104 protein-coding genes and 2 riboswitches (1 of these 106 running past the window's edge) are annotated in these 114,116 nt (G+C 69.0%); of the genes, 41 read left to right on the plus strand and 63 right to left on the minus strand.

Features of this window, described 5'->3' with window-relative positions; all coding sequences use genetic code 11:
• Positions 1-56 precede the first annotated feature (56 nt).
• The gene (locus N177_RS20475; protein WP_023431132.1) at positions 57-1,520 is read right to left on the minus strand and encodes a PRC-barrel domain-containing protein; all 1,464 of its coding nucleotides are present in this window, start codon (positions 1,518-1,520) and stop codon (positions 57-59) included.
• Positions 1,521-1,816: 296 nt separating this feature from the next.
• Entirely contained in the window at positions 1,817-2,011 is a 195-nt protein-coding gene (locus N177_RS04860; RefSeq protein WP_023431133.1) for a DUF1674 domain-containing protein, read from the minus strand.
• 91 nt (positions 2,012-2,102) lie between these two features.
• Between N177_RS04860 and htpX the strand changes: the two genes are divergently transcribed.
• From htpX to purH, 5 genes are all read left to right on the plus strand, one after another.
• Positions 2,103-3,053 (plus strand): zinc metalloprotease HtpX, encoded by a 951-nt coding sequence (gene htpX, locus N177_RS04865; RefSeq protein WP_040485196.1) that lies wholly within the window; start codon positions 2,103-2,105, stop codon positions 3,051-3,053.
• Positions 3,053-4,393 carry an RsmB/NOP family class I SAM-dependent RNA methyltransferase gene (locus tag N177_RS04870; protein ID WP_023431135.1) on the plus strand — a complete coding sequence of 447 codons (1,341 nt, stop codon included), beginning with the start codon at positions 3,053-3,055 and terminating at the stop codon, positions 4,391-4,393. Before htpX ends, N177_RS04870 begins: the two co-directional genes overlap by 1 nt.
• 132 nt (positions 4,394-4,525) lie before the next feature.
• A complete protein-coding gene (locus tag N177_RS04875) occupies positions 4,526-5,371 on the plus strand; it encodes an undecaprenyl-diphosphate phosphatase (RefSeq protein WP_023431136.1) in 846 nt (281 codons plus the stop codon).
• Between the two features lie 148 nt (positions 5,372-5,519).
• Complete coding sequence (locus tag N177_RS04880) at positions 5,520-7,355, plus strand: heparinase II/III family protein (protein ID WP_081718384.1); 1,836 nt, start codon at positions 5,520-5,522, stop codon at positions 7,353-7,355.
• Between the two features lie 83 nt (positions 7,356-7,438).
• A complete protein-coding gene (gene purH, locus N177_RS04885; protein ID WP_023431138.1) occupies positions 7,439-9,031 on the plus strand; it encodes a bifunctional phosphoribosylaminoimidazolecarboxamide formyltransferase/IMP cyclohydrolase in 1,593 nt (530 codons plus the stop codon).
• Positions 9,032-9,051: 20 nt separating this feature from the next.
• Here purH and N177_RS04890 read toward each other — a convergent pair whose 3' ends face one another.
• Entirely contained in the window at positions 9,052-9,951 is a 900-nt protein-coding gene (locus tag N177_RS04890) for a histone deacetylase family protein (RefSeq protein WP_040485182.1), read from the minus strand.
• Between the two features lie 358 nt (positions 9,952-10,309).
• Between N177_RS04890 and N177_RS04895 the strand changes: the two genes are divergently transcribed.
• A complete protein-coding gene (locus tag N177_RS04895) occupies positions 10,310-11,128 on the plus strand; it encodes a lytic murein transglycosylase (protein WP_023431141.1) in 819 nt (272 codons plus the stop codon).
• A 37-nt stretch (positions 11,129-11,165) separates the two neighbouring features.
• Here N177_RS04895 and N177_RS04900 read toward each other — a convergent pair whose 3' ends face one another.
• Entirely contained in the window at positions 11,166-12,221 is a 1,056-nt protein-coding gene (locus tag N177_RS04900; RefSeq protein ID WP_040485198.1) for a quinone-dependent dihydroorotate dehydrogenase, read from the minus strand.
• Positions 12,221-12,556 (minus strand): DUF952 domain-containing protein, encoded by a 336-nt coding sequence (locus tag N177_RS04905; protein WP_040485199.1) that lies wholly within the window; start codon positions 12,554-12,556, stop codon positions 12,221-12,223. The genes N177_RS04900 and N177_RS04905 overlap by 1 nt, the downstream gene beginning before the upstream one ends.
• A 160-nt stretch (positions 12,557-12,716) precedes the next feature.
• Here N177_RS04905 and N177_RS04910 point away from each other — a divergent pair, with 160 nt between their 5' ends.
• Both N177_RS04910 and N177_RS20480 read left to right on the plus strand, forming a co-directional pair.
• Entirely contained in the window at positions 12,717-13,352 is a 636-nt protein-coding gene (locus N177_RS04910) for a S24 family peptidase (protein ID WP_023431144.1), read from the plus strand.
• A gap of 67 nt (positions 13,353-13,419) precedes the next feature.
• Positions 13,420-14,163, plus strand: a complete 744-nt coding sequence (locus N177_RS20480; RefSeq protein WP_152527843.1) for a thermonuclease family protein — start codon at positions 13,420-13,422, stop codon at positions 14,161-14,163.
• Here the strand turns inward: N177_RS20480 and N177_RS04920 are convergent.
• Complete coding sequence (locus tag N177_RS04920) at positions 14,154-15,821, minus strand: lysine--tRNA ligase (RefSeq protein WP_023431146.1); 1,668 nt, start codon at positions 15,819-15,821, stop codon at positions 14,154-14,156. The two genes, N177_RS20480 and N177_RS04920, sit on opposite strands and share 10 nt — an antisense overlap.
• A gap of 144 nt (positions 15,822-15,965) precedes the next feature.
• Complete coding sequence (locus tag N177_RS04925; RefSeq protein ID WP_040485183.1) at positions 15,966-16,751, minus strand: transporter substrate-binding domain-containing protein; 786 nt, start codon at positions 16,749-16,751, stop codon at positions 15,966-15,968.
• Between the two features lie 155 nt (positions 16,752-16,906).
• On the opposite strand from N177_RS04925, the gene N177_RS04935 reads away from it, so the two are divergent.
• Positions 16,907-18,871 carry a glycosyltransferase gene (locus N177_RS04935; protein WP_081718373.1) on the plus strand — a complete coding sequence of 655 codons (1,965 nt, stop codon included), beginning with the start codon at positions 16,907-16,909 and terminating at the stop codon, positions 18,869-18,871.
• On the opposite strand, the gene N177_RS04940 is transcribed toward N177_RS04935, so the two are convergent.
• Positions 18,797-19,780, minus strand: a complete 984-nt coding sequence (locus N177_RS04940; protein ID WP_040485185.1) for a zinc-dependent alcohol dehydrogenase family protein — start codon at positions 19,778-19,780, stop codon at positions 18,797-18,799. The genes N177_RS04935 and N177_RS04940 overlap by 75 nt on opposite strands.
• Positions 19,781-19,974: 194 nt before the next feature.
• Here N177_RS04940 and N177_RS04945 point away from each other — a divergent pair, with 194 nt between their 5' ends.
• On the plus strand, positions 19,975-20,502 hold the full coding sequence (locus tag N177_RS04945; RefSeq protein ID WP_023431150.1) for an Hsp20/alpha crystallin family protein: 528 nt from the start codon (positions 19,975-19,977) through the stop codon (positions 20,500-20,502).
• Here the strand turns inward: N177_RS04945 and N177_RS04950 are convergent.
• A complete protein-coding gene (locus N177_RS04950) occupies positions 20,489-22,843 on the minus strand; it encodes a xanthine dehydrogenase family protein molybdopterin-binding subunit (RefSeq protein WP_023431151.1) in 2,355 nt (784 codons plus the stop codon). The two genes, N177_RS04945 and N177_RS04950, sit on opposite strands and share 14 nt — an antisense overlap.
• A gap of 152 nt (positions 22,844-22,995) precedes the next feature.
• Entirely contained in the window at positions 22,996-24,075 is a 1,080-nt protein-coding gene (locus N177_RS04955; protein ID WP_023431152.1) for a Bug family tripartite tricarboxylate transporter substrate binding protein, read from the minus strand.
• A gap of 181 nt (positions 24,076-24,256) precedes the next feature.
• Between N177_RS04955 and N177_RS04960 the strand changes: the two genes are divergently transcribed.
• Together N177_RS04960 and N177_RS04965 are read left to right on the plus strand one after the other, a co-directional pair.
• Positions 24,257-26,251 (plus strand): tripartite tricarboxylate transporter permease, encoded by a 1,995-nt coding sequence (locus N177_RS04960; protein WP_023431153.1) that lies wholly within the window; start codon positions 24,257-24,259, stop codon positions 26,249-26,251.
• Between the two features lie 41 nt (positions 26,252-26,292).
• On the plus strand, positions 26,293-28,065 hold the full coding sequence (locus tag N177_RS04965; protein WP_023431154.1) for a thiamine pyrophosphate-binding protein: 1,773 nt from the start codon (positions 26,293-26,295) through the stop codon (positions 28,063-28,065).
• Positions 28,066-28,119: 54 nt separating this feature from the next.
• On the opposite strand, the gene N177_RS04970 is transcribed toward N177_RS04965, so the two are convergent.
• A complete protein-coding gene (locus N177_RS04970; RefSeq protein WP_023431155.1) occupies positions 28,120-28,935 on the minus strand; it encodes an alpha/beta fold hydrolase in 816 nt (271 codons plus the stop codon).
• Positions 28,936-29,110: 175 nt separating this feature from the next.
• Between N177_RS04970 and N177_RS04975 the strand changes: the two genes are divergently transcribed.
• The gene (locus tag N177_RS04975; RefSeq protein WP_081718375.1) at positions 29,111-30,208 is read left to right on the plus strand and encodes an AbrB family transcriptional regulator; all 1,098 of its coding nucleotides are present in this window, start codon (positions 29,111-29,113) and stop codon (positions 30,206-30,208) included.
• Positions 30,209-30,218: 10 nt separating this feature from the next.
• Here the strand turns inward: N177_RS04975 and N177_RS04980 are convergent, their stop codons facing one another.
• Both N177_RS04980 and N177_RS04985 read right to left on the minus strand, forming a co-directional pair.
• Positions 30,219-30,899, minus strand: a complete 681-nt coding sequence (locus N177_RS04980; RefSeq protein ID WP_152527844.1) for a GntR family transcriptional regulator — start codon at positions 30,897-30,899, stop codon at positions 30,219-30,221.
• Positions 30,900-31,067: 168 nt separating this feature from the next.
• Positions 31,068-32,699 carry a UbiD family decarboxylase gene (locus N177_RS04985; RefSeq protein ID WP_023431158.1) on the minus strand — a complete coding sequence of 544 codons (1,632 nt, stop codon included), beginning with the start codon at positions 32,697-32,699 and terminating at the stop codon, positions 31,068-31,070.
• Positions 32,700-32,880: 181 nt separating this feature from the next.
• Between N177_RS04985 and N177_RS04990 the strand changes: the two genes are divergently transcribed.
• From N177_RS04990 to N177_RS05015, 6 genes are all read left to right on the plus strand, one after another.
• Complete coding sequence (locus tag N177_RS04990) at positions 32,881-35,328, plus strand: xanthine dehydrogenase family protein molybdopterin-binding subunit (RefSeq protein ID WP_023431159.1); 2,448 nt, start codon at positions 32,881-32,883, stop codon at positions 35,326-35,328.
• Positions 35,325-36,275, plus strand: a complete 951-nt coding sequence (locus tag N177_RS04995) for an ABC transporter substrate-binding protein (protein WP_023431160.1) — start codon at positions 35,325-35,327, stop codon at positions 36,273-36,275. The genes N177_RS04990 and N177_RS04995 overlap by 4 nt, the downstream gene beginning before the upstream one ends.
• Entirely contained in the window at positions 36,272-36,757 is a 486-nt protein-coding gene (locus tag N177_RS05000) for a (2Fe-2S)-binding protein (protein ID WP_023431161.1), read from the plus strand. The genes N177_RS04995 and N177_RS05000 overlap by 4 nt, the downstream gene beginning before the upstream one ends.
• Positions 36,758-36,768: 11 nt before the next feature.
• Entirely contained in the window at positions 36,769-37,584 is an 816-nt protein-coding gene (locus tag N177_RS05005) for an FAD binding domain-containing protein (RefSeq protein WP_023431162.1), read from the plus strand.
• Between the two features lie 135 nt (positions 37,585-37,719).
• Positions 37,720-38,889, plus strand: coding sequence for a GNAT family N-acetyltransferase/peptidase C39 family protein (locus N177_RS05010; protein WP_023431163.1), 1,170 nt, complete (start codon positions 37,720-37,722; stop codon positions 38,887-38,889).
• On the plus strand, positions 38,886-40,346 hold the full coding sequence (locus tag N177_RS05015; protein WP_023431164.1) for a RimK family protein: 1,461 nt from the start codon (positions 38,886-38,888) through the stop codon (positions 40,344-40,346). Before N177_RS05010 ends, N177_RS05015 begins: the two co-directional genes overlap by 4 nt.
• Before the next feature lie 21 nt (positions 40,347-40,367).
• On the opposite strand, the gene N177_RS05020 is transcribed toward N177_RS05015, so the two are convergent.
• From N177_RS05020 to N177_RS05045, 6 genes are all read right to left on the minus strand, one after another.
• On the minus strand, positions 40,368-40,943 hold the full coding sequence (locus tag N177_RS05020) for a histidine phosphatase family protein (protein WP_040485186.1): 576 nt from the start codon (positions 40,941-40,943) through the stop codon (positions 40,368-40,370).
• Between the two features lie 71 nt (positions 40,944-41,014).
• Positions 41,015-41,800 carry an LOG family protein gene (locus tag N177_RS05025; RefSeq protein ID WP_023431166.1) on the minus strand — a complete coding sequence of 262 codons (786 nt, stop codon included), beginning with the start codon at positions 41,798-41,800 and terminating at the stop codon, positions 41,015-41,017.
• Positions 41,801-41,897: 97 nt separating this feature from the next.
• Positions 41,898-43,484, minus strand: a complete 1,587-nt coding sequence (gene serA / locus N177_RS05030; protein ID WP_023431167.1) for a phosphoglycerate dehydrogenase — start codon at positions 43,482-43,484, stop codon at positions 41,898-41,900.
• Between the two features lie 111 nt (positions 43,485-43,595).
• A complete protein-coding gene (locus N177_RS05035; RefSeq protein ID WP_023431168.1) occupies positions 43,596-44,768 on the minus strand; it encodes a phosphoserine transaminase in 1,173 nt (390 codons plus the stop codon).
• Positions 44,769-44,952: 184 nt separating this feature from the next.
• Positions 44,953-45,681, minus strand: a complete 729-nt coding sequence (locus N177_RS05040) for an outer membrane protein (protein WP_051402248.1) — start codon at positions 45,679-45,681, stop codon at positions 44,953-44,955.
• A 55-nt stretch (positions 45,682-45,736) separates the two neighbouring features.
• Positions 45,737-46,519: an outer membrane protein gene (locus tag N177_RS05045; RefSeq protein WP_023431170.1), complete on the minus strand. Its 783-nt coding sequence runs from the start codon at positions 46,517-46,519 to the stop codon at positions 45,737-45,739.
• A 184-nt stretch (positions 46,520-46,703) separates the two neighbouring features.
• Between N177_RS05045 and N177_RS05050 the strand changes: the two genes are divergently transcribed.
• Positions 46,704-47,771, plus strand: coding sequence for an aminotransferase class V-fold PLP-dependent enzyme (locus tag N177_RS05050; RefSeq protein ID WP_023431171.1), 1,068 nt, complete (start codon positions 46,704-46,706; stop codon positions 47,769-47,771).
• A gap of 100 nt (positions 47,772-47,871) precedes the next feature.
• Here N177_RS05050 and glmM read toward each other — a convergent pair whose 3' ends face one another.
• The 15 genes from glmM to N177_RS05125 all read right to left on the minus strand — a co-directional run bounded on the left by glmM (position 47,872) and on the right by N177_RS05125 (position 62,601).
• Entirely contained in the window at positions 47,872-49,218 is a 1,347-nt protein-coding gene (glmM, locus tag N177_RS05055) for a phosphoglucosamine mutase (protein WP_023431172.1), read from the minus strand.
• 283 nt (positions 49,219-49,501) lie between these two features.
• Positions 49,502-51,430 (minus strand): ATP-dependent zinc metalloprotease FtsH, encoded by a 1,929-nt coding sequence (gene ftsH, locus N177_RS05060; RefSeq protein WP_040485209.1) that lies wholly within the window; start codon positions 51,428-51,430, stop codon positions 49,502-49,504.
• 140 nt (positions 51,431-51,570) lie between these two features.
• Positions 51,571-52,869, minus strand: coding sequence for a tRNA lysidine(34) synthetase TilS (gene tilS, locus N177_RS05065; RefSeq protein ID WP_023431175.1), 1,299 nt, complete (start codon positions 52,867-52,869; stop codon positions 51,571-51,573).
• Entirely contained in the window at positions 52,859-53,710 is an 852-nt protein-coding gene (gene ybgF, locus N177_RS05070; RefSeq protein WP_023431176.1) for a tol-pal system protein YbgF, read from the minus strand. The genes tilS and ybgF overlap by 11 nt, the downstream gene beginning before the upstream one ends.
• A gap of 131 nt (positions 53,711-53,841) precedes the next feature.
• On the minus strand, positions 53,842-54,342 hold the full coding sequence (pal, locus tag N177_RS05075) for a peptidoglycan-associated lipoprotein Pal (RefSeq protein ID WP_023431177.1): 501 nt from the start codon (positions 54,340-54,342) through the stop codon (positions 53,842-53,844).
• 112 nt (positions 54,343-54,454) lie between these two features.
• On the minus strand, positions 54,455-55,771 hold the full coding sequence (gene tolB / locus N177_RS05080; RefSeq protein ID WP_023431178.1) for a Tol-Pal system beta propeller repeat protein TolB: 1,317 nt from the start codon (positions 55,769-55,771) through the stop codon (positions 54,455-54,457).
• 32 nt (positions 55,772-55,803) lie between these two features.
• Positions 55,804-56,877: a hypothetical protein gene (locus N177_RS05085; protein ID WP_023431179.1), complete on the minus strand. Its 1,074-nt coding sequence runs from the start codon at positions 56,875-56,877 to the stop codon at positions 55,804-55,806.
• 13 nt (positions 56,878-56,890) lie between these two features.
• Positions 56,891-57,334, minus strand: a complete 444-nt coding sequence (gene tolR / locus N177_RS05090; protein ID WP_040485187.1) for a protein TolR — start codon at positions 57,332-57,334, stop codon at positions 56,891-56,893.
• 5 nt (positions 57,335-57,339) lie between these two features.
• Positions 57,340-58,038 (minus strand): protein TolQ, encoded by a 699-nt coding sequence (gene tolQ, locus N177_RS05095; protein WP_023431181.1) that lies wholly within the window; start codon positions 58,036-58,038, stop codon positions 57,340-57,342.
• Between the two features lie 198 nt (positions 58,039-58,236).
• The gene (gene ybgC, locus N177_RS05100; protein ID WP_023431182.1) at positions 58,237-58,686 is read right to left on the minus strand and encodes a tol-pal system-associated acyl-CoA thioesterase; all 450 of its coding nucleotides are present in this window, start codon (positions 58,684-58,686) and stop codon (positions 58,237-58,239) included.
• Complete coding sequence (ruvB, locus tag N177_RS05105; RefSeq protein WP_023431183.1) at positions 58,679-59,716, minus strand: Holliday junction branch migration DNA helicase RuvB; 1,038 nt, start codon at positions 59,714-59,716, stop codon at positions 58,679-58,681. The genes ybgC and ruvB overlap by 8 nt, the downstream gene beginning before the upstream one ends.
• Complete coding sequence (gene ruvA / locus N177_RS05110) at positions 59,713-60,330, minus strand: Holliday junction branch migration protein RuvA (RefSeq protein WP_023431184.1); 618 nt, start codon at positions 60,328-60,330, stop codon at positions 59,713-59,715. Before ruvA ends, ruvB begins: the two co-directional genes overlap by 4 nt.
• The gene (gene ruvC / locus N177_RS05115; protein WP_023431185.1) at positions 60,327-60,839 is read right to left on the minus strand and encodes a crossover junction endodeoxyribonuclease RuvC; all 513 of its coding nucleotides are present in this window, start codon (positions 60,837-60,839) and stop codon (positions 60,327-60,329) included. The genes ruvA and ruvC overlap by 4 nt, the downstream gene beginning before the upstream one ends.
• A gap of 85 nt (positions 60,840-60,924) precedes the next feature.
• Positions 60,925-61,905 (minus strand): magnesium transporter CorA family protein, encoded by a 981-nt coding sequence (locus tag N177_RS05120; protein WP_023431186.1) that lies wholly within the window; start codon positions 61,903-61,905, stop codon positions 60,925-60,927.
• A gap of 96 nt (positions 61,906-62,001) precedes the next feature.
• Positions 62,002-62,601 (minus strand): superoxide dismutase, encoded by a 600-nt coding sequence (locus N177_RS05125; protein ID WP_023431187.1) that lies wholly within the window; start codon positions 62,599-62,601, stop codon positions 62,002-62,004.
• A 181-nt stretch (positions 62,602-62,782) separates the two neighbouring features.
• On the opposite strand from N177_RS05125, the gene N177_RS05130 reads away from it, so the two are divergent.
• Both N177_RS05130 and N177_RS05135 read left to right on the plus strand, forming a co-directional pair.
• Positions 62,783-64,129, plus strand: a complete 1,347-nt coding sequence (locus tag N177_RS05130) for a TIGR03808 family TAT-translocated repetitive protein (RefSeq protein ID WP_040485212.1) — start codon at positions 62,783-62,785, stop codon at positions 64,127-64,129.
• 64 nt (positions 64,130-64,193) lie between these two features.
• Positions 64,194-64,574 (plus strand): rhodanese-like domain-containing protein, encoded by a 381-nt coding sequence (locus N177_RS05135; protein WP_023431189.1) that lies wholly within the window; start codon positions 64,194-64,196, stop codon positions 64,572-64,574.
• 1 nt (position 64,575) lies between these two features.
• On the opposite strand, the gene N177_RS05140 is transcribed toward N177_RS05135, so the two are convergent.
• From N177_RS05140 to N177_RS05150, 3 genes are all read right to left on the minus strand, one after another.
• Positions 64,576-65,598, minus strand: coding sequence for an asparaginase (locus N177_RS05140; RefSeq protein ID WP_023431190.1), 1,023 nt, complete (start codon positions 65,596-65,598; stop codon positions 64,576-64,578).
• A gap of 44 nt (positions 65,599-65,642) precedes the next feature.
• Entirely contained in the window at positions 65,643-67,892 is a 2,250-nt protein-coding gene (locus N177_RS05145; RefSeq protein WP_023431191.1) for a hypothetical protein, read from the minus strand.
• 91 nt (positions 67,893-67,983) lie between these two features.
• The gene (locus N177_RS05150) at positions 67,984-68,982 is read right to left on the minus strand and encodes a YihY/virulence factor BrkB family protein (protein ID WP_023431192.1); all 999 of its coding nucleotides are present in this window, start codon (positions 68,980-68,982) and stop codon (positions 67,984-67,986) included.
• 50 nt (positions 68,983-69,032) lie between these two features.
• Between N177_RS05150 and N177_RS05155 the strand changes: the two genes are divergently transcribed.
• Genes N177_RS05155 through N177_RS20490 form a run of 4 tightly spaced genes read left to right on the plus strand, consistent with a single transcriptional unit; the run spans position 69,033 to position 71,319 of the window.
• Positions 69,033-69,680, plus strand: a complete 648-nt coding sequence (locus tag N177_RS05155) for a hypothetical protein (RefSeq protein ID WP_152527845.1) — start codon at positions 69,033-69,035, stop codon at positions 69,678-69,680.
• On the plus strand, positions 69,680-70,099 hold the full coding sequence (locus N177_RS05160) for a phage holin family protein (RefSeq protein WP_023431194.1): 420 nt from the start codon (positions 69,680-69,682) through the stop codon (positions 70,097-70,099). Before N177_RS05155 ends, N177_RS05160 begins: the two co-directional genes overlap by 1 nt.
• Entirely contained in the window at positions 70,096-70,500 is a 405-nt protein-coding gene (locus N177_RS20485) for a DUF3618 domain-containing protein (RefSeq protein ID WP_023431195.1), read from the plus strand. Before N177_RS05160 ends, N177_RS20485 begins: the two co-directional genes overlap by 4 nt.
• A gap of 33 nt (positions 70,501-70,533) precedes the next feature.
• A complete protein-coding gene (locus tag N177_RS20490) occupies positions 70,534-71,319 on the plus strand; it encodes a hypothetical protein (RefSeq protein ID WP_023431196.1) in 786 nt (261 codons plus the stop codon).
• A 98-nt stretch (positions 71,320-71,417) separates the two neighbouring features.
• Here the strand turns inward: N177_RS20490 and N177_RS05175 are convergent, their stop codons facing one another.
• Positions 71,418-72,326 (minus strand): helix-turn-helix domain-containing protein, encoded by a 909-nt coding sequence (locus tag N177_RS05175; RefSeq protein WP_210163426.1) that lies wholly within the window; start codon positions 72,324-72,326, stop codon positions 71,418-71,420.
• A gap of 88 nt (positions 72,327-72,414) precedes the next feature.
• On the opposite strand from N177_RS05175, the gene pobA reads away from it, so the two are divergent.
• Both pobA and N177_RS05185 read left to right on the plus strand, forming a co-directional pair.
• The gene (pobA, locus tag N177_RS05180) at positions 72,415-73,584 is read left to right on the plus strand and encodes a 4-hydroxybenzoate 3-monooxygenase (protein WP_023431198.1); all 1,170 of its coding nucleotides are present in this window, start codon (positions 72,415-72,417) and stop codon (positions 73,582-73,584) included.
• Positions 73,585-73,636: 52 nt separating this feature from the next.
• Positions 73,637-75,121 (plus strand): aldehyde dehydrogenase, encoded by a 1,485-nt coding sequence (locus tag N177_RS05185; RefSeq protein WP_051402250.1) that lies wholly within the window; start codon positions 73,637-73,639, stop codon positions 75,119-75,121.
• Between the two features lie 56 nt (positions 75,122-75,177).
• Here the strand turns inward: N177_RS05185 and N177_RS05190 are convergent, their stop codons facing one another.
• Positions 75,178-76,905 carry a thiamine pyrophosphate-requiring protein gene (locus N177_RS05190; RefSeq protein ID WP_023431200.1) on the minus strand — a complete coding sequence of 576 codons (1,728 nt, stop codon included), beginning with the start codon at positions 76,903-76,905 and terminating at the stop codon, positions 75,178-75,180.
• A 264-nt stretch (positions 76,906-77,169) separates the two neighbouring features.
• On the opposite strand from N177_RS05190, the gene N177_RS05195 reads away from it, so the two are divergent.
• From N177_RS05195 to N177_RS05210, 4 genes are read left to right on the plus strand one after another with little or no spacing between them, the layout of a single operon-like run.
• A complete protein-coding gene (locus tag N177_RS05195) occupies positions 77,170-78,219 on the plus strand; it encodes a TRAP transporter substrate-binding protein (RefSeq protein ID WP_023431202.1) in 1,050 nt (349 codons plus the stop codon).
• Positions 78,220-78,234: 15 nt separating this feature from the next.
• Positions 78,235-78,768, plus strand: a complete 534-nt coding sequence (locus tag N177_RS05200) for a TRAP transporter small permease (protein WP_023431203.1) — start codon at positions 78,235-78,237, stop codon at positions 78,766-78,768.
• A 35-nt stretch (positions 78,769-78,803) separates the two neighbouring features.
• Positions 78,804-80,126: a TRAP transporter large permease gene (locus tag N177_RS05205; RefSeq protein WP_023431204.1), complete on the plus strand. Its 1,323-nt coding sequence runs from the start codon at positions 78,804-78,806 to the stop codon at positions 80,124-80,126.
• A 36-nt stretch (positions 80,127-80,162) separates the two neighbouring features.
• Positions 80,163-80,948 carry an IclR family transcriptional regulator gene (locus tag N177_RS05210; protein ID WP_023431205.1) on the plus strand — a complete coding sequence of 262 codons (786 nt, stop codon included), beginning with the start codon at positions 80,163-80,165 and terminating at the stop codon, positions 80,946-80,948.
• 129 nt (positions 80,949-81,077) lie between these two features.
• Here the strand turns inward: N177_RS05210 and N177_RS05215 are convergent, their stop codons facing one another.
• The 13 genes from N177_RS05215 to N177_RS05275 form a co-directional block, all read right to left on the minus strand.
• Positions 81,078-81,857: an outer membrane protein gene (locus N177_RS05215; protein ID WP_023431206.1), complete on the minus strand. Its 780-nt coding sequence runs from the start codon at positions 81,855-81,857 to the stop codon at positions 81,078-81,080.
• Positions 81,858-82,109: 252 nt separating this feature from the next.
• Positions 82,110-83,435: a TRAP transporter large permease gene (locus N177_RS05220; RefSeq protein ID WP_023431207.1), complete on the minus strand. Its 1,326-nt coding sequence runs from the start codon at positions 83,433-83,435 to the stop codon at positions 82,110-82,112.
• A 97-nt stretch (positions 83,436-83,532) separates the two neighbouring features.
• On the minus strand, positions 83,533-84,039 hold the full coding sequence (locus tag N177_RS05225) for a TRAP transporter small permease subunit (RefSeq protein ID WP_023431208.1): 507 nt from the start codon (positions 84,037-84,039) through the stop codon (positions 83,533-83,535).
• 4 nt (positions 84,040-84,043) lie between these two features.
• The gene (locus N177_RS05230) at positions 84,044-85,132 is read right to left on the minus strand and encodes a TRAP transporter substrate-binding protein (protein ID WP_051402255.1); all 1,089 of its coding nucleotides are present in this window, start codon (positions 85,130-85,132) and stop codon (positions 84,044-84,046) included.
• A gap of 254 nt (positions 85,133-85,386) precedes the next feature.
• Positions 85,387-86,145 carry a helix-turn-helix domain-containing protein gene (locus N177_RS05235; protein WP_081718379.1) on the minus strand — a complete coding sequence of 253 codons (759 nt, stop codon included), beginning with the start codon at positions 86,143-86,145 and terminating at the stop codon, positions 85,387-85,389.
• Positions 86,146-86,624: 479 nt separating this feature from the next.
• Positions 86,625-86,900 (minus strand): hypothetical protein, encoded by a 276-nt coding sequence (locus tag N177_RS21305; protein ID WP_023431211.1) that lies wholly within the window; start codon positions 86,898-86,900, stop codon positions 86,625-86,627.
• An 85-nt stretch (positions 86,901-86,985) separates the two neighbouring features.
• The gene (locus N177_RS05245; RefSeq protein ID WP_023431212.1) at positions 86,986-87,750 is read right to left on the minus strand and encodes an amino acid ABC transporter ATP-binding protein; all 765 of its coding nucleotides are present in this window, start codon (positions 87,748-87,750) and stop codon (positions 86,986-86,988) included.
• Positions 87,750-88,595 (minus strand): amino acid ABC transporter permease, encoded by an 846-nt coding sequence (locus N177_RS05250; protein ID WP_023431213.1) that lies wholly within the window; start codon positions 88,593-88,595, stop codon positions 87,750-87,752. Before N177_RS05250 ends, N177_RS05245 begins: the two co-directional genes overlap by 1 nt.
• Positions 88,592-89,338, minus strand: a complete 747-nt coding sequence (locus N177_RS05255; RefSeq protein WP_023431214.1) for an amino acid ABC transporter permease — start codon at positions 89,336-89,338, stop codon at positions 88,592-88,594. Before N177_RS05255 ends, N177_RS05250 begins: the two co-directional genes overlap by 4 nt.
• A 75-nt stretch (positions 89,339-89,413) precedes the next feature.
• A complete protein-coding gene (locus N177_RS05260; RefSeq protein ID WP_023431215.1) occupies positions 89,414-90,220 on the minus strand; it encodes a transporter substrate-binding domain-containing protein in 807 nt (268 codons plus the stop codon).
• Between the two features lie 176 nt (positions 90,221-90,396).
• Positions 90,397-93,852 carry a chromosome segregation SMC family protein gene (locus N177_RS05265; RefSeq protein WP_023431217.1) on the minus strand — a complete coding sequence of 1,152 codons (3,456 nt, stop codon included), beginning with the start codon at positions 93,850-93,852 and terminating at the stop codon, positions 90,397-90,399.
• 42 nt (positions 93,853-93,894) lie between these two features.
• Entirely contained in the window at positions 93,895-94,569 is a 675-nt protein-coding gene (locus N177_RS05270) for a DsbA family protein (RefSeq protein ID WP_023431218.1), read from the minus strand.
• A gap of 108 nt (positions 94,570-94,677) precedes the next feature.
• Entirely contained in the window at positions 94,678-95,187 is a 510-nt protein-coding gene (locus N177_RS05275) for a DUF721 domain-containing protein (RefSeq protein WP_023431219.1), read from the minus strand.
• Between the two features lie 63 nt (positions 95,188-95,250).
• On the opposite strand from N177_RS05275, the gene mutY reads away from it, so the two are divergent.
• Entirely contained in the window at positions 95,251-96,369 is a 1,119-nt protein-coding gene (gene mutY, locus N177_RS05280) for an A/G-specific adenine glycosylase (protein ID WP_023431220.1), read from the plus strand.
• 6 nt (positions 96,370-96,375) lie between these two features.
• Here mutY and N177_RS05285 read toward each other — a convergent pair whose 3' ends face one another.
• Positions 96,376-97,503 carry a site-specific DNA-methyltransferase gene (locus tag N177_RS05285; RefSeq protein WP_040485188.1) on the minus strand — a complete coding sequence of 376 codons (1,128 nt, stop codon included), beginning with the start codon at positions 97,501-97,503 and terminating at the stop codon, positions 96,376-96,378.
• A gap of 105 nt (positions 97,504-97,608) precedes the next feature.
• Positions 97,609-98,235, minus strand: coding sequence for a ribonuclease HII (locus N177_RS05290; protein ID WP_023431222.1), 627 nt, complete (start codon positions 98,233-98,235; stop codon positions 97,609-97,611).
• 292 nt (positions 98,236-98,527) lie between these two features.
• Here N177_RS05290 and N177_RS20925 point away from each other — a divergent pair, with 292 nt between their 5' ends.
• From N177_RS20925 to atpF, 5 genes are all read left to right on the plus strand, one after another.
• Entirely contained in the window at positions 98,528-98,929 is a 402-nt protein-coding gene (locus N177_RS20925; protein ID WP_160170911.1) for an AtpZ/AtpI family protein, read from the plus strand.
• A gap of 13 nt (positions 98,930-98,942) precedes the next feature.
• On the plus strand, positions 98,943-99,698 hold the full coding sequence (locus N177_RS05300) for a F0F1 ATP synthase subunit A (protein ID WP_023431225.1): 756 nt from the start codon (positions 98,943-98,945) through the stop codon (positions 99,696-99,698).
• A gap of 68 nt (positions 99,699-99,766) precedes the next feature.
• Complete coding sequence (locus N177_RS05305) at positions 99,767-99,994, plus strand: F0F1 ATP synthase subunit C (protein ID WP_023431226.1); 228 nt, start codon at positions 99,767-99,769, stop codon at positions 99,992-99,994.
• 64 nt (positions 99,995-100,058) lie between these two features.
• Entirely contained in the window at positions 100,059-100,688 is a 630-nt protein-coding gene (locus tag N177_RS05310) for a F0F1 ATP synthase subunit B (RefSeq protein WP_023431227.1), read from the plus strand.
• Positions 100,689-100,700: 12 nt separating this feature from the next.
• Positions 100,701-101,186, plus strand: coding sequence for a F0F1 ATP synthase subunit B (gene atpF, locus N177_RS05315; RefSeq protein WP_023431228.1), 486 nt, complete (start codon positions 100,701-100,703; stop codon positions 101,184-101,186).
• Between the two features lie 144 nt (positions 101,187-101,330).
• Here atpF and gcvPB read toward each other — a convergent pair whose 3' ends face one another.
• The 6 genes from gcvPB to N177_RS05345 form a co-directional block, all read right to left on the minus strand.
• Positions 101,331-102,911 (minus strand): aminomethyl-transferring glycine dehydrogenase subunit GcvPB, encoded by a 1,581-nt coding sequence (gcvPB, locus tag N177_RS05320; protein ID WP_023431230.1) that lies wholly within the window; start codon positions 102,909-102,911, stop codon positions 101,331-101,333.
• Positions 102,908-104,251 carry an aminomethyl-transferring glycine dehydrogenase subunit GcvPA gene (gcvPA, locus tag N177_RS05325; RefSeq protein ID WP_023431231.1) on the minus strand — a complete coding sequence of 448 codons (1,344 nt, stop codon included), beginning with the start codon at positions 104,249-104,251 and terminating at the stop codon, positions 102,908-102,910. Before gcvPA ends, gcvPB begins: the two co-directional genes overlap by 4 nt.
• A gap of 2 nt (positions 104,252-104,253) precedes the next feature.
• Positions 104,254-104,742, minus strand: a complete 489-nt coding sequence (locus N177_RS05330) for an OsmC family protein (protein WP_023431232.1) — start codon at positions 104,740-104,742, stop codon at positions 104,254-104,256.
• A gap of 6 nt (positions 104,743-104,748) precedes the next feature.
• Positions 104,749-105,123, minus strand: a complete 375-nt coding sequence (gene gcvH / locus N177_RS05335; RefSeq protein ID WP_023431233.1) for a glycine cleavage system protein GcvH — start codon at positions 105,121-105,123, stop codon at positions 104,749-104,751.
• 34 nt (positions 105,124-105,157) lie between these two features.
• Positions 105,158-106,306: a glycine cleavage system aminomethyltransferase GcvT gene (gene gcvT, locus N177_RS05340; protein ID WP_023431234.1), complete on the minus strand. Its 1,149-nt coding sequence runs from the start codon at positions 106,304-106,306 to the stop codon at positions 105,158-105,160.
• 62 nt (positions 106,307-106,368) lie between these two features.
• Positions 106,369-106,466, minus strand: a riboswitch (glycine riboswitch).
• Positions 106,467-106,469: 3 nt separating this feature from the next.
• Positions 106,470-106,562: riboswitch (glycine riboswitch) on the minus strand.
• A 96-nt stretch (positions 106,563-106,658) separates the two neighbouring features.
• Positions 106,659-107,282: a hypothetical protein gene (locus tag N177_RS05345; RefSeq protein ID WP_023431235.1), complete on the minus strand. Its 624-nt coding sequence runs from the start codon at positions 107,280-107,282 to the stop codon at positions 106,659-106,661.
• 179 nt (positions 107,283-107,461) lie between these two features.
• On the opposite strand from N177_RS05345, the gene ispH reads away from it, so the two are divergent.
• From ispH to rnhA, 3 genes are read left to right on the plus strand one after another with little or no spacing between them, the layout of a single operon-like run.
• A complete protein-coding gene (gene ispH / locus N177_RS05350; RefSeq protein WP_023431236.1) occupies positions 107,462-108,415 on the plus strand; it encodes a 4-hydroxy-3-methylbut-2-enyl diphosphate reductase in 954 nt (317 codons plus the stop codon).
• A 4-nt stretch (positions 108,416-108,419) separates the two neighbouring features.
• Complete coding sequence (locus N177_RS05355) at positions 108,420-109,385, plus strand: homoserine kinase (protein ID WP_023431237.1); 966 nt, start codon at positions 108,420-108,422, stop codon at positions 109,383-109,385.
• Positions 109,382-109,855, plus strand: coding sequence for a ribonuclease HI (gene rnhA, locus N177_RS05360; protein WP_023431238.1), 474 nt, complete (start codon positions 109,382-109,384; stop codon positions 109,853-109,855). The genes N177_RS05355 and rnhA overlap by 4 nt, the downstream gene beginning before the upstream one ends.
• Before the next feature lie 15 nt (positions 109,856-109,870).
• On the opposite strand, the gene N177_RS05365 is transcribed toward rnhA, so the two are convergent.
• The 3 genes from N177_RS05365 to N177_RS05375 form a co-directional block, all read right to left on the minus strand.
• Complete coding sequence (locus tag N177_RS05365) at positions 109,871-112,516, minus strand: TRAP transporter permease (protein ID WP_023431239.1); 2,646 nt, start codon at positions 112,514-112,516, stop codon at positions 109,871-109,873.
• A gap of 75 nt (positions 112,517-112,591) precedes the next feature.
• A complete protein-coding gene (locus N177_RS05370; RefSeq protein ID WP_040485190.1) occupies positions 112,592-113,551 on the minus strand; it encodes a TAXI family TRAP transporter solute-binding subunit in 960 nt (319 codons plus the stop codon).
• Between the two features lie 286 nt (positions 113,552-113,837).
• Positions 113,838-114,116, minus strand: partial view of a creatininase family protein gene (locus N177_RS05375; protein ID WP_023431241.1) — the final stretch only. Its footprint extends 534 nt past the window's final position; the window shows 279 of its 813 coding nt (coding positions 535-813); the start codon falls outside the window, past its right edge; it ends in the stop codon at positions 113,838-113,840.

Consider the following 114,116-nt stretch of genomic DNA (forward strand, 5'->3'; position numbering starts at 1 on the left):
AGTCTGAAGGGCCGGCGGTAAAACCGCCGGCCCCTCGAGTCGCTATCGTCGCAGGCTTACTGCTGCTCGATCGACGTCACCTGGACCTGCTCGTCGCTCGCGAGCTCCTGGTCCGAGTTCCAGTCGTACTCGGGCATCGCCTCGATCTCCTCCTCGGTCATGCCGCGGAGCACGACCTCGTCGCCGCGCATGGAGATGCGGTCGAGCGGGATCGCCACCTGATCGCGGCCGATGCCGAGGAAGCCGCCGTGGCCGATGATCACGTAGCGCTCGGCGCCCTGCGTGACGACCTGCTCGATCTCGCCGAGATCCTCGCCCTGCATGTTGATCACATCGGCGCCGACCAGCGTCTCGACCCGGATCGGCTGCGCCGCACCCGTGGCGACCTCCTCACCGCTCGCGCGGAGCGAGGCGTACGGATCGTCCTGGCGCGTGGCCGCCTGCTGCTGACCCTGGTTCACCTGGGTCTGCTGCGTCGTTGCCTGCTGGTCGCGCGTCCGCTCCGTCTCGGCCGTGGCAGCCTGCTGCTCCGTGCCGGCCTGCCGGGTCTCGGCCTGCTGGCTGCGCTGGCGCGCCTCCTCCTGCTGGCGCTCACCGGCCTGACGCGTCTCGTCCGCGCTCATCTGCTCGTAGCGGACGTTCGGCTCGCCGGACTGGGTGTATTCGAGGTTCGCGCGATCCGGCGCGTCGAACTCGACCTGCGGCTCGCTGCGCTCGTAGCGCACGTTCGCCTGCTGGGCCCGCTCGATGTTCACGTCGGCCTCGCCGTCGCCGTCCTCCTGCATGCGGACGACCGGCTCACCCTGGCGGAGCTGAACCTGCGCCTGGTCCTGCTCGCCCTCGCGCAGCTGAACCTCCGGCTCCTGCATCTCGACGCGGACCTGCGGACGCGGCTGCTCGACGCTGATGCGCGGCTGCGCCTGGCTCACCTCGACCTGCGGCTGCGACGTCTCGACGTCCACTTCCGGCGAAGGCATGCGGACGATGATCTCGGGCTGCGGCTGGTCGATGCGGATCGTCGGCTCCGGCATCGAGAAGCGCACGGTCGGCTGCGCCTGGCGCACGATGATCTCGGGCTGCGGCTGCGTGACGTTCACCCGGGGATCGGGCTGGCTCACGGTCACCTCGGGCTCCGGCTGGTCGACCGTCACGCGCGGCTCCGGCGTCGTCACGATGATGTTGCCGTCGGCGTCGACCATGCGGCCCTCATCGTCGCGCTCGAAGTCCGCGGTCGCCTGCTGGAACTCGTTGCGGCACTCCTCGTCGTTGCCGCGCGCCGCGATCTCCTCGGCCTCGTCCGCGCTCAGGTCGACGCTCTCGCCATGGGTCTCGGCGAAGCGCACGAGGACGCCGCAAGGATCGTTGGCGAGCTGCTGCTCGAGCTGCGCGTTCCCGGCCTGGCCGGTCTGCGCCTGCGTGGCCTGGTTCTGGCTTTGCCCGGTCTGCGTCTGCGCGATGGCCACCGGGGCGAGCGCCGTGCTGCCGACAAGCGCCGCCGCGAAGATGGTCTTGTAGGTCATGTTGCTCTCTCCTGTTGATGTTTCGTCCAGCTTCGAAGGCCCTGTCACCGGGGTGGCGAGCTGGCTTGGGGCAGGAAAGAGTTACCCCCCGACGCTGTTCCTCACTTATTTCCGATTTCGGCCACAATCCTCTTCCTGACGGCGCAGAATACAGGCTAGGCAAGGGATTTCGCGTCCTTGGTCGGATTCCTTACATTCCGCCGGCCTTCATCTTCTTGCAGACGAGGATCTTCTTGAGCTACGTGGCGTCCGCCGCCCTCCGCCCCTCGCATCGAGGCGGAGAGCCCCCGGCGGCCTCAGAAGTCGCTGAGGATGCCCTTCTTCTCCCAGTCGCCGTACCGCGTCGGCTCCGGACCGGACCGCCCGTTCACCTCCTTCGGACGCTCCTCGGGCCGTTCTCGGGCCCGCCGCTCCTCGGCTTCGGCGAGCGCGCGCCGGGCGGCTTCGGCGCGCCACCGGCGCACGGCTTCGGGCTCTTTCGATTCGCTCATTCCGGCAACTCCCTTCGGATTCTTGTAGATGCGGGGCGCGTGCCCAACATATACGCGCGGACGAGACCGATTGGAGAGGCTCACGGACATCATGGCCGGTTACGCGAGAACCGCGATCCTGCTCGCGGGTATGACAGCGCTCTTCATGGGCGTCGGCTACCTCATCGGCGGCACGGGCGGCATGATGATCGCCTTCGTCGTGGCGCTCGGCATGAACGCCTTCAGCTACTGGAACTCCGACAAGATCGTGCTGTCGATGCACGGCGCGCGCGAGGTCGATGCGCGCTCGGCGCCAGAACTGTATGGAATGGTGGCCGAGCTCGCCCGCAACGCGGAGCTGCCGATGCCGAAGGTCTACGTGATCGACAACCCACAGCCGAACGCCTTTGCGACCGGCCGCAACCCCGAGAACGCCGCCGTCGCGGCGACGACCGGCATCCTGCAGTCGCTGAGCTACGAGGAGCTCGCCGGCGTGATGGCCCACGAGCTCGCGCACGTGAAGCACCGCGACACGCTGATCATGACGATCACCGCGACGATCGCCGGCGCGATCTCGATGCTCGCGAACTTCGCGCTGTTCTTCGGCGGCAACCGCAACAACCCCCTCGGCCTCGTCGGCACGATCCTGATCGCGATCCTCGCGCCCATCGCGGCGATGATCGTGCAGATGGCGATCAGCCGCTCGCGCGAGTACGAGGCCGACCGCATCGGCGCCGAGATCTGCCGCAACCCGATGTGGCTCGCCTCAGCCCTCGCGAAGATCGCCGCCGGCGCCCAGCGCATCCCGAACTGGTCGGCCGAGCGCAATCCGGCGACGGCGCACCTGTTCATCATCAATCCCCTCTCCGGCCGCGGCGCCGACAGCCTGTTCTCCACGCACCCGGCGACCGAGAGCCGCATCGCGAAGCTGCGCGAGATGGCGGCTGGCCAGCCGGGCGGCGGGACGGGCGGCTCGTGGTCGCCCCGTGACGCCGAGCCGGCGCGGCAGGGGCCCTGGGCCGGCACCGCGCAGGGTGCCACGCGACGGGGGCCCTGGGGCTGATGGCTGCACCTGCACCGATGACGAAGGCCGATGCCGGCAACGCCGAGCGCGGCACGGGCGAAAGCGGCCTCGCCGCGCGCCGCGCCGCGCTCCACCTCGTGCTCCAGGCGCTGAGCGACCGCGCTCCGGAGGATCCGGACGCCGTGGCGCTTCCGGCCGGCCTCGAGCCGCGCGACCGCGCCTTCGTGAAGAACCTCTCGACCCAGACGGTCCGCCGCCTCGGCCAGATCCGCGCCGCGTTGAAGCGCTTCATGGACCGCCCCCCGCACCGCGGCAGCCGGCTCGAGGCGCTGCTCGCGATCGGCGCCTGCCAGATCCTGTTCCTCGAGACGCCCGCCCACGCGGCAGTCGACTCCTCCGTCCGCCTTTCGGCCCTCAGCCGCGACACCGCGCGCTGCAAGGGCCTCATCAACGCCGTGCTGCGGCGTCTTTCGGACAATCGCGAGGCGCTGCTCTCCGAGATCGGCGAGGCCGTGAACACGCCGTCCTGGCTGCGCGAGCGCTGGGCGCGCGCCTATGGCGAGGAGACCGCCGCCGCCATCACGGCGGCCCATATGGTCGAGCCGCCGCTCGACCTGACGGTCAAGGCCGATCCCGCGTCCTGGGCGGAACGCCTCGGCGGCGCGGTGACCGCCACCGGCTCCGTGCGGCTCGCCCGGGCCGGCGACGTGACGGCGCTGCCGGGCTTCGAAGACGGCGCCTGGTGGGTGCAGGACACGGCCGCCGCCCTTCCCGCCCGCCTCCTGGGCGACGTCCGAGGCAAGCGCGTGGCGGATCTCTGCGCCGCGCCGGGCGGCAAGACGGCGCAGCTCGTGACCGCCGGCGCGCTGTTGACGGCGGTCGACCGCGAGGAGGATCGCATGGCCCGCCTGCGCGAGAACCTCGCCCGGTTGTCGCTCCAGGCCGAGACCGTCGTCGCCGACATCCTCGACTACCGGCCGGCGGAGCCCTTCGACGCCGTGCTTCTCGACGCCCCCTGCACCGCCACCGGCACGATCCGCCGCCATCCAGACGTGCCTTGGCAGCGGCGCCCGGCGGACGTGGCGCAGCTCGCCTCGCTTCAGTCTGCCCTCCTGAAGCACGCCTCCTCCCTCGTCCGTCCCGGCGGCACGATCGTCTTCGCCACCTGCTCGCTCGAGCCCGAGGAGGGCGAGGAGCAGGTCGCCGGCGCTCTGGCCCGGGGCGACGCCGAGCGGATGCCGCTCGTGCCGGGCGAGTTCGGCATCTCCGCCGACTGCCTGACGCCGCAGGGCGACCTGCGCACCCTTCCCTGCCGGTCGCCGGGCGTCGAGGGCGGCATGGACGGCTTCTTCGCCACGCGGTTGCGGCGGCTGGCCTGACCTTCGGGACGACAAGGATCCGTTAACCATCCCGAAAGGCCGGTGGGAGGAGAACGGTGAGCCTTCCGCGTGCCGGCCATGGGCCGGCGGGCGGGGGCAGCTCTCTCGCAGGCCCGCCGCAGGTGCCAGACCATGGTCATCGTCTACATCGTCTTTCTCGCGATCGTTCAGGGCGTCACCGAGTTCCTGCCGATCAGCTCCTCCGCGCATCTCATCCTGGGGCGCGACCTGATGAACGCGCTCGGCGTCGCCGAGTGGACGGCGAGCCCCGCCGACGAGCTGGCCTTCGACGTCGCGCTGCACATCGGCTCGCTCGGCGCCGTCGTCGTCTATTTCTGGCGGGATGTCGTCGACATGGCCCATGGCGCGCTCGACGGCATCCGCGGCCGCTTCGGCGAGCGCTTCCACTTCCTGCTTCTCCTCGTCATCGCGACGATCCCGATCATGGTGGTCGGCCTCCTCGCGAAGGACCTCGTCACCGAGCTCCTGCGCTCGACCCAGATCATCGCCTGGACGACGATCCTCTTCGGCATCCTTCTCTGGGTCGCCGACCGGCAGGTCGTCACGGTGACGAGCGCGCACCGCCTCCTCGTGCGCGACGCCGTCATCGTCGGCCTCCTGCAGTGCCTCGCCCTGATCCCCGGCGTCAGCCGCTCCGGCATCTGCATGACGACGGGGCGGGCGCTCGGCATGGACAGGCCGCTCTCGGCGCGCTTCGCGACGCTTCTCTCGCTGCCGACGATCCTCGGCGCGGGCCTGCTCGCGACGCTCGACCTCTACAGGAGCGGCGACACGAGGCTCACCGTCGAGGCGATCCTGGGCGGCCTCGTCGCCTTCGTCGCCGCCTATGTCGCGATCAAGCTGATGATGAGCTGGCTGCGCCGCGCGGACTATCTCCCCTTCGTGATGTACCGCATCGCGCTCGGCCTCCTGCTCCTCGTCCTCATCTACGGGTTCGGCTGGCAGCCCGCCGCGTGAGGCGAAGTCCCGGAACGGGAACGGACGAAAGCCGGGCTTCGTCCAACCGCCTGATCCGTTTACCATTCCTTTGCCCCTGCCCGGTTAAGACTCGGGAAACCAAACCGCGAATCGCGCTTCAGGGAGGGGCCGGCGGCGCTTGGCGATCATGGCAAGATCTGCCCTTCAGGACCGGCTCAGGCTCGGCGCGCTCGTCGCCGGCCAGGAATTTCGTGCCGTGCTCGGCACGATCTATGCGAGCCCGTTCTATCGCTGGCGCTTCTCGGGCGGCGCGGCCGAGCGGCTCATCGTCGCGCCGCAGGACCTGCGGACGGCCGACCCCACCGTGGCCGAGGAGATCTACTCCGGCCGCTTCCCCCTCGCAGGGAGGGTGGGAGAGACGCAGGGCCGCTCCCCCTTCTCCGCCGAGCCGCCGAGCCTCGAATGGGCGCGGGAGCTGCACGGCTTCGGCTGGCTTCGTCATCTCCGCGCCGCCGACACCGAGCTCGCCCGCAGCCAGGCCCGCGCGCTCGTCTCCGACTGGATCGCCGAGTTCGGGCGCTACCACCGGATCGCGTGGGAGCCGGAGGTCGTCGCGAGACGGCTGATCGCCTGGTTCAGCCACTCTCCGCTCATCCTTTCGGGCGCCGACCGCACGCTCTACCGCCGCTTCATGCGCTCGCTGGCGAGGCAGGCGCGCTACCTCTACCGCGCCGGCTCGGAGACGCGTGCCGGCGCACCGCGGGTCACCGCGGCGATCGCCCTCTGCCACGCCGGCCTGTGCATGTCCGGGCGTGGGCGCCTCCTGAAGCGCGCGACGCGCTGGCTGACGGAGGAGCTCGAGGCGCAGATCCTGCCGGACGGCGGCCATGTCAGCCGCAACCCGCGCATCCTGATCGAGCTCCTCGTCGACCTCCTGCCGCTGCGCCAGACCTTCTCGGCGCGCGACACGCAGCCGCCGCAGGTGCTGATCTCGACGATCGACCGGATGATGCCGATGTTGCGCTTCTTCCGGCACGCCGACGGCGCCCTCGCGCAGTTCAACGGCATGGGGGCGACCCCGGCCGACCTCCTGGCGACGCTCCTGGCCTATGACGAGGCGCTCGGCGCGCCGGTCTCCAACGCCGCCTTCTCCGGCTATCAGCGCATCCAGGCGCGCGGATCCGTCGTGATCGTCGACACGGGCAAGCCGCCCCCGCCCGTCGTCAGCGGCGAGGCGACCGCGAGCTGCCTCGCCTTCGAGTTCTCGAGCGGAGGCTGCCGGCTCATCGTCAATTGCGGCAGCCCGCTCCACGCCGAGCCCGGCTGGAAGCGTGTCGCGCGCTCCACCGCCGCCCACTCCACCGTCACGATCAACGACACCTCGAGCGCCCGCTTCGCCTCCGGCCGCTTCCTCACGCGCCGCCTCGGCCCGCTCGTGCTCGCGGGCCCCCGCGACGTGCCCGTCGAGCGCACGGAGGACGAGGAGCAGACGGTTCGCGCGAGCCATGACGGCTATCTCGGCACCTTCGGGATCGTCCATGAACGCCGCCTCACGCTCGACGCGATGGGCTCCTCGATCGACGGCGAGGAGGTCTTCCACCAGGCCGGCCGCCGGCACCGCGGCGAGGATGCCTTCGCCGTCCGCTTCCATCTCCACCCGAACGTGCGCGCGAGCCAGACGCGCGACGGCGAGAGCATCATACTGATGACGCCGAAGGGCGACGCCTGGGAGTTCACCTCCCCCGACGTCGCACCGCGGCTGGAGGAGAGCATCTTCCTCGGCGGGTTCGACCTGCCGCGCCGCGCCGAGCAGATCGTGCTCCACGGAAGCTGCGCCGCGATGCCGAAGGTCTCGTGGCGCCTCGAGCGGGCCCATGCCTCCAAGCGCCCGCCGCGTCCGGCGCCGGCACCGGAGCTGCCGCTCGCCGAGCCCCAGACGGAAGCACCTCCCCCGCCGCCACCGCCCACCTTCGATCGCGACGTGCCGGGCGACGTGCCCCTCGACGAGCGGAGCGAGGACTGAAGCCGTAGAGAGCCGGCAGCGTGACCGCCGCGGCGCAACATGCTAAGGCCCGCGGCATCGTCACCACAGCCGGACCGTCCCCGATGACAGACCAGATCCTGCCCGTCAGGCGCGCGCTCGTTTCCGTCTCCGACAAGGCCGGGCTCGAGGCGCTCGTGGCCGCCCTCGCCGAGCAGGGCGTCGAGATCGTGTCCACCGGGGGCACCGCCAAGGCGATCGCGGCGAGCGGCGCGAAGGTGATCGACGTCGCGGAGGTCACCGGCTTCCCGGAGATGCTCGACGGTCGCGTGAAGACGCTGAACCCGCGCATCCATGGCGGGCTCCTCGCCGACCGCTCGAAGCCCGAGCACATGGCGACGCTGGAAGAGCACGGCATCCAGCCGATCGACCTCCTTGTCTCGAACCTCTACCCCTTCGAGAAGACGATCGCGGCGGGCGCGGACTTCGCGACCGGTATCGAGAACATCGACATCGGCGGCCCCGCCATGACGCGGGCGGCGGCGAAGAACATGGATTCCGTCGCCGTCGTCGTCGATCCCGAAGACTACGGCGAGGTGATCGACGCGCTGCGGGCGAATGGCGGCGGCCTGCCGCTCTCGCTCCGCCGGCGCCTCGGGGCGAAGGCCTTCGCCCGCACCGCCGCCTACGACGCCGCGATCGCGGCCTGGCTCGCCCGCCAGACGGGGGAGGACGCCGCCACGACGCGGGTCTTCGTCGGCACGAGCAGCGGCTCCCTGCGCTATGGCGAGAACCCTCACCAGTTCGCCGGCTTCTACAAGGGCGGCCCCGGGCGCGAGGGTGTCGGCACGGCGCGGCAGCTCCAGGGCAAGGCGCTCTCATACAACAACCTCCTCGACACGGATGCGGCCTTCGAGGCCGTCGCCGAGTTCCCGGCCGAGGAGAGTGCGGCGGTCGTCATCGTGAAGCACGCCAACCCTTGCGGCGTCGCGCTCGGCGACACGCTCGTCGAGGCCTATCGGGGCGCGCTGCGCACCGACCCGGTCTCCGCCTATGGCGGCATCGTCGCGACGAACCGTCCGCTCGACGCGGAGGCGGCGCTTGCGATCACCGAGATCTTCACCGAGGTCATCATCGCGCCCGGCGCGAGCGAGGAGGCGGCGGAAATCGTCGCGGCGAAGCCGAGCCTCCGGCTCCTCGTGACGGGCGGCCTGCCGGATCCGGCGGAGCCCGGCCTCGCCGTCCGCAGCGTCGCCGGCGGGTATCTCGTGCAGTCGCGCGACAACGGCCGCATCACGGCGCAGGACCTGCAGGTCGTGACGAAGCGCGCGCCGACGGACGAGGAGCTGCGCGACCTCCTCTTCGCCTGGCGCGTCGCCAAGCACGTGAAGTCGAACGCGATCGTCTACGCGCGGGCCGGCGCCACGGCCGGCATCGGCGCGGGGCAGATGAGCCGGGTCGACTCGGCGCACATCGCCGCCCGGAAGGCCGCCGACGCCGCCGTTTCGGCCGGGCTCGACGCCGCGCTGACGAAGGGCTCGGTCGTCGCCTCGGACGCCTTCTTCCCCTTCGCCGACGGCCTCCTGACCGCGATCGAGGCGGGCGCGACGGCCGTCATCCAGCCCGGCGGCTCGATGCGCGACGATCAGGTGATCGCAGCGGCCGACGAGCACGGCATCGCCATGGTCTTCACGGGCATGCGCCACTTCCGGCACTGAGCGCCGAGGGGGAGCCTGCCTCAGCCGAGCGCCGCCGCCCGGTGCAGCCCCGCGTGGCGGCGCGCGAGCGCATCGAGATCGGTCGAATAGCCGCCGCCGATGACCCCGGCGAGCGGGATATCGCGCTCCCGGACCAGTCCGACGACGCGCCGGTCCCGCTCCGCGAGCCCCTCGTCCGTGAGCGACAGCCGGCCGAGCCGGTCCTCGCGGTGGGGATCGACGCCCGCATTGTAGAACACGATGTCGGGCGCCACGCGGTCGAGAAGCTGCGGCAGGATCTCGGCCAGCGCCTCGAGATAGGCTTCGTCCCCCGTGCCGTCGGGCAGGCCGACGTCGAGATCGCCCGGCACCTTGAGCGCGGGATAGTTCCGCTCGGCATGGATCGAGAAGGTGAAGACGCTGTCGTCGCCGGAGAAGATCTCGGCCGTGCCGTCCCCCTGGTGGACGTCGCAGTCGATGACGAGCACCTGCCCGACCGATCCGTCCGAGACGAGGAGCCGGGCGGCCACCGCGACGTCGTTGAAGACGCAGAAGCCGGCGCCGCCGGCCTTTCGGGCATGGTGGCTCCCGCCGGCGGTCGTGCAGGCGATCCCTTCCTCCAGCGCGATGCGCGCCGCGACGACGGTCGCCCCGACGGAGAGGCGCGAGCGCCGCATGACCGTCGCCTCGACGGGAAAGCCGATCTCGCGCTGCCGCTCCCGCGGCACGGCGAGGCCGAGCACGGCGTCGACATAGGCGCGGTCGTGGACGAGGGCGAGCCATTCGGCGGGTGCCTCGCCCGGCCGCACGAACCCTTCCGGCCCGACCACGCCCTCCTCGACCAGCACCTCCGCCAGCCTGAGATATTTGTGCATCGGGAACCGGTGTCCGGCCGGGAGCTGGGCGACGATCGCGTCGTGGTGGACGACTTTCGGCTTCATGTGAGGAACTTCAGGTAGGGCCATCATGTGGCGGATCGGCCGAAAAGGTCGGAATGCCGGGCAGATCGACCGCGGAAAGCGGCTCTCGGATTCATGTACCGGCTGCAGGTGGACGCTGCATGTTGCGTCCGGACACAAGTGGTTGATTTCGCGACCCTGTCGCCGCCGGAGATGGCTTTGGGCTTCATGTTGACCGTTCACCTTGCCGGCCAGCGAGCGCCGCGTGGCCCGTTCCTGTCGTCGCCCGTGCCGCGACGCCTCGCCCGTTAATCGATAACGCGGGTGTCAGATGTCCCACTGGCCGAATGCCGCCATACTCCCAGATAAGCGTGCAGCAGTCCTGATACGGAGACCCGCGATGCGGAAGACCACTTTCGGAGCCTCGATCCTCGCCCTCTGCCTGTTTTTCGGCGTGAGCACGGCTCAAGCCGCGCAGTGCGGCGACGGCCCTGGCGGATTCTCGACATGGCTCTCGCAGTTCAAGCAGGAGGCTGTGGCTCGCGGCATCAGCCCCCGCGCGGTCTCGGCGGCCCTCGACGGGGTGACCTACAATCCGACGGTGATCAAGCTCGACCGTGGCCAGAAGTCGTTCAGGCTGTCCTTCGAGGAGTTCTACGCCAAGCGCGTGTCGAACGCGATGATCAACCAGGGCCGCAAGCACATCCAGAACCACGGCCAGATGCTGGGCAGGATCGAGCAGCGCACCGGCGTGCCACCCGAGATCATCATGGCGATCTGGGGCCTCGAGACCGGTTACGGCCGCGACAGCGGCAACATGTCGATCTTCCGCTCGCTCGCGACACTTGCCTATGACTGCCGCCGCTCCGACTTCTTCACGAACGAGCTGATCCACGCCCTGATGATCGTCGATCGTGGCGACATGCAGCCGAGCCGGATGATCGGCGCCTGGGCCGGCGAGATCGGGCAGACGCAGTTCCTGGCCTCGTCCTACATCAAGTTCGCCGTCGACGGCGACGGCGACGGCCGGCGCGACCTCATCCGCTCGGTGCCGGACGTGCTCTGGTCGACCGCCAGCTATCTCCAGGCCTATGGCTGGCAGCCGGGTGCCGGCTGGGAGCCCGGCACGCACAATTACGAGGTCCTGCGCAAGTGGAACAAGGCCTCGGTCTACGTGCAGACGATCTCCGTGATGGCGCAGAAGATGCGCCAGGGATGAGGCCGGAAAGGGCGAGGCCCGCGGGCCCGCCCGCCGCTCACGCAGCGGTTCCGACCGCCGCCGCGACGCTCGAGAAGCCGTCGCGGCGCAGGCAGCGCACGAGGTCGCGGCAGATCCTCCGCGGCAGGTCGTAGCCCTCGTAGACGAGGCCGGTGTAGAGCTGCACGAGGCTCGCGCCCGCCCGGATCTTCTCGTAGGCCGCCGCGCCCGAGTCGACACCGCCGACGCCGATCAGCGGCAGGTCGGGCAGGCGGCGGTGCATGCGCGCCAGCACCTCCGTCGACAGGCGGAACAGCGGCCTTCCGGAAAGCCCGCCGGCCTCCGCGGCATGCGCGCTCGCCAGGTTCTGCCGTTCCAATGTCGTGTTCGACACGATCAACCCGTCGATCGCGTGCCTGCTCACCACCTCGGCGATGCCGTCGCATGCCGCCTGGTCGAGGTCGGGGGCGATCTTCAGGAGGAGCGGAACCCGCCGCTCCACCACCTCCCGCGCCTGATCCCGGGCCGCCACGCAGCGGCCGAGCAGATCATCGAGCGCCGCCTCGTGCTGAAGGTCGCGGAGGCCCGGCGTGTTCGGCGAGGAGATGTTGATGGTCAGGTACGACGCGACCGGCGCGAAGACGGCGATGCCGGCGGCATAGTCGGCGGCCTTGTCCGCCGTGTCCTTGTTCGCCCCGATGTTCACGCCGACGATGCCCTTGCGCTGCCGCGTCTCCAACCTTCGGAGCGCGGCCTCGTGGCCCTCGTTGTTGAACCCGAGGCGGTTGATCACCGCCCCGTCCTCGACGAGCCGGAACATGCGCGGCCTCGGGTTGCCGGCCTGCGGGCGCGGCGTGAGGGTGCCGACCTCGACGAAGCCGAAGCCGAGATCGAGAACGGCCCCCGGCACCTCGGCATTCTTGTCGAAGCCGGCCGCCATGCCGATCGGGTTCGGGAAATCGAGGTCCCAGAGCGTCACGCGCAGACGTGGATCGGCCGGCTCGGGATGCGTCCTGACGGCGCCCGAGCGCAGCGCCCGGATCGCGAGGCCGTGCGCCTGCTCCGGGTCGAGGCGGAACAGCAATGGTCGCGCCAGCCCGTAAAGCCCGGAGATCACGCCTCCTCCGCCGCTTCGCCGTCGTCCGGAGCGGTGATCGGCTCCACGGAGAAGACGGCAGCCAGCGGAAGCGACCCGTAGTGGTGCGGGAACATCTCGCCGCGTCGCGACGGTTCCCACCTCAGGCTCGGCAGCGCGTCGGCATCGAACCCGATGAGGACGAGGTCCTTCCGCCCGGCGAAGTGCTTCTCGAGCGTTCCTTCCACCTGGTCCGCGTTCGACAGGTGCACGAAGCCGTCACGTTCGTCGTCGGGGTTGCCGTCGAACTCGCCCCGCTCTTCCGCCGTCCGCCATTCGTCGGCACTGCAGATCTTGTAGACGATATATGGCACGAGGGATGAGAACTCCGCTGCCTCGGACGCGCCGAAGCTACTGCGCAGGCGGGCGCGCTTCAAGAAGTTGTCACGCAGCACCGGGTGGACAGTGGCGCGGCGCGGGGATAATTCCTAGATAAAGAAAAAATTCACTCCCCTACCCCCCAAGGAGCGGCCCATGCTGTCGCACCGGCAGATATGGCAGGCGATCGACGCCCTCGCGCATCGCCATGCCCTCACCCCGTCGGGTCTCGCGAAGCGGGCCGGGCTCGACCCCACCACCTTCAACAAGTCCAAGCGCCAGACGGCCGACGGCCGGCTGCGCTGGCCGAACACGGAAAGCATCTCGAAGATCCTCGCCGCGACCGGCACATCGATCGAAGACTTCATGGCCTTCACCCGGGACGTCGCCGGCGATCTGGCGCCGCCTCGACCGGTGCCGCTCATCGGCCTCGCCCAGGCGGGCCATGGCGGCTTCTTCGACGACGGCGGCTTCCCCGTCGGCTCCGGCTGGGACGAGGTCGAGTTCCCGGCGGTCTCCGACGCGCATGCCTATGCGCTCGAGGTGAGCGGCGACTCCATGCTTCCTCTCTACCGCGACGGCGACGTGGTGATCGTGTCGCCGGCCGCGAGCGTCCGGCGCGGCGACCGGGTGATCGTCAAGACGCGGGAGGGCGAGGTGATGGCGAAGATCCTCGCGCGACGGAGTGCCCGCGTGGTGGAACTGCACTCGATCAACCCGGCCCACGAGCACCGCATACTTCCGCTCTCGGACGTGGAGTGGATCGCGCGTATCATCTGGGCGAGCCAGTAGCGGCCCCGGAACGTTCGGGCCGCCAGGGGGTTATGGCGCCGAGGGAGAGTGGGGAGGTCCGGCGAACGTGCTCCGAACGATGGTGCTAGCGGTGCTTCTGGCGGCGATGTTCCTCGCCGGCTACCGTGTCGCGACCTTCTACGAGGAGGCGGGAGAGCCCGCGAGGGTCTCGACCACCTCGACGGCGCCTGCCGAGGAGGCCGCAGAACCGGCTGACGGCGCGCCCGAAACGGATGCCGCCCCCGTGAGGGAGCGCCGGGCGTTCCGTGACGTCACGTCCGGGGCCGTCTTCTCCGGGCCAATCACCGCCCCGCGCGTCGAGATCACGCCGGAGCCCGGCGCGCCGCCTCGCGCCAAAGCCGATGAGGACGGTGCCGCCACGGGCGAGGATTCGGAAGGCGAGACCGCCGAGCGCTTCTTCCGCGTGATCGTCGAGGACGCCGGCACGCTGGTCGCGGGCGATCGCACGATCCGCCTCGCGCGCATCGACGCACCCGCCGCGGACGCGACCTGCACCGACGAAACGGGCGCGGAGTGGCCCTGCGGCCGCGCGGCGAAGGGTGCGCTCGCCTTGTTCCTGCGCGGCCGGGCGGTCGACTGCGAGCGGATCGCGGGCGACGCTGGCGCCTTCACGGCGGACTGCCGCTCCGGCGACGACGACCTGGCGGAGTGGCTCGTCGCCCGTGGCTGGGCGAAGCCCGCCACGGACGCCTATGGCGGGCTGTCGGAGACGGCCGAACGGGAACGACTGGGCCTATATCAGGCCCGCTGGCGGCCGGGAGGAGAGACGGCCGCCGCCGGTCAGGACTGAGTGGCGGCAAGCTCGCCGGCCAGGGCCCGCCTGATCAGCTCGCGGGTGTTTTCGATCCCGTAGAGGGCGACGAACGAGCCGAAACGCGGCCCCCGGCTCTGGCCCAGGAGCACCTCGTACAGCATGTTGAACCATGCGCCCGAGACGCCGGGTCCACCGTCCGGGCCCTTCTTCTTCTGGTCCTGATACCGCTCGATCGGCCGGGCCACGTCGAGCATCGCGTCCTGGATATGGGCGGCGTCCGCCCCCTCCGGCAGGCGCGCGAGCGCCTCGTCGAGCCCGAGCAGCGCCTCGCGCTCGACCTCGTCGGGCGCGCGGTAGGTCTTCGTCGGCGCGACGTGATCCTCGTAGTAGCGGATGGCGTAGCCGACCTCGGCGTCGAGATGCGGGTGGCTCTGCGGCGTCACGCCCGGGGCATAGCGGCCGATGAAGCCCCAGAGCACGTCGCGTGTGTGCGCGTTCGAGGCCGAGACGAGGTTCAGGAGCAGCGCGAACGACACCGGCATCTCGATCTCCGGCGGATTGCCGGAGTGGATGTGCCAGACGGGGTTCGAGAGGCGCTGCTTCTCGTCCTGCCTGTCATAGCCCGACAGGAGCTGGAAATACTCGTCCACGTGGCGAGGGATGACGTCCCAGTGCAGCTTCTTCGCCTCGCGCGGCCGCTGGTACATGAAGAGGGCGAGGCTTTCCTGGCTCGCATAGCGCAGCCACTCCTCGATCGTCAGGCCGTTGCCCTTCGACTTCGAGATCTTCTCGCCGTTCTCGTCGAGAAAGAGCTCGTAGTTGAAGCCGTCGGGCGGCATGCCTCCGAGAACGCGGCAGATCTTCGACGACGTCTTCATGTTGTCGATGTGGTCCTTGCCGCTCATCTCGTAGTCGACGCCGAGCGCCGCCCAGCGCAGGGCCCAGTCGGGCTTCCACTGCGCCTTCGCGTGGCCGCCCGTCACCGGCGTCTCGAAGCGGCTGCCGGTGTCGGGATCCGTCCACACGATCGTGCCTGCCCGCGGATGCACCTCCTCGACCGGGACCTGCATGACGACGCCCGTCTCGGGGTGGACGGGCAGGAACGGCGAATAGGTCTTCTGCCGCTCCTCCCGCAGCGTCGGCAGCATGATCGCCATCACGTCGTCGTAGCGCTCGAGCATCACGAGGAGCTTCTCGTCGAGCAGCCCGCGCGCGTAGTACTCGGTGGCCGACGCGAACTCGTAGTCGAAGCCGAATGCGTCGAGGAACGAGCGCAGCATGGCGTTGTTGTGGTGGCCGAAGCTCTCATGGGTCCCGAAGGGGTCCGGCACCTTCGTCAGCGGCTTGCCGAGATGCCGGGCCAGGAGGTCGCGGTTCGGCACGTTCTCTGGCACCTTCCGCATGCCGTCCATGTCGTCGGAGAACGACAGGAGGCGCGAGGGATACCTGCCTTCGGTGAGCACGTCGAACGCATGGCGCACCATGGTGGTGCGGGCCACTTCGCCGAACGTGCCGATATGGGGAAGGCCGCTCGGCCCGTAGCCCGTCTCGAAGAGCACCGGGTCCGTCTTGCCCGATTTCTCGATCCTCGCGGCGAGCTTCCTTGCCTCCTCGAAGGGCCAGGCCCGGCAATCCTCTGCGAGTTCGCGAAATCGTGCGCCGGTCTCGGCGGCGCGGGCGAGCGTCGTGCTCATCTGTCTGTCACCACTGGTGGTACGGGGTCTTGCGGGACGTCGACACGTTCCGTGCGCCATCACCTGCGCACGCGGCATCCTCCCGGAGAGGAACTAAGCGCCTTGGACGTGCATGGCAAGCGCCGCGCCGGCGTGGACCCTCGCTCAGTAGAAGCTGATCGGGAAGTGGCGGCGGTAGATCTCCTCGTACTCGCCGCTGCGGTGAACGCGCGCGAGAGCGAAATCGAGCGCGCGCAGGAGCGTGCGCCCCTCGGGCGCCACCGCTATTGCGAGCCCCTCGCCGAAGTAGCGGCTCTCGGTGAAGGGGCCGCCGACGAAGCGGCAGCAATCGCCGGACACCGCGCCGTTGAGCCACAGCGAGAGGTTGATCCCGTCCCCGAAGACCAGGTCGACCTTTTCGCCACGCAGGGCCTCGCGCGCCTCCTCGGCCGTCTCGAACGGGGCGATGCCGGCCTCCGGGAAGAGGTCGCGGAGATAGGCCTCATGAGCCGTCCTGGCGACGACGCCGACGCTGCGGCCCGCCAGCGTCTCGGGCGTGGCATCGCGAAGCTCGGTGCCGCGGCGCGCGACGAAGCGGGCGGGACGGGCCAGAAAGCGGTTCGTGAAGATGAACCGGTCGGCCGGCGCCCGGTCGATCGCCATCGTGGAGATGATCGCGTCGCCGAGCCCCCGCTCGATGCCCTGAAGAAGCACGTCCCAGCGCATCGGCTGCAAGGTGCACTGCACGGGGATTTCTTCGCAGAGGGCCCGCGTCAGATCAACGAGGAAGCCGGTCGGATTTCCATCGGCACCGATGAAGCTGAACGGCGGGTTATCCGCCTCCGTCAGAAAGCGGATACGCCTGATCTCGGACAGGTTCGGCTTCTCGTAACGATGCGAGCTGTCCCAATAGTTGGGGACGCCGGTTCCTGCGGGCACGTCTTGTGCCATTGCCGGTTGCAGCCACGGCACGAACCCAAGGCTGCAGCCGATACCCAGAAGTACAAGCGACACAAGAACGACACTACTGAACCGATAGACTCGCATCAAACCAGCTTCCGGGTCATGATCTTCCCGAAGACAACCGACGGGCTGGACGGGACCGCATGGGGGCGGAGACTGGACGGGGTGTACTCGGACGCGGCTCGGAAGATCTTCCGGCGGAGCTCGCCTTCCTGAGCGGAGACCTTGGTGACACGCTGCTGCTGGCGGTTGCGCGGCGGGCACGGGCGCGTCGAACCAGTCCCCAGCTCGAGCTGATCGCCTCCGGCCACATCGACGCGAACCGCTATGCCCGCCGCCTGAGCGACCATCTCAGCGGAACTTTCCAGACTAGACTCCATCCCGACCCGATCGCTCGAAACCTCATGCGGCGGCGGGCACCTCGCGAGGCCGCCGCAATCGGCCTCATGCTCCTCCGCTCGGGGCCGGACGGTACAGCTTTCGCCGTGAACGCGGAAAGCGAAAATCTCGCCCGCGTCCTCCATACGCTCGCGACCCGGCCATTCGTCGGGCGCAGCATCGTCGTCGTCACCGCCCGCACCTATGCAGACGCCATTCTCCGCACGGACGAAGAGCGCATCCTGGCGCAGGCCTGCGACGGTCTCGCCCAGAGCCGGCCCGAGCTTTCGGCACGCGGAGGGCTGGCGGGTTGGCAGCGGACGGCGCTCCTGCTGGTGCCGCTGGCGCTGGCCGCCGGACTGATCGTCAGCCCGATCGCGACCGCCTCGATCTCACTCGGGCTCGCCGCGCTGTTCTTCTCCTCGCTCGTCCTGTTTCGCCTGACCGCGGGGCTCTCCACCTTCGGCCGCGAGGCGCCCGCGCTGCCGGATGCGGCCCTCCCGATATACACCGTGCTCGTGCCCCTCTACCGGGAGGCGCGCGTCGTCGAGCGGCTGATCGTCGCCCTGTCCCGCCTCGACTATCCACGCGCGAAGCTCGACATCAAGATCCTCGTCGAGCGCGACGATGCCGAGACGCGCGCCGAGATCGGCCGGCAGGCCCTGCCGGACCATTTCGAGATCGTCGTGGTGCCGCCGGCCGAGCCGAGGACGAAGCCGAAGGCCCTGAATTTCGGCCTGACCCTGCGGCGCGGGAGCCTCGTGTGCATCTTCGACGCCGAGGACGCGCCGGATCCCGGCCAGTTGCGGCTCGCAGCCGCGACATTCGCGGCGCATCCGGAGATCACCTGCCTGCAGGCGCGTCTCACAATGTTCAACTGGCGGGACAACTGGCTCAGCCGGCAGTTCGCGCTCGAATACGCCGTGCTGTTCGAGCTCATTCTGCCCTATCTCGACCGGCTCGCCCTGCCGCTCCCGCTCGGCGGCACGTCCAACCATTTCCAGGCGGAGATCCTCGAGCGACTCGGGGGCTGGGACGCCTACAACGTCACGGAGGACGCCGATCTCGGCATCCGGCTCGCCCGTGGCGGCCACCGCTGCGCCACGATCGCCTCGACGACGTGGGAGGAGGCGCCGGTCACGCTCGAGCAGTGGATCCCGCAGCGCACGCGCTGGCTGAAGGGCTGGATGCAGACCTATGTCGTGCACATGCGCCATCCCGTCCGGCTCCTGCGCGAGCTCGGCCTGAAGCGCTTCCTCGCGTTCCAGCTCGTGATCGCCGGGCCCGGCCTCTCGGCCGTCGTTCATCCGGCATCGCTGGCGGTGGTCCTGCTCTACACGCTGCGCGGCGATCTCCTGCTCGGCGGCGAGGACTGGGCGGACGTCGCCTTCCGCTGGATCGCGGGGGGCAATCTCTTCGCGGCGTATATCGCCTCCTTCATCCTGGCGGCGATCGCGCTGCGCCGCCGGCCGATGGGGGAGATGACGCTCGAGATCGTCACGATGCCGTTCTACTGGCTCCTCGTCTCCGCGGCGGCGCTGCGCGCGCTCGTGCAGTTCTTCCGCGCCCCGTTCAGGTGGGAGAAGACGGAGCACGGACGCGACCGGAGCGACGGTCGCCTCGCACTTCCAGCCGAGGCTCCGGCGGTCGGTGGGCTAGGGCACGAGCACGGCGGCACCGGTCAGTTCGCCCCGCCGCAGCCGGTCGAGGGCGAGGTTCGCCTCGGCTAGCGGGAAGACCTCGGTCGTTACGCGGACCGGCACCTGGGGCGCCAGCGCGAGGAACGCCTCGGCGTCCGCACGGGTGAGGTTCGCGACGGAGCGCAGGACACGCTCCTCCCAGAGGAGGCGGTATGGGAAGGCGGGGATGTCGCTCATGTGGATGCCGCCGCAGACGACCGTGCCGCCCTTCCTGACGGCGGCGAGGGCCCGAGGAACGAGCGCACCGACGGGCGCGAAGACGAGGGCCGCGTCGAGCGCATCCGGCGGCGGCTCGTCGGATCCCCCGGCCCACTCGGCCCCCAGGTCCCGCGCGAAATCCTGGGCAGCAGTGTCGCCCGGGCTCGCGAACGCATAGAACCGCCGCCCCTGGTGCCGGACGACCTGCGCCACGAGATGCGCCGCCGCGCCGAAGCCGTAGATGCCGATCCTCTCGCCCTCGCCCGCCATGCCGAGCGTGCGGTATCCGATGAGACCGGCGCAGAGGAGCGGTGCCGCCTCGACGTCCGAATAGGCGTCCGGCAAGGCGAAGGCGTAGCGCGCATCGGCCACCGCATGGGTCGCGTATCCGCCGTTCAGCGTGTAGCCGGTGAAGCCCGGCGCGTCGCAGAGATTCTCGCGGCCCGCGCGACAATACGGGCATGCACCGCAGGTGTGGCCGAGCCACGGGATGCCGACGCGGTCGCCGGGCCGGAATGCGCCCGCCCGCTCGCCGAGCGCCACGACCCGTCCGACGATCTCGTGGCCGGGCACGACCGGGTACGGGATGTCGGCCAAGTCGCCGTCGACGACGTGCAGGTCCGTGCGGCACACGCCGCAGGCAAGAACCTCCACAAGGATCTGATGGGGCTGCGGATCCGGGGTCGGCATCTCCCGTTCGCGTAGAAGCCCGCCCGCACGTTCCAGAACCATCGCCCGCATTCCGGCACTCCAGATGCTGCTCCTTCGCTGGTGAAGACTAGCCACAAGCGCAACGAACGCCTTGCGATGCCGCAATCGACTGGATCAACCGCAGAGGAATGGGCGCCTGCGATCTTTGCGGATTCTCAATGTGAGGCTCTCGCGTGCGGTGCATGCTCGCGCCGGTCAATCGGTTCGAAGCCAGGGAGGCAGACATGACCGAGCCCGCCATCTCCACCCCCTCTACCGGAACCTCCGAAAAAGCGCCGGCCGAAAGCCGCGCCGCCGATCCCTTCGCCGCGCTGCGGCGTCGCATGGAGCGTCTCGTCGACGACTTCCAGACCGGGTTCCCCGCCCTCGGCCGCGACATCTGGGCGAGCGACCTCGCGGCGCCCGTGCGCGAGTGGGTCGGCGGAAACTGGGGCGCGATGGACGTCACCGAGACGGACCAGGCCTACCGCGTCGCCGTCGAGCTGCCGGGATGCGAGGAGAAGGACATCGATGTCTCCGCCGCGAACGGCATGGTGAGCATCAAGGCCGAGAAGAAGCAGGAGAAGGCCGACGAGAAGGCGCATGTGACCGAGCGCCACTACGGCTCCTACCAGCGCAGCTTCCGTCTGCCCGAGGGTGTCGACCGGGAGAAGATCGAGGCGAGCTACAGGAACGGCGTCCTCGAGATCACCCTTCCGAAGACCGAGCAGGCGAAACAGGACGCCCGCAAGATCGAGATCAGGTCGTCCTGAAGGACCCGCGACGGTGCGGCGGGCCGAGACCCTCCGCTCCCTCAGACGTCGCCGCGCGAGCCTCGATCGCCCGCCACACGCGCTCGGGCGTGGCGGGCATGTCGAGATGGCGGACGCCGAACTCGGCGAGGGCGTTGCAGACGGCGTTGATGACGGCTGGCAGCGCACCCACCACGCCGGCCTCGCCCACCCCTTTCACGCCGAGAGGGTTGTTCGCCGTCGGAACCGGGTGCGACCCGACCGAGAACGAGGGAAAGTCCGCGGCCCTCGGCATGGCGTAGTCCTGGAAGGACGCCGTCACGAGCTGGCCCGTGCGCGGCTCGTAGACGACGTGCTCCATGAGCGCCTGCCCCGCCCCTTGCGCGATCCCGCCATGGATCTGGCCGTCGACGAGCGTGTGGTTGAGCACCGTGCCGACATCGTCGACGACGGTGTAGCGGACGATCTCCGTCTCGCCCGTCTCGGGGTCGATCTCCACCTCGCAGACGTGGCAGCCGTTCGGGAAGGCCGCCCCACTGGCAGAGGAGAAATCCTCCGCCCGAAGGTCGGCGCCGGTCGCCGCCAGCTCCGCGAAACCGACCGCACGATCGGTGCCGGTGATCTTCGCACGCCCGTCGAGGATCTCGATGTCGTGTGGTCCCGCTTCGAGCATGTCGGCCGCCGTCAGCCGCAGCTTCTCCGCGAAGGCATCCGCCGCACGCGACAGGGCGGTGCCGGCCGCAGCGGTCGTGCGCGAACCGAACGTGCCCGTCCCGCGTGACACCTCGGCGGTGTCCCCGCGCACAAAGCGGATCGCGGCGGGCGCAATGCCCAGACGCTCCGAGAGCAGCCCGCCGAAGGTCGTGGCGTGGCCCTGGCCCGTGTCGCCCGATCCGAGTTCGACGACGAGCGCCCCGTCGGGGGCGAGGCCGACCGCCGCGAACTCCGGGTTCGGGTTCGCCGCCGGCCCGCCCGCGATCTCTATCGGGTTCGAGAGGCCGATGCCTCGGAGCCTTCCCCGCTCGGCCGATGCCGCCCGCCGCGCCGCGAAGCCCGCCCAGTCGGCCGCTTGGAGCGCCTCCTCCATGACGGCTGGAAAGTCGCCGCAGTCATAGGTGAAGACGAGCGGCGTGCGGTAGGGCATCTGCTCCGGCCGCACCAGGTTCCGGCGCCGGATCTCGGCCGCGTCGATGCCCATCTCGAGCGCGGCCAGATCGGCCATCCGCTCGACCACGTAGGTCGCCTCCGGCCGGCCCGCGCCGCGATAGGGCGCCATGCCCTGCGTGTTCGTGAAGACGCCGTCGACCGTCACCGAGATCGCGCGGAAGTCGTAGACGCCCGCCACGCCGCCTATGTTGGCGGTCATCGGGTGGGTGCCCATCGTGCCGAGATAGGCGCCGAGATTGGCCTTCGACCGCACGTCGAGCGCGGAGAAGCGACCATCGGGATCGAGCGCCAGCGCCGCCTCGACGACCTGCTCGCGCGAGTGGCTGTCTGCCATGAAGGACTCGTTGCGCTGCTCGCTCCAGCGGACCGGGCGCCCCGTCAGCCGGGCCGCCAGCAGCACGAGCGCATATTCGGGGTACGGGCCGTTCTTCATGCCGAAGGAGCCGCCGGTATCCTCCGCCACCACGCGCAGCCGATCCGGTGCGACCCCCAGCACAGGTGCGAGCCCCTCGCCCAGGCGATGCGGCGACTGGGTGCCGAGCCGCAGCGTGTAGCGCTCGCCATCCGGATCGTAGAGGCCGATGGCGCTGCGAGGCTCGATCGGCGCCGCCGTCACGCGCGTCACGACCAAGCGCTGCCGAACCACGTGGGCAGCTTCGGCGAAGAGCCGCTCGACCTCCGCCCGGTCCCCCTTCTCCAGGCGGAAGGCCACGTTCCCCGGACAATCCGGCCACACCGGCGGCGCCGCCTCCTCGGTCGCGGCCTCGGGATCGACCAGCGCGTCCTCCTCCTCGACGTCGAGAAGAACGAGCTCGGCCGCGGCCTCGGCCTGCGTAAGGGTTTCCGCGACGACCGCGGCGACCGGGTCGCCGACATAGCGCACACGATCGCGCGTGAGGACGGGATACGGCGGCACGTACATCTCGCCGCCGCCGGGGGCCGGATAGCGGATGCGCGGCGCGAAATGGCCGAACGCCTCGGGCAGGTCGTCCGGCGTGAGCACCGCCAGCACGCCGCGCGCCTGCCGGGCCTCCGCGACGTCGAGGCCGACGATCCTCCCGCATGCCCAGGCCGACCGCACCACCACGAGAGCGAGTTCGTCGTCGAGCCGCCGATCGCCGGTGTAGCGCCCCATGCCGCGCAAGAGCGGCTCGTCCTCGAGACGTGTCTCCGGGCGTGCGGCGGGGAGCGACATGCAATTCATCTCCTGAAGCTGCGGCGGGCCGACGATCCGTCTACCGCGGGCGCCCGGCTGGCAAACTCTGTGGGGAAGGAGGAGAACAAACGAAGGATGCACCGGCAGGGCCGGTGCATCCACATTCTAGATGAAACGCCCGACAGCCGCGATCAGTCGCCGCTGCCCTCGCCGGGATTCTGCGTCTCCTCGGCGTCGGAGGCGTCCATGGCGCTGCGCGTCGCCTCGATCAGCTCCGGCGAGGCAGACACGATCTCCTCGTTGATCGTCTCGACCTCCTCGCCGGTGGCAGGGATGATGATGGCGCCGCGCCGCTCGGCGTCTTCCAGGAAGGCCGGATCCGTCACCATCTCCTGGAACGCTTCGCGCAGTGCCGCGATGACGTTCTCCGGCGTGCCGGGAACGGCCATCATCGGGCGGCCGATCGGCGCGGCCGACGAGGCGAAGCGAAGGATCCTCTGCGCCTCCTCGTCGTCCGTCAGCTCCTGAAGCAGGGGAACCTCGGGGATGTCGGGATCGCGCTCGAGGCCCGCCTGCATGATGATGCGCAGGTCGCCGGAATCCATATCCGCCTGATCATTGGCCGCGAAGGAGGCCCAGTTCTGCGAGAACATGTCGACTTCGCCGCGGATCGTGGCGAGCTTGGAGGCGGCGGAGCCCTTGTAGCCGCAGATCAGGCGCAGATCGTAGCCCAGCAGGTTCTTCAGAAGAGCCGGCATCTGGGCGCTGCGCGCGGCCTTGCCGGTGCACGCCACGACGACCTGAGTGTCCTTCATCTCCTCGGCGGAGTCGATGGGGGCGGTCGGGCCGATCGCGAAGGCCGAGTTGGCCGGGGCGAAACGGCCGATATAGCGGAACTTCGCCGCGTCCCAGTCCGCCTGCTCCGGCGTGAGAAGCTGGATGTGGGCGAGCGTGTCGGGAAGGATCGCGACGGTGAGACCGTCCGGCTCCGTGTTGTTGTGGAAGTACGCGGCCGCCCGCCGCCCTCCACCACCCGGCATGTGCTGCACGATCACGTTCGGCTCGCCCGGCAGGAACTGGCCGAAATGCGCCGCGGCGAGCTGGGCGTACAGGTCGTATGAACCGCCCGGCGGATGGCCGATCAGAATGGTCAGCGTGTTGCCGGAATAGAGGTCTTCGACGCTCTGATCCTGCGCCACGCCCGGCGACGCGGCTGTCAGCGCCGCCGCCGTCATCGCGGCGCCGGCGAGAATGGACTTCCAGGCCCTCATGTCATTCTTCCCCTTGTGGTGCTTCGCGGCTCTGTTGCGGCCGCTGTCTCCCACGCGCGCCGGCGACCTCGCGGCCCACGTTGTCAAACATACTGTCATACATTAATACATTATTCAAACGACGACGACGCAGCGACAACAAGCACGCGCCGCACCGACGGCTCGCTCCAGGGGAAACGGAATGCTCGCAGAGGCGGCCGTTCAGGCTCTCGGCATCATCATGGAGCCCTCGCGGCTCGTCTTCGTGATGCTGGGGACGGTGCTCGGGCTGATGATCGGGGTCATCCCCGGCATCGGGGGACTCGTCGGCCTCGCCCTTCTCCTGCCCTTCACCTTCGCGATGGACCCTTACACGGCCCTCGCCTTCCTCGTGGGGGTGCAGTCGGTCACCACGACGTCCGACACGATTCCCGCAGTCCTCTTCGGCGTGCCCGGCACGGTGGGCTCGGCGGCGACCGTGCTCGACGGACATCCGATGGCGAAGCGCGGCGAGGCGGGGCGGGCTTACGGGGCGGCCTTCACGGCGTCGGTCCTGGGCGGGCTCTTCGGCGCCCTGCTGCTCGCTTTGTCCGTGCCGATCCTGCGGCCGTTCGTGCTCGCCGTCGGCACGCCGGAGCTGCTAGCCGTGTGCCTCCTCGGCCTCACGCTCATCGTCTCGCTCAGCCAGGGCGCCCTGTTCAAGGGTCTCGCGGCGGCAGCCGTCGGCCTTCTCCTGTCGACGGTCGGTGACGAGCCGCAGACCGGCATCCAGCGCTGGACCTTCGACACGTTCTACCTGTGGGACGGCATCTCGCTCGTGCCTCTCGCCCTCGGCCTGTTCGCCGTGCCGGAGATCATCGACCTCGCGGCCTCGAAGCGGTCGATCTCGCAGACCGACACGCGCACCGACCGCTGGCAACAGCTCGAAGGCGCGAAAGACGTCCTGCGAAACTGGTGGCTCGTCATCCGCTGCTCCTCGATCGGCAGCATCCTCGGCTCGATCCCCGGCCTCGGCTCCTCCATCATCGACTGGGTGGCCTACGGCTACGCGGCGCGGAGCGTGAAGGGGGCATCGGAGACGTTCGGGAAAGGCGACGTGCGCGGCGTCATCGCCTCGGAGAGCGCCAACAACGCCAAGGAGGGCGGGGCGCTCGTCCCGACGCTCGCCTTCGGCGTCCCGGGCTCGGCCTCGATGGCGCTCCTCCTCGGCGCCTTCCTCATTCACGGCATCGCACCTGGGCCGAACATGCTCGGCAAGGATCTCGACGTCACCTTCACGCTGATCTGGACGGTCGCCCTCGCGAACATCCTCGGGGCCGGGATCTGCTTCGCCTTCGCGGGCCAGTTCGCGAAGATCGCGTCGATCAGGGCCGGCCTGCTCGTACCGCTCATCTTCGGCCTCATGCTGATCGGCGCCTATCAGGGGGCGCAGTCCTTCCCCGACCTCCTGGTGCTCGGGCTCTTCGGCTCCATCGGCTGGGCCATGAAGCGCCTGAGCTGGCCCCGCCCGCCACTGATCCTCGCCTTCGTCCTCGGCGGGCTGATCGAGAACTACCTGTTCATCTCGCAGCTCCGCTACGGATACGCCTGGATGCTTCAGCCCGTTCCGTTCGTGATCCTGTGCCTGATCGCGATCGCGCTCGGCAAGCCGCTCTACGACCGCTTCCGCCGGCCGAGGCTCGCCGAGGGCACGGTGGATCCGCTGCGCCCCCACGCGACCGGCGGGCTCCTTGCGGCCGACATCGTCATGTGGGCGTGTGCCGCGTTCGTGTTCCTCTATGCGCTCGTCTCCTCGAACAGGTGGGACATCGAAGCGCGGATGATGCCGCAGGCCGTGGCGGTGGCGGGCCTGATCGCGGTCGGGCTCTTCGCCCTCTTCCGCTACCTCAGGCGGATCCCGCCGATTGCCGACGACCCGGCGGCGCCCGGCGCGCAGCTGATCAAGGAAGGGCTGTGGCTCGCCGGGCTGATCGCCGGCGTCGCGCTCGTCGGGATGATCCCGGCCATCGTGATCTACGCGTTCGCCTACATGGTCGTGGCCGGCAGGACGGCGCTCTGGCGCGCGCTTCTCATCACCGTCCTGTTCGGGGCCGGCCTCTACTTCCTGTTCCACATGACGCTGCACATTCCCTGGCCGCACTCGGTCCTGGGCGATCTCGTGCCGCAGCTGCGCCGAATGACCGGCCGTCTCATCTGAGACGCGCCGCAAGACACGACACGTCGAGAGGGAGCACCACCATGGCCGACGTCGAAACCGCGCCTCCTCCGGGGCACAACCAGAAGGACCGGCCCCTCTACGGGAGCGATCTCGTCGCGGAGGCACTGCGCGAGCAGGGCTTCCCCTATATCTGCCTCAACCCCGGGGCGAGCTTCCGCGGCCTGCACGACTCGATCGTGAACCATCTCGGCAACGAGAAGCCGGAGATGATCGTGTGCATGCACGAGGAGCACGCGGTCGGAATCGCACAGGGCTATGCCAAGGTCACGGATCGCGCGCTCGCCGTCGCGGTCCACTCCAATGTCGGCCTGATGCACGCGACGATGGGCATCTTCAACGCCTGGTGCGACCGGGCGCCGATGCTCGTCATCGGTGCCACGGGACCGGTCGACGCGGCGAGGCGCCGGCCATGGATCGAGTGGATCCACACGACGAACGACCAGGGCGGGCTGGTGCGCGGCTACACGAAATGGGACGACCAGCCGGGCTCGCCCGAGGCCGCGGTCGAGGCGATCCGGCGCGGCGTGTTCCTCGCGAACACGCGGCCGAGCGGGCCCGTCTACGTCAATCTCGACGTGTCCGTGCAGGAGGCCGAGCTCGCGGAGCGGCCGCGCTTCGACGACGTGTCGCTGACGGCGGCGGCGGAGGATCCCGAGCCGCCGGCGGCGGCGCTCGACCGGGCGGTCGAGATCCTGAAGGCGGCACGGAAGCCCTTCGTCTTCTGTGGCCGCTCGACGCGCAGCGAGGCGGCCTGGAACGACCGCGTGAAGCTCGTCGAAATGCTGGGCGCGAGGGCGACGGCCCACATGAAGCTGCCGGCCGCCTTCCCGACCACTCACGAGGCCTTCGTCGGCGAGACCGGCTGGCGGCTGAAGGGCGCGGTCCTCAAGGCCATCCGTGAGGCCGATGCGATCGTGATGCTCGACTGGCTCGACGCCGGCAATACGCTGAAGCTCGCCTTCCCGGCCGGACAGCCCCGGCCGCCGGTGATCCACGTCTCGAACGACTTCCACATCCACCGCGGCTGGAACATGGACTATGGCGGCCTGCCGCATGTCGACGTGAACATCCCGACGACGCCCGAACCGACGGTCCGCCGGCTGATCGAGCGGCTGGCGGAGGCCCGGCCTGAGCCCAAGCCGTCCCGGCTCTCCTTCCCGCATGTGGACGCCCCGGCCGGCAGCGGCGAGATCGGCCTCATGGATCTCGCGCGCGCCTTCGCCATCGCGAGCGAGGGCCGCAAGCTCACGATCACCGGCCGCCCCCTCGGATGGCCGACGAACGCGAACCGCATCGAGCACCCGCACGATTTCCTCGGCCACACCGGCGGCGGGGGTCTCGGGGCCGGCACCTCGATCGCGGTCGGCGCGGCGCTGGGGCTGCGCGAGATCGGCTCGGAGCGGAAGACGGTCGCGATCCTCGGTGACGGCGACTACACGATGGGCGTGACGGCGCTTTGGAACGCCGTGACGCTCAACCTGCCGGTCCTGTTCCTCGTCGCGAACAACCACTCCTACTACAACGACGAGAACCACCAGAAGCACGTCGCCGAGAAGCGGGGCCGGCCGGTGGAGAACGCGCCGATAGGCCAGCGTATGGAGAGTCCCGCCCCCGATCTCTCGGCTTTTGCGCGGGCCCAGGGGCTCGAGGCCAGCGGTCCCGTGACAGACCTCGCGGACCTGCCGGCAGCGCTCGAGACGGCGCTGGAGCGGCTCGAGGCGGGAGCCGCCTACGTCCTCGACGTCCATGTGCGCCCCGAATATGTCGGCGAGGCCATGGTCGAACTCGGCTGAGCCGGTCACACCCCTCGCACCGCTGGAGTGGGCTCCAGCGGTGCGGGGGGCATCTCAGTGGGCGGAAAGGAGCGCCTCTATCTCCGAGGCGATCTCCTGCGGCACCTCGAGCGGCGTGAAATGCCGCGCCCGTTCGATCACCCGCATCCGGGCGTTCGGGATCGCATCCTTCAGCGCCTGCGACATCGCCACCGGCGTCGCGTAATCCTCCTCGCCCACGACGATGCGGCAGGGAAAACCGAACGCCGGAAGCGCGGAGCGCTTGTCCACCGCGCCGAGCATCCGGCAGGTCTCGGCATAGGGCTGCAGGTCGTTCTTCACGAAGACCCCGATCGCCGCCTCCACGATCTCGGGATTGGCCTCACGGAACGAGTCGCTGAACCAGCGGGTCTTCTGGAAGCCGACGAGGGCGCTCATGCCCCCGTCCAGCGCCTTCTGCGCCCGTTCCTCCCAGGCACCTCGTGCATCCTCACCGTACCAGGCGGTCGTGTCGAAGAGCCCGAGACCCGCGACCCGTGCCGAATGGCGCTCGGCGAAGGCGAGCGCGACGCAGCCTCCCATCGAGGCCCCGCAAACGACCGCCGTCTCCCAGCCGACATGGTCGAGGAGATCGGCCAGATCGTCGGCGAAGAGATCGATCGTGTACGGACCGGCGGGCTTGTCCGACGCGCCGTGGCCGCGGCAATCATAGACGAGGACGTCCGCATGACCGGCGAGCAAGGGCGTCACCCGATCCCAGAACGCGCCGTTCATCGCCAGGGAGTGAACAAGAGCGACGCGGCCGCTTCCCGTGCCCTTCACCACCCGATAGGCCAGCCGCGCACGGTCGCGCGCGGTGACCAAGCCGGACTGCGTCTGCTCGTTCGCCATCTTCTCTTCCTTTGCTGGCAGCGGGAGTGACCATTCCCACCGGCTCCCGTTGTCATCGACCCCGATATGATCGTATTACAGTACGACATTCCCGAGGGCCAGTGCCTCTCCCGCCGCGGCGACGAATGCGGTAAGGCGGGTGGAACGCAGAACGGGAGAGGGATTCGCCGGAGTGATGAAGGCTGTGCGAAAACGGCTCCTGCGCGCCTACGAGCCATTTCGCCCCGACGCGTTCCCCTACCCGAACTTCTTCCTCGCCATCGCGATCGGCCTCGTCGGCGCGATCGTCTTCGTCTACTTCTCGCTGCCCCTGCCCTGGATGCTCGGGCCTCTCGCGGCATGTCTCCTCGCTTCGCTCGCCGGGGTGCCCGTGAAGGCTCCGTCGCGGGTGCGGCCGCCGATGACGATGTTGGTGGGCGTGCTGCTCGGCGCGGGATTCACGCCACAGATGGTGTCGGACGTCCCGCACTGGCTGCCGAGCATCCTCGGGCTCGTGCTGTTCCTCGCCGTCGCGGCCGGGCTGTGCGTCGTCTACCTCCACAAGGTGGCGGGCTTCGACCTGCCGACCTCCTACTTCGCGGGGATGCCGGGCGGACTCGTGGAGATGGTGACACTCGGCCAGGCCAAGGGCGGGGACACGCGGGTGATCGCGCTCATCCACTCCAGCCGCATCATGATGATCGTGTTCACCCTGCCCTTCATCCTCCAGCTGGTGACGGGGCAGACGATGACGGCGCGGCCGCAGAGCGGCCAGTCGGTCTTCGACGCGCCGTGGACCGTCGAGCTCTGGCTCGTCGCGACGGGCATCGCGGGCCTCTATCTCGGGCGCCTCCTGCGCCTGCCCGCCCCCGCGCTCATGGGCCCCATGCTCGCGAGCGCGGTCGTGCATCTCACGGGCCTGACCGAGTTCACGCCGCCATACGAGCTCGTCGCGCTGGCGCAGCTCGTGCTGGGCACCGTCCTCGGCTGCCGCTTCGCCGGGGCGGATGCCCGCTACGTCATGCGGATCCTGTCGATCTCGGTCGGCTCCGCGGTGATCCTCATCGTCGTCGGGCTCGTCTTCGCCCTCGGCCTCAGCCGGCTGATCGGCATCCCCGTGCTGGACCTTCTGCTCGCCTATTCGCCCGGCGGCCTGACGGAGACGAGCCTCATCGCGCTCGCCCTGCACGTGGAGGTCGCCTTCGTCGCGACCCACCACGTCTTCCGGGTCTTCCTCGTGATGTCGACGGCGGGTCTGGTTTTCAGGCTCGTCGAACGGCTTCGCGGCAGCTGAGACGCCGATATCAGGTGCCGTCGAGCGCCGACCGCGCGGCATTGGCGACATGGGTCTCCGCCGCCGCATGAGCCGCCTTCTTGTCGCCGGCGAGAATCGCCGCCACGAGGGCCTCCACCTCCTTGATGCTCTGCTTCTGCCGGGCGGGCCGTTCGACCGAGCGCCGCCGCAGGCCCGAGGTGAGGAGGGTGAGCTTGTTCAGGAGGTCGAATCCGATCTGGTTGTCGGCGCCGGTGCAGATGCGGTCGTAGAACTCGCGCTTGATGGTGACGATCTCGTCGGCCCGGCCGGACTGGTAGGCGGCTTTCAGCCGGCCCGCGTCGGCCTTGAGCGCGTCCTTCTCCTCCGCCGAGGCGTTATCGATGAACTGCTCGACGACGAGCCCCTCGATCAGGCCGCGTATCCGATAGACGTTCTCGGCGTCGTTCCGGGATATCTCCACCACGGCGAGGCCGCGATTGTTCACGTCGACGAGGAGACCCTCGGCCTGGAGCTGCCGCAGGGCCTCGCGCAGAGAGGTCCGACTCACGTTGAGCTGCTGGCACAGATCCTTCTCGACGAGCCGCGTGCCCGGCCGCAGCGCACCGGTCTCGATCGCGTGCCGCAGAGACTTGATGATCTTGTTGCGCAGCGGCGCCGGCTCGTGCTTGACGGGCCCGAAGGCGCTCGGGCTCAAGCTGCTCGTCGTCATGTCGCCATCCATCTTCCGCAGAGCCGGTGCCAACCGCCGCCAGGCGCCGATCCGGCAGATTCCGGGGCGGAATCGCCGCCCGTCCCCGCCATCAGCCTATCCCATGCCGATAGCGCGGGGCAAAGACGGGGCCATTGATCGACATCATGATAGCCGCTCCCGCCCGCCTCACCCCTTCTCAACCGCGCGGACCGGCGTCTCCGGCTTCATGCCACCCTTGCGCCTGGCATAAGTGTCGCTGCCGTTGTCACGCCAGTCCCCCCTGACCGCAGCCTCGGCGAAGCGCGTCCAGGTCTCGCTCCAGTCGCCGAGCGAGTAGCCGTGCCAGGGCGCCTGGGGCGAGAGATCCGGCAAGCCGATCTCCTCCCACAACTCCTTCGCGCGCGTCATGTAGGGCTCGGCCGGCAGGGCGAGCGGCGGCATCGGGGCCTTCAGCGTCGCGTCGATCATGAGCGTGCCTTCGGCGGCGCCACCCCCGGACTTCGGGCCGTGGCCGCCGGACCGGTAGGGCGTGACGTGCACGTCCGTCATCATGTTGGCGCGGTAGGCGAGCGACCAGAAGACCGCGTCGGCATTCCGCGCGTCGATGTCGTCGGAGACGGCCACGACGATCTTGCCGCACTGCGCCTGCAGCGTCGCGGCTCCCTGCAGGCCCCGCCAGACCTCCGTCGGCGGCGTTCCCTTCTCGAACTGCAGGAAGATGACCTTGCGGATGTTCGTCAGCGGCTCGTGCATCACGACGTTCCTGATGCCCTTGATGGCGAGCACGCTCTTCAGATGCGTGAGGAACAGGGGCTCGTAGGCCACGCGCTTGAGGACGCTCGATTCCGACGGCGTCACCTGGCTGATGATCGAGACGAAGACGGGCGTCGACTTGCGGGTGATCGCGGTCACCTGCATCGACATGTTGAAGTCCTCGAGCGCGACGTGCCCGTGGCTCTCGCCGAAGGGACCTTCCGGCTCGAGGAGCTCCGTGTCGATCAGCCCCTCGATCACGATCTCGGCGTCGGCGGGCACCTCGAGATCGATGGTCCTGCACTTCACGATGCGCACGGGCTGCCCCATGAGGCCGCCGGCGACCGACAGCTCGTCCTGGTCGATCGGCAGCTTCTGCGGCCCTGTGAAGAGCACGGCCGGCGCGCAGCCGATGACGATGGCGCAGGGCATCTTCTCGCCTCGCTCCTTGTACTTGAGCCAGTGGAGATAGCCGCCGGCGCCGCTGAGCCGGCTCGCCATCCGCACGCCCAGCCGGTCCTGCGCCTTCAGGGCTCCGCGATAGGTGCCCATGTTGCGGATGCGGCTGTCGGGATCCCGGGTGACGCAGAGCGTGGCGGTGAGATAGGGGGCGCTGTCGAAGCCGGGCGTCGATATCGGCACCGGCAGCGTGGCGAGGCCCCCTCCCGGACGCGTGAGGTCGTCGCCGGTCAGCACGACCTCCTGGCAAGGCGCCGCGTCGACCATCTCCGGCTCCACGGGCGTCTCCATCGCCCGCACCCACACGTCCCCGATCTCGGCCACCTCGACCCCCAGGCCGGCGGCGTAGATCTCGGCCGATGCCGCGAGAACCCCGGTGGCGACGGGGATCTCGTAGCTCTCGCCCTTCGCACCGCGCACGTCCGTGAAGAGGAAGCCCCGGCGCTGCTCCTCGCGCAGGCCGCCCTGGAACTGCCAGCGCGACAGGGGGTGCAACTCGCTGTCCTTGTCGATCGGCCGATCGATCCGCGTCAGCAGCCCCCTCGCCTCGAGCCGCTCCAGATGCTCCTGCAGATCCGTCGGGGCCAGCGTCTGCCGCACGTCCATCACTCTCCTCCTCGAATGCAGGAGCGCAGGGCGCCTTAACGCCTGGCGCCCTTTTCTTCTCGGCCGCCATTTCGAGGGCCGGCCGTAGCCTTGTCAAAGCATACTGTCATACATTAATACATTGGACAACGTGACAGGACACTCCGTCGGCACCGGCGGAGCAGGATGGTGCATTGACCCGATGAAGACGTCTCCGGCAGCCGCGCCGGCAGCCTCCTCGCCCGCCTCGCGGCCGGCAGCCGAGGGGGCCGCGCCGGCGGACCTGAAGATCATGACGGAGAAGCTCTTCCGCCACATCGGCAAGCCGGTCGAGCGCAAGGAGGATGCCCGCCTCGTCACCGGCAAGGGCCGCTTCAGCGACGACTTCCGCCTCGCCGGACAAGCCCATGCAGCGATCGTGCGCTCGCCGCACCCGCATGCGCGCATTCGCGGCATCGAGACGGCCGAGGCCCTCTCGAGCCCGGGCGTTCTGCTGGTCCTGACCGGTCGCGACTGCCTCGACGACGGACTGGAGCCCATCCCCCACAACCCGGTCCCATCGACGAAGTACGACATGAAGCTGACCGCGCCCGGCGGCGGCGTGCCGTTCATCGGCCCGCACCACCTGCTGCCGGACGACAAGGTGCGCCATGTCGGCGAGGCGGTGGCGATCGTGGTCGCCGAAACCCAGGCTCAGGCCCTCGACGGCGCCGAGCGCGTCCTCGTCGACTACGAGATCCTGCCGCACGTGATTCACTCGGAGGATGCGATCGCGGCGGGGGCGCCCGCCGTCTGGGACGAGGTGCCGGAGAACGCCTTCGTCGACACACGCTTCGGCGACTGGAAGGGCACGGAGCGTGCCTTCGAGCAGGCGACGCACGTCGTCTCGGCGAAGTTTCACGTCAACCGCGTGACGGCGGTGCCGCTCGAGCCGCGTTCGGCGCTGGCGAGCTTCGACGTCGAGACCGGCCGCTACGTGCTCTATGCCGGCAGCGGCGGTGCGGTGCGCCAGAAGCGCGAGCTTTCGAGCGTGCTGGGGATCGACCCGAGCCGGCTGAGGGTGCTGTCCTACGATGTCGGCGGAAATTTCGGCGCGAGAAACAGGGTCTATGTCGAGTTCGGCCTCGTGCTCTGGGCGTCCCAGAAGCTCGGCCGGCCGGTGAAGTACACCGCCACAAGGTCCGAGGCCTTCCTGACGGACTACCAGGGCCGCGACCTCGTCACGACGGTGGAGCTGGCATTGGACGAGGACGGGCGGTTCCTCGCCCTGCGCGCCGACAACATTTCGAATGTCGGGGCGCGCTGCGTGTCGCTGTCGCCGCTGAGCAAGGGCTCCGGGCTGATCACCGGCTCCTACGACATTCCGGTCGCGGCGCTGAGGGCGCGCGCGGTCTTCACGAACACGATGTGCACGCAGGCCTATCGCAGCTCTGGACGCCCGGAAGTGACCTACGCGATCGAGCGCCTGATCGAGATCGCGGCGCGCCGGCTGGGCTTCGATCCGCTCGAATTGAGGCTCCGCAACCTCGTGCCGCCGGAGGCAATGCCCTACCGCAACGCGGTCGGCTCGATCTACGATAGCGGCGAGTACGAGAAGAACATGGACCGCGCGCTCGTGATCGCCGACTGGGCCGGTTTCGAGGCGCGGCGGCAGGCGGCGGCGGAGCGTGGCAAGCTCCTCGGGCGCGGCTTCGCGAACTACGTGGAGTCCTCGATCGGCACGCCGAAGGAACGGGCGGAGATCACGGTGAAGCCGGATGGCACGATCGAGGTCGTGATCGGCACGCAGCCGAGCGGCCAGGGCCACGAGACGAGCTTCGCGCAGGTGGTCGCCGAGATGCTCGACGCGCCGGTGGAGAACGTGACGATCGTGCTCGGCGACACGGATGTCGTCAGCGTCGGCGGCGGCTCGCATTCCGGACGCTCGATGCGGCACGCGGGAACGGTCATGGCGATGGCCTCCGCCGACCTCGTCGCCGAGGCGCGACGCCGGGCGGCCGAGCTCTTCGATGCGCCGGAGGAGGATGTTTCGTTCGAGGGCGGCCGTCTCGTCTTGCCCGGCACGAACCACGCCGTCGACCTGTTCGAGCTCGCGCGCCTGACCGAGCGGGACCACGGACCCCTTTTCGCCGCGCGCACGAACGAGATGCACACGCCGGTCTTCCCGAACGGCGCGGCCGCCTGCGAGGTCGAGATCGACCCGAAGACGGGCCTCGTCGAGATCACCCGCTACGCGAGCGTCGACGACGTCGGGCGCTGCATCAACCCGCTCATCGTCCACGGCCAGACCCATGGCGGCATCGCGCAAGGGGTCGGCCAGGCGATGTGGGAGGAGTGCCATGTCGAGCCGTCGAGCGGCCAGCCCGTCTCCGGCTCCTTCATGGATTACGGCATGCCGCGCTCGGACAACATGCCCTCCTTCATCTGCGAGATCGCCGAGGTGATCTCGCCGACAAACCCGCTCGGCATCAAGGCGGGCGGCGAAGGGGGCACGACGCCCGCGCTGGCCGTCGTCACGAACGCCGTGATCGACGCGCTGCGCGACACGGGCGTCGAGGACCTGCCGATGCCGCTCACCCCGCTCACCGTGTGGAAGGCGATCCGCCACGGCGCCGGCCACACAGACGAAGACACGAGGACGACTTCATGACCACCCCGTCCACCCTCACGGACGTACGCGTCATCGCCTTTCCCGGTGCGCCGAACCTGCCGACCTTCGCGGCGATCGAGGAGGGCTACTTCGCGGCCGAAGGCCTGAACGTCACGGTCGAGACGACCCCGAGCTCCGTCTACCAGGCCGAGAAGTTCGCCGCCGGCGAGTTCGACGTCGCCTTCACCGCCTTCGACAACGTGGTCGCCTACACCGAGGGTCAGGGTGCGGTGAAGCTCGCGGAGGATCCGGGCTTCAAGGTCATCATGGGCGCGACGCAGCTCGAGCTCGCCTTCGTCGTCGCGCCGGACGTGAAGAGCTACACGGACCTGAAGGGTCGCTCGATCGCACTCGACGCGCTGGCGACGGGGTTCGCCTTCGTGCTCTACGACATGCTGGAGAGGGGCGGCCTGCAGGAGGGCGACTACGAGTTCGCCGCCGTCGGCGCGACGCCGCAGCGCTGGCAGTCGGTGAAGGAGGGCGAGCACGCCGGCACGCTGACGATCGAGCCCTTCACGAGCATCGCGCAGAAGAACGGCTTCCACGTTCTCGACACCTCGACGAAGCTCTACGATTCCTACCAGGGCGGCATCGTCGCGGCGCGTCAGGCATGGGCGAAGGCGAACCCGGAGACGGTGAAGGCCTTCATCCGCGGCTATCTCAGGGGTCTCGACTGGACCTTCGAGCCCGGCAACCGGCAGGCAGCCGAGGCGCTGCTCGTCGAGAGGATGCCGCAGATCCAGCCAACCGCCGTGAAGCCCGTGATGGAGAGCCTGCTCTCGCCCCGCTCGGGCCTGACCCCCCACGCGGACGTCCTGCGCGACGGCATGGCGAGGGTGCTCGAGCTGCGCTCCCGCTACGGCTCCGACCGTCGGCTCGAGGACGTCGAGAAGTACCTCGACCTGTCGTTCCACCGGAAGGTCCTCGGCCGGGAGGCGCCGGCATGATCGAGGTGACGCTGAAGGTCAACGGCGAGGAGGTGACGCGGTCGGTCGACGACCGGACTCTCCTCGTCACGTTCCTGCGCGACGAGCTCGGCCTCACCGGGACCCATGTCGGCTGCGACACCACCCAGTGCGGCGCCTGCGTGACGATCGTCGACGGCCACACCCTCAAGTCCTGCACGGCCCTCGTCGCATCCCTCGACGGAGCGGAGGTCACGACGATCGAGGGGCTCGCGCCGGGCGAGGACACGCTGCACCCCGTGCAGGCCGCCTTCCGGACGCATCACGGGCTGCAATGCGGCTTCTGCACGCCCGGCATGATCATGACAGCCGTCGACATGATCCGCCGCCACGGGTCGGACCTCGACGAGACGACGGTGCGCCACGAGCTGGAGGGCAATCTCTGCCGCTGCACGGGCTACCACAACATCGTCAAGGCGATCCTCGCGGCCGCGCGCGAGCCGGCCGCGGCCGGAACGTTCTGAGGGGCAAGGCGATGTACGAACTCAGATATCGCCGCCCCGCCGATCTCGCGGAAGCCGCAAGCCTCTTCGAGGCCGCCGAGGACCCGGCTTATATCTCGGGCGGCCACACATTGCTGCCGACGCTGAAGGGTCGCCTCGCCGCCCCCGATGCGCTGATCGACCTCAGGCGCCTGCCGGAGCTGAAGGGGATCCGCCGCGAAGGCGATCGCCTCGTCGTCGGCGCAGGCGAGGTCCACCGCGATGTCGCAGCCTCGCCCGACGTGCGCGAGGCGCTGCCGGCACTCGCCGGGCTCGCCGGCTCGATCGGCGACGTCCACGTGCGCAATCACGGCACGATCGGCGGCTCGGTCGCGAACAATGATCCCGCCGCCGACTACCCCGCCGCGGTCCTCGGGCTCGGCGCGGTCGTGCGCACGAACCGGCGCGAAATCGCCGCCGACGACTACTTCCAGGGCCTGTTCACCACCGCCCTCGAGGAGGGCGAGATCGTCGTCGCGCTTTCGTTCCCCACCGGGGCCGAGTGCGGCTATGCGAAGTTCCGCAATCCCGCCTCCCGATACGCCATGGCGGCCGTGTTCGTGGCGCGCTTTGCCGACGCGGTTCGGGTCGCAGTGACGGGGGCGGGCAATGACGGCGTGTTCCGCTGGACGGCGGCCGAAAAGGCGCTCGCCACGAGCTTCAGCCCCGAGGCGCTCGCGGACCTCTCCGTCGCCGAGGCCGACATGATCGACGACCTTCACGGCTCCGCAGAATACCGGAGGCACCTCGTTTCGGTGATCGCCGAGCGGGCGGTGGCGAACATGGGCCGCGCGGTCGTCACGCCGTGATCAGGAAGGATCGCCGGCCCTCGCAATAGCGGTCGAAACCCGCCCGCGCTTCGTGTAATGTCCTCGTCATGCGGCGCCGGAATTGGCCGTGACGTCCGTGGTGCATCGGGACGCGCCCGCGACCACCCTCTCCAGATGACTGCGACCCAGACGAAGCTCGACGCTTCCCCTCAGGCACCGCGCGCCCCGGCGGCGAAGCTGCGGCCGGCGACGCCCGCCGACCTCGAGGCGCTTCTCGCGCTCGAGAACGAGGTGTTCGAGACCGACCGCATCTCGCGGCGGAGCTTCCGCCGCCTGCTCGAGAGTCCCACGGCCTCCTTCGTCCTGGCGGAGACCGACGACGGCGGGCTCGCGGGCTACGCGCTCGTCCTGACGCGCGCTTCGACGGCACTGGCGAGGCTCTATTCCCTCGCCGTCTCCCCCCGCCTCCGCGGCCAGGGCCTCGCCCGGCTCCTGCTCGACGCGGCGGAGGACGAGGCCTATGAGCGGGGCGCGATCGCCCTCAGGCTCGAGGTGCGCGCCGACAACGCGCGCGCCATCGGGCTCTACAGGCAGCGCGGCTACCGTCAGTTCGGCGCCTATGACGACTATTACGAGGACCAGACCGACGCGCTGCGCTTCGAGAAGCTCCTCGAGCCCCCGGCCGAGGGGATGCTGCCCGACGTGCCGTTCTACGAGCAGCAGACGGAATTCACCTGCGGCGCGGCCTGCGTGATGATGGCGCTCGCCTGGGGCCACGCCGACTGGAAGAAGCGCTTCGACCTCGAGCTCGAGACGCAGATCTGGCGGGAGGCGACGACGATCTTCATGACCTCCGGCCACGGCGGCTGCGGGCCGGTGGGTCTCGCGCTGGCGTTGATGCGCCGGGGCCTGTTCCCCGAGGTCTGGGCCTCCCACACCGGATACTATTTCCTCGACTCCGTGCGCGACGAGGAGAAGCGGAAGGTCATGGTCGCCGCGCAGAAGGGCTTCCGCCGCGAGGCGAAGGCGGCGGGGATCCCCGTGCGGCAGCGCCGCGTTTCTTCCGCAGACATCCTGAAGGCGCTCGACGAGGGGGCGCTCGTGATGCTCCTGATCTCGGGCTTCCGGATGTTCGGCAAGAAGGTGCCGCACTGGGTTCTGGCCCTGGGGCACGACGCGAGCCACGTCTTCATCCACGACCCTTGGGTCGAGGACGAGCACCTGGAGACCCGCAGCGCGGCTGCGAAGCTACCCATTCCCGTCGCAGAGCTCGACCGCATGGCCCGCTACGGCCGCGAGGGACTGCGCCTGGCGATCATCATCAGAAAGGCACCGCCGAAATGACCGGATGGGTCGTCCTCGTCGACCAGCTCAAGGACTTTCCGAACGCCGAGACGCCGCACAAGGTCATCACGACGCGGGAGTACCTGGCCCGGCCGCAGCTCTTCTCAGGCGCGCGCCCGAAGGTCATCAACCTCTCCCGCTCCTATGCCTATCAGAGCCGCGGCTATTTCTCCTCGCTGCTCGCCGAGGCACGCGGTCACCGCGTGCTGCCGACGGTGGAGGCGATGCTCGATCTCGGCGGCAAGGAGCTCTATGCGCACGCGGTTCCCGAGCTCGAGCAGGAGCTCAACCGCTGCGCGAAGGCCGCCAAGCACCGCTTCGAGGGCGAGACGCGGCTCGTCTCCTGCCTCGGCCTGATGGAGATCAAGGGCTTCGAGCGGTTCGGCCGGCTCCTGTTCGACTGGTTCCGCTGCCCGATCGTCGAGATCGTCGTGGCGCCCGGCGACTGGCTGTCGATCAAGCGCCTCCGCCCCGTCGCCGTCACGAAGCTCGAACCGGCGCACCGGATATTCTTCCGGGAGGCCCTGCACCGGCACACGATGCGCGAATGGCGCTCTCCGCGTGTGAAGCAGACGCCGAAATACACCCTCGCCGTGCTGCACGACCCGAAGGACAAGCTGCCTCCCTCCTCCACGGGCACGCTGAAGCACTTCGCCCGGATCGCCGAGCGCCACGACATCGAGGTCGAGCCGATCCTCGCGAAGCAGTTCCACCAGCTCGCCGAGCACGACGCGCTCCTGATCCGCGAGACGACCTCGATCGACAACCACACCTATCGCTTCGCCCGCCGCGCGGTGCAGGAGCAGATGCCGGTCATCGACGACCCGATCTCGATGATCCGCTGCACGAACAAGGTCTACCTGACCGAGCTCCTGACCTCGAACAGGCTGCCCGTGCCGCCGACGGTGATCCTGGCGAGCATCGAAGATCTCGGCACGGCGGAGGATCGGCTGGGCTTCCCGATGGTCGTGAAGATTCCCGACGGCTCGTTCAGCCTCGGCGTCCACAAGGTCGACGACGCAGGCGCGCTCAAGGCGCTCGTCACGAAGCTCTTCAAGGAGACCGACCTCCTGATCGCGCAGAAATTCATGCCGACCGAGTTCGACTGGCGCGTCGGGGTGCTGGGTGGCGAGCCCCTCTTCATCTGCCAGTACCTGATGGCGAAGAAGCACTGGCAGATCGTGAAGCACCACGCCGACGGCAGCGCGACGGAAGGCGGCTTCCGCGCCTTCTCCTTCGAGAACGCGCCGCAGGACGTGCTCGACATCGGCGTGCGCTCCGCCCGGCTGATCGGCGACGGGCTCTACGGCGTCGACATCAAGCAGAACGCGGACGGCGTCTTCGTCATCGAGGTGAACGACAACCCGAACATGGAGCACGGCGTCGAGGACGCGGTCGAGAAGGACCGCGTCTGGAGCCGGCTCGCGAAGTGGTTCCACGACCGGCTCGACGTCTGATCCGGCGGACCTCGCGAGCCTTCAGCGCCGGAACGGGCCCATCCGGCCGAGCACCTCGATACCACCCCGCCCGTCGGACGCGACGACGATGAGCTCTCCCGAGCGCGGGAAGATGTCGGTCAGCGCGGTGATGTTCACCTGGTGCGTGACGTAGATCTCGGTCTCTCCCTCCGACAGCCCCGCGATCCGCTGGCGCATCGCCGCCGTCTGCGCGGCTTGGTCGCCGCGGCCCGCGAAGAACGAATCGAGCGGCGGGTGCGGCTCCACCGGCCGGAGATCCATGAGCTCGGCCGTCTCGCTCGACCGGCACCAGCGGCTCGACAGCACCGCGATGTCCGTGACTCCGTTGCGGCGGAAGGCGTCTCCCGTGGCCCGGGCCTCGGCCCGGCCTGCCTCGTTCAGGTTGCGCTGGGTCGAGCAGTCGCCGAGCGTGAACGACGCGGGGTCGCCCGTGCCGGGCGCCGTCGCATGACGCATGAGGACGCCCACGCCGCCCTCGCGCAGCCTCTGCCAAAGCCCCTCGTCGGCGGCAGCCGACGTCGCGGCGAGAGAAAGCGCCGCAAGAAGCACACCGAAGACGCGTATCGGCACAGGCATGGGCTCCTCCGTCGGCTGTCGCATCGACGGCTTACGCAGGAGGTTGCGCCCCGGTTCAGGGGATCAACGCCTCATGTCGCCACGCCTGTGATCTCCCGCGCCTGCAGCCCCCGCGCGGTCAGGGCCTCCCAGGCCTCCTCCGCCGTGTCGGCATAGGCGAAGAGATCGAGGTCGGAGGCGCTGATCGTGCCGTACTCGACGAGAAGATCGAAATTGATCAGGGACTTCCAGTAGGCGCGGTCGAAGAGAACGATGGGCGCGCCCGGCGCCTTGCCGGTCTGCACGAGTGTCAGGATCTCGAACAGTTCGTCCAGCGTGCCGAAGCCGCCGGGGAAGACGACGAGGGCGTTCGCCCGCATCGCGAGGTGCATCTTGCGCATCGCGAAATAGTGGAAGCGGAAGGTGAGGTCCGGCGTCGTGTAAGGGTTCGGCATCTGCTCGTGCGGCAGGGTGATGTTGAAGCCGATCGTGATGGCACCGGCATCCCGGGCGCCACGATTGGCCGCCTCCATCACGCCCGGGCCGCCACCGGTCGCGATCACGTTGTGGCGCTCGCCATCGGGCGCATGCAGCGCCCCGCCGCGCTCCGAGGCGATCCGGCCGAAACGGCGCGCCTCCTCGTAGAACCGCCCCATGAGGGACGCATCGCCCTCGATCGCCCGCGCCGAGCCGTAGACGATGATCGTGGAGCGGATGCGGAAGCGCTCGAGAGCGAGCTCGGCCTTCGCATATTCCAGCATGAAGCGCGCGCCGCGCATCTCCTTGGACAGGAGGAAATCCGGATCGAGCGAGGCGAGGCGGTAGGCCGGGTTCTCGAGCTGGGCGGCGGTGTCGGGATGGATCGGAGTGTCGTTCACGAAGTCGGCTCGCTGACAGGTTCGAGTGGGCCAGAAAGAGACGGGGCGGCGACCGCTCGGCCGCCGCCCCCATAGACATAGTGCGCTTCGCCCGCTCTTAGAACTCCAGGGCCTTCACCTGGCGCACGTTCGGCAGGGCCTCGATCTCCTTCAACATGCCCTCGGAGAGCTCGGTGTCGACCTCGATCAGCGCGATCGCGTCGCCGCCCCGCTCCAGACGCCCGAGCGCGAAGGTCGCGATGTTGACGTCCGTCTGCCCGAGCAGGGTGCCGAGCCGCCCGATGAAGCCCGGCTTGTCCTCGTTCGTGACGTAGAGCATGTGGGGGCCGAGCTCGGCCTCCATGTTGATGCCCTTCACCTGGATGATGCGCGGCCGCCCATCGGAGAACACGGTGCCGGCGACGGAACGCTCCTGCCGCTCGGTGATGACGGTCAGGCGGATGTAGTTCTCGTAGGCGCCCTGCTGCTCGCGGCGGACCTCCTCGACATGGATCCCGCGCTCGCGCGCCATGACGGGAGCCGAGATCATGTTCACGTCCTGCAGCATGGGCCGCAGGAGACCAGTCACCGCCGCGGAGGTGAGCGGCTTCACGTTCATCTCCGCGACGTCGCCCTCGTACTCAATCCTGAGGCCCCTGATCGAGGTCTCCGTCAGTTGTCCGGCGAAGGAGCCGAGCTGCTCGGCGAGCTTCACGAAGGGCGTCAGGCGCGGCGCCTCCTCGGCCGTGATCGAGGGCATGTTGAGGGCGTTCGTCACCGCGCCGTTCAGCAGGTAGTCCGCCATCTGCTCGGCGACCTGCAGGGCGACGTTCTCCTGCGCCTCCTTCGTCGAGGCGCCGAGATGGGGCGTGCAGACGACGTTCGGGTGCCCGAAGAGCACGTTCTCCTTCGCCGGCTCCTCGACGAACACGTCGAAGGCCGCGCCCCCGACATGGCCCGAATCCAGCGCCTCGCGCAGCGCCGTCTCGTCGACGAGGCCGCCGCGCGCGCAGTTGATGATGCGCACGCCCTTCTTCGTCTTCGCCAGCGCCTCGCGGCTCAGTATGTTGCGGGTCTTGTCGGTCAGCGGCGTGTGCAGCGTGATGAAGTCGGCGCGGGCGAGAAGCGCGTCGAGATCGACCTTCTCCACGCCGAGCTCGAGCGCACGCTCGTCGGAGAGGAACGGGTCGAAGGCGATGACCTTCATCCTGAGGCCGATCGCGCGGCTCGCCGCGATCGAGCCGATATTGCCGCAGCCGACGACGCCGAGGGTCTTGCCGGTGATCTCGGTGCCGACGAAGCGGTTCTTCTCCCACTTGCCGGCCTGGGTCGAGGCATCGGCCTGCGGGATCTGGCGGGCGAGCGCGAACATGAGCGCGATCGCGTGCTCGGCGGTGGTGATCGAGTTCCCGAAGGGCGTGTTCATCACGATGATGCCCTTCTTCGTCGCCTCCGGGATGTCGACATTGTCGACGCCGATGCCGGCGCGACCGATCACCTTCAGCCGGTCGGCGCGGGCGATGATCTTCTCCGTCACCTTCGTCGCGGAGCGGATCGCGAGACCGTCATAGTCGCCGATGCGCTCGGCGAGCTTCTCCTTGTCGGGCCCGAGCTCGGGCTCGAAATCGACCTCGATGCCGCGATCCCTGAAGATCTGGACGGCGGCGTCCGACAGCTTGTCGGAAATCAAAACACGGGGAGCCATGGCTTCAACCTCATGAACGTGTGCGGGCGCCCAAAGGGCGGTCCTTCGCGCGGTGTTTCGGGAGTGGGAGGATTCCGGGGCCGCGATCCGGCCCCGGCTGTCCGGCCGCCGTCAGGCCGCCTTCGTGAGCTCTGCCTTGGCGGCGGCGAAGGCCCAGTCGAGCCACGGCGTCAGCGCCTCGACGTCGGCCGTCTCGATCGTCGAGCCGCACCAGATCCTGAGGCCCGCCGGCGCGTCGCGGTAGTGGCCGATGTCGAGCGCCACGCCCTCCTCCTCGAGGAGCGACACGATGCGCTTGGCGACCTTCGTCTCGGCCTCCTCGCCCTTCGCCGCGACGTCCGCGTCGGCGATCTTCAAACACACGGAGGTGTTGGAGCGGGTCTTCGGTTCGACGGCGAGGAAGTCGACCCAGGCCGTGCGTTCCACCCAGGCCGCGATCGCGGCCGTGTTGGCGTCGGCGCGGCCGACGAGGGCGTCGAGCCCGCCGATGCCCTTGCCCCACTGAAGCGCATCGACATAGTCCTCGACACAGAGCATCGAGGGCGTGTTGATCGTCTCGCCCTTGAAGATGCCCTCGATCAGCTTGCCGCCCTTCGTCATGCGGAAGATCTTCGGCAGCGGCCAGGCCGGCGTGTAGCTCTCGAGGCGCTCGACCGCGCGGGGCGACAGGATCAGCATGCCGTGCGCGGCCTCGCCGCCCATCACCTTCTGCCAGGAGAAGGTGACGACGTCGAGCTTGTCCCACGGCAGGTCTTGCGCGAAGGCGGCGGACGTCGCGTCGCAGATCGTCAGGCCTTGGCGGTCGGCCTTGATCCACTCGCCGTCCGGCACGCGCACGCCCGAGGTCGTGCCGTTCCAGGTGAAGACGACGTCGCGGTCCGTGTCGACCTGCGAGAGACCGGGCAACTCGCCGTAGGGCGCCTCGATCTTGCGCACGTCGGAAAGCTTCAGCTGCTTGACGATATCGGTGACCCAGCCCGAGCCGAAGCTCTCCCAGGCGAGCACGTCGACGCCGCGCGCTCCGAGGAGCGACCACAGGGCCATTTCGACGGCGCCGGTGTCGGAGGCCGGCACGATGCCGATGCGGTGGTCGGCCGGAACCCGAAGCACCTCGCGCGTCAGGTCGATGGCCTGCTGCAGGCGGGTCTTGCCGATCTTGGAGCGATGGGAGCGGCCGAGGACTGCGTCCTGGAGCGCCTCGAGCGACCAGCCGGGTCGCTTGGCGCAGGGGCCGGAGGAGAAACGCGGATTGCCCGGCCGCGTGGCCGGTTTGGTCGTAATCATGAAGGCTACCCTCTCAGATAGTCGCGCCTCGTTGGGGAGGCGTGTCCCACGCATGGGGCTACTCCCACTCCCGACGACTGTCAACGCGCATCTCGAGGGTGTGCGATGCGACCAAAGGAGAAGGGGCGGCGGACCTTTCGGCCCGCCGCCCCTTTCTCGGACGGACTGGCAGGAGCGCGGGGGCTCACTGCATCATGTAGCGCACGCCGACCCGCACCTCATGCGCCGCCAGATCCTTGATCTCGAGCTCGAAGTCCTGATCGAAGTTGACTTCCTCGATGTTGAGATAGCGATAGCCGACGTCGGCGAGCAAGTTCGGCGTCAGGGACACGCTGGCGCCTGCCATCAAGGCCCAAGTCAGGCCCCAGGCGTGGTCAGAGCCCTGCAGGGTGGCCTGGACACCGGTGGGGGTGTGCTCGATCCCCGGATCGCTCACGCCGACCCGTGAGGCGCCGACGCCAGCGCCAACGTAGGGCGTGATTCGGTTCCATGTCCCAAGGTCGACATATGCGTTGGCGAGCACCGTCCAGATGTTTGTGTCGCCCTTTAGCACGAACTCCCGTGCGAACGGGATCCGCCCTCTCAGCTCTTGTTCCGGCGCAAAGTCCACCGTCACGTCGGCTCGGAGCCACGGGTTGAACTGGTACCCGGCACCCGCCCCGACCGTCCACATGTCCTCGGAGTCGTCGTCGAGGTCGATGGCCGTCGAGCCGACCTGCAGTTTCCAGTCCTCCATATGCGCGCGATACCCGACATCGCCGCGCAGGTACCAGTTGGAGCCGAACTCCACCGGCACGGGCTCGACGACCGAGCCCTTCATCGGCGGCACCCAGAGGTCGGCCGCGCCCGCTGCGCCTGCCGTCGCGCCCATCGCCACGGCTGCGGCGAGCGCCAGTTTCATCGTCTTGATCATGGCGAGTTCCATAGGTTCACGAGCGAGCCGGCAGGCGGCATCGGGCGCGTCCGGGTCACATCAGGTAGCGGATGCCGAAGAAGACGTCGTGCGAGGTGACGTCCTTGAACTCGAGGGGGTTGTAGACCGTGTTCGTCCCGTCGAGCGCGAGGATGTCGCCGGACCGCGCGTCGCCCATGTCGACGTAGCGGTAGCCGACCTCGAAGGCGAGGTTCGGGCTGACGTCGTAGGCGACGCCCGCATGCAGCGCCCAGGCGAAGTTCCAGGTGGAATAGTCGCCGTCGGTCCGGTAGACGTTGCCCGCCTCATCGGTGTCGGTGAAATCGTTCATCGAGATCCGCGCGCCACCGATACCGGCGCCGACATAGGGCGTGATGCTGTGCCAGGTGCCGAGGTCGACATAGGCGTTCGCGAGGAACAGCCACTCGGTCTTGTTGCCGTCGAAGCGGTTGGTGCCGCTGATCGTGCCGTCGACGTCCGTGAAGGTCCAGCTGTCGCGCCCGACGAAGTCGGACTTGCCGCGATACTCGCCCGTCACGTCGAAGCGGAACCAGTCGTTCATCTTGTAGCCGACGCCGCCGCCGACGAAGTAGGATTCGTCGAAGTCCTTCTCCTCGACCGTATAGGAGGTCGCGGTCGCGTAGAGGGCGTTGTCGATCTTGTCGACCTTCTGGTTCGAGATGCCGACATAGCCGCGCAGATACCAGGCCGAGGCGAAGGTCGGCTCGATCGGCAGTGGCTCGATGATCGGCGGCTCGTAGAGATCGGCTGCGTGCGCACCCGTCGCGGCGGCGATCGCCACCACACTCACCAGAAGCGTGTTCCTGAGGTTCCTCATCGCCTTAGTCCTTCCCCGTGGCTGCGGCCCGTCCTGCTTTCCGCAGCGCAGCTTCGGGCCCCTTCGATGGAGTTGGATATTCGGCGGGATTGGTTAAGCAGCCTTTAACCGCGTTTCTTAACCAATCCTGTTAAGCAAGAGCTTTAACCTTTCCGACCAATCTAGACACGATGGATCCACTGGTGTGACTTCGCTGCAACTGACCTTTCCCGCCCCGCTGCCAGTCCAGCGCCACCTCTTCGACCTGCCGCGCGAGATCGCCTGGCTGAACTGCGCCTACATGTCGCCGCTGCCGCGCGCCTCGCGGGAGGCGGGCGAGAAAGGGATCCGGCGCAAGTCGGAGCCGTGGTCGATCGCGCCTTCCGATTTCTTCTCGGAGACGGAGGAAGCGCGCTCGCTGTTCGCCCGCCTGATCGGTGCCGAGGACGGCGACATCGCGGTCGTTCCCTCCACCTCCTACGGCATAGCCACGGCCGCGAGGAACATCGGGGTCGGCAAGGGCCAGACGATCGTCGTCCTGAAGGACCAGTTCCCGTCGAACGTCCTCACCTGGCAGCGCAAGGCGGCAGCCTGCGGTGCGCGTCTCCTCACCGTCGAGCGTAGGGAGGACGGCGACTGGGCGACCGCCATCCTCGATGCCATCGACGATACGACGGCAGTCGTGGCCCTGCCCAACTGCCATTGGTCGGACGGCTCGGTGGTGGACCTCCAGGCAGTGGCCGACGCGACCCACCGGGTGGGCGCCGCCCTCGTCCTCGACCTCGCCCAGTCGATCGGTGCGATGCCGATCGATGTGCTGAGGCTCAAGCCCGACTACGTCGTGGCCGTCTGCTACAAGTGGATGCTGGGTCCCTATGCTCTCGGGTTCCTCTACGTCGCGCCGCACAGGCAGGAGGGGGAGCCGCTCGAGGAGAACTGGATCGCCCGGACGCGGTCGGAGGATTTCGCGAGCCTCGCCGACTACAGCCCCGACTATCAGCCCGGTGCCCGCCGGTTCGACATGGGCGAGCGCTCGAGTTTCCACCTGATGCCGGTCGCATCGCGTCCCTCCGCCAGATCCTCGACTGGGAGGTGCCGCGGATCGCCGCCGCGCTCGCCGTCCGTACGCGCGAGATCGCCGAGCGCGCGGAGGCACTCGGCTTCCGCTCCCCTCCCGCGGCCGGCCGCGCGCCGCATTTCCTGGGCCTGCGGCGGCCGGGGGGCGTTCCGGCGGACCTGCTCGACAGGCTGCGGGCGGCCGGCGTCTTCGTGAGCGTTCGCGGCGATTCGGTGCGGGTGACGCCCCATCTCTACAATGATGAGGAGGACGTCGACCGCTTCTTCACCGCCTTAGAGAGCGCCACCGGCTGACATCAGGCCGTCTCGCGCTCGAGCGCCTCGATGATGTCGCCGACGACGGAGTTGACGAGGCGCGTATCCTCGCCCTCCGCCATGACGCGGATGACCGGCTCGGTCCCGGAGGGGCGGATCACGAGGCGACCGCTTTGTCCCAGCCGCTCGCGCCCCCCCTCGATCGCCCGCTGCACGAGGGAGGATTCGAGCGGCCTGCCCTCGCGAAAGCGGACGTTCCTCAGGATCTGCGGCAGAGGCTCGAAGCGGTGGCAGGCCTCGCTGACAGGCCTGCCCGAGCGGGCCACGACGGCGAGGAGCTGCAGCGCCGCGACCAGCCCGTCGCCGGTCGTCGCATAGTCCGACAGGATGATGTGCCCGGACTGTTCGCCGCCGAGATTGTAGCCCCGATCCCGCATCGTCTCGAGAACGTGCCGATCGCCGACCGCGGTCCGGACGAGGCCGAGGCCGAGGCTGTCGAGAAAGCGTTCCAGACCGAGATTCGACATGACGGTCGCCACGATGCCGGGGGCCGCGAGCCTTCCATCCTCGTGCCACGACTGGGCCACCACGGCCATGAGCTGATCGCCATCGACGATCTCGCCCTTCTCGTCGACCACGATGACCCGGTCCGCATCGCCGTCGAGGGCGATGCCGATATCCGCCCTCACCTCGCGCACCTTGTTGCAGAGCGCATCGGTCGACGTCGAGCCGCATTCCTTGTTGATGTTGAGGCCGTTCGGCTCGACCCCCAGGGGGACGACCTCCGCGCCCAGTTCCCAGAGCGCGTCCGGCGCCACCTTGTAGGCGGCGCCGTTGGCGCAATCGATCACGATGCGGAGGCCCTCGAGCTTCATCTCGCGAGGCAGGGTGCGCTTGGCGAACTCGATGTACCGGGCATGCACGCCCTCGATGCGCTTGGCCCGACCGAGCGCCGGGGATTCGGCGAGGAACTCCGTCAGGTCCGCCTCGATGAGCTGCTCGATCTGGGCCTCGGTCTCGTTCGACAGCTTGTAGCCGTCCGCGTCGAAGAGCTTGATGCCGTTGTCCTCGAAGGGATTGTGCGACGCGGAGATCATCACGCCGAGATCGGCGCGCAGCGACCGGGTCAGCATGGCGACCGCCGGCGTCGGCATCGGCCCGAGCTGGAACACGTCCATGCCGACCGAGGTGAAGCCCGCAACCATGGCGGATTCGAGCATGTAGCCGGACAGGCGCGTGTCCTTGCCGATGACGACCCGGTGGCGATGGCTGCCGCGACGCAACGCTATACCGGCCGCCATGCCGGCCTTCATCGCGATCTCGGGCGTCATCGGGTGCCGGTTCGCCTGCCCCCGTATGCCGTCCGTCCCGAAGTAACCCTTCGCCATCGCCCGATGTCTCCTTTTGGTGCGGCTACGGTGTAGTGCGGATCAGCCGCGGGATACTAGATCCGGTTTCTTCAACAAAGATGTGCGCATCTTACGAAAGCGGGACTTCGGGTGCCAACGAAGCCTTCCGGGCAAGTGCTGCGGCGGCGGGTAGCCGTCGTCCGGCGCCGTGCCTTGCACTCCTCCCGCAATTCTCCGAGCGCACGCCGCCTTCAAGGAAAAGGGCCGCCTGCGGGAGGCGGCCCTTTCTGTTTCTGCACAGGCCCGTGTCACATCGGGCGCATCACGGCGTCTGCGGCTCGAGGCCCGGATCGGTTCCGTCGCTCGGACGGTCCTTCGGCCGGCCGGTCGTGGGCACCGCCGAGGCCCGCGGCTTCGACGGCTCGTGGACGCTCGTGTCGCGAACGGGCGGCTTGCCATTCAGGAGGTCGCGGATCTCGTCGCCCGAGAGCGTCTCGTACTCGAGCAGGCCGTTGGCGATGATGTGCAGCTCGTCGAGGTTATCCGTGAGGATCTGCCGCGCCGTGTTGTAGCCCTGGTTGACGAAGGACTTGATCTCCTCGTCGACGAGCTTCTGCGTCTCGTCGGAGACGTGCTGCTGACGCGCCACGGAGTGGCCGAGGAACACTTCCTCCTCGTTCTCGCCGTACATCAGCGGCCCGAGCTTGTCGGACATGCCGAACTGGGTCGCCATGGCCTTGGAGAGCTTCGTCGCCATGCGGATGTCCGCGGAGGCGCCCGAGGTCACCTTGTCGTGCCCGAAGATCAGTTCCTCGGCGACGCGCCCGCCCATCGCCACCGCGAGGTCGGCGTGGCACTTCGCCCGCGTCAGGGACACCTGATCGCGCTCGGGCAGCCGCATGACCATGCCGAGCGCGCGACCGCGCGGGATGATCGTCGCCTTGTGAATCGGGTCGGACGCCGGCTGGTGCAGGGCGACGAGGGCATGGCCCGCCTCGTGGTAGGCGGTCAGCTTCTTCTCTTCCTCGGTGAGCGCGAGCGTGCGACGCTCGGCACCCATCATCACCTTGTCCTTCGCGTCCTCGAACTCCGCCATCGTGACGAGCCGCTTGCCGCGCCGCGCGGCGAGCAGGGCTGCCTCGTTGACGAGGTTCGCGAGGTCGGCGCCGGAGAAGCCGGGCGTACCCCGCGCCACCGTGCGCAGCTCGACGTCGGGCGCCACGGGCACCTTGCGCGCGTGCACCTTGAGGATCTTCTCGCGGCCCGTGACGTCGGGGTTCGGCACGACGATCTGCCGGTCGAAGCGCCCGGGCCTGAGAAGCGCGGGGTCTAGCACGTCCGGGCGGTTCGTCGCGGCGATGATGATGACGCCCTCGTTCGCCTCGAAGCCGTCCATCTCGACGAGGAGCTGGTTCAGCGTTTGCTCGCGCTCGTCATTGCCGCCGCCGAGGCCGGCACCACGATGGCGGCCGACCGCGTCGATCTCGTCGATGAAGATGATGCACGGGGCGTTCTTCTTCGCCTGCTCGAACATGTCGCGGACGCGGCTCGCGCCGACGCCGACGAACATCTCGACGAAATCGGAGCCCGAGATCGTGAAGAAGGGCACGTTCGCTTCGCCGGCCACGGCGCGCGCGATCAAGGTCTTGCCGGTCCCGGGAGGGCCGACGAGGAGCACGCCGCGGGGAATGCGGCCGCCGAGCCGCTGGAACTTCTGGGGGTCGCGCAGGAACTCGACGATCTCCTCGAGATCCTCCTTCGCCTCGTCGACGCCGGCGACGTCGTCGAACACCACGCGGCCGTGCTGCTCGGTCAAGAGCTTCGCCTTGGACTTGCCGAAGCCCATGGCCTTGCCGCCGGCACCCTGCATCTGGCGCATGAAGAAGATCCAGACGGCGATCAGCAGGAGCATCGGGAACCAGGAGACGAGCACCCCGAGCAGCGAGGGCACATCCTCGGCCTCGGGCTTCGCGGTGATCGCGACGCCCGCATTCTCGAGCCGCGAGACGAAGTTCGGGTCGTCCGGGATGTAGCTCTGGAACACCCTGTTGTCGTTCGTCGTGCCCGTCACCTGCGAACCGCTGATGGTGACGGACCTGATCTGGCCGTTCTCCACCTGATTGAGGAGCTGCGTGTAGCTCATCTCGTTCGGAGCGCCACGCTGACCGGGACTCTGGAAGAGATTGAACAGGGCGATCAGCAGCAGGCCGATGATGACCCACAGCGCGAAGTTTCTGAAATTGGCGTTCATGCGCGTCCTTCTCGTCCCGGTGCCGGTGGGCGCGAGCCTGCCGCCGGCGCCGAGCTCCGTGATCCCCATTGGGACCTAAGATAGGTGGAGGCTTTCACCTTGCCAAGAAGAGCTAGGGTTCGCCGTAAATGCGAACCTGCTCACCACACGGAAACCCGCCTCCGCAGATCCAGTTCGACGAAGCGCAGCTCTACCAGCTCGCCGTACGGTTCGACACCGTTCCAGCGAGGAATGGGTGCGGCAACGGGTCGCCCGCCGAGGCATGCGGCCGGCAGCGCCGCCAGCACGCCCGGCGGCAAGTTCTCTCCCGACGCGTCCGGCGGCAACTGCCGCCCCAGCGGTGCGATCTCGAGATCCTCACCCGACCCGTTGGCGATGCGGAAGCGGTTGTCCCACATCGCGACCGTGTTTGCCGGCACGGCCATCCTCGGCAGGCCCTCCCTGCCCCACTCGCGATGGACCAGGAGCCCGTCCGTCGATGGTCTGAGCGCGCAGCCTGCGAGGGTGGCGCCCGAGAAGGAGGCGCTGCCGAGCTCGGCCCACAGCCGTTCGAGCCGATCGAGCCGTGGCGGAAGCGTCCCGCCACCGACAGCCATCAGGACGCGCGCGAGGACGCGCAGCCCGATCTCCTCCTCGGCCCGCACCAGCTCCCGCAGATCGACCGTCGCGAAGCCGGCATTGTCTATCGCGCACACGTCCCGTTCGAGATGCCGTGCCGAGGCTTCGAGCGCCGCTCGCGCGCGCGACAGACGGCGGGCCGTCGCGGCGAGACGCCGGGCATCGAGCCCCTCCTTCGCGAGCGCAGGCATGAGGCGGCGCAGGCGGGCCCGCGCGAAGGCGTCGGAGCCGTTGCTCGGGTCCTCGATCCAGGTCCGCCCGTGTTCCCGCAGCGTCGCGACCAGACGGTCCTTCGGAACGTCGAGCAGCGGGCGCATGTGCACGATCTCGCCGCGCATGACCGAACCGGACATGGCCGACAGGCCGTCGACGCCGGACCCTCGCGCGAGCCGCAGCAGCAGTGTCTCCGCCTGGTCGTCCAGATGGTGAGCCGTCACGAGATGGCTCAGCCCGTGGCGTGCGCAGGCCTCGCAGAGAAGCCGGTAGCGCGCGGTCCGCGCGGCGGCCTGCAGGTTCGAGAAGGGTTTGGGTCCCGTCCAGCGCAGCGTCTCGTGCGCCAGGGCAAGCTCCGCGGCCCATGCCGCGACCCGCTTCGCCTCGGCCGCGCTCCCCTCGCGCAACCCGTGATCGACCGTCAGGACCCGCATCGGCAGGTGCGACGCGGCCCGCCGACGCCAGTCGGCCAGGAGGTGCATCAGCGCGACGCTGTCGGCGCCCCCCGAGACGGCGACCGCGATGCCGGTGGCCGGCAGGAGCGGCGCGAAGAGCTCGTCGGCCTCCCCGGCCGTCAGGCCCGAAGCGATGCCTGCCTCAGCAGCCACTTCTTTCCATCTCGCTCCGCGTCCGCTCGAGGACGGCCTGCGGGGCATTCGGGAAGGTACGGGAGATCTCCGAGAAGGTGGCGCAGGCCGCGTCCGCCTGGCCGAGCTCCTTCAGCGACATGCCGAGCTTGTAGAGGCTGTCGGGGGCCTTCGCGCTCCTGGGATACTCGGTATATCCCGCGAGGAAGGCGTCGGCGGCCTCCCGGTAGCGCCCGGTCGCGAACAGGGCCTCGCCGAGCCAGTACTGGGCGTTGCCCGCCAGCTCGTCGTCGGGATGCCGCTGGAGGAAGGCACCGAATGCCTGCTGAGCCGGCGCGAATTCGCCCCTCAGGATGTAGCCGTAGGCGGTGTCGTAATCGTCCTGAGGCGTGCCGCCGGGCGGGAGGAAGGCCTGCTGCCCGCCCGCGTCGGCGCCGCCATATCGGCCGCCGCCCTCCTGGATGGAGACGCTGCCGTCAGCGCCCTGCTGGACCGGCGAGGGTCCCTCGAAAGCACCGGAGAGATCGAGGTTCGGACCGGTCGCCGGGACCTGCCCGAGAATGGCGGGCGGCGCGCCGGGGCCGGCGATGTTGTTCCCGCCGACACCGTACTCCCCGCTCATGTCCATCGGCGGGGCGCCGCGGTCGGACCCGGAATTGTAGGTGGCGGAGCTGCCGCCACCGGCCGAAAGCTGCTGCTCGAGCTGACGGACCCTGTGATTCAGGGTCTCGACCTGCCCGTTCAGCTGACGGATCTGTTCCTCCAGCGTCGACAGCCGGTAGGAGAGATCGGCAGCGCTCTGGGCCGACGCGGGAAGCGCGGCACCGCACAGGAATGCCGCCGCCAGCGTCGAGCGAAGCATGGCCTTCGCAGGGATTGGCATGGTTCTAAACCGCGTTGGTGTCCGGTTGCCTTGGATATGCCCGGTCACATGGCGGTCGAGTTCGACCAAAGTGAGGCCGGGCGGCGCCATCGGCGCCGCCCGTTTCCTTATCAGTTCAGCACCGTCACCGCACGCCGGTTCTGCGACCAGCAGGAGATGTTGTCGCAGACCGCGACCGGACGCTCCTTGCCGTAGGAGACGGTGCGGATGCGGGAGGCGTCCACGCCCTGCGAGGCGAGGTAGTCGCGCACGACCTGGGCGCGGCGGGCGCCCAGCGCCAGGTTGTACTCGCGCGTCCCGCGCTCGTCCGCGTGGCCCTCGACGAGGATCGAGTATCGCGAGTAGCTGCGCAGCCACTGGCCCTGGCGGTTCAGCGTCTCGCGCGCCTGCGGCGTGAGCGAGGTCGAGTCGGTTTCGAAGAACACGCGGTCACCGACATTGACGGTGAAGTCCTGCGCGCTGCCCGGTGCGGCGCTGCCGGGACCGCCGGGGCCGCCGAGGCCGGCCTGACCGTCGACGCCCTGCTGCTTCTGCGCGCAGGCCGCCGCCAGCGATGCCATCGCCACGATAGCGACGATGCGCAGCGCGCGGGGAAGCATTGAACGAGACATCCCGGTAAACTCCTTGGGAAACGACCGGATCTTACTGATCCCGTGAATAGGTTATTTTCCTTAACCGCGGGTTCGCGAACAGGGTTAACGGTTCGCTTCGCGACGCTCCAGCTCACTCGAGCGGGGGCGACCAGGCCGGGTCGGCGGCGAAGTTCGGCGTCGGCACGCGCTGCTCGTTGAAGCCCGTGATGTCGACGGTCCACAGGGTGGGGCCGCCGCCGCTGCCCGACGTCTCCCGGGTGAACAGCAGAAGGCGGCCATTGGGGGCCCAGGTGGGGCTCTCCATGACGCTGCCGCTCGTGGACACGATGCGCTCGCCCGAGCCGTCGGGCCGCATGACGCCGATCATGAACTGGCCGCCAGCGAGCTTCGTGAAGGCGATCAGGTCGCCGCGCGGCGACCAGGCCGGCTGACCGTACCGCCCGTCGCCGAAGCTGATGCGCTGCGGCTGGCCGCCGCCGGCGCTCATGACGTAGAGCTGCTGGGTGCCGCCCCGGTCGGATTCGAAGACCACCTGGCCGCCGTCCGGCGAGTAGGACGGGCTCGTGTCGATCGAGGCGCCGTCGGTCACGCGCCGGGTCGCCCGGCTGCGCAGGTCCATCTCCACGATGTTCGCGTTGCCGCCCTGCTGGAGGCTCAGGATCACGCGCTGGCCGTCCGGCGAGAAACGCGGCGCGAAGCTCATGCCGGGAAAGTTGCCGAGCACCTCCCGCTGACCCGTCTCGATGTTCAGGAGATAGACCCGCGGCGTTTCCCCGATCGGCTGCGAAACGTAGGTGATCTCCTGCCGCGTCGGCGAGTAGCGCGGGCTGCGCACGATCTCGTTCTGCGAGCCCGTGAGGTAGCGGACATTGGCGCCGTCCTGATCCATGATCGCGAGGCGGCGCAGCCGGTTGTCCTTCGGCCCGGACTCCTCGACGAAGGCGATCCGGGTGTCGAAGTAGCCCTGTTCGCCGGTGAGGCGCTCGTAGACCGCGTCGGCGATGATGTGACCGATGCGGCGGAGATTGTCGCCCGCCGCGAAGTACTGCTGTCCGACGAGCTGCTGGCCGGAGGCGACGTCCCACAGGCGGAACTCCGCCTTCAGCCGCCCATCGGGCTGCGGCGTGACGCGACCGGTGACGAGCGCCTGGGCGTTGATCGCCCGCCAGCTGCCGAAGTTCGGCACGGCGTCGACGCCGAGACCGGCTTCGATGAAGGCTGATTGATCGATGGGCCGAAAGAGCCCCGAGCGCCGCAAGTCGTTGGTCAGGACCTCCGAGACCTGCTGTCCGAGCTGCGGGTTGCCAGACGCGTCGCCGAAGCGGGTGATCGCGATCGGCATCGGCTCGACGCGCCCCTGCGTGATGTCGAGCTCGAGCACGGCCTCCGCCCTCGGGGCGACGAAGAGGCTGGCGAGCAGGAGCGCGGCGGTGAGAAAGGACTTCATGGCATCGCCTGGTTGAAGGGATCGGGACGGCGTCAGCCGCCCAGCATGTCCCGTGGATCGAAGTTGACGTTGACCTCCCGCCAGAGATCGTACTTCTCGGCCGGCAGGTGGTACGGCTGGCAGGAGATCACCGCTCGTCTGGCGGCCTCCGCCGCGATCATGAAGATCTGCTGCCCGTTCGGGTTCAGGAGCTGCGGGTCGCGGGTCAGCGTCCCGTCCGGGTTGAAGGCCAGGTTCAGGCGGACGTTCATCTGCCCGGCGTCGAGCACGCCGATCGGCGGGCTCCAGCACTGCGAGATCTGCCGGCGCAGCGCGTCGATCTCGGACATCGTCAGCGTCATGTCGGTGCCGCTCGGCATGCCCTGCCCGGGATCCTGCGTGCCGGAGCCGCTGACGCCGCCCCCCGACTGCGGCACCTTGTTGAGGAGCGCCGCGATCCTGTCCGCGTCGAAGCCGCCCGTCTCTCTCGGGGGCTCCTGCGGGGCGGGCTTGGGATCGGGCTTCTGCACGGTCTCCCGCGGCGCCGGGGCGGGCGGCGTCGGCTTCTGCTCCACGGGCTTCGGCGGCTCGGGCTTCGGCTCGACGGGCTTGGGCGCCTCGGTGATCTTCGGGCGCGCCGGCGGAAGCGGCACGTTCGTCGGCTGCGGCGCCGGCTCGGCCTCCGCCGCCGGAGCGGGCCCGGGCTCGGCCTCCGCGGCCGGCGCGGGCTCGGGTGCCTTCGGAGCCGGCGCAGGCTCGATCTGGCGCACGGGCTCCGGCTTCGGCTCCGGAGCCGGAGGCAGGGCCGCGACCTCGCGCGGCTTCGGCTCGGGCTTCGGCACGTCGGCGATCTCGGGGGCCGTGCTCTGCGCCTTCGGCGCCTGGGGCTTCTCGGTCTGCCGATCGGCCTCCGTGACCTCCGGCCGTTCCATCGGCGGAGCGGGCACCGGCTTCGGCTCGGCCTTCTCCTCGCCGGCGGTGATCTGCGTGAACTCGTCGATCGACACGAGATCGACCGGCAGGGGCTTCTCCGCCGAGGTGAAGGCGCTCGTGGAGGGAAGCGAGACGAGACCCCAGCCTATGATCAGCGCATGGCCAAGAGCCGAGGCAGTGACGGCACTGCGCATGGTGATGGCACCCCTACTGCTCGATATCCGTCACGAGGCCGATGCGCGAGAAGCCGGCGCGGTTCAGCCGCCCCATCACCCGCATCACCTCTCCGTAGCCGACACCCCGGTCGGCACGCACGAAGATGCGCTCCTGCATGCCCTCCGCGGCGACGGCGGCGAGCCTGTCGGCGAGCTCCTCGAGAGGGATCTCCGTGTCCTGCAGGAAGACCTGGCCTTCGGCATTCACGCTCACGGTCAGCGGCTCCTTGTCGGAATCGAGGGGATTGGCCTGGGTCCGCGGCAACTCGATCGGGACACCGACGGTCAAGAGGGGCGCGGACACCATGAAGATGATCAGCAGGACGAGCATGACGTCGACGAACGGCGTCACGTTGATCTCGCTCATCGGGCGATGACGCCTGCGACCACGGCGCCGACCGCCGCCACTGCCCGAGCTGACGACTCCCGCTCCCATTGCGCCTAACTCCGCTCATCCAATTGACGCGAAAGTATGGCTGTGAACTCGTCGGCGAAGCCCTCCAGTCGCTCCACGATCCGCGCCACGTCGTTGGACAGCTTGTTGTAGGCGATCACCGCGGGGATGGCGGCCAGAAGGCCGAGCGCCGTCGCGAACAGGGCCTCGGCGATACCGGGCGCGACCACCGCCAGGTTCGTGCTCTCGGAAGCGGCGATCGCGGTGAAGCTCGTCATGATGCCCCACACCGTGCCGAACAGGCCGATGAAGGGTGCGGCCGATCCGACTGTCGCGAGGAACAGGAGCCGGTCCTCGAGCCGGGACTGCTCGCGCCCGATCGTCACGTCCATCACCTTCTCGATGCGAGACTGCACGCCCGCCCGCGAGAGGGCGCCCGCCTCGTGGCTGCGCTTCCACTCGCGCATCGCGGCGACGAAGAGCGCGGCCATGCCCGTCGTCGAGCGGCCGGAGAGGTTGTGGTAAAGCTCCTCAAGCGACTGTCCCGACCAGAAATTGCCTTCGAACCGGTCGAGCGAAGCCCGCGCCCGCCTGTAGACGAACACCTTCTCCAGAATGATCGCCCAGCACCAGACCGATGCGGCGAGGAGGCCGATCATCACGAGCTTGACGACGATGTGGGCGTGCCAGAACAGTCCGAGCATCGAGATCTCGGCGGCGGGGGCGGCGAGCGTTGTGGCGTCCATGCGCGAGGCTCGAAGGAGCTCCCTTGGTGTCGAGGCCGGTCGATGGGGCGCGCTCTCGCGGCGCCCGCTTCGCAACGGCTTGTTAGGATGAGATCACGCGCAAAACTGCGCGGGATTGTGTCGAATTAAGGGCTTTTCATCCAGGCGACGTCGGCCACGATGAAAAGCCGATCGTGGTTAAAGCCGCGTTACTGGCTGTCAGCCTTCGGCAGCGGCACCCAGCACCTGCCGCAGCGCGAGGGGGATGCGCCTGGCCCGCCCGGTCGCCGTGACGAGCGCGACCTGCACCTCGGCGCTCACGAGAAGCTGATCGCCGCGACGGACCTCCTGGGCGAGCAGCATCGAGGCACCGCGCATCTCGCGCACGCCCGTCACCACCTCCAGCACGTCGTCGATCCGGGCCGGGCGCTCGAACTCGATCGACATGCGCCGGACCGCGAAGGCGATGCTCTCCTCGCCCGCGAAGAGCTCGGCATGGTCGGCGCCGGCAAGGCGCATGAAGTCGGATCGCCCCCGTTCCATGAAGCGCACATAGCTCGCGTGATAGACGACGCCGGAGAAGTCCGTGTCCTCGAAGTACACGCGCACCGGAAGGACATGGCGTCCGTCGACCAGGCGACCCGCCAGATCGGGCCAGCGCTCACTCATCGGGATCGGCCCAGAGACCCATCTGCGGGGCCGCCTCGTTCGGCACGGGCAGGCCCATGTGGCGGTAGGCGTGCGGCGTCAGCAGCCGGCCGCGCGGCGTGCGCTGAACGAAGCCCTTCTGGATGAGATAGGGCTCGATGATCTCCTCGATCGCGTCGCGCGGCTCCGACAGGGCGGCGGCGATCGTCTCGACGCCGACGGGGCCGCCGGAGAACTTCTCGGCGATGCAGGACAGGTAGCGCCGGTCGAGCCCGTCGAGGCCGACGCTGTCCACGTCGAGTGCCAGTAGCGCACGGTCCGCGGTCGTGCGGTCGATTCCGTCCGCCCCGGCGACGGCCGCGAAATCGCGCACGCGCCGGAGAAGCCGCCCGGCGATCCGCGGGGTCCCGCGCGAGCGCCGCGCGATCTCGGCCGCGCCGTCGTCGCTGATCGCCATGCCGAGGAGGCGCGCGCCGCGCCGGACGATCAGCTCGAGCTCGTCCTGGGTGTAGAAGTCGAGGCGGACGGGGATGCCGAAGCGGTCGCGCAACGGCGTCGTGAGGAGCCCGGACCTGGTCGTCGCGCCGACGAGCGTGAACTTCGCCAGGTCGATCCGCACGGAACGTGCGGCCGGGCCCTCGCCGATGATGAGGTCGAGCTGGAAGTCCTCCATCGCGGGATAGAGCACCTCCTCGACCGCCGGGTTCAGCCGGTGGATCTCGTCGATGAACAGGACGTCGCGCTCCTCCAGATTGGTGAGGAGCGCGGCGAGATCGCCGGCCTTGGCGATCACCGGACCCGACGTCGCCTTGAAGTTCACGCCGAGCTCGCGCGCCATGATCTGCGCGAGCGTCGTCTTGCCGAGCCCGGGAGGGCCCGCGAACAGCACGTGGTCGAGCGCCTCGCCGCGGGCCCGCGCCGCTTCGATGAAGATCTTGAGGTTCTCGCGCGGCTTCTTCTGCCCGACGAACTCGTCGAGCGTCTGCGGCCTCAGGCTGACCGTCAGCTCGTCCTCGGGTCGCGGCTCGGCGTCGATCATCCGGTCGCTCATCGCGCGAGCTCCTTGAGCGCGAGGCGGATCAGGCGCTCCGTCGTGGCGTCGTCGCCGGCCTCAGCGATCGCCGTCGCGACGGCGGTTCCCGCCTGGCTCTGACCGTAGCCGAGGTTGACGAGGGCGGACACCGCGTCGCTGCCCGCGCTCGGCTTCCCGCCACCGCCGAGCTCGCCCGAGAGCCTCGCGAGGGCGGGGTCGGCGACAGCAAGACCGGCCGCCTTGTCCTTCAGCTCCGCGACGATGCGGGCGGCGACCTTGGCGCCGACCCCGGGCGCGCGCGACACCATCGCCTTGTCCTGCAGCGAGATCGCGCTCTGCAGCTCGGCCACCGACAGGGTGCTGAGCACGGCCAGCGCGACACGGCTGCCCACCCCCTGCACCGTCTGCAGGAGGCGGAACCACTCCCGCTCGGCGTCGCTCGCGAACCCGTAGAGCCTTATGTGGTCTTCCCGGATGAAGGTGTCGACGAAGAGCGTCGCCGCCTCCCCGATCCTCGGCAGCGCCTGCAGCGTGCGCGACGAGCAGACGACGTGATAACCGACCCCTCCCACGTCGATCACCGCCCAGTCGAGCCCCGTGGAATCGACGATGCCCTTGAGCTTTGAGATCATAGGCCAGCCACCGCCTTCAGCCGCCTCGCCGTGCGGTGATGGGCATGCGTCACGGCGATTGCGAGGGCGTCGGCGGCGTCGTCCGTGTCGAAGGTCGCGCGCGGCATCAGGATCTTCACCATCATGCGGATCTGCGCTTTCTCGGCGTGGCCGGTGCCGACGACCGTCTTCTTCACGAGGTTCGGCGCGTACTCGGCGACCGGCAGCCGCAGGGTCGCGGGCACGAGCAGCGCCACGCCGCGCGCCTGCCCGAGCTTCAGCGTGGCGCGCGCGTCCTTGTTCACGAACACGTCCTCGATCGCCGCCTCCTGCGGCTCGTGCCGGTCGAAGATGCCCCGCAATCCGCGGTGCAGGTCGTGCAGGCGGTCGCACAGCTCGTCGTCGGCCTCGGAGGTCACCGTGCCGGCCGCGACGAAGCTCAGCCGGCTGCCCCGCGCCTCGATCACGCCCCAGCCGGTGCGCCTGAGGCCCGGGTCGATGCCGATGATTCGAATCGAATGTTCGTTCATCGTTCTCGTGTAGCGGGAACTGGCCGGACGTGGCTAGTGCAGCCGCAACAGGGTTAGCGAAGCCTTAACGCCGCGCCGGCCGCGGTCAGAGCCAACCCTTCTTCTTGAAGAAGAGAAACGGCGCGATGCCGAGAACGGCCATTGTCAGAAGCACGAGCGGATAGGCCCACGGCTCGTCGAGTTCCGGCATGAAGTGGAAGTTCATGCCGTAGATCGACGCGATCAGCGTCGGCGGCATGAGCGCGACGGCGACGACGGAGAAGATCTTGATGATGTTGTTCTGCTCGATGTTGATGAGCCCGACGGTCGCGTCGAGCAGGAACTCCATCTTCGCGTTCAGGTAGGTCGCGTGGTCGGCGAGCTGGGTGGCGTCGCGCTGTGCGGTCTTCAGGTACTGCTTCACCTCCTTCGGCCTTTCTCCGCCACCGGCCCCGGCCTGCAGGTAGGTCACGAGCCGCGAGAAGGTGACGAGGCTGTCGCGGGCCTTCGAGGTCAGGTCCGCGGCCCTGCCGATGCGGCCGAGGGAATCCCGGAAGTCCTCGGTCTTCATCGGCTTCTTCGACCGCGTCTCGAACACCCTCTGGCTCACCGCCTCGGCTTCCGTGCCGGCCCGTTCGAGGATGTCGGCGACCCGGTCGAGGAAGGCGTCGATCAGCGCCGCCAGCACGAAGTCGGCGTAACGGCAGGCGGGCCCGACCTTCGGCGCCCGCTGCAGGAAGACCGCGATCGGCTGCGGCGTCTCGTAGCGCACCGTCACGAGATGGTTCCGGACGAGAATGAAGCTGATGTCGCAGGTGCGCGGCCTGTTGGTGTCGGAATCGATGAGGGCGAGCGCCGTCATGAAGACCGCGCCGTCCTCCTCGTAGAGGCGGCTCGAGATCTCGATCTCGCGCATCTCCTCCCGCGACGGGATCTCGAGACCGAACCACGTCTCGACCAGCCTCTCCTCCTCGAGGGTCGGCGCCAGCAGGTCGATCCATACCCCCGCCGGCGGCAGATCCGTCGCCCCCTCATCCAAGGACGATTTGCGCAGGCCCCGCTCCGTCTTCTCGTAGATCGTCAGCACAGCGATACCCCCCCTCGCACCTCATGGTCCTGCAGCAAAACGAAAGGCGGGACCGCGCGGGTCCCGCCTTGGGTGTCATGCATTGGCCGTGCCGGATCAGACGGCCTTGGAGTAGAGCTCCTCGACATACTCCCAGTTGATCAGGTGATCGACCCAGGCGTTGAGGTAGTCCGGACGGCGGTTGCGGTAGTCGATGTAGTAGGAGTGCTCCCACACGTCGCAGCCGAGGATCGGCGTGGCGCCGTGCACGAGCGGGTTCTCGCCGTTCGGCGTCTTCATGATCTCGAGCTTGCCGTTCTTCACGGCGACCCAGGCCCAGCCCGAGCCGAACTGGCCGACGCCCGCGTTCACGAAGTCCTCGCGGAACTTGTCGTAGCCGCCGAGATCGCTGTCGACAGCCTTCTGCAGGCGCTCGGGCAGCTTCTTGCCGCCGCCGTTCGGCTTCATCCAGTTCCAGAAGTGGAGATGGTTGAAGTGCTGGCCGGCATTGTTGAACAGGCCCTGGTTCGAGCCGTAGGAGCCCTTCACGATCTCCTCGAGGCTCTTGCCCTCGAGGCCGGACCCCTGAAGCAGCTCATTGCCCTTCGTCACGTAGGCGTTGTGGTGCTTGTCGTGGTGGAACTCCAGCGTCTCCGCCGACATGTACGGCTCGAGAGCGTCGTACGCGTAGGGAAGATCAGGCAATTCGAAGGCCATCGGGTCATCCTCTTCCTGAGCACTTGTTGGGCCTCTGTCGGGCGACCGTCGGATGGTGCATCGTCTTCCGCCGGCACATGAGCCCTTGCGGCGCCCATAGATAGGCCGCAAGCCTTGGCTCGGCAACACGGGGGCCCGTGACCGCCGACCGGAAATCGCGGATGAAGGGGCTATGGCTTTCATGTTCACGAGAGAATTCGGGCGCCCGTCGCGCCGCAGCCTCCTTCTCCTGGCGGGAACGGCACCCTTTGCCGTTGCGTCCGCCGGCTCGACGGGCCGTGCCGCCACCGGGGCTCTGGATGCCGCCGAACTCGGCGTCCTGCCCGGGGCCGGTGGCGACCAGACGTCCGAGATCGCGGCGGCTCTGCGCGAGACTGTGGCCCGGCAGCGCCCGCTCTTCCTGGGGCCCGGGCGCTACGTGGTCTCGGGCCTCGACCTGCCGGACCGCGCGCGCCTCGTCGGCGTGCCCGGCGCGACGCGCCTCACGGCGGGCGGAACCGGCCCCGTGGTGACGGCCAGCGGCTCCGCCGGCCTTTCCCTGCAGGACGTGGCCATCGAGGGCCTGCGGCTCGCCGGCGAGGAGGGCCTCGTCCTTTTCACGGCATGCGAGGACGTGGCGATCGAAGGGCTCGAGCTGACCGACAGCGACGGCAACGGCATCAAGCTCGTCGGCTGCTCCGGCCGCGTCACGGGCTGCAGCGTGGTCGGCGCGGCCGATGCCGGCATCTTCGCTCTCGACGGGAGCGACCTCGCCATCGCGGACAACCGCGTCAGCGACTGCGGCAACAACGGCATCCTGGTCTGGCAGTCCGAGGCGCGCGAGGACGGTGCGACGGTCGCGCGCAACCGCATCTCCGGGATCCGTGCCGACGGCGGCGGGACGGGCCAGAACGGCAACGCCATCAACGTCTTCCGCGCTGGAGGGGTGGGCGTCGTCGACAACGTGATCTCCGGGTGCGCCTTCTCGGCCGTGCGCCACAATGCCGGCGCCGACATCGTGGTCGCCCGCAATCGCTGCCGCGACCTCGGCGAGGTCGCCCTCTATGTCGAATTCGGCTTCGAGGGCGCGATCGTCTCCGACAACCTGGTGCATGGGGCGGCGCACGGCATCTCCGCCACGAATTTCGCCGACGGCGGCCGGATGGCCGTCATCTCCGGCAACCTCATCCGCGACATCGTCATCGGCGGGTTTCCGGAGGACAGGGGCGTCGGCATCGGCGTCGAGGCGGACGCCGCGGTGACGGGCAACGTCGTCGACGGGGCAGCCTTCGCAGGTCTCAGCCTCGGCTGGGGACCCCACCTGCGCAACGTGGCGGCGACCGGGAACGTGATCCGCCGGGCGCGGTACGGCATCGCCGTCAGCGTCGCCGACGGCGCGGGCGCGGCCGCGATCACCGGCAACGTCATCGCGGAGGCCCAGGAGGCGGCGATCGCGGGCTTTGCCTGGCACGACCTCGTCGAGCCCGACCTCGCAGCCGCGACAGGCGACCATCCGCACCTCACGATTTCGGCCAACGACCTCAGGTGACACCTTGCCGTGGCCCGGCGGCCGCATTAATTAGAGATCTCTAATTTATCTGAAGGAGCAGTCCATGCCGGGGATCGAGAAGCGCGCGAAGGGCGAGGTCGAGGTGCTGTCGCCGCAGGAGGTGAAGGAGATGCTCGACCGGCACGAGATCGTGCTGATCGACGTCCGCACGCCCGAGGAGTACGTGTTCGAGCACATCAGGGGCGCCCTGCTCGCACCGATGGCCGATTTCGACGCCACGAGCCTGCCCGACCAGGAGAACAAGCGGATCGTCTTCCACTGCGGCTCGGGCAAGCGCTCGCTCGCCGTCTCCGACCGCTGCCTTGCCACAGGGATCAGCAGGGTCGCCCACATGGAGGGCGGGTTCGGCGCCTGGAAGGCCGCGGGCCTGCCCTATCGCACCGTCGACCCCTCGACCGGCACGATGGTCGAGAGGAACGGCTGAATTAGGCGAGGCTTCCGAGAGCCTCGGAGAACGCCACGGAGGACCGGATCTCGCCCACCGGACGGCCCTCCCAGTTTGTCACGGCGGGCCGGGCGAGCCGGTCGAGAACGTGCCCCTCGGCGCCGCCGAAGAAGCGGCGGAGGACGGCCGCCATCGCGGCTTCCGAGGCCCTTGCCGCGCCGTCGTCGACCTTCAGCGCGATGCCGAGGCCGCACTCGGGAAGGCTCGCGCAGAAGACGCCCTCCGCGCCGGTCTTCACGAAACAGCGCTCGCCGAGCGCCTCCATCACCATCGTGCAGAACCTCTCGGTGCCCGCCACCATGTCGGGACGCGACGCAGCGGCCCTTCTGATCCGCGCGAACGCCCTCGCCCGCTCCGGGGTCAGGCCGGTCCCGGTGCCGATGCGCGCGAAGGCCGAGGCGAAGGCCGAAAGCGGCGCGGCCCAGGTCGGCAGCGCGCAGCCGTCGATGCCGCACACCTCGGGGGTGAGCTCGACGCCGAGCATCTCCTCCATCGTCTGGCGTATGCGAAGCTGCAACGGGTGGTCGGGCGCCTCGTAGCCCTCGAGGGGCAAGCCCAGATGGCGCGCGGCGATCAGCATGCCCGCGTGCTTCCCCGAGCAGTTGTTGTGAAGGCGCGACGGCTGCTCATCTGCCCGTGCGAGCCCGGCCTGGTCGGCCAGACGCCGCGGCTGGTGTGGAGCGCAGGCGAGCGCATGCTCGCCGAGACCGAGACGGGAGAGCATGTCGCGCGCCGTCTCGACGTGCTCCGCCTCGCCGCTGTGCGAGGCGCAGGAGAGCGCTATCTCGCGGTCTCCCAACCCCGCGGCCTCGGCCGCGCCGGTCTCCACCAGCGGCAGGGCCTGGATCGCCTTCACGGCGGAGCGCGGATAGACCGGAGACATGACCTCGCCCAGCTCCAGAACGGGAGCACCCATGTCGTCCCGGATCGACAGCGCGCCCCGGTGCCAGCTCTCGACGCGGGGCCCGCGTGTGACTTCGACGATGACGGGATTGGCTGCCAAGGGATGTCTCCGGAAAGGGAAGTGCGGCGGGGACAGGTGCGAGGTCAGCTGGCGGATAGCTCCGCCTGCAGCGAATCGAGCTCCTGGCGAGTCTCGGCGGAGAGGAGCTCCGCATCGACGAGGGGTGTGATCAGCGCCTCGGCCTCTGCCTGGGCGGCCTCCCGCCGCTCGCCATCGAGGACGACCGCCAGCTTGTAGAGGCACATCGCGAGCTGCCGGGTGGCGCGGACATGGTAGCGATCGGCTTCGACGAGAGGCCGCATCTCTTGCGTACAGGCCTCGTAGGACTGCCTCGCCTCGTCGATCCGACCTCCCGTCCGGAGCGCATCCCCCACGCGCGAGCGCGCATTGGCGACCGCCACCGGCAGGTCCGCGTTCGCCTCGTCGGCGGCGGAGATTTCCTCGCGCATGTCCAGCGCCTGCCGATATCGCGACAGCGCCTCGTCGGTGTCTCCGTCCGACAGGGCGAAGTCGCCCAGTCGCGCTGCGATGTCCGAGGCCTGCCGCAGGGAGGCAGGCGTTCGCGAGCGCTCGGTCTCGACGAGTTCCGCTGCCTCGGCATAGAGCGGACGGGCGGCCTCCGGTTGATCGAGCCGGAGCGTCGTCTCGCCGAGGCGCACGAGCCCCTGGGCAAGTGCCTGCCTGCGCGCCCTGTTCGCCGGCTCGGCCTCCGACAGCGCACGCCGGATCTCGACGAGGTCCCGGTACGCCTCGGCCGCGCGGGCGGTGTCTCCAGTGTCTGCGCGTGCCTCGCCGAGTGAGAGAAGCGTGATGGCCAGCTTCGACTGCGGCTCGAACGCCGAGGGCTGCGCCTGCACCACGTCGCGCAGCGCCGACGCCGCCTGCTCGAAGAATGCGAGGGCGCTCTGAGCCTGGCCCTCACGCAGCCGCAGCTCGCCGATCGCCTGCCATACATCCGCGAGGGCCGTCCGGATGGCGGGGTCCTCGCTCTCCTGTGCCTCGAGCTCGCCGAGACGTCGCAGGCTCTCCTCGTAGGCATCGAGAGCCGCCCCCAGCGCCCCGGTCTCGACCTGTGCCCGCCCCAGCGCGACGAGTGACTGGGACAGCCGCAGCACTGCGGACCGATCGTCCCGCGCCGCTTCGAGCTCCCCCCGGCGAAGGCGCGTCGCCTCCTGCAACACCTGGGCGGCCACCGCGCTGTCTCCCGCCTCGGTGGCGGCGGCGCCGAGCGCCTCCAGCGTCGAAGCAATCGGCACGCCCGGCTCCCGCGGTGCGGCCTCCGCCTGGAGCGCCCGCTGCCCCGCATAGGCCTCCCAGAGCGCCTCGCGGGCCCTTTCCGCCTCTCCGCGGGCCAGCAGCGCCCGCCCCTGAAGCAGATGCGCGCGCGCCAACGCCGCGCGTGCGGCCCTCGAGCCGGGGCGCGCCTCCGCAAGGGCAGCCCATGTCCCGGCCGCGTCGCCCGCCGCGTCGGCCAGCCCAGCCGTATCGCCGGCCTCCAGACGCCACTCGGAGAGCTGGAGCAGCAGCCTGCCCCTGCTTTCGAGCCAGCGGAGGTTCTCGCCCGGCACGCGTGACCAGACGCCCGCCCCGGCGGAGGCGACGCGGATCGCCGCTTCTTCCTCCCCTGCCTCATGCAGGATGCGCGACAGCGGCAGCAGCGTGTCGGCCAGCGCGGCCGTGGCTTCGGCATCGTCGGGGTTCTCCTGGAGGTGCGCCAGGAGCTCCCGGCGCGCCTCCTCAAGGCGACCGCGTGCCGCATCGGCCCCGCCCGACCGCCATTCTGCCCGTGCCAGAAGAACCCGCGCCCGCACCCGATCGATGGAAGCCCCCGGTTCGTCAGCCTCCGTGCGACGCTCGGCGAGGGCGACAGCCTGCTCCGAGACCTCGCGTGCGCGCTCTGCCTGCCCCACGTCCAGCAGCGTCTCGACGGCTTCCTCCAGAAGGTCGAGCGCGGCTCCGCCGGCCTCTCCGCGGATCTCCAGATCGAGAGCCTGCGGCCTGAGGAGAAGCTCGCCCAAGGCGGCGAGGTTGCGCCCCAGCGCCTCGGGATCCCCCGGCTCGGCCTCCCTCAAGCCACGCGCCGCCTCGGCAATGAGCCTGACCGATGTCAGGCGCATGTCGTTCTGGGCATCGACGAGCTCGGCTGCCTTCTGCCGCGCCAGCGCCGCCCGCAGCTCCGCGTCCTGCAGGTCGCGCCACGCCGTCAGCCCGGCAGCGCCGGCGAGCGCGGCGAGCCCGAGCGACACTGCGACGAGCGCCGTTCCGGCCGGCAGCAGCCAGCGCCGACGCCGGCCGTCGGCCTTGCCATGCGTATCGTGTGCGGTGTCGGGCACTGGAAAGGGCTTCCTCGCGGGCTTCGTTCCGAGCGGCGCTGGACTCTGGGTCAGCGACCGGCTTTCCGCAAGGCATGGCGCGGTCGCGGCCTCACGAGGTCTCGCCCAGCGTGTCCGCCATGCGGGCGCCCCTCTCCCCCAGCGGCGCAGGCGCCCCGGTCGTGGTGTCGTGGCCCGTCTGGTGCTCGATCTCGGCGTTCAGCTCCGCGCCGATCAGCACGACATAGGCGGAGACCCAGATCCACATCATCACGCCGATGACGGCACCGAGCGACCCGTAGGTCGCGCTGTAGTTCGCGAAGTTTGCGAGATACCAGGTGAAGAGGGCCGATGCGATGGCCCAGACGAGCGTCGCGAACACGGAACCGACGCTGATCCAGCGCCACCTCGCCCTCTGGCGGCTGGGCCCGTAGCGATAGACGAGCGAAATGGCGCCGCCGACGAGCAGGACCGCGAGGGCCATGGGCAGGACCGTAAGAACCACGCTCCCCACGCCCGACAGGCCGAGCATGCTGAAGACCTGCGGCAGGACGACCATGACGTTGACGATCAGTATCATGAGGATGATGCCGCCCGTCGTGAAGGCGAGCGTGAGCGCCGTCAGCGCGAAGAAGCCGCGGCTCTCTCGCTCCTCGTAGACGACGTTCATGCTGTCGAAGAGCGACTGCACCCCCTTGTTGGCGCTCCACAGGGCGAAGAGGAGCCCGCCGATGAAGGCGAAGCTGAGCGACGAGCTCTCGGTGGAGCTGACCCGCTGCAGCTCGGCCGACACGGTGTCTATGAGCGCCGACGGCACGAAACCGGACAGGCTCGCCAGCTGGCCCTCGACGGTCGCCGGATCCGCGACGAGGCCGTAGAGCGAGACGAAGGCCCCGATCGCCGGGAACAGCGCGAGCACGGTGTAGAAGGTCACGCCCGCCGCCACCAGGCTCAGCCGATCGCGGCCGATCTCCTCGTAGGTCCGCCAGGCGATGTCTTTCCAGCCCTTGCCCGGCACGCGAACGGGGCTGTCCGCCTCCCGGCCGCGTCCGCGCTCCCGGGCGCGAAGCTCCATCGCGCGCGCCTCGATTTCTGGATCGATTCCGGACATTCTGGCCCCTCTGGCTTCTCCTCACACGATGAAGAGGCGGCGAGGCGCGATTGTTCCGCCGGCGGCCACGGCAGCACACGGAACCGTGTCAAGAGCCGTCCGTTGTGACCGCGAGCAAGGAGGTGATTTCCATGTCGACCCCGAATGAGCATGAAAAGACGTCGGCCGAGGCCGGGAACAAGATGCGCGACGAGGCGGAAGCTCTGGGCAGCAAGACCCGGGAGCGTGCAGCCGACGCGACCGAACACATGCGGGAGGAATTCGATCACATTCGCGACGAGGTCCTCGAGGAAGGCAGCCGGTTGACCGGCGCCGCGATGGACGAGGCCTATCGCTTCGCCGAAGGACGCAAGGCGGCCGCGGCGGGGGCCCTGCACGAGCTGGCCGGATCCGTCCGGGAGTCGGCGCACTCCTTCGAGGACCGGCCGAACCTGCAGGCGTTCTTCGACAGCGCCGCCGACGGGCTCGACGGGTTTGCCGACAGCGTCAGCCACCGTTCCTTCGCGCAGCTCTACACCGATGCCGAGGATGTCGCGCGGCGCCATCCCTTCGGAGTCGCGTTGATCGGCGGCGCGGCAGGCCTTCTTCTGGCGCGGCTCGCTCGCAGTTCCGGCCTTCGGGCCAGGCTCGAGGAGGAGCGCTACGAGGCCCGGAAGCGCTGGGCCGAACGCCAGTCGGGTGCGCAGGGGGACGTGTGATGGCTGACACCCAGGGCACGGCCGGCGCGCCTCGCGAACGCGTCGCCCTGCATCGCCTCATCGGCGATACCATGCGGCAGAGCACCGATCTCGTTCAGCTCGAGATCGCTCTGTTCAAGGAGGAGATGACGGAGAACGTCACGCGCCTGTTCGTGGGGCTCGGTCTTCTCGTCACTGGCGCCATCTTCGCCATCGTGTCTCTCCTGCTTCTCGTGCAGGCTTTCGTGGAGTGGCTTGCGACGGTGCTGGAATCGGAGTCGCTGGCCGCGCTGATCACCGGCGGCGCGCTGCTCCTGATCGCGCTCGCCCTGATGCTGGGTGGCCGCTCGATGATGAGCCTCAGCAAGCTCAGGCCGAGCCGCACCGTCCGCTCTGTGCGCCGCGATACCCATATGTTCACGGATAGGATGTCGTCATGAGTTCGCGGGAGCTGGAACAAGAGGTCGAATACAAGCGCGCCGAGCTCGATCTGACGATCGACCGGCTGCAGCACCGCCTGTCCCCCTTCGGCCTCATGGACGAGACGCTGGGCCTGCTGCGCAGCCGGAGCTTCAACCGGACCGGCGACGCCATGATGGCGGCGATGCGGCGCGACCCGCTGCCGGCCCTGCTGATCGCGGCCGGCGTGGGGCTGCTCCTCTACCGGGCGACGCAGCCCAGGGTGCGCCGCCGCCCGGCGGGGGATGTCCCCGGCGCCGGCGCGTACGACGTCGCGACCGGGCGGCCTTACCCGCCATACACTCCGGCCGACGCGCCCGCTGGCTCCGCGCCCGGGCCCATCGAGCCTGTCGCGGATCCACGACCGGCCCAATCCCGTTGATCGGACACCACCCGAACGAGGAGTGAAGTTGAGATGACCGAGAACGACAAGAACGCCGCGATGGGCGCCGGTGCGGCCGGCTCAGCGAACGTCAAGGCGGGCGCCGGCGCGACACCGTCCTCCGCCACTGCGGGCAATGCCTCGGGCCCGGGCAGCACACGCCCCTACCCCGATCCCTACGCCCGGGGCGTGACGGGAGCGGAGACCTCGCGGATCCGCAACCCCGGCCGCTCGGGCGCCGAATCCTGGACGGACCTGAGCCGCGCGCGAGCGGAGCAGATCGCCGAGGACGCGCGCGAGCGCGGGCGCCGGGCCTATGAGCGCGGCGAGCATGCCTACGAGGACGGCGTCCGCTGGGCGCGCGACAGCTATGAGCGCGGCGCGGAGTGGGTGTCCGACACCTACGAGGATGCCGCACGCTACTCCAAGCGCGGCTACCGCCAGGCGAGCCACTTCATCGAGGAGAACCCGCTGATGATAGGCGTGCTCGGCCTCGCGACGGGCCTCCTGATCGGCGCGCTCCTGCCGATGAGCCGGCGCGAGCACAGCTATTTCGGGCCGCTGCGCGACGACATCCGCGACCGTGGCTACCGCTACAGCCGCGAGGCGGTTCAGCGGGCCCGCCACATCGCCGAGGAAGGCTATCGGGCCGGCTACGAAGAGGCCCGCCGTCGCGGCATGACGCCGTCGCAGATGGCCGAGAATGCCCGCGATGTCGGCCGCGCGAGCACCCAGGCCGCGAGCGAGACGGCCGAGAAGGAGTTCGGCGAGAACATGGGGAGCGGCAACGACGCATCGTCCCCGCTCGGCCCCCGCTGACGCGGCAGACGCTTCCTCAATGTCTGGACCGCCCGGAGCCTCGCCGCTCCGGGCGGTCTTTTCATGTCCGGCCCGAGATCGGCACCCCCGGTGCGGATTCAGCCCTTCGCGAGCGCGCGACGGCGATACTCCATGGGCGACACGCCGCACTCCCTCGTGAAGAAGCGGGTGAAATAGGCGGTGTCGGAGAAGCCGAGCGAGACGGCGATATCCGCGACGGTCGAGATCGTGAAGACGAGGCTGCGCTGCGCTTCGAGCGCGACCCGCCGGTTGATGAGGGCGAGCGGCGCGGCACCGTAGGCGGCACGGCAGATGCGCCCCAGATGGGTCGGCGTCAGCCCCAGCCGTTCCGCATAGAACGCGACGCGCCGCTCGTGGCGGAAATTCTCCTCGACGAGCGACCGAAACCGCGCCGCCGTCCGCGAAGTGGCGCCGGCGGCGCCCGACGCGTCCTGTGCCCCTTTCGTCGCCGCCCGGTCGAGCCTCGCGGTGGCGAGGGTGACGCATGCCTCCATCACCGCCATGCGTCCCGATCCGTGCCCCAGATATTCCTCGCCCAGCATGACGAGCGCGTCCGCGACCGCCTTGTCGTCATCCGGATCGCGAAGCCCGACGACCCGCACCCCCGCGTCGCACCGCCGCGCCGCATCCGGCATGGCCGACCAGATCCGGTCCATCCGTTCCTCGAGGACCGTCACGACGGTGCCGTCGACGTCGGCGCTGAACCGGTAGCCGTGCACGGAGAGAGGCGGGATGAGGAGCGCGACAGGCGCCCGAAGGACGACATCCTCGACGTCGAGCCGCGCCTCAGCCTCGCCGTTCGTTATGTGCAAGATCTGGAAGAGAGAGGCGTGCCTGTGCGGCCTGATCTCGTAGCCGTGCAGCCGGCTCCGCGTCGGCACGGTCTCCCAGTGGATCCACTCCGGCTCCGGAAGCGAGGCGGATTCGCCGTAGAGCCCGTAAGTGGGGATGCTGGCCTGGGTGTCGGACGAGAAGCTGCGCGTCATGTTCGGAATGTCCAACACCTTGGCCGGTTTGTCCATTGCGGGCGCCGTGGAAGGCGGGCCAGTCTTTCCCCGAGGATCGGGAGGAAGAATGCGCACTCAGGTCGCCATCGTCGGCTCCGGCCCAGCCGGGCTGCTGCTCGGCCAGCTTCTCCACGAGGCGGGCGTCGACAACGTCATCGTCGAGCGAAAGAGCAAGGAATACGTGCTCGGCCGCATCCGGGCGGGCGTCCTGGAGCAGGGCCTCGTCGACCTTCTCGACGAGGCGAAGGCGAGCGATCGGCTGCACCGCGAGGGGCTCGTCCATCACGGGGTCGAGATCGCCTCGATCGAGCGCCGCCTCAGGATCGACATGCATGCCCTGACGGGCAAGGCCGTGACCGTCTACGGCCAGACCGAGGTGACGCGCGACCTGATGGCGGCCCGCGAGGCGAGTGGACTGAAGACCCTCTACGACACGGAGAATGCCGTCCCGCACGACTACGACGGCGAGAAGCCGTATCTGACGTTCGAGGTGGACGGCGAGGCGCGACGGCTCGACTGCGACTTCATCGCCGGCTGCGACGGGTATCACGGGATCTGCCGCCAGAGCCTGCCCGAGGGCTCGAGCCGCACCTTCGAGCGCGTCTATCCCTTCGGCTGGCTCGGCGTGCTCGCCGACGTCCCGCCGGTGTCGCACGAGCTGATCTACGCGCAGAGCCCGCGCGGCTTCGCCCTGTGCTCCATGCGTTCGACGACGCGCAGCCGCTACTACGTGCAGGTGCCGGCCGACGAGGATATCGCGGCGTGGTCGGACGAGGCCTTCTGGGACGAGCTCCGGCGCCGCCTGCCGCCCGACGTGGCCGAGGGGGTGACGACCGGGCCCTCGATCGAGAAGTCGATCGCGCCTCTGAGGAGTTTCGTCGCAGAGCCGATGCGCTTCGGGCGGCTGTTCCTCGCGGGGGACGCCGCGCACATCGTTCCGCCGACCGGCGCCAAGGGGCTCAATCTGGCCGCGAGCGACGTGAACTACCTGTCGAAGGCCCTCGTCGAGCATTATCACGAACGCTCCTCCTCGGGTCTCGACCACTACTCGGATCGGGCGCTCCGCCGGGTCTGGAAGGCCGAGCGCTTCTCCTGGTGGATGACGAGCCTCCTTCACCGGTTCGACCAGACCGACGCCTTCGGCGAGAGGCTGCAGCTCGCGGAGATGGCGTATCTGATGGACTCCGAGGCGGCGCAGGCCTCGTTCGCCGAGAACTATGTCGGCCTGCCCTACTGACAATCCGCCGCGGCCATGCCGTCTTCCCTTCGCAAGAGGCCGATGACGGATAATGTGCCCGCCACCACCACGAACGAGAGGAAACGGCGTGTTCGACATCAACCTTCTGATCGGCGAGGAGAGCCGCGGCGCGAGCGGCGGTGCAACCTTCACCCGCGAGACGCCCCACAAGCCCGAGACCGCGACGACGGCGGCGGCGGCCACCGTCGCCGACGCCGACGCCGCCTGCGACGCGGCGGCGGCCGCCTTTCCGGCCTGGTCCGAGACCTCGCCCGGGGAACGGCGGGCGCTGCTCCTCAAGGCCGCCGACGTCATGGACTCCAAGGCCCCCGAGTTCATCGCGCGCATGATGGCCGAGACGGGGGCGACGGCTCCGTGGGGCGGGTTCAACACGATGCTCGCCGCGAACATGCTGCGCGAGGCCGCGTCGATGACGACGCAGATCACCGGCGAGGTGATCCCCTCGAACGTCCCGGGCTCGATGGCCATGGCGATCCGCCAGCCGGCCGGCGTGTGCGTGGGCATCGCGCCGTGGAACGCGCCGGTCATCCTCGGCACGCGCTCCGTCGCGATGCCGCTCGCCTGCGGCAACACCGTCGTGCTGAAGGCATCGGAGCTCTGCCCGGCGACACACCACCTGATCGGCGAATGCCTGCGTGAAGCCGGCGTGCCCGCCGGCGTCGTCAACGTCGTCACCAACGCGCCCGCCGACGCGCCTCAGGTCGTCGAGGCGCTGATCGCCCACCCCGCGGTCCGGCGCATCAACTTCACCGGGTCCACGAAGGTCGGCCGCATCATCGCGGAAACGGCGGCCAGGCATCTCAAGCCCGTGCTCCTCGAGCTCGGCGGCAAGGCGCCGCTCGTCGTGCTCGACGACGCCGACATCGAGGAGGCGGTGAACGCCGCCGCATTCGGCGCCTTCATGAACCAGGGCCAGATCTGCATGTCGACGGAGCGTCTCGTCGTCGACGGCAAGGTGGCGGACGCCTTCGCGGCCGCGTTTGCGGAGAAGGCAAAGAGCCTGCCCGCCGGCGATCCATCGGAGCACGTCGTGCTCGGATCGGTGGTCAACCAGGCGGCTGCCGACCGCGTGCGCGAGATGATCGAGGACGCCGTCGCGAAGGGCGCCGAGCTCATCGCGGACGGACGGCGGGAGGGCACGATCCTCGGAGCCTCGATCCTCGACCGGGTGACGCCGGAGATGCGGGTCTACGGCGAGGAATCGTTCGGGCCGGTCGTGACGATGGTGAGGGTCGACGGGGTCGACGAGGCGGTGCGGATCGCCAACGACACCGAGTACGGCCTGTCCGCCGCCGTCTTCGGAAAGGACGTGACGCGGGCGCTCGGCGTCGCGAAGCGTATCCAGTCCGGGATCTGCCACGTGAACGGGCCCACCGTCCACGACGAGGCGCAGATGCCCTTCGGCGGCGTGAAGGCCTCAGGCTACGGCCGCTTCGGCGGCAAGGCCGCGATCGCCGAGTTCACCGAGCTGCGCTGGATCACGATCCAGAGCGGCAAGCGCCATTATCCCTTCTGATGCACGGCAGAGGGGCCGGCCAGGGCCGGCCCTCCCCGCGGCGCACCTTCGAGGGCTCAGGATCGGATCGCGATCTCGACGAGGGCGTGCGTGCGACGGGTTTCGATGTGCCTGATGGCCTCCCGGAGGGTCGCCGTCAGCTCGTCGGGATCCTCGACGCGCGCCGCCCATGCGCGCGAGGCCTCGGCGATCTTCGTGAAGTCGGGCGAAGGCGACAGGGCGGTGAGCGGCATCGTGTTCGCCTTCGCGGCATACCCGTCGGGATAGATGCCGAGCACCGACTGCCGCACCGCGAACCACTCCGCGTTGTTCACGACCACGACGAGCACGGGAAGCTCCAGCGCCTCGGCGATCTGGTGGCAGGCGACCGGGTTGGAGAACATGTAGGAGCCGTCCCCCATCGTCGCGACGATCAGCTTCTCCCGGTCTGCGATTTGCATCCCGAGAGCCGCCGGGAAAGCCCAGCCGAGGCCTCCGGAATGCGGCTCCTGATACCAGCTCCCGGCGGAGTCGAGCATCAGGGGCGCCATCGGGCAACCGAGCTCGGAGAGCACGGTCGCGCGCTTGCCGGCGATCGCCTCAGACAGGCAGTGGCTCGCCCAGTCCTTCGTCATCGGCCGGGTCCGACCGGCCTCGACGCGCTGAGTGATCGCCTCGCGGATCTTCTTCACGCGGCCGGCGATCACGGCCCGGCGGCGCTCGACCACGCCCTGCGCTACCTCGAGCCGCGGTGCCATCGCCTGCTCGAGCGCCTGCAGGCTCTCGCTCACCTCGCCGACGAGCGTCAGGTCGGACCGGAAGTTCCGGACTGGAAAGCGGGTGTAGAGCGGGTCCTCGCCCAGCTGAATGACCTTGCAGCCATCGGCGAGCCTGTGAATGTCCGGGGACCACGGCGCGAGCGCGTCGACGACGAGCACCACGTCGGCCTCCGAGAGCCACGGCTCCGGGTTCTGGTCGACATGCATCGGGTGGCCCGTCGGGATCGCGAGCTGGATCGCCCAGTACTGGCACACCGGGATCGCCCAGGCCTCCGCCCAGCGGGAGAGTGCGGCGAAGCCTTCCTCGTTCCCCGCGCCGCGCTGCGCGAACACGACAGGGCGCTTCGCACCGGCGAGGAGCTCCGCCGCCTCCGACAGCGCCTGCGGGTCCGGGGCCGCCCGCGCCGGCTGGATCGACAGCGGCGCCGCGAGGTTCTCGGCCGGACACGGCTCGCACAGGACCTCGCGCGGCAGGCTGACATAGACCGGCCCCTTCGGCGTCGAGTTCGCCACGGCATAGGCACGGTCCACGAGATCGAGCGCCTGCTCGGGGAAGCGCAGCTCGTAGTCCCACTTCACCGCCTCGCGGACGAGCGCCGTCTGGTCGCGCATCTCCTGGCCCCAGCCGATGGGCACGGTGCGTGCGCCGAACCGGCCCTGCTCCGTCACGGGCGTCCGGCCGGAGAAGAGAAGCACCGGCACGTGCTCCGTCGCGGCGTTGATCGCGCCGATCGCGCAGTTCGCAAGCCCGACATTCGTGTGCGCCATCACCGCCTGCGGCCGCCCCGTCGCGAGGTAATAGCCGTGCGCCATGCCCATGGCGGCGGTCTCGTGAGGCATGACGAGCGAAACCGGCAGTGGGATGTCCTTCGCCGCAGCTTCGGCGAGACCTTCGATGATCGGCGGGAAGTCCGTGCCCGAGTTTGCGAAGATGTAGTCGACACCGACGGCCTTGAGGCGCGCGAGGAGAGCGCCGCCGGCGGTGATCGTGGCCACGGCAGGGCCTGCGGCGTGAGCTTCATTCATGCTCGAGTTCCTTGTGGTTCCGGGCGCTATCGCGGATGGCGACACTTCAGCAGGCGGCATATTTCAAATATAGAAATGGGGAAATCGACTATAGATTGACAACAGCTCGGCCAACCGGTCAAGCTCGGCCGCGGCGAAGACTGCCTCGCGTCGAGTGCTTCGGTTCGGCGCGAGGGATTTCGGGACGAGGGATGTTGTGTGCGCGGGCCGCTCCGGCCTATCGAAGAACCTGAAGACAAGAGCCTTTCAAAGGGAGACGAGACAATGCTCAAGGGATGGAAGACCCTCCTGCGCGCGGCAGCCGGCGCCGCGCTGGTGTCGGTGGCAGCGCAGGGCACCGCGCAATCGGCGGAGTTCGAGTTCACGTTCCACCATTTCCTGGGCCCGAAGTCACCGGCCCAGACCCAGATGATCGAGCCGTGGATCCAGCGGATCGAGGAGGCCTCTGACGGGCGCGTGAGCATCGAGATCTATCCCGCCATGTCGCTCGGCGGCACGCCGCCGGAGCTCATCCGGCAGGCACGCGACGGCGTCGTCGACCTGATCTGGGTGGTCAACGGCTACACGCCGGGCCTCTTCCCCCGCACGGAAGTCTTCGAGCTGCCCTTCATCCACACGAACGACCCCAAGGCCACGAACCTCGCGATGCGCGACATGTTCGAGGAATCCCTCGCCGAGGAATACGAGGGCGTCGAGGTGATGTTCCTGCACGTCCACGCGGGCCAGGCGATCCAGATGGTCGATCAGGAGGTGCGCAAGCCCGAGGATCTCGCCGGCAAGAAGATGCGCATCCCGACCCGCACCGGCGCCTGGGTGATCGAGGCTCTGGGGGCCAATCCCGTCGGCATGCCGGTTCCCGAGCTGCCGCAGGCGCTCTCGAAGAAGGTCGTCGACGGCGCCTTCATCCCGTGGGAGATCATCCCCGCGCTCAAGCTTCAGGACCTGACCGACTACCAGATCGAGGGTGCGGACAAGACCCGTTTCGGCACCACGACGTTCCAGGTCTCGATGAACAAGGACAGGTGGGACGGCCTGCCCGAGGACATCCAGCAGATCTTCCGCGACAACTCGGGCGAGGAGTGGCTCGCCGAGCTCGGCGAGATCTGGCGCGACATCGACGACGGCGGCATCAAGATCGCGACCGATGCCGGCAACCACCACATCGTGCTCACGGAGGAGGAGACCGAGGCCTTCCGGGAGAAGCTCGAGCCGGTCGTTCAGCGCTGGGTCGACGACGTCTCCGGCAAGGGCATCGAGGGCGAGGCCATGGTCGAGGCCGCCCGCGCCGCCATCGAGAAGCACGCGGGCCAGTGAGCGGATGACGCCATCATGAACCCCGCCGCCAGCGCCCTCCCCCGCCCGATCGCGTTCGCCGAGAAGGTCATCGAGCTCTGGGCGCTGGCCGGCGGCATCCTGCTCTGCGGCATCGTCCTGCTCACGGCCTACAGCCTGTTCATGGACATCGTCTTCGGCGCGCCCTTCGCCGGCGATTTCGAGATCGTCGAGATGGGCGTCGCCGTCGCCGTCTTCACCTTCCTCCCCTACTGCCAGCTGACCGGCGCGAACGTCTCGGCCGATCTCTTCACCTCGAACGCGAGTCCGAGGACCGTCACGTTCCTCGTCTTCCTCGGGGCCGTTATCGCGCTCCTCTTCTCCACCTTCCTGATCTGGCGGATGTATTACGGGATGGTCGACTCCCGGCAGTACAACGAGATCACCACCGTGAACGGCATACCGGTCTGGTTCGCCTACGTGCCGATTCTCATCTCGCTCGCCCTGCTGGCCCTGGCCTCCGCCATCACCATGATCCGCTCCGCGAAGGGCGTGCCGCACACCGGCGGCCCGAGCCTCGGCGGCGAATAAGACCCCAGAACGCCCCGAAATCCCGGACCGGCCTCATGGACACCAACCTCCTCATCGGCCTTGTCGGCCTCGCCGGCCTGATCGGGCTGATCGTGATCCGGATCCCCATCGCCTACGCGATGATCGTCGTCGGGATCGTCGGGATCTGGGTCCTGTCGGGCGAGCGGATCCTGCTCTCGCAACTCAAGTCGCTCGCCTACGGCCAGTTCTCGCTCTACGACCTGTCGGTGGTGCCGATGTTCGTCCTGATGGGCAACATCGCGACGCGTGCGGGCCTGTCTCGCGACCTCTTCAGGGCTGCGAACGCGTGGCTGGGATGGATGAAGGGCGGCGTCGCGATGTCCGCCATCGCGGCCTGCGCCGGCTTCGGGTCTGTCTGCGGCTCATCGCTCGCGACGGCGTCGACGATGGGCCAGGTGGCGCTGCCCGAGCTGAAGCGATACAGGTACAAGCCTTCTCTCGCCACGGGCACGGTGGCCGCCGGCGGCGTGCTCGGCATTCTGATCCCGCCCTCTGTCGTTCTGATCATCTACGCGGTCATCGTGGAAGCGAACATCGTCACGATGTTCACGGCCGCATTCCTGCCCGGCCTCATCGCCGTCGCCTTCTTCATCGTGACGATCGCGATCTATGTCCGCCTCGTCCCGAATGCGGGCCCGCCCGGCGCACGTGTGAGCCGCGAGGAGTTCGTCGCCGCCACGCTCGGCGTCCTGCCGGTGCTGGCGATCTTCGCGCTCGTGATCGGCGGCATCTATCTCGGCTTCTTCAACCCCACGCCCGCCGGCGCCGTCGGCGCCTTCCTCGTCGCCGTCTACGGCTTCGCCCGCCGGACCGTGGGCCTGCGCGATATGCGCATCGCCCTCCTGGAGACGGCGAAGACCTCCGGCATGATCTACCTCATCCTGCTGGGCGCCGAGCTTCTGTCGATCTTCATGGCGCGCGGCGGCGTGCCGCAGACGGCCGCCATGATGATGGCGGAGAGCGGCCTGTCGCCCTACACGATCATGGTCCTCCTGCTCATCGCCCTGATCATTCTCGGCTGCCTGATGGACAGCCTGTCGATGATCCTGCTCGTCATGCCGTTCTTCTGGCCCGTCGTCGCCGAGCTCGATTTCGGCATGACGGAGGACGAGTTGAAGACGTGGTTCGGCATCCTCGCGCTCATCGTCGTCGAGCTAGGCCTCATCACGCCACCCGTCGGCATGAACGTGTTCGTCATCAACGCTTTGGCACGCGACGTCCCGATGATCGAGACCTTCAAGGGCGTCGTGCCGTTCTTCCTCGCCGAGATCGTGCGCGTCGTGCTCCTCCTGGCGTTCCCGTCGATCGTGCTGTTCCTGCCGAGACTGCTCGGCTGAACCACCGGAATCCGCCGGCGCGGGAGGAGAAGAAGCTTGGCGAGCCAGCTGAACGGATCCGTGATCAAGGCCTTCGCGATCCTCGACCTGTTCACCGACGCGAGGAGCGAGGTGACGGCCGGCATCGTGGCACGTGAGCTCGGCATCAACGCGATCACGGCCCATCGTTTCCTCAAGACCTTGGAGCATGTGGGCGCCCTCGTCGCGGTCTCGAAGGGCGTCTTCCGCCTCGGCTTCACGCTCGTCGATCTGGGTGACCGCGTCAGCGAGGGCGGAAGCCTCGCCCGAACGCTGCAGCCGATCCTCGACAGCGTCACGCGCGCGATCGGAGAGGCCAGCATGGCGACCGTGTTCAGCGCCGACATGGTCGTCTGCATCGCCCACGCCCATTCGGGCCGATCGCTCTCGGTCGACGTGCGGGTGGGCACGCGCCTCGATGCCTATTGCACCGCCCATGGCAAGCTCTGGCTGTCCCAGCTGCGCGAGGCGGAGCTCCAGAGATATCTCGAGACGGTGCCGCTCGACCGGCAGAGCCCTCACACGATCGTCGACCGGGCGGCTCTGCTCGAGGAGCTCGAACACGTGCGGCGGCAGGGCTTCGCCGCCAATGACGGCGAACGCGAGGAGGGCATTCGCGCGATCGCCGTCCCGATTCTCACGCGGGCCGGCCGCATGGTCAGCAGCATCTCGGTCTTCGGTCCATCGTTCCGCCTGACCGACGAGGTGATGGAGAGGTCGCTCGCGCGGCTGCGGGCGGCCGCCCTCGAGGCGGAGCAGGCCATGTATGGCGGAGGAAAACCGAGGCCGGGTGAAGGGCCGTGACCTCGGCGGGCTGCCGCAGAGCGAGATCTGAGCGAATTCCGGCCGCCCGCCACGCCGCAAAACGAAAAGGGGCGGCCAGACGGCCACCCCTCATCGTTCGAACCCTGCCGAAGGATCGGCGGATCGTGCTCAGAACATGTTGAACTTGAAGTTCACGCCGGCACGGACAACGTGGAACGAGGTGTCGAGGTCCAGACGGGCCGGCAGGTCGAACACGTCGCCGCTGTAGAGAGTCTTGGAGCCGAGGTCGACGTAGAGATACTCGGTCTCGAAGGAGACGTTCTCCGTGATCCGGTACTCCATGCCGGCGCCGACCGTCCAGCCCCAGTCGGTGTCGGAGGTCGACGCGCCGAAGGACCCGTCGACGGCGCCCGAGGCGGACAGAGACAGGGCGGACTCGGTCTCGCCATAGGCCGCACCACCCGTCACGTAGAGGAGCGCGTCGGGCGTCACGAGCCAGCCCGCGCGGGCGCGGATCGTGCCGAAGTAGTTGAGGTCGGTGCCGAGCGAGCCGTTGACCCGGGTGATCGGGTCGGTGGCGGCCGCGAGGCTCACGCTCACCTCGTCGGAGATGTCCGACCAGGCGATGTCGGCAACGACACCGACGACGAACGCGTCGCTGGCCTGCCAGTCGAAGCCGATCTGGGCGCCGCCGACGAAGCCGCCGGCCGACATGTCAACCTGGCCGGAGAGCAGAGCGGGCGAGCCGACCGAGAACGGGTACTCGAAATCGCCGCCGCCGTAGCCGCCGAACACACCGACATACATGCCGGTCCAGTCGGTCACGCTGACGGGCGCGGGCGAAACAACGACGTTCTTGTCGTAGTAGGGAGCGTCGGCGGCGTTGGCGGCGGTGGCGAGCACCGCAACGGCTGCGCCGAGGGTCAGGGTACGAACGAATCGATTCATCTCGGGTCATCCTTCACAGAGTGGATGAACCGAAGGAACACCGGAGAGGGTTAATGGGAAAGTAATTTCGGGGGGACTGCTCGCGACGTGATGCGGGTGTGACTCCGGCGCAACATTCCCGGCACGACTGCATCAGTAATTGTCCGTAGAGACCCAGCACCTCGGCGACGAGAACCGGTAGATTTCGTAAGGGTCAGCCGGCTGGGTTGAACCGCAGCGCCTCCCCGTGCTCGCCAACCATCGCACGGGCTCTCACCACCCGATAGCCTTTGGCAGCCAGGTCGCGACGGCCGGGAACGTGAAGACGAGCCCGACGGCTAGGCCCTGCAGCGCGATGAACGGGACCGCCCCTCGATAGATGTCTCCCGTGCTCACCCCAGGGGGTGCCACGCCCTTCAGGAAGAAAAGCGCCCAGCCGAACGGCGGCGTCAGAAACGACGTCTGCAGGTTCATCGAAATGAGGATGCCGAGCCATACGAGATCGACGCCCTCTCGCACGAAGAACGGCAGGAACAGCGGCAATGCGATGTAGCTGATCTCGATCCACTCGAGAAAGAAGCCCAGGACGAAGATCAGGAGCATGAGGAACATCAGGCTGCCGGTGACGCCGCCGGGAACGAGCTCGAAGAGGTCGTGGACCAGGCGCTCGCCGCCGAGCCCGCGGAACGCGAGGCCGAAGGCCTGGGCGCAGATCAGGATGAAAAAGACCATCGCCGAGATGAGCAGCGTCGAATGCACGACCTCCGAGAGGAGGCGCAGGGAGGCCTTGCCCGCCAGGGCCACGACGAGGAGAGCCCCCACGGCCCCCATCGAGGCCGCCTCCGTCGGTGCCGCAACGCCGCCGATGATCGAGCCGAGCACTGCGACGACGAGGCCGATCGGCGGCACGACCACCGTGATGATCTTGCGGACGAGTCGCCTGCGGTCCATCGCCGCCCGCTCCTCCGCCGGGATCGGCGGGGCCACCTCGGGCTTCAGCATCGTCAGTATGACGATCGCCAACACGTAGATGGCAGCCAGCATCAGGCCCGGCAGCATGGCGGCGGCGAACATCGTGCCGACCGATTCGCCCAGAATGTCCGACAGCAGGATGAGGACGAGGCTCGGCGGGATGATCTGGCCGAGGGTCCCGGACGCGCAGATCGTCCCGCAGGCGAGCGACTTGGAATAGCCTCGCCGCAGCAGTGGCGGCAGCGTCAGGAGGCCGAGCGTCACGATGGTGGCGCCGACGATGCCGGTCGCCGCGCCCAGAAGGACTCCCACGAAGATGATGGCGATGGCCATGCCCCCGGCCACCCTGCCGAACAGATGGCCGACCACGTCGAGCAGCTCCTCGGCGAGGCGCGACTTCTCGAGCATCACGCCCATGAAGACGAAGAGCGGGATCGCCATCAGCGTGTAGTTCGTGACGACGCCGTAGACGCGCGCGGGCAGAAGGTTGAAGAGGGTCGGCCCGAAGCCGGCATAGCCGAAGACCAGGGCCGACACCGCGATCGCGACCCCGACGGGAATGCCCACGATCAGGAGGGCGAAGAAGGCAACGACCATGGCGATCGCCAGGATCTCGTTCAACGGCACGAGGACGCCCTCCTTCGGGCGGAGACACAGCGGGATTCGGGGAGTTGGGAGTTGCCATCGCCGCCTGGCGGGACGGCTCTTCGGGGCGCGGCCACACTCATTCCGGGCGCGCCCGGCCGGCCGCCACCGCCAGGTTCTTGACCACGTGACAGGCGCTCTGAAGCGCGAGCAGTGCGAAGCCTGACGGAATGAACGCCTTCAGGATGTAGCGGTGCGGCAGCCCGCCCGGATTGGGCGAGCTTTCGCCGATCCGGTAGGATTGCAGCACGAAGGGCAGGGCCAGCTTGATCATGATGAGCGAGAAGGCGCACAGCAGCAGGCCGCTCGCGATCTCGACGACCGCCTTCGCCCTCGGCGGGTAGCGCTCGTAGAGCACGTCGACGCGAACCTGCTCGCCGTGGAGCAGCATGTACGACATGCCGAGGAGCGCGATCGGCGGGATGAGGTGCCACTCGAGCTCCTGCAGCCAGATCGTGCCGGCCCGGAAGAAGTAGCGGGCCAGGACGTCCCCGGCGACAAGGAGCACGAGAGCGAGACACGTCCAGGCGGCGAGGCGGCCGAACACGCGAACGACCGCCTCCACCTTCGCGACGAGACGGAGCATCGCCCTAGCCGCCCAGGATTTCCGTGACCCAAGGCCTCTCGCTGACCGCCGTCCACGCGTCGTGCTTCTTCTTGAAGGCCATGTAGGAGTCATGGACCTTCTTCGTCATCTCGTCCTTGGCCGCATTGGTTTCGAGGACGTCGGCGGTGGCTTCCCGCAGGCTTGCGACCACATCCTGCGGCAGGACGGATGCTTGAACGCCCTGGTTCTCGACGAGGTCGACCAGCGCGTCGCCATTGACGGCTTCCGACCATGCGAGGCTCTCCAGCACCGTCGCTTGCGAGGCGACGCGGACGATCATCTTCAGATCGTCGGGCAGCCCGTCCCACGCACTCTTGCTGATGAGCAGTTCGCCGGTCGTGGCTGGCTCGTGCCAGCCGGTCGTGTGGTAGTACTTCGCCGCGTTCTGCAGGCCCAGTCGCCGGTCCTGGTAGGGCCCCACGAATTCCGCGGCATCGATCACGCCGCGCTCGAGCGCCGGGAAGATCTCACCGCCGGGCAGGAGGCGAGGCTCGACGCCCAGCGTCTCGTAGACCTGGCTCGCAAGGCCGGGGATGCGCATGCGAAGCCCCTGGAGATCGGCCACGCTTTCGACCGGCTCGCGGAACCAGCCGGTCATCTGGATGCCCGTGTTGTTGAGCGGGAACGCGACCACTCCGAACGGCTCGTAGACCTCCTGCCAGAGATCGAGGCCCCCGCCGTGATAGAGCCAGGCCATGTGGCCCTGGAACGAGAGGCCGAACGGAACGGTCGTGAAATACTGGGCTGCAAAGGTCTTGCCCGACCAGAAATAGGAATTCGCGGCATTCGCCTCCACCGTGCCGGCCGACACCGCGTCGAAGCCTTCGAGCGCCGGGATAAGCTCACCCGCCGCGAAATTCTGGATCGTCAGCCGCCCGCCGGACATCTCGCGGACCTTTTCCGCGAAGTCCTCGGGGCTGCCCGGACCGACCGTGTAGAACGGCGCACCAGGTCCATAGGCGTTCGTCATGTTCCAGGAGAAGGAGTCCTGAGCGCGCGCGATCGAAGGTGCCGCAAGCGGCACCGCGGCCGTCGCGGCAATGGAAGTGGTGATGAAATCGCGTCGACGCATGATGTCCCCCATCGTTCGTTTGCTTGATGGCGACGCCAATGCAGGCGCATCGCCACGCGGCGGACGTTAAGTCCGATGGGGAAGTGGGAATGCAGTAACGGTGCCAACACCGAATGGCCGCCGGCAGAGCTGAAACAACGGGCTGGGACCGGGGGCGGGACACTGGGCGTAGAGCCGAAGGCGGGCAGCCGATTGCTCATGAATTAGGCAATCGCCCGCACATACCAGTCGGCGCCGGCGGGGCGGGAAGCCCTTCAGAGGGGGTGGCGGCTGCCGGCTGCCACGACGTGACACCCGCAGGAGAGGCTCGCGAGCTTCTCCTCGTCACGCAGGGTGAGGAAGCCGCGATGCGAGCGGATGGCGCCATGGCCCTCCAGCAGATGCATCGCCTCGGTCACGCTGGCGCGGCGGACACCGAGAAGCCGCGCGAGGTCGCGGTGCGTGATCACGATCTTCTCCGGCCCCAACCGCGCGGCTGCGGCCAGGATCCACCGCGCGAGCCGTTGCTCGAGCCTGTGGCGCGCGTTGCAGACCGAAAGGCGGATGAGCTGCTCCATGCGCTGGTGGGCATAGGCCATCATCGCCAGTCGAAATCGCGGATTCTCGTTGAGCAGGGTGCCGAAAACGGGGGCGTCGATCGCGCGGACGGTACACGAGGACAATGCCTGTGCCGCGTGTTCCGCCGACGGGCGCCCCAGGACATTCGAGACGCCGATCAGCCCCTCGTTCCCCACCGTCGCGACCTCGACCTGCGCCTCGTGCCCGTCTGTGCCGAGCAACGCAATGAGCCCGCTCTCGACGAACAGGACGGACGCCAGAGGCCTCTCCGCCTCCCGCAATATCTGGCCCGGCTGAAAACTCCGCGTGCGAAGCGTGGGGCGGAGAGCTGCCCGTATATCTTCCGGCAGGCTTTGGATGAGGAGGTTTCCGTCCGCACGCCTTGACGGCTGCGCGGACGTGGAATGCGCCAGTCCCGCGTGAGGAGAGAAGAAGCCGGTTTGCGTCATGATCATTCCCCTGGGTGGTGACCCGGAACGCACCTGCGGAAACTGTCCGACGACCGCCCTCTCGGCAGCCGCCTAACCGGGGAACACGAGTCTAGTCGGCCACCGTCGCCCCTTCTGCGTCCGACCCGACATATAGCTCCCGGACGTGGCCGAATTCCGCGGAAGCTCCTGTCGTGTCTGGCCAGATCCAGATCCCGGCCTCTCCCCCGTATCTCCCCGGTTTGGGCTGGTCCGGGAGGAGCCTGCACCGAAGGCTGCCAAAGCCAACCCTCCTCGGTCGCGCATGTTCCATCTAGAGGAGTCGATCGCCTGATACCCGGCCCACCGTACGGTGGCGGACGCGAGCGAGGAGCCGAGAGCGACCAGACGATGGCCCGACGGAGCTTCAGGAGTGAACGGCCTCAGGTTCTCACCGCTCGATCAGTCAGGCACTTCGATGGCCCGCCGCGGATACGGCGGGCCATCGCTCCCCTACGAGACCGAACTCAGTTCGAGCCGCTCGTCACGTCTTCCTGCTCGACGCAGTCGAGATTTGCCTCGGTCTCGCCGGGGTCGCCGCACTCGGGTGCACCTTCTTCGGCGGCCGACGCCACGCCGGGCTCGCCCTCGACCGCACCGGTGTTCTCAGATCCCATGGCGTCCGCAGCGGCGCCCTCGCCCTCGATCACGGTTCCCGGCGTGGGCTCGCCCGCTTCCTGGGCGTAGGCGGGGGCAGCCGCGAGCAGGACGGCGAGGGAGGCGGCGTACAGGACATGCTTCATCGTAATCTTCCTCTTCCGAGCGCCGGAGCGGGCGCATTCGGCAGAAGAAGTCGCACCGATCCGATCCGGTTCCTCGGGAGGGCCCCTAAAGCACCTGCTCGAGGAAAGCCTTCGTCCGCTCTTCGCGCGGGTTGGAGAGGATGTCGCGGGGCGGACCATGCTCGACGATCACGCCGCGGTCGGTGAAGTAGACGTGATCGGCGACCTCGCGCGCAAAGCCCATCTCGTGCGTGACGATGAGACAGGTGAGCCCGTCCTCGACGAGCTGGCGGATGGTTTGGAGCACTTCCTTGACCGTCTCGGGGTCGAGCGCGGCCGTCACCTCGTCGAACAGCATGATGTCCGGACGCATCGCCAGCGAACGGGCAATCGCCACGCGCTGCTGCTGCCCACCGGAGAGCTCGCCGGGATAGGCATCTTCCTTGCCTTCCAGGCGCACCTTCCGCATCAGCGCGCGGGCGCGATCCTCGACCTCGCGCCTGTCCTGCTTCAGCACATGCACCGGCGCCATCATGACGTTCTGCAGCGCCGTCTTGTGCGGGAAGAGGTTGTACTGCTGGAAGACCATCCCGACCTTTCGCCGCAGGGCAAGCTTGTCGAGCTTGGGATCGTTGACCTCCTGCCCCTCGACGAGGATCGACCCCTCGTCGATCGCGACGAGCGCGTTGATGCACCGGATGAGGGTCGACTTGCCCGAGCCCGAGGGCCCGATGATGCAGATCGCCTCGCCCTTGGCGACGTCCATCGTGATCCCCTTCAGGACCTCGAGACTGCCGAAGGACTTGCGCACGTCGCGCAGACGAACGATCGGCTGGTCCGGCGTCCACGCCGGCTGTTCCGCTGGAGCCATCAGAGCCTGACCTGAAATCTGTGCTCGAGCCGCCGCGTGAGGCGGTCGATCGGGTAGCAATAGACGAAGAAGCAGAGGAGCGCGAAGCCGTAGAGCGGCGCGAGGAGCTCCGGCCGACCGCCCTCCGCGGCGTGGACCTGCGACGTCAGCGTCAGCATTTCCGAGACACCCACCACCGATGCGAGCACGGTGGCCATCGTGACGAGCGAATAGAGGTTCATCCACGGCGGCAGCATGCGGCGCAGGCATTGCGGCAGGATGATCATCCACATCGTCTGGCGCCTGGAGAAGGCCAGCGCCTCCGCCGATTCCCACTGCCCGTCGGGAATGGAACGGATCGCCCCACGCACGATCTCCGAGACGTTCGCCATGACCGGAAGGGAGAAGCCGATCACGGCCTTGATCCAGTCCGGGAACGGCACCGTGACGCCGAGCAGCCTGAACTCGTAGGGCACGAGGAACATCGCGAAGAACAGGAGCACGAGCCAGGGCGAGTTGCGGAAGAACTGGGTCACCGCCCACGAGACCTTCCGGACCGGCATCGTCTCGCTGACCGCCATCAGACCGAGCGCCAACCCGACCACGGTCCCGAGCGTCATCGCCATCAGCGAGATCGCGATGTTGAAGACGAAGCCGCTCAGGAGGAGCGGCATCCACTTCATGATGACGCCGATCGGCGAAAGCTGCGTCGGCCCGCCCTGAGCGACCGCGGCGCCGCTGGCGACGACGACGATCGCCGCGACGGCGAGGCCGTGCCAGGCACGCAGGCGGAAGACGGGAAACGGCGGATGAAGCCGCTCCACGCGCGGCGACAGGAGGACAGGAAGCGTCTTCGCGGGATTCATCGGCCATATCCCGGAATGCGCATCGCCCGTTCCCAGCGATGCATGATGAAGACGAGAATCCCGACGAGCCCCACATAGGCGAAAAGCAGGAAGAGCATCATCTCCAGCACGTTCTGCGAGCTCCCCCAGATCTGTTTGGCGACGTAGAGCATCTCCGGCACGGCGATGGCATAGGCCAGCGTCGTCGTCTTCAGGAGGTTGACGAGATTGTTGTTGAGCGCCGGCAGGCAGACGCGCAGGGCGAGCGGCAGCACGACGTGACGATAGGTGCCGAGGCGCGTGTACCCCAGGGCTTCGGCCGCCTCGACCGTCGTGCGCGGCACCGCCTCGATGCCGGATCGGAAGATCTCGACGTTGAACGCGCCCGCGAAGAGCGACAGCGAGATGATCGCCCATTGCACGTTCGACAGCATGGGCTGCCGCATGCCCCATTGATTCTCGGTGCCCGGAAGCAGGGTTCCGATGCCGAAATAGAAGAAGAAGATCTGCACGAGCGGCGGAGTGTTGCGGAAGACGGTGATGAACCCGCCGACCAGCCCGCGCACCAGTCTCAGGTTCGAGCCTTGCAGCCAGGCGCCCAGAATGCCGATGACCAGGCTCAGGAGGATCGAGATGACGCTCAGTTGCACCGTCATCAGGAAGCCGCCGAGCATCTGCCGGGCGTCGTACGGGTCGTAGAAGATCGTGAAGTTGAATCCCGTGGCCTCGTAGAGCCACCGGAACCAGTCGGCGACAACCGCCATGCCTCCTCCCCTCAGGCGCGAACACGAGACGAGGGAGCGAACGCCCCCTCGTCCGGCTTCATGATCCCGAGGGCCTCAGCTGCCCTTGTGCTCCTCGTGCATGCGCTTCGAGTAGGCAGTCGGCTCGATGCCCCACTTCTCCTCGAGCTCGATGATGGTGCCGTCCTTCATCCACTCCATCGTGGTCTCTTCCATGAAGGTCTTCATCTCGTCCTCGCCCTGGGCGACGGCGATGATCCACGGCGCCTCCATCACGCCCTCGAGCGGCATCGCGAAGTCGGCCTTCCACTGATCCTCGAGGAGTTTGCCCTGGATGAAGGTCTGGTCGTAGAGATAGCCTACGCACTGGCCCTGCTGGAGCGCGAAGAGCGGCTTCTCGGAGCCGTCGAACGCGACGATCTGGGCGACGTACTGCTGGGCGACATCCTTGTCGTACCAGGCGCCCGTCGTGGCGCAGAGCGGCGCGCCGTTCAGGTCCTCCCAGCTCGTCAGGTTCGCCTTCTTGGCAGCGAGGATGTTGACGGAGTCGGAGTAGTAGGGCGGGTCGATCGCCTGCACGACCGCGCGGCGCTCCGGCTTGTCGGACATGGTGGCGATCAGAAGGTCGATCTTGCCCTGCTGCAGGAACTCGATGCGGTTCGCCGAGATGACCGGCACAAGCTCGAGCTCGACGCCCAGCCGCTCCGCCACGTCGGCGGCGAGGTCGGGCTCGATGCCGACGACGGCGCCCGAAGGATCGCGGAAGCCGAAGGGCTTGTAGTCGGCCTTCACGCCGACGACGAGCTTGCCGCGGTTCTTCACGTCCTGCATCACGTCGGCCGATGCCGACACGGCACCGAGCGCGAGCATCGCGCCGAACGCCACCAGTGTTGTTCTGATCATCAACGTCTCCCCTCATACACATTGGCCGGCGTGACCGCGGACGGGTGCCGCTACAGCCGGTCTGGAGGCGAGACTAGCGGGAAGAATCGGGAAAGCCCATCGTCTCGATGGCGCGTCCGTCGATCATTCGTGCACCAATAAGATGCGAGCTGCCCAGCGGCTCGCCACCGAAGGCGTCAGCTCGCCTCGCGCATGGCCTGCGCCTCGTCTATGTCGACCGAGACGAGCTGGCTGATGCCGCGCTCGGCCATCGTCACGCCGAACAGGCGGTTCATGCGCGCCATCGTGATGGGGTTGTGGGTGATGATGAGGAAGCGCGTCTCGGTCTGCCGCGCCATCTCTTCCATCAGGTCGCAGAAGCGCTCCACGTTGGCGTCGTCGAGCGGCGCGTCCACCTCGTCGAGCACGCAGATCGGCGCCGGATTCGTGAGGAAAACCGCGAAGATGAGGGCCATGGCGGTCAGCGCCTGCTCGCCGCCCGAGAGGAGCGTCAGGACCTGCGGCCGCTTGCCCGGCGGGCGCGCCACGATCTCAAGCCCGGCTTCGAGCGGATCGTCGGACTCCGTCAGCTGCAGCTCGGCGTCACCGCCGCCGAACAGGCGGGTGAACAGGGCCTGGAAGTGACCGTTGACCACCTCGAACGACGCGAGCAGCCGCTCGCGCCCCTCCCTGTTGAGGCTCTGGATCGCCGCGCGCAGCTTCGCGATCGCCTGAAGGAGATCCTCGCGCTCGGCGACGAGACCGTCGTGCCGGGACCTCACCTCCTGCATCTCTTCCTCGGCCCGGAGGTTCACGCTGCCGAGCCGCGCGCGCTCGCGCCGGCCGCGATCGAGCTCCGCCTCCACCGCCGAGGTATCCGGCAATGGCTCGTCCTCCGACACCCCCGCGCGCCTGAGAGCGGCTGCGAGCGGCATGCCGAGCTGATCCTCGGCCGCCCGGTCGAGATCGCTCAGGCGATCACGCAGACCCTCGACCGTCGCCTCCTCGCGGGCGAGCACCTCTCGGGCCTTGGAGAGCGAGGCTTCCGCCTCGTGCGCCACCCTGTCGGCCTCGGAAACACTGCTCTCTCCGGCCGCGAGGGCGTCGGCGGCTTTCCGACGCTCGGTCTCGGCCTTTTCGATCTCCTCAGCCACCTTCTCGCGTTGCCGGCGGAGCTCGTCGGGCTTGCCAGAGAGATCGTCGAACTCCCGCCCGATCTCCTCGCGACGCCGTCTCAGCGTTCCGGCATGCTCGCCCGACTGTGCCGCGCGCTCCTGCCAGCGGGCGCGCTCCGTCGCGATCGCCTGGGCCCGCGATGCGCGCGCCTGTGCGTCGCGGGCGTGCGCATCGAGGGCGCCGCGCGCGTCCGTCACCCTGCCCCGCGCCGCCGCCACGTCGCGCCGCAGCGTATCGAGCCGGGCCTCCTCGCCCGCGTCGGGCGGTAGCGCCTCGAGATCGGCGGCGGCCTGCGCGTGCGCCTCCCTCGCAGCCTTCAGGTCCTCGCCGAGCGAGACCTGCTGCTCGGCCAGGACGTCGAGCCTGGCCGTCACCTGGCTCATGCGCCTGATCGCCTCGCCATGAGCGGCCGCCGCCTGGCGCGCCGTCTGCTGCGCCGGCTTCACGCCCGATCGCGCGTCGGCGGCCGTCTTTTCGCGCGACCGAAGTTCGTCCTGAGCCGCCTTCAGAGCCTCGCGCGCCGCGCCGAGCCTGCGATCGGCTACCGCCATCGCCAGGTCGAGCTCGGCGATCCGGTTCTTCTGCTGCAGCCTCCGGGCTGCCGCGGTCGGGGCATCCGCCCCGGCCGTGAAGCCGTCCCACCGCCACAAATCGCCGGCCCGGCTGACGAGGCATTGGCCCGCCGCGAGGCGCGGCTGAAGCGCCGCCCCCCGATCCGCGTCCACGATCCCCGTCATCGCCAGCCGTCGTGCCAGAACGCGAGGCGCCTCGACGTGGTCGGAGAGCGGTGTGACACCGTCCGGCAGGGGCGGATCGCCCTCGTGCGGTCCGAGCTCGCGCCAATGGATCGCATCGGCCTCGTCGGCCGAGCGGTCGAGATCCTCGCCGAAGGCCGCGCCGAGCGCCGCCTCGTAGCCCTTCTCGACCCGGATCTCGTCGAGGACCGAGGCAGACGCGCCACCCCATTCGGAGGCGAGGATGCGCGCGATCGTGTCGCGCTCCGTCCGCAGCGAGCCGAGCTCCTGTTCGGCCGCCTGCACCGGGCCGCGTGCCTCGCCTTCGGCGCGCCTCGCGTCTGCGGCCGCCGCGTCGGCCTCCGAGGCGGCAGCCTCCGCCTCCTCCTGCGCCTCCGCCGCCTTTCGAGAGGCCGACTCCAGCCGATCGAGGTCGGCTTCGGCGACCGACGCCCGCAGCCTCTCGAGCTCGCGCGCGACATCAGCGGCCTGCCGCTCGAGCCGGGAAACCCCGTTCTGGCGGTCGTGCACAGCGGCGAGCAGGTGCTTCCGCCGCGCCGCGAGGTCGGCTGCGGCCCGCGTCGCCTCGGCGAGCGTGGCCTCGACATCCGAGAGCTCCGCCTGCGCGACGCCCAGCGCCTCGTCCAGGGCAGGCCGCCCCGCCTCGGCCGCCTCGCCAGCCGCCTTCAGCTGCACCGCTTCGGCATCGAGCGCTTCGATCGTGTGCTTGGTGGAAGCGGCGGCATGCTCCTCTCGCTGCAGGTCTGCCTCGGTCTGCGAAAGCCGCTCCTGCAGCTCCCGCGAGCGGGCGACCAGCCGCTCGCGCTCCCTGTCGAATTCGTCGCGTGTCACGGTGAGATGTCGCAGGGCTGCGGCACGATCGGCCTCGAGCTGCCTGAGCTTCGGCAGGTCGGCCGCGGCCCGGGCGCGCGTCGTCGCCGCGGCGGCCGCCTCCTTCGAAAGGTCGGCCACGGCCAGGTGAGCGGCGCGCACTTCCGCGAGCTTACCCTGCAGCTGGGCGAGCGCCTGCTTGCGCTTCAGGTACCAGAGGACCGTCTCGTGTCGCCGGATGTCGGCGGAGAGCTTGCGGTAGCGGGCGGCCTGCCTCGCCTGGCGAGAGAGCGCCTCGATCTGCGCGGAGAGCTGAGAGACGACGTCCTCGAGCCGATCGAGGTTCTGCTCCGCTCCGCGCAGCCGCAGCTCAGCCTCGTGACGGCGCGAGTGGAGGCCCGAGATCCCGGCCGCCTCCTCCAGGACGCGGCGCCGTGACTGCGGCTTCGCCGCGATGATCTCCGCGATCTGGCCCTGCCGCACCATCGCGGTGGAATGGGCGCCGGTCGAGGCGTCGGCGAAGAGGAGTTGCACGTCGCGCGCCCGCACCTCCTTCCCGTTCACGCGGTAGACGGAGCCCGCCTCCCGCTCGATGCGGCGGACGACCTCGATCGTCTCGGCGGCGTTGAACTGGGCCGGTGCCCGCCTGTCGGAATTGTCGATCGTGAGCGAGACTTCGGCGGAGTTGCGGGCCGGCCTCGACCCGCCGCCCGAGAAGATCACGTCGTCCATGCCCGAGCCGCGCATGGACTTGTAGGAGCTTTCGCCCATCACCCAGCGCAGCGATTCGACGAGGTTCGACTTGCCGCAGCCATTCGGGCCCACGATGCCCGTGAGCCCGGCCTCGATGACGACCTCGGAGGCGTCGAGGAAGGTCTTGAAGCCAGAGAGCCTCAGCCGCGTGAACTTCATGCGCCGCCCCTCATGGGGAGGCGGCGCGCGACGTCAGCCGTCTCAGGACGGGAGGTGCTTCCGCAGGCGCTCCTCGAACTGCTCGAAGGGAAGCGCCCCCGCCACGACCTCGCCGTTGATGATGAAGGTCGGCGTCGAGCGGACATCGAACTCCTCGATTCCTCGGCTCTTCACGACGTTGATCGTGTCGAGTATCTCCTGATTCGTCAGGCACGCCTCGAACTTCTCGCGCGTGAAACCGACCTGCTGCGCCATCCTGAAGAGGCCGGACTCGGGATCGCCCCCGAAAGCCCAGGCCTGCTGCGTCTGGAACAGTGCGTCGACGAAGGGGAAGTACTTGTCCTTGTCCTCGATGCAGCGCGCCAGCATGAAGGCCGCCGTCGCGACCGGATCGAGCGGGAACTCGCGGAAGATGAAATAGACCTGCCCCGTATCGATATACTGCTCCTTGAGCTTCGGGAAGGTCTCCTTGTCGAACTGGGCGCAGTGCGAGCAGGTCATCGAGGCATATTCCACGATCGTCACCGGCGCGTTGGGGTCGCCGAGCGTGTGCTCGTCCTCGACGCCCGCGGCCATCACGTCGTCCATCGAGACGGTGCGCGCCTCCTGTGCGCCGGCCGGGCCCGCGAGCCAGCCGAGACCGAGACCGAGCGTGCCCAGGCCGAGCGCGGTGCCCGCGGCGAGCTTCGAGATCATTTCCCTGCGGGTGAGCGACATATGCTTCTTCCTCGTTACCGTCGTCTGCGATATTTGGGCACGCAATGCCCGCCTTTCGAGGCAAGAAAGCGGCGGATGCCGGTGCTGGCAAGCCCCTTGGCCGCCCGATCAAGCGCTCGTGTCCGGCCGCACCTGCCGGGCGAGGCGCGCCAGCGCCTCGCGTAGCTCGGGGTCGGCGATTTGCGACAGGTCGGGCGTTTCGGCGCCGCCCGATGCCCCCTCCAGCCTCGGCTCGACCTTGTGGGCACGGGACCTCTCGCCCACAGGAGCCTGCCGGACCTTCACCTTCGCGACGGCCGGCCAGCCGAGAAAGGCGTTCACCCGGTCGACGATCTGCCGCGTCATGTGCTGGATCTCGAGAGCGTCGCCACCTTCGGCCCGCACCACGAGCGTCGCGGGTCGCGGCGCCTCCTCGTTCTGGCGCGGCCACGTGATCTTCTCGGGTCGGCTGCGCTCGGCCAGCTCCGGCCCGACGATGTCGCGCCAATGCATGAGGATCGCGGCAGAGCCGAAGCCCGCCTTCGCCACGATCGGCTTCAGCAGAGGGTCGGCGAGCCGGTCGAGACGCGCGGGCCCGTTCGGCTGGCGCTTGCGCGAGGCAGGTGCATCTTTATGCATGGGCTCTCCGCCGTGCGCCGGGCGACGTGAACCGGCGCCCGCTCCCCTCCGAATCATCCAACCATGACCCTCGACCAACGAAACGGCAACTTCGTGACCGCCCCTTCCGCCGCCGATCTCCTCGCCTGGTACGATCGCCACCGCCGCAGCCTTCCCTGGCGCGCCCCGGCGGGGGAACGGCCCGCCCCCTACCGCGTGTGGCTGAGCGAGATCATGCTGCAGCAGACGACGGTCGCCGCCGTCGCGGGGTACTTCGTCGACTTCATCCGGCGCTGGCCTTCCGTCGAGGATCTCGCCGCCGCCCCGACGGAGGAGGTGATGAGCGCCTGGGCGGGCCTGGGCTACTATGCCCGGGCACGGAACCTCCATGCCTGCGCAAAGGTCGTCGCGGAAGAGTTTGACGGACGCTTCCCCGATACCGAGCAGGGCCTTCGGGCACTGCCGGGCATCGGCCCCTACACGGCCGGAGCGATCGCCGCGATCGCCTTCGACCGCCGGGCTGCGGCCGTCGACGGCAATGTCGAGCGCGTGATGTCGCGCGTCTTCCGGGTCGAGACGCCGATGCCGCAGGGCAAGCCCGAGATCCGCGCCCGGACCGAAGCTCTCGTGCCGGAGGACCGGCCGGGCGATTTCGCGCAAGCCCTGATGGATCTCGGCGCGACGATCTGCACGCCGAGGAAGCCCGCCTGCGCGCTCTGCCCGTGGATGGAGCCCTGCCAGGGGCGGGCCGCGGGCGTTGTCGAGACGCTGCCTCGCAAGGCGCCGAAAGCCGAGCGGCCGGTGAAGCGGGCGGCGGTGTTCTGGGCGGAGGCGCCGGACGGGTCGGTGCTCCTCGCGCGCCGCCCGCCGAAGGGCCTGCTCGGCGGCACGGAGGGGCCGTGGTCGAGCGAGTTGACCAGCGACACCGATCCGGCCGAGGCGCTCGTCCACGCGCCGTTTCCGGCCGACTGGGCGAGGCTCGCCGGCACGGTCGAGCACGGCTTCACCCATTTCACGCTTCAGATGACGGTCTTCGCGGCCACGGGGGTCGCGGCCGAGGCCCCGGCGGGCGCCCGCTGGGCGACACTCGACGAACTGAAGGAAGCGGGCCTGCCGACCGCGCTCATGAAGCCCGCCGCCCATGCGCTCGCCGCCCTGCACGGGCCCGCGGCGGCGAAGCGGCTGAGGAAGCGGCCGAAGTGAGGTCCGTCAGGCGACCGCGGCCATCTCGCTCCTGACGATCTGCCTGAGCGCGTCGATAGGCTCGAGCCGCCCCTCGCGCTCGACGTGCCAGAAGGTCCAGCCGTTGCACGCCTCCGCGCCCTGGACGGTCGCGCCGACCTTGTGGATCGAGCCGGTGCCGGCCGAGGAATGGAGCGTGCCGTCGACCCGGACCGTCGCCGCGTGGCGGCGCTTCGAGCAGGTGAGCCGGGCGCCGGGCTCGATCAGGCCGCGCTCGATCAGCGCGGAGAAGGCGACGCGCGGCTCGGCGCGCTTGCCGGCGGTCGTCACCAGTGCTTCCGGCGCGGCGGGCTGCGCCGCATCGATCCGCGCCTGCGCGGCGGCCACGTAGCCGCGATCCCGCTCGACCCCGATGAAATGCCGGCCGAGCTTGCGCGCGACGGCTCCGGTCGTGCCGGATCCGAAGAAGGGGTCGAGCACGACGTCGCCGGACTTCGTCGACGACAGGAGCACGCGGGCGATCAGCGCCTCCGGCTTCTGCGTCGGGTGGAGCTTCTGGCCGCCCTCGTCCTTCAGGCGCTCGCCCCCCGTGCAGATCGGCAGCGTCCAGTCCGAGCGCATCTGCACGCCGTCGTTCATCGCCTTCATGGCGTCGTAGTTGAAGGTGTAGCGGGCGTCGGGGTCGCGCGAGGCCCAGATCATCGTCTCGTGGGCGTTCGTGAAGCGCCGGCCGCGGAAGTTCGGCATCGGGTTCGTCTTGCGCCAGACGATGTCGTTGAGGATCCAGAAGCCGAGGTCCTGCAGGATCGCGCCGACGCGGAAGATGTTGTGGTAGGAGCCGATGACCCAGAGCGTGCCGTCCTTCTTCAGGACGCGCCGGCAGGCGAGAAGCCACGCCCGGGTGAAGGCGTCGTAGGCCCCGAAGCTCTCGAACCTGTCCCAATCGTCGTCGACGGCGTCGACGAGGCTCTGGTCCGGGCGATGGAGGTTGCCCGCGAGCTGGAGGTTGTAGGGCGGGTCGGCGAAGACCGCGTCGACCGAGCCCGCAGGCAAAGACTGCAGCAGGGGAATGCAGTCCCCCACGAGGATCTCGTCGAGCGGAAGGGAGGGGGTCGAGCCGGCCCGCGGGGACCGGCTCGCTACGCTGACTGGCATCACTCAATTCTACCTGTACGCAACCGATGCACAGGATTGTCGGGATTCAGCGTAAAGGCCGGCTTAATCGTTAGGGTAAACAGGGGGTTAAGCCCGCGAGCCGCGTCAGGCGACCTCGAGCTCGAGAGTCAGCTGCGAGATAGGCCGGAAGGAGCGGCGGTGCATCGGCGTCGGCCCCAGGCGGTCGAGCGCCGCGAGGTGCTCCCGCGTCGAGTAGCCCTTGTTCGTCTCGAAGCCGTAGCCCGGATGCACCCGTGCCATGCGCGCCATCATCCTGTCGCGCGCGACCTTCGCGACGATCGAGGCGGCGGCGATCGACTTCGACAGGGCATCGCCGTCGATGACCGCCTCGCCCCGGCACACGATGCGGGGCAGGTCCTTGCCGTCGACGAGAACGCTGCACGGCTTCTGGCACAGCCCCGCGATCGCCCGCCCCATCGCCTTCAGCGTCGCGCCACGGATGTTCAGCCGGTCGATCTCTGCGGCCGAGGCCGCGGCGACCGACACGCACGCCTTCGCCATGATCTCGGCGAAGAGCCGCTCGCGCTCCGCCAACGGCAGGAGCTTGGAATCGGCAAGCCCCTTCGGCACGCGATCGAGGTCGAGGATCACGGCGGCGGCGACCACGGGGCCGGCCAGCGGCCCCCTGCCCGCCTCGTCCACGCCCGCGACGAACCGCGAACCGTCCTTCAGGTGGCGGCGCTCGTGGCGCAAATGGGGGAGCTTGCTCATGGGAAGACGTTTCGGCGAGTCGGGAGCTCGTGGCAAGAGGTGTGGTGGCCGTGCTGTGGGGGTGGCGGCCGCCCCTGCCAACGCCTTCCGCGCGCGTGCGGCGCCGTGATGGCGCCCCTCGGCGGGTGGCACACCAAATTCTCAAAACGTGATAAGTTTCCGCCACTTACACCGAGGTCGAGCGTTCTTGACACTCTCGGGAGCCGCAACTATGGTTCGCGCGGTTTTCGGGGCGGCTCGCTCCGGACCGCAAGAGCATGTGAGCGAACCGTCCCACGACGGAAGTGAGACGATGTCCGACGCAGGCCGCAACGGTCCGGATCAAGGTCCATCTCCATCCGAAGCCGTCGATCTCGAGACGCGCCGTCGCGCGCTCGGCGCGGGTCTGGCAGGGGCGCGAGAGCGCAACGCGCCGCCCGCCGCCTCAGAGCGCACCGACGGCGCTTTTGGGATCGCGATGCGTCTCGCCGTCGAGCTTGTCGCGGGCGTCGGCGTCGGCGGCGCGATCGGGTGGGGCCTGGACTGGTGGCTGGGCACGAAGCCGATCTTCTTCCTTCTGTTCCTCGGATTGGGAATAGCGGGCGGGATGACAAACGTTTTTCGCTCCGCGCGCCGCATGAACGCGGCCGTGTCGGAGCGACAGAGGACAGAACGCACCGCCGGCGACAGCCCGTCGTCGCGGGACGAGGTTTGAGGAGCTCTTAAGCGTGGCAACGCCATCTGCCGAGACCGGGGTCGTCCTCGACCCGATGCACCAGTTCGTCGTCCAGCCCATCGTGCCGCTCCATATCGGCGGGCTCGACGTCTCCTTCACGAACTCCTCGCTCTTCATGGTGCTGGCGGTCGTCCTGATCAGCCTGTTCACGCTCGCTTCCGTCGGCTCCCGGTCGCTGGTGCCGGGCCGCATGCAGTCGCTGGCGGAGCTCTCCTACGAGTTCGTCGCGAACATGGTGCGCGAGAACGCCGGCACGGAAGGGATGAAGTACTTCCCCTTCATCTTCTCGCTCTTCATGTTCATCCTGTTCGCGAACATGCTGGGGATGATCCCCTACGCGTTCACGATCACGAGCCACATCATCATCACCTTCGCCCTCGCCCTCGCCGTCTTCATCGGCGTGACGGCGATCGGCTTCATGAAGCACGGCCTCGGCTATTTCCGCCTGATCGTGCCGCACGGCGCGCCGGCGGTGCTTCTGCCGCTGCTCGTGGTGATCGAGCTCATCTCCTACCTGACGCGGCCGATCAGCCTGTCGGTGCGACTTTTCGCCAATATGCTCGCCGGCCACACGATGCTGAAGGTCTTCGCGGGCTTCGTCGTGATGATGGGCGTCCTCGGCGGCTGGCTGCCGCTCCTGGCGATGGTCGCCTTCACGGGCCTCGAGTTCCTCGTCGCGTTCCTGCAGGCCTACGTCTTCGCGATCCTCGCCTGCATCTATCTCAACGACGCGCTGCACCTGCACTGAGGCAGCGCCGGCGCTTCACCCGACTTCCGCGCAAACACCAAGCAACTTCCCTTCGAAGGAGACTGACCATGGAAGCAGACGCAGCTAAGTTCATCGGTGCGGGCCTCGCCTGCGTGGCTCTCGCCGGCGCCGGCCTCGGCATCGGCCAGATCTTCGGCAACTACCTCTCGGCCGCCCTGCGCAACCCGTCGGCCGCGCCGGCCCAGTTCCCGAACCTGCTGCTCGGCTTCGCTCTCGCCGAGGCGACGGGCCTCTTCGGCCTCGTGGTGGCCCTGATGCTGCTCTTCGTCGTCTAAGACGGCGCCCGGCACCCGAAGGACATAAGAGCGCGCCCGCTTTCTTGAGGAAGCGGGCGACAACATGAAGAGCATCGAAATGGCGCGTTTCGTCGTCGCTCAGGCGGACGAAGGACTGACGAGCCCGAGCGTGGCCCAAGAGCTCGACCTCGAGCTCACCGAGGAGCTCCACGAGGAGGTCGGGGTCGCCGAAGACCATCAAGATTCCGGCATGCCCCAGCTGGCGACGGAGACCTACGCGTCGCAGCTGTTCTGGCTCGCGCTCTGCTTCGTCGTCCTCTACCTCATCATGTCGCGCGCGGCGCTTCCGCGCATCGCGACGGCCATCGAGAACCGCCGCGACCGCATAGCGAGCGATCTCGACACCGCGGCACGACTGAAGGAGGAGACCGACGAGGTCATCGCGACCTACGAGGCCGAGCTCGCCCAGGCCCGTGCGAAGGCCAACCAGATCGCGGGCGACACGCGCGACCGCATCAACCAGCAGCTTGCGGAAGAGCGTGGCGAGGTCGAGGAGCGGATGGCCGAGCGCACCGCCGCGGCCGAGAAGCACGTGGCCGAGGTGAAGGCGCGCGCCCTCGCCGAAGTCGACAGCGCCGCGATCGACGCCACGAGCGAGATCGTCGATCTCCTCATCGGCAACCGCCCCACCGAGGCCGAAGCGGCCGCGGCCGTGAAGGCCGTCCGCAGCTAAGGGAAGCCGATCATGCTCGCGACACCCGAATTCTGGGTACTCGTCTCCTTCATCCTCTTCGTGGCGCTCATCGTCTATCTGAAGGCACCGGCGCAGATCACCGGTGCGCTGGACAAGCGCGCGGACCGGATCCGCAACGAGCTCGACGAGGCGCGCCGCCTCCGCGAGGAGGCGCAGAGCCTGCTCGCGGAATACCAGCGCAAGCGCCGCGACGCGGAGAAGGAGGCGGCGGAGATCGTCTCCAACGCCAAGGCGGAAGCCGACCGGATGAAGACGGAAGCCCGCCAGCAGATGGAAGAGATGGTCGCGCGCCGCGAGCGCATGGCCGAGATGAAGATCGCCCAGGCCGAGGAGCAGGCGATCGCCGACGTCCGCGCCGCAGCGGCGGACGCCGCCGTCGCGGCCGCGAGCCGCATCCTGCAGGACAAGGTGTCGGGACAGACCGCCGATGGTCTGATCGACCAGTCGATCACGCAGGTGAAGGCCCGGCTTCAATAGGCCGCTTCCGCCTCGGCCCACAGCGTACTCGAAAGCCCCGGCACGTCCGGGGCTTTTCTTTTGCGGGCGGCCACAGCCCGTCCGAACTCGCTCGCGGCCGGCAGAAGCTCGCCCGAGGTGGGGCTTCCGCCGCTCGCGCGGGGCCTACTCGGCGGCGTCCGCCTGGGGGCGGCGTGGGAGCCAGCACAGGATCGGCTTGCGGGCCGCAGTCGTCTCGTCGAGGCGGCGGCGGGGGGCGTAGCGCGGCGCGTCGGCGAAGCGTGCCCGGTCGCCCCGCTTGGCCGCGATCACGAGATCCCGCAGCGTCGCGACGAACAGGTCGAGGCTCGCCTTCGACTCCGACTCCGTCGGCTCGATCAGCATCGCGCCGTGGACGACGAGCGGGAAATAGATCGTCATCGGGTGGAAGCCCTCGTCGATCAGCGCCTTCGCGATGTCGAGCGTCGAGATGTCGCTCTCGTAGAGGAACCCATCGTCGAACAGCACCTCGTGCATCGAGGGATGGTCTGGGAACGGCACGCTCATCAGGTCCGAGAGGCACGCGCGGACGTAGTTCGCGGACAGCACCGCATCCTCGGCCGCCTGCCGCATGCCGTCCGAGCCGTGGCTCATCATCCAGGCGAGCGCCCGGACGAACATGCCCATCTGGCCGTGGAAGGCCGTCATCCGCCCGAAGGGCCGCGTCTCGTCGCCCTCCGCGGCATGCTCGACAAGGTCGAAACCCTGCTCGCCGTTCGAGACGACCCAGGGCAGCGGCGCGAAGGGCGCGAGCGCTTCGGACAGGACGACCGGTCCGGCGCCGGGCCCGCCGCCGCCATGGGGCGTCGAGAAGGTCTTGTGCAGGTTGATGTGCATCGCGTCGACGCCGAGGTCGCCCGGGCGGACACGCCCCTGGATGGCGTTGAAGTTCGCGCCGTCGCAGTAGAAATAGGCGCCGGCTTCGTGCACGGCCTTCGCGATCTCGATCACGTCGGGCTCGAAGAGGCCGCAGGTGTTCGGGTTCGTCAGCATCAGCGCCGCGACCTGGGGGCTCATCTTCGACCGGACAGCTTCGGGGTCGACGGTGCCGTCCTCCCGTGCGGGCACCGTCTCCACCTTGTAGCCGAGGAGCGCCGCGGTTGCGGGATTCGTGCCGTGGGCGGATTCCGGCACGAGTACGATCGAGCGTGCATCGCCCTTCGCCTGATGCGCGGCCTTGATCGCCATCATGCCGCAGAGCTCGCCATGCGCGCCGGCCTTCGGCGACATGGCGACCGCCGGAAGGCCAGTCGCGACCTTGAGCCAATGGGCGAGCGTGTCGATGAGCTCCAGCGCCCCCTGCACCGTCGAGACCGGCTGCAGCGGATGGATGTCGGAGAGGCCCGGCAGCCGCGCCACCGCCTCGTTGAGGCGGGGGTTGTGCTTCATGGTGCAGGAGCCGAGCGGGTAGATCCCGGAATCGATCGCGTAGTTCGAGCGCGACAGCCGCACATAGTGCCGCATCGTCTCCGGCTCCGACAGGCCCGGCAGGTCGAGGGGCTTTCGCCGCTCGAGCCCGCCGAGCCTGAGGCTCTCCTCCTCCGAGCCCGCCGGCAGGTCGACGCCAGTCTCGCGCTCCCTGCCATATTCGAAGATCAGCGGCTCCTCGATCCGCAGGCCGCGGTTGCCGGTGAAGGTGTCGAGGCGGTCGGCCGGCTCGGTGCCGGCCTCGCCCGCGGTCTGGCGACCCTGGCGGTTCATGGTCATGCGAGCACCTCCTTCAGGCACGAGGCGAAGACGTCGATGTCCTCGTCGGTGTTCGTTTCCGTGGCCGCGACGACGAGGAGGTCGTCGAGCCCCTCGCCGGGACGCAGGCGGCTCATCGGCACGCCGCCGAGCACGCCCTTCCCCGCCAGCGCCTCGGCGATCTCGGCGGCGGGCTTCGGGAGGCGGACGGTGAACTCGTTGAAGAACGCCTTGTTGAGCACCTCCACGCCCGGCACCTCGGCCAGCGCGTCGGCGAGCCTGGTCGCCCTGGCATGGTTGAGCCGCGCCAGGCGTTCGAGACCGACGCCGCCGAGCAGTGTCAGGTGGACCGTGAAGGCGAGCGCGCAGAGGCCCGAATTCGTGCAGATGTTCGAGGTCGCCTTCTCGCGGCGGATGTGCTGCTCGCGGGTCGACAGCGTCAGCACGTAGCCGCGCTTGCCCTCCACGTCGACCGTCTCGCCGCAGACACGGCCCGGCATCTGGCGCAGGAACTTCTGGCGCGTCGCGAAGAGGCCGACATACGGGCCGCCGAAATTGAGGCCGTTGCCGAGCGACTGGCCCTCCGCGACGACGATGTCGGCCCCTTGCGCGCCTGGCGGCACCATCAGCCCGAGCGAGACGGCCTCCGTGACGACGGCGACGAGGAGCGCGCCGGCCTCGTGCGCCCTCTCCGCGATCGGCTTCAGGTCGACGGGATGGCCGAACACGTCGGGCGTCTGCACGACGACGCAGGAGCACGTGCCGTCGATCGCCGAGAGGAGATCCTCGCCACCCTCCGGTGTCGGCGTCAGGAACACGGTGTCGTGAGAGGAGAGGCGCGACGTCGTCTCGACGACCGCGGCGTAGTGCGGGTGGAGGTTGCCGGCGACGACGGCCCTGCTGCGCTTCGTGAGGCGGTGCGCCATCAACACGGCCTCGGCCGTCGCCGTCGAGCCGTCATACATCGAGGCGTTCGCGACCTCCATGCCGGTGAGCTCGCAGACCTGCGTCTGGAACTCGAAGAGCACCTGCAGCGTGCCCTGGCTGATCTCGGGCTGATACGGCGTATAGGAGGTCAGGAACTCCGAGCGCTGGATCAGGTGGTCGACGGTCGCCGGCACGTGGTGGCGATAGGCGCCGGCGCCGCAGAAGAAGGCCGCGTCGCCCGCGGCGAGGTTGCGGCGGGCGAAGCGCCGAAACCGGCGCTCGACCTCGATCTCGCTCTTCGCGGCCGGCAGGTCGACCGGGCCGTCGAGCCACGCCGCGCGCGGGACGTCGGCGAACAAATCGTCGATCGAGCCGACACCGATCCGGTGGAGCATGGCGGCGCGGTCGTCCGCGCTAAGGGGCAGGTAGCGCAAGATCAGGCCTCCGCGCTTTCGGTGATGTGACTGACGACGAGGGGCTCGAGAGCTAGCTCGGTCTTCACCGAGTTGGCGATGAAGCAGCGCTCGTGCGCGTCCTCGTGGAGCTTGTTGAAGGTCTCCGCATCCGGAGCCTCGCCGGCAAAGACGACCCGCGGCCTGAGCGTCACCCGCTCGAGCCAGTAGCGGCCGGAGGCGAGACGGCCCATCGTGCCGCTCGCCTCGTCCCGGTAGGCCTCGACGGCGAAGCCCGCGTGCCGCGCGAGATCGAGGAACCAGAGCATGTGGCAGGACGCGAGGGCGGCGACGAAGGCCTCCTCGGGATCGACCGCGTCCTCGCGCGACAGCGGCGGACGGACGACGGAGGGCGAGGCCGAGCCCGGCACGGTGAGCCCCCCGTCGAAATGCCACTCATGCGCGCGGGAGTAGCGGCCGGCGAGGAAATCTCCCTCGCGGCGCCAGACGACGATCGCATCGTGCGCGGACATCTCGCGTCAGGCCTCCGCCTCGACGTGCGCCTTGTAGGCGGCCTCGTCCATCAGCGCCTCGAGCTCGCTCGCGTCCGACAACCTGAGCTTGAAGAACCATCCCTCGCCCGCCGCGTCGGCGTTCACCTTCGCGGGCTCTCCCTCGAGCGCGCCGTTCGTCTCGACGATCTCGCCGGAGACGGGCGCATAGACCTCGCTCGCGGCCTTCACCGATTCGACGACGGCCACCTCGTCGCCCTTGGCGACGGTCTTGCCGACCTCCGGCAGCTCGACGAAGACGACGTCGCCGAGCTGCTCCTGCGCATAGGTGGTGATGCCGACGGTCGCCACCTCGCCCTCGACGCGCACCCATTCGTGGTCCTTGGAATAGCGGGTCGTCATGTCTGTCTCTCTCCTCGGCCTTCCGGCTCTACGATCAACGCGCGTAACGGTGGGGGACGAAGGGCAGCGGCACGATGCGCGCCGGAGCGGCCTTGCCGCGGACGACGAGATCGAGCGTGTCCGCTCCGAGCGCGTCGCGGCTCACATAGCCCATGGCGACCGCCCCGCCCGCGGACGGGCCGAAGCCGCCGCTCGTGACGATGCCGACGACCTCCTCGCCGCGCCGGATCTCGGCGCCTTCGCGGGCGATCGAGCGACCTTCGGGCTTCAGGCCGACACGGCGGCGCGAGGGGCCTTCGGCGATCTCGCGCAGGATGCGCGGCGCTCCTGGGAAGTCGCCGGCCTCGCGCCGGCGCTTCGGGATCGTCCAGTCGAGGTCGGCCTCGATCGGGCTCGTCGTTTCGTCGAGTTCGTGGCCGTAGAGGCAGAGGCCCGCCTCGAGCCGCAGCGAGTCGCGGGCGCCGAGGCCCACCGGCATCACCCGCTCGTCGGCGGCGAGCAGGTCCCAGAGCTCGCCGACCTTGTCGTCCGGCACGGAGATCTCGAATCCGTCCTCGCCGGTATAGCCGGAGCGCGTGACGATCGCCTGCCCCACCCCGTCGAGAGCGAGCTCTCGTGCCTCCATGAAGGCGAGCGAGGCGATGTCGGGGTGGAGCGCCCTCAAGACGCCGGCGGAGGCCGGCCCCTGCACGGCGAGCAGCGCGAGCGACGGCGCGGGCGTGAGGCGAACGCCGGCCGGCAGCCTGCTGGAGAGATGGGCGAAGTCCACGTCCTTCCGCGCGGCATTCACCACGAGCAGGAGCGTGCCGTCGCGGTCCCGGTCGGCGGGCCGCATCACCATCAGGTCGTCGATGACGCCGCCCTCCTCGTTGAGGAGAAGCGTGTAGCGCATGCGGCCGGGCTTCAGGCTGGCGATATCGCCGGGGACCAGGGTCTCGAGTGCTTTCGCCGCCGCCTCATGATCGGGCCCCAGGAGCAGTGCCTGGCCCATATGCGAGACGTCGAAGAGACCCGCCTTCTCGCGGGTCCACTGGTGCTCGGCGACGATGCCGCGATACTGCACCGGCATCTCGTAGCCGGCGAAGGGCACGAGCTTCGCGCCGGCGGCGGCGTGGCGACCGTGAAGAGGCGTTCGCTTGAGGTCTTCGGGAGTGCTGGACGTTTCGGGCGGCTGACCGGCCATGGGAACCCCGCGATGTCGGACACATCGGGCCGCCTGTCGAAAGGCGAACCACACGATGCCCCCTCTGTCGCAGGACCTGAGAGATTTCGCCGCGGCAGATCCCGCGAGCTTACCCCCGTCGGTGAGCCGGCGACGCGATGCCGCCGGCTGCTTTCCAGAGTCTCATCCCCCTGCGGTCCCTGGTGCCTGAGAGTTTCCGGGGCCGGTTGCTCCTTCGGCGCCGGCCGCGAGGGCCGGTCTCTCCCGCAGGATTCGACTGAACGCCGGTCGAGTTTCGAGTGCCGGCCCGGCCTTGTCAACCACAGTCGAACGGGAGGGTGAGGCCGGCGCCGGGGATTCGTCGCGAGACCCCCTAGCGGCCGGAGCGGTCGTCGAACCCGGTGTAGATCACGTAGTGGTTGATGATGTCCTCGGCCGGGATCTGGTAGGCGCCGGCCTGCTCCACATACGAATAGTCCGCTGAGTTCTCGCCCTGCGGCACCGTCACCGAAACGGTCGATCCCTTGCTCCAGACGGCCTGTCCGCCCGGCCGCACGAAGGCGGTGCGCACGGGCATCTGGAAGGTGCCGGGCTGCCCGGCGGGGCCGAGGATGACTCGTCCGGCGACGCCGTACTTGATCGCCACCGCGCCGGTGCCCTCGAAGGTGCACTCGCGCGCGGTCCGGCTGATCGAGCCCTGGTAGATCAGGTAGGCCGGATCGCCGTCATGCCCACGGGCGTAGACGCGATGGGTCTCCGTGCCGTCGCGCACCGCCATCGGGGGGCAGGCGATGGCCGGCCGAAGCGCCGGCGCGTTCGGGTCGATCGGGACGGGATCGTCCTCGCCGGGCGTGCCGAAGACGAAGGCGCCGAGGCCACGCGTCGACTGGTTGAAGTCGCGACCGGCCTGCGTGTCGCAACCGGCGAGCGCGAGGGCACTCAGGATCACGAGCGCCGGAGCGAGGGCGGAAGGGCGGTCGACGCGGGGACGCAACATCGTTCTTGGGGCTCCAGCCTTTCACCAGATCTCAACGGACAGGCCCGGCCTTATAGCAAAGCCTTTCCTGCCATGCACGCGCCTCGGCTTGACAGCGCCGGCGCGGACCACAGTATTGCCGCGACGTTCGGCGATCCTCGCACGAACCTTCTGTCCGCGCATATTCCAACGGTGTCTCCTTGGCCAAGCCCCCGCTCAAGATCCTGCTCTGCAGCCCGCGCGGCTTCTGCGCCGGCGTCGATCGCGCCATCCAGATCGTCGAGCTCGCCCTGAAGCGCTTCGGCCAGCCTGTGTACGTGCGCCACGAGATCGTGCACAACCGCTTCGTGGTCGACAGCCTGAAGGCCAAGGGCGCGATCTTCGTGGAAGAGCTCGACGAGATTCCGGACACCGACGCGCCGGTGATCTTCTCCGCGCACGGCGTCGCGAAGGCCGTGCCCGCGGCCGCGAAGGCCCGCAACCTGTTCCAGCTCGACGCCACCTGCCCGCTCGTCACGAAGGTCCACCGCGAGGCCGAGATCCACCACCGGAAGGGCCGGCACGTCATCCTGATCGGCCACGCCGGCCACCCCGAGGTCGCAGGCACGATGGGCCAGCTTCCAGACGGCGCGGTGACGCTCGTGGAAACCGTCGAGGATGCCGAGCGCCTCGCGCCGGAGGACCGCGACCTCGCCTACATCACCCAGACGACGCTCTCCGTCGACGACACGCGGGCGATCATCGAGGTCCTGCAGCGGCGTTTTCCCGGCATTCACGGGCCGCACAAGGAAGACATCTGTTACGCGACGACGAACCGGCAGGAGGCCGTCAAGGCGGTCGCGCCCCGCGCCGGCGCCATGATCGTCGTCGGGGCGCCGAACTCCTCGAATTCGAAGCGCCTGGTCGAGGTGGCGGAACGCAGCGGCTGCCCCCGGGCCGAGCTCGTGCAGCGGGCGACGGAGATACCTGCCGACCTCTTCGCGGGCCTGACGACGCTCGGCATCACCGCCGGCGCCTCCGCTCCCGAGCAGCTCGTCGAGGAGGTGATCGCGGCCTTCGCGGAGCACTACGAGATCGACCTCGAGATGGTGTCTACCGCGGACGAAGACGTCGTCTTCAACCTTCCGCGCGCCCTGCGCGAAGCGGCCGCATAGGACGATGGCGGTCTACACGGAGGTTCCCGACGAGGAGCTGAACCGCTTCGTCGCCGACTACGACATCGGCACCGCCGTCTCTTTCAAGGGGATCGCAGAGGGGGTCGAGAACTCGAACTTCCTCCTGAAGACGACGGAAGGGGTGTTCGTGCTGACGCTCTACGAGCGGCGCGTCGATCCTGCCGACCTGCCCTTCTTCATCGGCCTCCTCGAGCATCTCGCCGCGCGGGGCGTCACCTGTCCGCAGCCGCTTCGCGACCGCGGCGGGAACGTGCTGAAGACGCTGTGCCGGCGCCCCGCGGCTTTGATGACCTTTCTCGAAGGAGTGTGGGTGCGACGCCCGACGGTCGAGCACTGCCAGGCACTGGGAGGGGCGCTGGCCTCGCTCCACGAAGCGGCCGCGGACTACGATGGGCGGCGGGCAAACGCGCTCTCGGTCGACGGCTGGCGTCCGATCTTCGCCGCCGTGGCCGACCGCGCCGATTCCGTCGCGCCGGGCCTCTCGGCGGAGATGGAGACGGAGATTTCCTTCCTCGAGACGCATTGGCCCCAGGACCTGCCGGGCGGGATCATCCACGCAGACCTCTTTCCCGACAACGTGTTCTTTCTCGGGAACACGATCTCGGGCCTGATCGACTTCTACTTCGCCTGCCGCGACATGCTGGCCTACGACCTGGCGATCTGCCTCAACGCCTGGTGCTTCGAGCCGGACATGTCGTTCAACCTGACGAAGGGCCGTGCGCTGATGAACGCTTATGCCCGTCGCCGCCCGCTCGGCGAGGCGGAGATCGCCGCTTTGCCGATCCTCGCGCGCGGCGCGGCGATGCGCTTCTTCGTGACGCGGCTCTACGACCTCGTCAACCATCCGCCAGGCGCCTTCGTGCGTCCGAAGGACCCGATGGAATACGCCAAGCGAATCCGCTTCCACCGCAGCGTCACCAACGCGCGCGAGTACGGGCTCGGCCTATGAGCGGCAAGACGCGCATCGAGATCTGGACCGACGGCGCCTGTTCGGGGAACCCCGGCCCCGGAGGCTGGGGGGCCGTGCTGCGCTCGGGCGAGCACGAGAAGGAACTGAAGGGCGGCGAGGCCCACACCACGAACAACCGCATGGAGCTGATGGCGGCGATCCGCGCGCTGCAGGCCCTGAAGCGTCCTTCGGCGGTCGCGATGCACGTCGATTCGCAGTATCTGCGGGGCGGCATCACCGGCTGGATCCACAACTGGAAGAAGAACAGCTGGCGCACCGCGGACAAGAAGCCCGTGAAGAACTCCGACCTCTGGCAGGAGCTCGATCAGGCGATCAAGACACACGACATCGAGTGGCACTGGGTGCGCGGCCACGCGGGCGACGCCGGCAACGAGCGGGCGGACGAACTGGCACGCGAGGGCATGGCGCCGTTCAAGAAGGCGAAGGCCGCCGCCGCTACCGGTGGCTAGCGGCCCCGGTCGCCATCAGGCCGTGGCGGCCTCCGTCGTCGGCCCGCCCGCCCTCTTCTCCTGCGCCAGCCGCCGCCGCTGCAGGACGACGATGAGAGCCAACAGGAGCAGTGCGGGGATCCAGGGAAGTTCCCGCGGCGGCTGATCGTTCTCGACCTGCAGCGCGGCGATGCGCACGGGCTCGTCGGCGTAGAAGTCGAAGTCCTGGAGGCGCTGGAACATGGTGGTGCCGGGCATCGGCTCCTCCAGGATCACCTGGTCGCCCTCCACCACCGGCGCGAGACCGGGCCGGGCCAGGCGCTCCTCGCCCTCGCCCTCCTCGCCGAGTGGCACCATCACGGTGAGCTCGCGCTGCCGGCCGGTCATGAAGTCGGGGCCGGTGATGATCACGCGCAGCCGCGCGTCCGCCGGCTCCTCGCCCGCATCCTCGATCACCCGGGCCGGCTCGAGATTCACCAGCGGCGGCCAGATCTGGTCGATCCAGAAGCCCGGGCGGAAGAAGGTGAAGGCGATCAGCAGGAGCGCGAGGGACTCCCAGACCCGGCACTTCGTGATGAACCAGCGCTGCGCCGCCGCCGCGATCAGCAGCGAGGCGGTGAGAGCGGTCGCGCAGGTCAGGAACAGGTCGAGCGGCCCCTCGATGCCGATGAGCAGGAGCTTCGTGTTGAAGATGAACATGAACGGCAGGATCGCGGTCCGCGACTCGTAGATGAAGGCCTGCACGCCGGTGCGTATCGGGTCGGCGCGCGATATCGCCGCCGCCGCGAAGGAGGCGAGGCCGACCGGCGGCGTCACGTCCGCCATGATGCCGAAATAGAAGACGAAGAGGTGGACCGCGATCAGGGGGACGATCAGCCCGGACTGGGCACCCACCTCGACCACGACGGGAGCCATGAGCGAAGAGACGACGATGTAGTTCGCCGTCGTCGGCAGCCCCATGCCGAGGATCAGGCTGATGATCGCGACGAGGATCAGCATGATCAGGACGTGGCCGCCCGACAGGAACTCGACGAACTGCGCCATGACCTGGCCGACGCCGGTGAGGGTGACGGTGCCGACCACGATGCCGGCCGCCGCCGTCGCCACGCCGATGCCGATCATGTTGCGGGCGCCGGTGATCAGGCCCTGCACAAGGTCGTCGAAGCCCCGCCACATCTCCGCCGTCACGGCCCGCTGGCGCCGGAACAGCGCGAGGATGGGGCGCTGCGTCACGACGATGAAGATCATGAGCACCGTCGCGTAGAAGGCCGAGGTCGCCGGCGAGTAGTGCTCGATGATCAGGCACCACACGAGCACGATGATCGGCAGGAGGAAATAGAGCCCGGTGCGCGCCACCATGCCGGGCGCGCGCAGCGTCACGACGGATTCGGGATCGTCCATCTCGAGGTCGGGCCGCTTCGAGGCGTCCCACAACAACACGAGATAGGCGACGAGGATCAGCGCGATCAGGACCTCGCGCGACTGCGGGCCGAAGACCGACTGGATGCCGAGCACGAGGTAGTAGGTGACGGCGGCGACGATCAGGATCGACAGGAAGACGATTGCGCCGCGCAGGAATCGCATCCGCTTCGAGTGCTCGCTCGGCGGCCGCTCGATGCCGGTCATTCCTGCCTTCAGCGCCTCGAGATGCACGATGTAGATGAGCGCGATATAGGTGATGAGGGCCGGCAGGAGGGCGTGGCGCAGCACCTCGACGTAGGGGATGCCGACATACTCGACCATCAGGAACGCGGCCGCGCCCATGACCGGCGGCATGATCTGGCCGTTGACCGAGGCTGCGACCTCGACCGCGCCGGCCTTCTCGCCGGGATAGCCGACGCGCTTCATCAGCGGGATCGTGAAGGTTCCCGTGGTCACGACATTCGCGATCGAGGACCCTGAGATGAGCCCGGTCAGGCCGGAGGAGAGGACGGCCGCCTTGGCCGGCCCGCCGCGGAAGTGCCCGAGCAGCGAGAAGGCGACCTGGATGAAGTAGTTGCCGGCGCCCGCCCGCTCGAGCAGCGCGCCGAACAGGACGAACAGGAAGACGAAGCTCGCGGAAACGCCGAGCGCGACACCGAACACGCCCTCCGTCGTGAGCCACATGTGAGACATCGCCCGGCGGAACGAGGCGCCGCCCCACTGCAGGACGTCGGGCACCCACGCGGCGCTGCCGAAGAACACGTAGGAGAGGAAGACGACGCCGACGATCGGCATGGCGGGCCCGAGCGAGCGGCGCGCGCCCTCGAGCAGGAGAACGAGGCCGGCGCCGGCCACGACGAGGTCGAGGGTCGTCGGCAGGCCCGGCCGGCGCGACAGCTCGGAATAGAAGAGGAAGATGTAGCCCGCGCAGAACGCCGCCGTGATCGCGAGCACCCAGTCGACGAGAGGGATATGCCGCCGCGGGCTCGACCGGAACGCCGGGAAGGCGAGGAACGCAAGGAAGAGGGCAAAGGCGAGGTGGATCGACCTCACCTCCGTGTCGTTCAGGACGCGCACGTAGCGCGAGACCATGAAGGGCAGCGGCGAGGCGACCCAGAGCTGGAAGAGGGACCAGAGAAGCGCGGTGCCGGCAACCACCAGTGCCACGGTTCTCGACGACGGCGCCCGGGCTCCGACATCCGACGTGGCGAACTCGTCCGCGTCGCCTCCGGCCCTGCCTTCCCGCTCGGTGTTGCTCATCGCCAGCCCTCGAAACAGGCCGGATCCGCCGGCCCCGGGTGGAGGGGGCTCAGGCGCCCCCTCCGGTGAGCGGGATCACATCCAGCCCTGCTCCTCGTAGTACTTCTGGGCGCCCGGATGGAGCGGCGCGGACAAGCCCTCGGACACCATCTGCTCCTGCTTGAGCACGCCGAAGGCCGGGTGCAGGCCCTTGAAGGCCTCGAGATTCTCGAAGACCGCCTTCACGACCGTGTAGACGACCTCCTCGGGCACGTCGGCCGAGGCGACGAGCGTCGCGCCGACGCCGAACGTCTCGACGTCCTCGTCGGTGCCGCGATACATGCCGCCGGGGATCGTCGCGTGGAAGTAGTAGTCGTTCTCCTCGAGAAGTTCGTCGACCTCGGGGCCCGTCACCGGCACGACGACGGCGTCACAGGTCGTGGTCGGCTCCGTGATGCCCGCGGAGGGATGGCCGACCGAGTAGACGAAGGCGTCGATATTGTTGTCGCAGAGCGCGGCCCCCTGCTCGGCCGGCTTCAGCTCGGAGGCGACCTGGAAGTCCGCCTGCGTCCACCCCTTGCGCTCCATCAGGAGGTCCATCAGCGTGCGCTGGCCCGAGCCCGGATTGCCGATGTTGACGCGCTTGCCGTTCAGGTCGTCGAAGGTCTCGATGCCGGCATCCGCCCGGGCGACGACCGTGAAAGGCTCCGGATGGAGCGAGAAGACGGCGCGGAGGCTCTCCACCGGCTGCCCATCGAACTGCGCGGCGCCGTTCACCGCGTTGTACTGCACGTCGGACTGGGCGATGCCGAAGTCGAGATCGCCGGCACCGATGAAGTTGACGTTCTCGATCGATCCACCCGTCGACTCGGCCGAGCAGCGGATGCCGTGATCGCGCCGGCCCTGGTTGACGAGACGGCAGATGGCGCCGCCGGCCGGGTAGTAGACGCCCGTGACGCCGCCCGTGCCGATGGAAATGAACTGCTGCTGCGCCGAGGCGCCGCCGGTGCCGATCGTCATTGCCGCCGCTGCGGTCAGCATTGCCAAGCGTTTCATGACTACTCCCTCTGGTGTCCACTGCAGCTGGAGGTTCGACCCCGCGACGCGCGTGACCGACCCTGAAATTGCGGGCGATGTGGTTCGCAGGAGCCGCACCACGTCCCGTTCAGAACTCTAGTCTCAGCCGCAAATCGGCTGCGAGACAACCCCGAATCTGTCGGTCACGTGGCGGCACGACGCCCGCCAGGTGACGGATCTAGGGCAGCAACACGTCTCCGGCGACGTTTCGCTCGCCCCTTTTCTCTCCCCTTCGAGCAGCCGTCGATGGGCGGGCTCCGGGAGATCAGCCGTCGCGGCCGTTCGTGAAGAACTCCGGGCGAAAGTCATGGATTTCGCGCAGGAGCGTGACGAGACGCCCGGCGGAGTAAGCCGCGGATGCCTCTCCCTTCGCGGCGGTGGCCGACGCCGCGGATCCGACGGCGCCGGCCGCATTGAGATCCTCCATCGCCCAGGACATGCCGGTGCCGCCTATCCCCGCGAAGATCCCGTAGCGGCGCTCGATCGCTTCCGACGCGGACGGGAAATCCGCGACGCGGTCGCGACGGACGAGGTCCGGCTCGAG

This window comes from Lutibaculum baratangense AMV1 (assembly GCF_000496075.1).
GTDB classification, from domain to species: Bacteria; Pseudomonadota; Alphaproteobacteria; order Rhizobiales; family Tepidamorphaceae; genus Lutibaculum; species Lutibaculum baratangense.

Coding starts and splice junctions, on each gene's coding strand:
- N177_RS20475 (WP_023431132.1), bottom strand. CDS start 1,520: ATGACCTACAAGACCATCTTCGCGGCGGCGCTTGTCGGCAGCACGGCG.
- N177_RS04860 (WP_023431133.1), bottom strand. CDS start 2,011: ATGAGCGAATCGAAAGAGCCCGAAGCCGTGCGCCGGTGGCGCGCCGAA.
- htpX (WP_040485196.1), top strand. CDS start 2,103: ATGGCCGGTTACGCGAGAACCGCGATCCTGCTCGCGGGTATGACAGCG.
- N177_RS04870 (WP_023431135.1), top strand. CDS start 3,053: ATGGCTGCACCTGCACCGATGACGAAGGCCGATGCCGGCAACGCCGAG.
- N177_RS04875 (WP_023431136.1), top strand. CDS start 4,526: ATGGTCATCGTCTACATCGTCTTTCTCGCGATCGTTCAGGGCGTCACC.
- N177_RS04880 (WP_081718384.1), top strand. CDS start 5,520: ATGGCAAGATCTGCCCTTCAGGACCGGCTCAGGCTCGGCGCGCTCGTC.
- purH (WP_023431138.1), top strand. CDS start 7,439: ATGACAGACCAGATCCTGCCCGTCAGGCGCGCGCTCGTTTCCGTCTCC.
- N177_RS04890 (WP_040485182.1), bottom strand. CDS start 9,951: ATGAAGCCGAAAGTCGTCCACCACGACGCGATCGTCGCCCAGCTCCCG.
- N177_RS04895 (WP_023431141.1), top strand. CDS start 10,310: ATGCGGAAGACCACTTTCGGAGCCTCGATCCTCGCCCTCTGCCTGTTT.
- N177_RS04910 (WP_023431144.1), top strand. CDS start 12,717: ATGCTGTCGCACCGGCAGATATGGCAGGCGATCGACGCCCTCGCGCAT.
- N177_RS04920 (WP_023431146.1), bottom strand. CDS start 15,821: ATGAGCACGACGCTCGCCCGCGCCGCCGAGACCGGCGCACGATTTCGC.
- N177_RS04925 (WP_040485183.1), bottom strand. CDS start 16,751: ATGGCACAAGACGTGCCCGCAGGAACCGGCGTCCCCAACTATTGGGAC.
- N177_RS04935 (WP_081718373.1), top strand. CDS start 16,907: ATGGGGGCGGAGACTGGACGGGGTGTACTCGGACGCGGCTCGGAAGAT.
- N177_RS04940 (WP_040485185.1), bottom strand. CDS start 19,780: ATGCGGGCGATGGTTCTGGAACGTGCGGGCGGGCTTCTACGCGAACGG.
- N177_RS04945 (WP_023431150.1), top strand. CDS start 19,975: ATGACCGAGCCCGCCATCTCCACCCCCTCTACCGGAACCTCCGAAAAA.
- N177_RS04950 (WP_023431151.1), bottom strand. CDS start 22,843: ATGTCGCTCCCCGCCGCACGCCCGGAGACACGTCTCGAGGACGAGCCG.
- N177_RS04955 (WP_023431152.1), bottom strand. CDS start 24,075: ATGAGGGCCTGGAAGTCCATTCTCGCCGGCGCCGCGATGACGGCGGCG.
- N177_RS04960 (WP_023431153.1), top strand. CDS start 24,257: ATGCTCGCAGAGGCGGCCGTTCAGGCTCTCGGCATCATCATGGAGCCC.
- N177_RS04965 (WP_023431154.1), top strand. CDS start 26,293: ATGGCCGACGTCGAAACCGCGCCTCCTCCGGGGCACAACCAGAAGGAC.
- N177_RS04970 (WP_023431155.1), bottom strand. CDS start 28,935: ATGGCGAACGAGCAGACGCAGTCCGGCTTGGTCACCGCGCGCGACCGT.
- N177_RS04975 (WP_081718375.1), top strand. CDS start 29,111: ATGAAGGCTGTGCGAAAACGGCTCCTGCGCGCCTACGAGCCATTTCGC.
- N177_RS04980 (WP_152527844.1), bottom strand. CDS start 30,899: ATGACGACGAGCAGCTTGAGCCCGAGCGCCTTCGGGCCCGTCAAGCAC.
- N177_RS04985 (WP_023431158.1), bottom strand. CDS start 32,699: ATGGACGTGCGGCAGACGCTGGCCCCGACGGATCTGCAGGAGCATCTG.
- N177_RS04990 (WP_023431159.1), top strand. CDS start 32,881: ATGAAGACGTCTCCGGCAGCCGCGCCGGCAGCCTCCTCGCCCGCCTCG.
- N177_RS04995 (WP_023431160.1), top strand. CDS start 35,325: ATGACCACCCCGTCCACCCTCACGGACGTACGCGTCATCGCCTTTCCC.
- N177_RS05000 (WP_023431161.1), top strand. CDS start 36,272: ATGATCGAGGTGACGCTGAAGGTCAACGGCGAGGAGGTGACGCGGTCG.
- N177_RS05005 (WP_023431162.1), top strand. CDS start 36,769: ATGTACGAACTCAGATATCGCCGCCCCGCCGATCTCGCGGAAGCCGCA.
- N177_RS05010 (WP_023431163.1), top strand. CDS start 37,720: ATGACTGCGACCCAGACGAAGCTCGACGCTTCCCCTCAGGCACCGCGC.
- N177_RS05015 (WP_023431164.1), top strand. CDS start 38,886: ATGACCGGATGGGTCGTCCTCGTCGACCAGCTCAAGGACTTTCCGAAC.
- N177_RS05020 (WP_040485186.1), bottom strand. CDS start 40,943: ATGCCTGTGCCGATACGCGTCTTCGGTGTGCTTCTTGCGGCGCTTTCT.
- serA (WP_023431167.1), bottom strand. CDS start 43,484: ATGGCTCCCCGTGTTTTGATTTCCGACAAGCTGTCGGACGCCGCCGTC.
- N177_RS05035 (WP_023431168.1), bottom strand. CDS start 44,768: ATGATTACGACCAAACCGGCCACGCGGCCGGGCAATCCGCGTTTCTCC.
- N177_RS05040 (WP_051402248.1), bottom strand. CDS start 45,681: ATGATCAAGACGATGAAACTGGCGCTCGCCGCAGCCGTGGCGATGGGC.
- N177_RS05045 (WP_023431170.1), bottom strand. CDS start 46,519: ATGAGGAACCTCAGGAACACGCTTCTGGTGAGTGTGGTGGCGATCGCC.
- glmM (WP_023431172.1), bottom strand. CDS start 49,218: ATGGCGAAGGGTTACTTCGGGACGGACGGCATACGGGGGCAGGCGAAC.
- ftsH (WP_040485209.1), bottom strand. CDS start 51,430: ATGAACGCCAATTTCAGAAACTTCGCGCTGTGGGTCATCATCGGCCTG.
- ybgF (WP_023431176.1), bottom strand. CDS start 53,710: ATGCTTCGCTCGACGCTGGCGGCGGCATTCCTGTGCGGTGCCGCGCTT.
- pal (WP_023431177.1), bottom strand. CDS start 54,342: ATGTCTCGTTCAATGCTTCCCCGCGCGCTGCGCATCGTCGCTATCGTG.
- tolB (WP_023431178.1), bottom strand. CDS start 55,771: ATGAAGTCCTTTCTCACCGCCGCGCTCCTGCTCGCCAGCCTCTTCGTC.
- N177_RS05085 (WP_023431179.1), bottom strand. CDS start 56,877: ATGCGCAGTGCCGTCACTGCCTCGGCTCTTGGCCATGCGCTGATCATA.
- tolR (WP_040485187.1), bottom strand. CDS start 57,334: ATGGGAGCGGGAGTCGTCAGCTCGGGCAGTGGCGGCGGTCGGCGCCGT.
- tolQ (WP_023431181.1), bottom strand. CDS start 58,038: ATGGACGCCACAACGCTCGCCGCCCCCGCCGCCGAGATCTCGATGCTC.
- ybgC (WP_023431182.1), bottom strand. CDS start 58,686: ATGAGTGAGCGCTGGCCCGATCTGGCGGGTCGCCTGGTCGACGGACGC.
- ruvB (WP_023431183.1), bottom strand. CDS start 59,716: ATGAGCGACCGGATGATCGACGCCGAGCCGCGACCCGAGGACGAGCTG.
- ruvA (WP_023431184.1), bottom strand. CDS start 60,330: ATGATCTCAAAGCTCAAGGGCATCGTCGATTCCACGGGGCTCGACTGG.
- ruvC (WP_023431185.1), bottom strand. CDS start 60,839: ATGAACGAACATTCGATTCGAATCATCGGCATCGACCCGGGCCTCAGG.
- N177_RS05125 (WP_023431187.1), bottom strand. CDS start 62,601: ATGGCCTTCGAATTGCCTGATCTTCCCTACGCGTACGACGCTCTCGAG.
- N177_RS05130 (WP_040485212.1), top strand. CDS start 62,783: ATGTTCACGAGAGAATTCGGGCGCCCGTCGCGCCGCAGCCTCCTTCTC.
- N177_RS05135 (WP_023431189.1), top strand. CDS start 64,194: ATGCCGGGGATCGAGAAGCGCGCGAAGGGCGAGGTCGAGGTGCTGTCG.
- N177_RS05150 (WP_023431192.1), bottom strand. CDS start 68,982: ATGTCCGGAATCGATCCAGAAATCGAGGCGCGCGCGATGGAGCTTCGC.
- N177_RS05160 (WP_023431194.1), top strand. CDS start 69,680: ATGGCTGACACCCAGGGCACGGCCGGCGCGCCTCGCGAACGCGTCGCC.
- N177_RS20485 (WP_023431195.1), top strand. CDS start 70,096: ATGAGTTCGCGGGAGCTGGAACAAGAGGTCGAATACAAGCGCGCCGAG.
- N177_RS20490 (WP_023431196.1), top strand. CDS start 70,534: ATGACCGAGAACGACAAGAACGCCGCGATGGGCGCCGGTGCGGCCGGC.
- N177_RS05175 (WP_210163426.1), bottom strand. CDS start 72,326: ATGACGCGCAGCTTCTCGTCCGACACCCAGGCCAGCATCCCCACTTAC.
- pobA (WP_023431198.1), top strand. CDS start 72,415: ATGCGCACTCAGGTCGCCATCGTCGGCTCCGGCCCAGCCGGGCTGCTG.
- N177_RS05185 (WP_051402250.1), top strand. CDS start 73,637: ATGTGCCCGCCACCACCACGAACGAGAGGAAACGGCGTGTTCGACATC.
- N177_RS05190 (WP_023431200.1), bottom strand. CDS start 76,905: ATGAATGAAGCTCACGCCGCAGGCCCTGCCGTGGCCACGATCACCGCC.
- N177_RS05195 (WP_023431202.1), top strand. CDS start 77,170: ATGCTCAAGGGATGGAAGACCCTCCTGCGCGCGGCAGCCGGCGCCGCG.
- N177_RS05200 (WP_023431203.1), top strand. CDS start 78,235: ATGAACCCCGCCGCCAGCGCCCTCCCCCGCCCGATCGCGTTCGCCGAG.
- N177_RS05205 (WP_023431204.1), top strand. CDS start 78,804: ATGGACACCAACCTCCTCATCGGCCTTGTCGGCCTCGCCGGCCTGATC.
- N177_RS05215 (WP_023431206.1), bottom strand. CDS start 81,857: ATGAATCGATTCGTTCGTACCCTGACCCTCGGCGCAGCCGTTGCGGTG.
- N177_RS05225 (WP_023431208.1), bottom strand. CDS start 84,039: ATGCTCCGTCTCGTCGCGAAGGTGGAGGCGGTCGTTCGCGTGTTCGGC.
- N177_RS05230 (WP_051402255.1), bottom strand. CDS start 85,132: ATGCGTCGACGCGATTTCATCACCACTTCCATTGCCGCGACGGCCGCG.
- N177_RS05235 (WP_081718379.1), bottom strand. CDS start 86,145: ATGATCATGACGCAAACCGGCTTCTTCTCTCCTCACGCGGGACTGGCG.
- N177_RS21305 (WP_023431211.1), bottom strand. CDS start 86,900: ATGAAGCATGTCCTGTACGCCGCCTCCCTCGCCGTCCTGCTCGCGGCT.
- N177_RS05245 (WP_023431212.1), bottom strand. CDS start 87,750: ATGGCTCCAGCGGAACAGCCGGCGTGGACGCCGGACCAGCCGATCGTT.
- N177_RS05250 (WP_023431213.1), bottom strand. CDS start 88,595: ATGAATCCCGCGAAGACGCTTCCTGTCCTCCTGTCGCCGCGCGTGGAG.
- N177_RS05255 (WP_023431214.1), bottom strand. CDS start 89,338: ATGGCGGTTGTCGCCGACTGGTTCCGGTGGCTCTACGAGGCCACGGGA.
- N177_RS05260 (WP_023431215.1), bottom strand. CDS start 90,220: ATGATCAGAACAACACTGGTGGCGTTCGGCGCGATGCTCGCGCTCGGT.
- N177_RS05265 (WP_023431217.1), bottom strand. CDS start 93,852: ATGAAGTTCACGCGGCTGAGGCTCTCTGGCTTCAAGACCTTCCTCGAC.
- N177_RS05270 (WP_023431218.1), bottom strand. CDS start 94,569: ATGTCGCTCACCCGCAGGGAAATGATCTCGAAGCTCGCCGCGGGCACC.
- N177_RS05275 (WP_023431219.1), bottom strand. CDS start 95,187: ATGCATAAAGATGCACCTGCCTCGCGCAAGCGCCAGCCGAACGGGCCC.
- mutY (WP_023431220.1), top strand. CDS start 95,251: ATGACCCTCGACCAACGAAACGGCAACTTCGTGACCGCCCCTTCCGCC.
- N177_RS05285 (WP_040485188.1), bottom strand. CDS start 97,503: ATGCCAGTCAGCGTAGCGAGCCGGTCCCCGCGGGCCGGCTCGACCCCC.
- N177_RS05290 (WP_023431222.1), bottom strand. CDS start 98,235: ATGAGCAAGCTCCCCCATTTGCGCCACGAGCGCCGCCACCTGAAGGAC.
- N177_RS20925 (WP_160170911.1), top strand. CDS start 98,528: ATGTCCGACGCAGGCCGCAACGGTCCGGATCAAGGTCCATCTCCATCC.
- N177_RS05305 (WP_023431226.1), top strand. CDS start 99,767: ATGGAAGCAGACGCAGCTAAGTTCATCGGTGCGGGCCTCGCCTGCGTG.
- N177_RS05310 (WP_023431227.1), top strand. CDS start 100,059: ATGAAGAGCATCGAAATGGCGCGTTTCGTCGTCGCTCAGGCGGACGAA.
- atpF (WP_023431228.1), top strand. CDS start 100,701: ATGCTCGCGACACCCGAATTCTGGGTACTCGTCTCCTTCATCCTCTTC.
- gcvPB (WP_023431230.1), bottom strand. CDS start 102,911: ATGACCATGAACCGCCAGGGTCGCCAGACCGCGGGCGAGGCCGGCACC.
- N177_RS05330 (WP_023431232.1), bottom strand. CDS start 104,742: ATGTCCGCGCACGATGCGATCGTCGTCTGGCGCCGCGAGGGAGATTTC.
- gcvH (WP_023431233.1), bottom strand. CDS start 105,123: ATGACGACCCGCTATTCCAAGGACCACGAATGGGTGCGCGTCGAGGGC.
- gcvT (WP_023431234.1), bottom strand. CDS start 106,306: ATGGCCGGTCAGCCGCCCGAAACGTCCAGCACTCCCGAAGACCTCAAG.
- N177_RS05345 (WP_023431235.1), bottom strand. CDS start 107,282: ATGTTGCGTCCCCGCGTCGACCGCCCTTCCGCCCTCGCTCCGGCGCTC.
- N177_RS05355 (WP_023431237.1), top strand. CDS start 108,420: ATGGCGGTCTACACGGAGGTTCCCGACGAGGAGCTGAACCGCTTCGTC.
- rnhA (WP_023431238.1), top strand. CDS start 109,382: ATGAGCGGCAAGACGCGCATCGAGATCTGGACCGACGGCGCCTGTTCG.
- N177_RS05365 (WP_023431239.1), bottom strand. CDS start 112,516: ATGAGCAACACCGAGCGGGAAGGCAGGGCCGGAGGCGACGCGGACGAG.
- N177_RS05370 (WP_040485190.1), bottom strand. CDS start 113,551: ATGAAACGCTTGGCAATGCTGACCGCAGCGGCGGCAATGACGATCGGC.